The organism is Geobacillus sp. 47C-IIb (assembly GCF_014679705.1).
Taxonomy (GTDB): domain Bacteria; phylum Bacillota; class Bacilli; order Bacillales; family Anoxybacillaceae; genus Geobacillus; species Geobacillus thermodenitrificans.
The window spans coordinates 3,000,117-3,115,459 of record NZ_CP061473.1; the positions used below are offsets into that span (position 1 = coordinate 3,000,117).

The 115,343-nt window shown below is 51.6% G+C and carries 118 protein-coding genes, 4 pseudogenes and 1 other annotated feature (2 of these 123 cut by a window edge); of the genes and pseudogenes, 106 read left to right on the forward strand and 16 right to left on the reverse strand.

Features of this window, described 5'->3' with window-relative positions:
* From IC804_RS15175 to IC804_RS15185, 3 genes are all read left to right on the forward strand, one after another.
* Positions 1-79, forward strand: partial view of a UPF0223 family protein gene (locus tag IC804_RS15175; RefSeq protein WP_011887084.1) — the end only. It extends 230 nt beyond the left edge of the window; only the last 79 of its 309 coding nucleotides appear in the window; its start codon lies off the left edge, out of view; the stop codon is at positions 77-79.
* A gap of 84 nt (positions 80-163) precedes the next feature.
* Positions 164-379, forward strand: coding sequence for a hypothetical protein (locus tag IC804_RS15180; RefSeq protein ID WP_008878741.1), 216 nt, complete (start codon positions 164-166; stop codon positions 377-379).
* A gap of 100 nt (positions 380-479) precedes the next feature.
* Positions 480-1,274, forward strand: a complete 795-nt coding sequence (locus IC804_RS15185) for an inositol monophosphatase family protein (protein ID WP_008878740.1) — start codon at positions 480-482, stop codon at positions 1,272-1,274.
* Between the two features lie 148 nt (positions 1,275-1,422).
* Here IC804_RS15185 and IC804_RS15190 read toward each other — a convergent pair.
* Positions 1,423-2,974 (reverse strand): annotated as a pseudogene (locus tag IC804_RS15190) (IS1182 family transposase).
* Between the two features lie 133 nt (positions 2,975-3,107).
* Entirely contained in the window at positions 3,108-3,281 is a 174-nt protein-coding gene (locus tag IC804_RS15195) for a DUF5325 family protein (protein ID WP_008878739.1), read from the reverse strand.
* 118 nt (positions 3,282-3,399) lie between these two features.
* Between IC804_RS15195 and typA the strand changes: the two genes are divergently transcribed.
* The 4 genes from typA (at position 3,400) to IC804_RS15215 (ending at position 7,685) form a co-directional block, all read left to right on the forward strand.
* Complete coding sequence (gene typA / locus IC804_RS15200) at positions 3,400-5,244, forward strand: translational GTPase TypA (RefSeq protein ID WP_008878738.1); 1,845 nt, start codon at positions 3,400-3,402, stop codon at positions 5,242-5,244.
* 120 nt (positions 5,245-5,364) lie between these two features.
* On the forward strand, positions 5,365-5,673 hold the full coding sequence (locus IC804_RS15205; protein ID WP_029760397.1) for a YlaH-like family protein: 309 nt from the start codon (positions 5,365-5,367) through the stop codon (positions 5,671-5,673).
* A 19-nt stretch (positions 5,674-5,692) separates the two neighbouring features.
* Positions 5,693-5,977 carry a hypothetical protein gene (locus IC804_RS15210; protein WP_008878736.1) on the forward strand — a complete coding sequence of 95 codons (285 nt, stop codon included), beginning with the start codon at positions 5,693-5,695 and terminating at the stop codon, positions 5,975-5,977.
* A gap of 139 nt (positions 5,978-6,116) precedes the next feature.
* Positions 6,117-7,685: an IS1182 family transposase gene (locus IC804_RS15215; protein ID WP_087959916.1), complete on the forward strand. Its 1,569-nt coding sequence runs from the start codon at positions 6,117-6,119 to the stop codon at positions 7,683-7,685.
* Between the two features lie 115 nt (positions 7,686-7,800).
* Here IC804_RS15215 and IC804_RS15220 read toward each other — a convergent pair whose 3' ends face one another.
* Both IC804_RS15220 and IC804_RS15225 read right to left on the reverse strand, forming a co-directional pair.
* Positions 7,801-8,001, reverse strand: coding sequence for a YlaI family protein (locus IC804_RS15220; RefSeq protein WP_008878735.1), 201 nt, complete (start codon positions 7,999-8,001; stop codon positions 7,801-7,803).
* 333 nt (positions 8,002-8,334) lie between these two features.
* The gene (locus IC804_RS15225) at positions 8,335-8,928 is read right to left on the reverse strand and encodes a YhcN/YlaJ family sporulation lipoprotein (protein ID WP_008878734.1); all 594 of its coding nucleotides are present in this window, start codon (positions 8,926-8,928) and stop codon (positions 8,335-8,337) included.
* Positions 8,929-9,062: 134 nt separating this feature from the next.
* Between IC804_RS15225 and IC804_RS15230 the strand changes: the two genes are divergently transcribed.
* Entirely contained in the window at positions 9,063-10,394 is a 1,332-nt protein-coding gene (locus IC804_RS15230; protein WP_008878733.1) for a PhoH family protein, read from the forward strand.
* A 93-nt stretch (positions 10,395-10,487) separates the two neighbouring features.
* Here the strand turns inward: IC804_RS15230 and IC804_RS15235 are convergent, their stop codons facing one another.
* Positions 10,488-10,994, reverse strand: coding sequence for a hypothetical protein (locus IC804_RS15235; RefSeq protein WP_008878732.1), 507 nt, complete (start codon positions 10,992-10,994; stop codon positions 10,488-10,490).
* Positions 10,995-11,173: 179 nt separating this feature from the next.
* Between IC804_RS15235 and IC804_RS15240 the strand changes: the two genes are divergently transcribed.
* The 3 genes from IC804_RS15240 to pyc all read left to right on the forward strand — a co-directional run bounded on the left by IC804_RS15240 (position 11,174) and on the right by pyc (position 16,285).
* Positions 11,174-11,446, forward strand: coding sequence for an Fpa/YlaN family protein (locus IC804_RS15240; RefSeq protein ID WP_029760399.1), 273 nt, complete (start codon positions 11,174-11,176; stop codon positions 11,444-11,446).
* A gap of 124 nt (positions 11,447-11,570) precedes the next feature.
* Complete coding sequence (locus IC804_RS15245; protein ID WP_011887087.1) at positions 11,571-12,782, forward strand: FtsW/RodA/SpoVE family cell cycle protein; 1,212 nt, start codon at positions 11,571-11,573, stop codon at positions 12,780-12,782.
* Positions 12,783-12,841: 59 nt separating this feature from the next.
* Positions 12,842-16,285, forward strand: coding sequence for a pyruvate carboxylase (gene pyc, locus IC804_RS15250; protein ID WP_008878728.1), 3,444 nt, complete (start codon positions 12,842-12,844; stop codon positions 16,283-16,285).
* 86 nt (positions 16,286-16,371) lie between these two features.
* Here the strand turns inward: pyc and IC804_RS15255 are convergent, their stop codons facing one another.
* Positions 16,372-17,325, reverse strand: coding sequence for a COX15/CtaA family protein (locus tag IC804_RS15255; RefSeq protein ID WP_041264307.1), 954 nt, complete (start codon positions 17,323-17,325; stop codon positions 16,372-16,374).
* Positions 17,326-17,713: 388 nt separating this feature from the next.
* On the opposite strand from IC804_RS15255, the gene cyoE reads away from it, so the two are divergent.
* The 8 genes from cyoE (at position 17,714) to IC804_RS15295 (ending at position 24,512) form a co-directional block, all read left to right on the forward strand.
* Positions 17,714-18,637: a heme o synthase gene (cyoE, locus tag IC804_RS15260; RefSeq protein ID WP_029760402.1), complete on the forward strand. Its 924-nt coding sequence runs from the start codon at positions 17,714-17,716 to the stop codon at positions 18,635-18,637.
* 75 nt (positions 18,638-18,712) lie between these two features.
* Complete coding sequence (coxB, locus tag IC804_RS15265) at positions 18,713-19,783, forward strand: cytochrome c oxidase subunit II (protein ID WP_008878725.1); 1,071 nt, start codon at positions 18,713-18,715, stop codon at positions 19,781-19,783.
* Between the two features lie 22 nt (positions 19,784-19,805).
* Positions 19,806-21,674 (forward strand): cytochrome c oxidase subunit I, encoded by a 1,869-nt coding sequence (gene ctaD / locus IC804_RS15270; protein ID WP_008878724.1) that lies wholly within the window; start codon positions 19,806-19,808, stop codon positions 21,672-21,674.
* Entirely contained in the window at positions 21,674-22,294 is a 621-nt protein-coding gene (gene ctaE, locus IC804_RS15275; RefSeq protein WP_008878723.1) for a cytochrome c oxidase subunit III, read from the forward strand. The genes ctaD and ctaE overlap by 1 nt, the downstream gene beginning before the upstream one ends.
* Positions 22,295-22,298: 4 nt before the next feature.
* Positions 22,299-22,631 (forward strand): cytochrome c oxidase subunit IVB, encoded by a 333-nt coding sequence (gene ctaF / locus IC804_RS15280; protein WP_008878722.1) that lies wholly within the window; start codon positions 22,299-22,301, stop codon positions 22,629-22,631.
* A gap of 105 nt (positions 22,632-22,736) precedes the next feature.
* Entirely contained in the window at positions 22,737-23,639 is a 903-nt protein-coding gene (ctaG, locus tag IC804_RS15285; RefSeq protein ID WP_008878721.1) for a cytochrome c oxidase assembly factor CtaG, read from the forward strand.
* A gap of 47 nt (positions 23,640-23,686) precedes the next feature.
* A complete protein-coding gene (locus IC804_RS15290) occupies positions 23,687-24,142 on the forward strand; it encodes a DUF420 domain-containing protein (RefSeq protein ID WP_008878720.1) in 456 nt (151 codons plus the stop codon).
* 76 nt (positions 24,143-24,218) lie between these two features.
* The gene (locus IC804_RS15295; RefSeq protein ID WP_008878719.1) at positions 24,219-24,512 is read left to right on the forward strand and encodes an Asp23/Gls24 family envelope stress response protein; all 294 of its coding nucleotides are present in this window, start codon (positions 24,219-24,221) and stop codon (positions 24,510-24,512) included.
* Between the two features lie 38 nt (positions 24,513-24,550).
* Here the strand turns inward: IC804_RS15295 and IC804_RS15300 are convergent, their stop codons facing one another.
* Positions 24,551-24,910, reverse strand: coding sequence for a YugN family protein (locus IC804_RS15300; RefSeq protein ID WP_008878718.1), 360 nt, complete (start codon positions 24,908-24,910; stop codon positions 24,551-24,553).
* 174 nt (positions 24,911-25,084) lie between these two features.
* Between IC804_RS15300 and IC804_RS15305 the strand changes: the two genes are divergently transcribed.
* The 7 genes from IC804_RS15305 to IC804_RS15335 all read left to right on the forward strand — a co-directional run bounded on the left by IC804_RS15305 (position 25,085) and on the right by IC804_RS15335 (position 28,762).
* Positions 25,085-25,510 carry a CBS domain-containing protein gene (locus tag IC804_RS15305; RefSeq protein WP_008878717.1) on the forward strand — a complete coding sequence of 142 codons (426 nt, stop codon included), beginning with the start codon at positions 25,085-25,087 and terminating at the stop codon, positions 25,508-25,510.
* A gap of 127 nt (positions 25,511-25,637) precedes the next feature.
* Positions 25,638-26,645 (forward strand): CAP domain-containing protein, encoded by a 1,008-nt coding sequence (locus IC804_RS15310; protein ID WP_008878716.1) that lies wholly within the window; start codon positions 25,638-25,640, stop codon positions 26,643-26,645.
* Between the two features lie 80 nt (positions 26,646-26,725).
* Entirely contained in the window at positions 26,726-27,109 is a 384-nt protein-coding gene (locus IC804_RS15315) for a YlbD family protein (protein ID WP_029760406.1), read from the forward strand.
* Between the two features lie 12 nt (positions 27,110-27,121).
* Positions 27,122-27,355 (forward strand): YlbE-like family protein, encoded by a 234-nt coding sequence (locus IC804_RS15320; protein WP_008878714.1) that lies wholly within the window; start codon positions 27,122-27,124, stop codon positions 27,353-27,355.
* A gap of 40 nt (positions 27,356-27,395) precedes the next feature.
* Positions 27,396-27,767 (forward strand): hypothetical protein, encoded by a 372-nt coding sequence (locus IC804_RS15325; RefSeq protein ID WP_008878713.1) that lies wholly within the window; start codon positions 27,396-27,398, stop codon positions 27,765-27,767.
* 259 nt (positions 27,768-28,026) lie between these two features.
* Positions 28,027-28,473 carry a YlbF/YmcA family competence regulator gene (locus IC804_RS15330; protein WP_008878712.1) on the forward strand — a complete coding sequence of 149 codons (447 nt, stop codon included), beginning with the start codon at positions 28,027-28,029 and terminating at the stop codon, positions 28,471-28,473.
* A gap of 19 nt (positions 28,474-28,492) precedes the next feature.
* Positions 28,493-28,762 (forward strand): YlbG family protein, encoded by a 270-nt coding sequence (locus tag IC804_RS15335; protein WP_008878711.1) that lies wholly within the window; start codon positions 28,493-28,495, stop codon positions 28,760-28,762.
* Between the two features lie 52 nt (positions 28,763-28,814).
* On the opposite strand, the gene IC804_RS15340 is transcribed toward IC804_RS15335, so the two are convergent.
* The gene (locus tag IC804_RS15340) at positions 28,815-29,204 is read right to left on the reverse strand and encodes a DUF7147 family protein (RefSeq protein WP_060475717.1); all 390 of its coding nucleotides are present in this window, start codon (positions 29,202-29,204) and stop codon (positions 28,815-28,817) included.
* A gap of 140 nt (positions 29,205-29,344) precedes the next feature.
* Between IC804_RS15340 and IC804_RS15345 the strand changes: the two genes are divergently transcribed.
* The 3 genes from IC804_RS15345 to coaD are packed head-to-tail and all read left to right on the forward strand — an operon-like array spanning position 29,345 to position 30,636.
* Positions 29,345-29,512: a hypothetical protein gene (locus IC804_RS15345; protein WP_190300625.1), complete on the forward strand. Its 168-nt coding sequence runs from the start codon at positions 29,345-29,347 to the stop codon at positions 29,510-29,512.
* 55 nt (positions 29,513-29,567) lie between these two features.
* Positions 29,568-30,176 (forward strand): 16S rRNA (guanine(966)-N(2))-methyltransferase RsmD, encoded by a 609-nt coding sequence (gene rsmD / locus IC804_RS15350; RefSeq protein ID WP_008878709.1) that lies wholly within the window; start codon positions 29,568-29,570, stop codon positions 30,174-30,176.
* On the forward strand, positions 30,142-30,636 hold the full coding sequence (gene coaD, locus IC804_RS15355) for a pantetheine-phosphate adenylyltransferase (RefSeq protein WP_008878708.1): 495 nt from the start codon (positions 30,142-30,144) through the stop codon (positions 30,634-30,636). Before rsmD ends, coaD begins: the two co-directional genes overlap by 35 nt.
* Positions 30,637-30,759: 123 nt before the next feature.
* On the opposite strand, the gene ylbJ is transcribed toward coaD, so the two are convergent.
* Positions 30,760-31,995, reverse strand: a complete 1,236-nt coding sequence (ylbJ, locus tag IC804_RS15360) for a sporulation integral membrane protein YlbJ (protein WP_008878707.1) — start codon at positions 31,993-31,995, stop codon at positions 30,760-30,762.
* 131 nt (positions 31,996-32,126) lie between these two features.
* Here ylbJ and IC804_RS15365 point away from each other — a divergent pair, with 131 nt between their 5' ends.
* Complete coding sequence (locus tag IC804_RS15365) at positions 32,127-32,906, forward strand: patatin-like phospholipase family protein (RefSeq protein WP_008878706.1); 780 nt, start codon at positions 32,127-32,129, stop codon at positions 32,904-32,906.
* A 5-nt stretch (positions 32,907-32,911) separates the two neighbouring features.
* Complete coding sequence (locus IC804_RS15370) at positions 32,912-33,931, forward strand: SepM family pheromone-processing serine protease (protein ID WP_008878705.1); 1,020 nt, start codon at positions 32,912-32,914, stop codon at positions 33,929-33,931.
* Here IC804_RS15370 and IC804_RS15375 read toward each other — a convergent pair.
* A complete protein-coding gene (locus tag IC804_RS15375) occupies positions 33,904-35,124 on the reverse strand; it encodes a nucleotidyltransferase (protein ID WP_011887093.1) in 1,221 nt (406 codons plus the stop codon). The two genes, IC804_RS15370 and IC804_RS15375, sit on opposite strands and share 28 nt — an antisense overlap.
* 348 nt (positions 35,125-35,472) lie before the next feature.
* On the opposite strand from IC804_RS15375, the gene IC804_RS15380 reads away from it, so the two are divergent.
* The 45 genes from IC804_RS15380 (at position 35,473) to pyrE (ending at position 81,201) form a co-directional block, all read left to right on the forward strand.
* Positions 35,473-36,015 carry a YceD family protein gene (locus tag IC804_RS15380; RefSeq protein ID WP_008878703.1) on the forward strand — a complete coding sequence of 181 codons (543 nt, stop codon included), beginning with the start codon at positions 35,473-35,475 and terminating at the stop codon, positions 36,013-36,015.
* Positions 36,016-36,164: 149 nt separating this feature from the next.
* Positions 36,165-36,338 carry a 50S ribosomal protein L32 gene (gene rpmF / locus IC804_RS15385; protein ID WP_011230605.1) on the forward strand — a complete coding sequence of 58 codons (174 nt, stop codon included), beginning with the start codon at positions 36,165-36,167 and terminating at the stop codon, positions 36,336-36,338.
* A gap of 156 nt (positions 36,339-36,494) precedes the next feature.
* A complete protein-coding gene (locus IC804_RS15390) occupies positions 36,495-37,250 on the forward strand; it encodes an enoyl-CoA hydratase/isomerase family protein (RefSeq protein WP_008878701.1) in 756 nt (251 codons plus the stop codon).
* Positions 37,251-37,320: 70 nt separating this feature from the next.
* Complete coding sequence (locus IC804_RS15395) at positions 37,321-37,899, forward strand: RsfA family transcriptional regulator (RefSeq protein ID WP_008878700.1); 579 nt, start codon at positions 37,321-37,323, stop codon at positions 37,897-37,899.
* A gap of 97 nt (positions 37,900-37,996) precedes the next feature.
* Entirely contained in the window at positions 37,997-38,887 is an 891-nt protein-coding gene (locus tag IC804_RS15400; protein ID WP_008878699.1) for a 2-dehydropantoate 2-reductase, read from the forward strand.
* Positions 38,880-39,266, forward strand: a complete 387-nt coding sequence (locus IC804_RS15405) for a DUF3397 domain-containing protein (protein WP_008878698.1) — start codon at positions 38,880-38,882, stop codon at positions 39,264-39,266. The genes IC804_RS15400 and IC804_RS15405 overlap by 8 nt, the downstream gene beginning before the upstream one ends.
* 73 nt (positions 39,267-39,339) lie before the next feature.
* On the forward strand, positions 39,340-40,968 hold the full coding sequence (bshC, locus tag IC804_RS15410; protein ID WP_081157219.1) for a bacillithiol biosynthesis cysteine-adding enzyme BshC: 1,629 nt from the start codon (positions 39,340-39,342) through the stop codon (positions 40,966-40,968).
* Positions 40,969-41,247: 279 nt separating this feature from the next.
* Positions 41,248-42,180 carry a 16S rRNA (cytosine(1402)-N(4))-methyltransferase RsmH gene (gene rsmH, locus IC804_RS15415; protein WP_008878696.1) on the forward strand — a complete coding sequence of 311 codons (933 nt, stop codon included), beginning with the start codon at positions 41,248-41,250 and terminating at the stop codon, positions 42,178-42,180.
* A 50-nt stretch (positions 42,181-42,230) separates the two neighbouring features.
* On the forward strand, positions 42,231-42,587 hold the full coding sequence (gene ftsL / locus IC804_RS15420; RefSeq protein ID WP_008878695.1) for a cell division protein FtsL: 357 nt from the start codon (positions 42,231-42,233) through the stop codon (positions 42,585-42,587).
* A 6-nt stretch (positions 42,588-42,593) separates the two neighbouring features.
* Positions 42,594-44,804, forward strand: coding sequence for a penicillin-binding protein (locus IC804_RS15425; RefSeq protein ID WP_011887097.1), 2,211 nt, complete (start codon positions 42,594-42,596; stop codon positions 44,802-44,804).
* Between the two features lie 71 nt (positions 44,805-44,875).
* Complete coding sequence (locus IC804_RS15430) at positions 44,876-46,810, forward strand: stage V sporulation protein D (RefSeq protein WP_008878692.1); 1,935 nt, start codon at positions 44,876-44,878, stop codon at positions 46,808-46,810.
* Between the two features lie 112 nt (positions 46,811-46,922).
* Positions 46,923-48,392 carry a UDP-N-acetylmuramoyl-L-alanyl-D-glutamate--2,6-diaminopimelate ligase gene (locus IC804_RS15435; protein ID WP_081157220.1) on the forward strand — a complete coding sequence of 490 codons (1,470 nt, stop codon included), beginning with the start codon at positions 46,923-46,925 and terminating at the stop codon, positions 48,390-48,392.
* Positions 48,389-48,856, forward strand: a complete 468-nt coding sequence (locus tag IC804_RS15440; RefSeq protein WP_008878689.1) for a hypothetical protein — start codon at positions 48,389-48,391, stop codon at positions 48,854-48,856. Before IC804_RS15435 ends, IC804_RS15440 begins: the two co-directional genes overlap by 4 nt.
* Complete coding sequence (gene mraY, locus IC804_RS15445; RefSeq protein WP_008878688.1) at positions 48,841-49,815, forward strand: phospho-N-acetylmuramoyl-pentapeptide-transferase; 975 nt, start codon at positions 48,841-48,843, stop codon at positions 49,813-49,815. The genes IC804_RS15440 and mraY overlap by 16 nt, the downstream gene beginning before the upstream one ends.
* On the forward strand, positions 49,816-51,171 hold the full coding sequence (gene murD, locus IC804_RS15450; protein WP_029760420.1) for a UDP-N-acetylmuramoyl-L-alanine--D-glutamate ligase: 1,356 nt from the start codon (positions 49,816-49,818) through the stop codon (positions 51,169-51,171).
* 52 nt (positions 51,172-51,223) lie between these two features.
* Positions 51,224-52,324 carry a stage V sporulation protein E gene (spoVE, locus tag IC804_RS15455; RefSeq protein ID WP_008878684.1) on the forward strand — a complete coding sequence of 367 codons (1,101 nt, stop codon included), beginning with the start codon at positions 51,224-51,226 and terminating at the stop codon, positions 52,322-52,324.
* A gap of 247 nt (positions 52,325-52,571) precedes the next feature.
* Positions 52,572-53,357 carry a cell division protein DivIB gene (divIB, locus tag IC804_RS15460; protein ID WP_029760421.1) on the forward strand — a complete coding sequence of 262 codons (786 nt, stop codon included), beginning with the start codon at positions 52,572-52,574 and terminating at the stop codon, positions 53,355-53,357.
* Complete coding sequence (locus IC804_RS15465) at positions 53,338-54,042, forward strand: DUF881 domain-containing protein (RefSeq protein WP_029760422.1); 705 nt, start codon at positions 53,338-53,340, stop codon at positions 54,040-54,042. The genes divIB and IC804_RS15465 overlap by 20 nt, the downstream gene beginning before the upstream one ends.
* Positions 54,043-54,071: 29 nt before the next feature.
* On the forward strand, positions 54,072-54,788 hold the full coding sequence (locus IC804_RS15470; RefSeq protein ID WP_369802836.1) for a DUF881 domain-containing protein: 717 nt from the start codon (positions 54,072-54,074) through the stop codon (positions 54,786-54,788).
* A 1-nt stretch (position 54,789) separates the two neighbouring features.
* On the forward strand, positions 54,790-55,152 hold the full coding sequence (locus IC804_RS15475) for a small basic family protein (protein ID WP_008878680.1): 363 nt from the start codon (positions 54,790-54,792) through the stop codon (positions 55,150-55,152).
* Between the two features lie 190 nt (positions 55,153-55,342).
* The gene (gene ftsA / locus IC804_RS15480) at positions 55,343-56,611 is read left to right on the forward strand and encodes a cell division protein FtsA (RefSeq protein ID WP_008878678.1); all 1,269 of its coding nucleotides are present in this window, start codon (positions 55,343-55,345) and stop codon (positions 56,609-56,611) included.
* A 26-nt stretch (positions 56,612-56,637) separates the two neighbouring features.
* A complete protein-coding gene (gene ftsZ / locus IC804_RS15485) occupies positions 56,638-57,771 on the forward strand; it encodes a cell division protein FtsZ (protein WP_008878677.1) in 1,134 nt (377 codons plus the stop codon).
* Between the two features lie 224 nt (positions 57,772-57,995).
* The gene (spoIIGA, locus tag IC804_RS15490) at positions 57,996-58,904 is read left to right on the forward strand and encodes a sigma-E processing peptidase SpoIIGA (protein ID WP_081157221.1); all 909 of its coding nucleotides are present in this window, start codon (positions 57,996-57,998) and stop codon (positions 58,902-58,904) included.
* A 50-nt stretch (positions 58,905-58,954) separates the two neighbouring features.
* The gene (gene sigE / locus IC804_RS15495) at positions 58,955-59,674 is read left to right on the forward strand and encodes an RNA polymerase sporulation sigma factor SigE (protein WP_008878674.1); all 720 of its coding nucleotides are present in this window, start codon (positions 58,955-58,957) and stop codon (positions 59,672-59,674) included.
* Positions 59,675-59,794: 120 nt separating this feature from the next.
* Positions 59,795-60,574, forward strand: coding sequence for an RNA polymerase sporulation sigma factor SigG (sigG, locus tag IC804_RS15500; protein ID WP_008878673.1), 780 nt, complete (start codon positions 59,795-59,797; stop codon positions 60,572-60,574).
* Positions 60,575-60,669: 95 nt separating this feature from the next.
* Positions 60,670-60,912: a YlmC/YmxH family sporulation protein gene (locus IC804_RS15505; protein ID WP_008878672.1), complete on the forward strand. Its 243-nt coding sequence runs from the start codon at positions 60,670-60,672 to the stop codon at positions 60,910-60,912.
* Between the two features lie 132 nt (positions 60,913-61,044).
* On the forward strand, positions 61,045-61,869 hold the full coding sequence (gene pgeF / locus IC804_RS15510) for a peptidoglycan editing factor PgeF (protein WP_011887105.1): 825 nt from the start codon (positions 61,045-61,047) through the stop codon (positions 61,867-61,869).
* Positions 61,866-62,540, forward strand: coding sequence for a YggS family pyridoxal phosphate-dependent enzyme (locus IC804_RS15515; protein WP_008878670.1), 675 nt, complete (start codon positions 61,866-61,868; stop codon positions 62,538-62,540). The genes pgeF and IC804_RS15515 overlap by 4 nt, the downstream gene beginning before the upstream one ends.
* A gap of 12 nt (positions 62,541-62,552) precedes the next feature.
* Entirely contained in the window at positions 62,553-62,984 is a 432-nt protein-coding gene (locus tag IC804_RS15520; protein ID WP_008878669.1) for a cell division protein SepF, read from the forward strand.
* Positions 62,985-62,987: 3 nt separating this feature from the next.
* A complete protein-coding gene (locus tag IC804_RS15525) occupies positions 62,988-63,260 on the forward strand; it encodes a YggT family protein (RefSeq protein WP_008878668.1) in 273 nt (90 codons plus the stop codon).
* Between the two features lie 120 nt (positions 63,261-63,380).
* A complete protein-coding gene (locus IC804_RS15530; RefSeq protein WP_008878667.1) occupies positions 63,381-64,154 on the forward strand; it encodes a YlmH family RNA-binding protein in 774 nt (257 codons plus the stop codon).
* 76 nt (positions 64,155-64,230) lie between these two features.
* A complete protein-coding gene (locus IC804_RS15535) occupies positions 64,231-64,743 on the forward strand; it encodes a DivIVA domain-containing protein (RefSeq protein WP_008878666.1) in 513 nt (170 codons plus the stop codon).
* Between the two features lie 90 nt (positions 64,744-64,833).
* Positions 64,834-65,057 (forward strand) — a binding site (T-box leader).
* 55 nt (positions 65,058-65,112) lie between these two features.
* On the forward strand, positions 65,113-67,887 hold the full coding sequence (ileS, locus tag IC804_RS15540) for an isoleucine--tRNA ligase (RefSeq protein ID WP_011887108.1): 2,775 nt from the start codon (positions 65,113-65,115) through the stop codon (positions 67,885-67,887).
* 93 nt (positions 67,888-67,980) lie between these two features.
* On the forward strand, positions 67,981-68,463 hold the full coding sequence (gene lspA / locus IC804_RS15545) for a signal peptidase II (RefSeq protein WP_081157223.1): 483 nt from the start codon (positions 67,981-67,983) through the stop codon (positions 68,461-68,463).
* Positions 68,464-69,378, forward strand: a complete 915-nt coding sequence (locus IC804_RS15550; RefSeq protein WP_081157224.1) for an RluA family pseudouridine synthase — start codon at positions 68,464-68,466, stop codon at positions 69,376-69,378.
* Positions 69,379-69,561: 183 nt separating this feature from the next.
* Entirely contained in the window at positions 69,562-70,101 is a 540-nt protein-coding gene (pyrR, locus tag IC804_RS15555) for a bifunctional pyr operon transcriptional regulator/uracil phosphoribosyltransferase PyrR (protein ID WP_081157225.1), read from the forward strand.
* Between the two features lie 156 nt (positions 70,102-70,257).
* Positions 70,258-71,559 carry a solute carrier family 23 protein gene (locus IC804_RS15560; RefSeq protein ID WP_081157226.1) on the forward strand — a complete coding sequence of 434 codons (1,302 nt, stop codon included), beginning with the start codon at positions 70,258-70,260 and terminating at the stop codon, positions 71,557-71,559.
* 161 nt (positions 71,560-71,720) lie between these two features.
* Positions 71,721-72,647 carry an aspartate carbamoyltransferase catalytic subunit gene (locus IC804_RS15565; RefSeq protein ID WP_008878659.1) on the forward strand — a complete coding sequence of 309 codons (927 nt, stop codon included), beginning with the start codon at positions 71,721-71,723 and terminating at the stop codon, positions 72,645-72,647.
* A complete protein-coding gene (locus IC804_RS15570) occupies positions 72,610-73,896 on the forward strand; it encodes a dihydroorotase (RefSeq protein ID WP_008878658.1) in 1,287 nt (428 codons plus the stop codon). The genes IC804_RS15565 and IC804_RS15570 overlap by 38 nt, the downstream gene beginning before the upstream one ends.
* 1 nt (position 73,897) lies before the next feature.
* Entirely contained in the window at positions 73,898-74,992 is a 1,095-nt protein-coding gene (locus tag IC804_RS15575; RefSeq protein WP_081157227.1) for a carbamoyl phosphate synthase small subunit, read from the forward strand.
* Positions 74,985-78,182 carry a carbamoyl-phosphate synthase large subunit gene (carB, locus tag IC804_RS15580; protein ID WP_081157228.1) on the forward strand — a complete coding sequence of 1,066 codons (3,198 nt, stop codon included), beginning with the start codon at positions 74,985-74,987 and terminating at the stop codon, positions 78,180-78,182. Before IC804_RS15575 ends, carB begins: the two co-directional genes overlap by 8 nt.
* A complete protein-coding gene (locus IC804_RS15585; protein WP_008878655.1) occupies positions 78,179-78,952 on the forward strand; it encodes a dihydroorotate dehydrogenase electron transfer subunit in 774 nt (257 codons plus the stop codon). Before carB ends, IC804_RS15585 begins: the two co-directional genes overlap by 4 nt.
* Positions 78,949-79,890 (forward strand): dihydroorotate dehydrogenase, encoded by a 942-nt coding sequence (locus IC804_RS15590; RefSeq protein ID WP_008878654.1) that lies wholly within the window; start codon positions 78,949-78,951, stop codon positions 79,888-79,890. The genes IC804_RS15585 and IC804_RS15590 overlap by 4 nt, the downstream gene beginning before the upstream one ends.
* Positions 79,862-80,581, forward strand: coding sequence for an orotidine-5'-phosphate decarboxylase (gene pyrF, locus IC804_RS15595; protein ID WP_008878653.1), 720 nt, complete (start codon positions 79,862-79,864; stop codon positions 80,579-80,581). Before IC804_RS15590 ends, pyrF begins: the two co-directional genes overlap by 29 nt.
* The gene (gene pyrE, locus IC804_RS15600; RefSeq protein WP_008878652.1) at positions 80,578-81,201 is read left to right on the forward strand and encodes an orotate phosphoribosyltransferase; all 624 of its coding nucleotides are present in this window, start codon (positions 80,578-80,580) and stop codon (positions 81,199-81,201) included. Before pyrF ends, pyrE begins: the two co-directional genes overlap by 4 nt.
* Positions 81,202-81,552: 351 nt before the next feature.
* Here pyrE and IC804_RS15605 read toward each other — a convergent pair whose 3' ends face one another.
* Positions 81,553-81,801: an Imm70 family immunity protein gene (locus IC804_RS15605; protein WP_370543794.1), complete on the reverse strand. Its 249-nt coding sequence runs from the start codon at positions 81,799-81,801 to the stop codon at positions 81,553-81,555.
* 108 nt (positions 81,802-81,909) lie between these two features.
* On the opposite strand from IC804_RS15605, the gene IC804_RS15610 reads away from it, so the two are divergent.
* Positions 81,910-83,568, forward strand: coding sequence for an IS1634 family transposase (locus IC804_RS15610; protein ID WP_015863777.1), 1,659 nt, complete (start codon positions 81,910-81,912; stop codon positions 83,566-83,568).
* 129 nt (positions 83,569-83,697) lie between these two features.
* Here IC804_RS15610 and IC804_RS15615 read toward each other — a convergent pair.
* From IC804_RS15615 to IC804_RS15630, 4 genes and pseudogenes are all read right to left on the reverse strand, one after another.
* A pseudogene (locus IC804_RS15615) lies at positions 83,698-83,849 on the reverse strand (Imm70 family immunity protein); the annotation flags it as partial.
* Positions 83,850-83,985: 136 nt separating this feature from the next.
* Positions 83,986-84,198, reverse strand: a complete 213-nt coding sequence (locus IC804_RS15620; protein WP_131261675.1) for a hypothetical protein — start codon at positions 84,196-84,198, stop codon at positions 83,986-83,988.
* A 2-nt stretch (positions 84,199-84,200) separates the two neighbouring features.
* Positions 84,201-84,779 (reverse strand): annotated as a pseudogene (locus IC804_RS15625) (histidine phosphatase family protein).
* Between the two features lie 91 nt (positions 84,780-84,870).
* The gene (locus IC804_RS15630) at positions 84,871-86,610 is read right to left on the reverse strand and encodes an Rqc2 family fibronectin-binding protein (protein ID WP_008878648.1); all 1,740 of its coding nucleotides are present in this window, start codon (positions 86,608-86,610) and stop codon (positions 84,871-84,873) included.
* 260 nt (positions 86,611-86,870) lie between these two features.
* Here IC804_RS15630 and IC804_RS15635 point away from each other — a divergent pair, with 260 nt between their 5' ends.
* The 17 genes and pseudogenes from IC804_RS15635 to spoVM all read left to right on the forward strand — a co-directional run bounded on the left by IC804_RS15635 (position 86,871) and on the right by spoVM (position 104,171).
* Positions 86,871-89,501 (forward strand): cation-translocating P-type ATPase, encoded by a 2,631-nt coding sequence (locus IC804_RS15635; protein ID WP_190300626.1) that lies wholly within the window; start codon positions 86,871-86,873, stop codon positions 89,499-89,501.
* A 43-nt stretch (positions 89,502-89,544) separates the two neighbouring features.
* Positions 89,545-90,221, forward strand: a pseudogene (locus tag IC804_RS19140) (YicC family protein).
* A gap of 56 nt (positions 90,222-90,277) precedes the next feature.
* A complete protein-coding gene (gene remA, locus IC804_RS15645; protein ID WP_008878645.1) occupies positions 90,278-90,541 on the forward strand; it encodes an extracellular matrix/biofilm regulator RemA in 264 nt (87 codons plus the stop codon).
* Positions 90,542-90,552: 11 nt separating this feature from the next.
* Positions 90,553-91,170, forward strand: coding sequence for a guanylate kinase (gmk, locus tag IC804_RS15650; RefSeq protein WP_011887111.1), 618 nt, complete (start codon positions 90,553-90,555; stop codon positions 91,168-91,170).
* Between the two features lie 2 nt (positions 91,171-91,172).
* Complete coding sequence (gene rpoZ, locus IC804_RS15655) at positions 91,173-91,373, forward strand: DNA-directed RNA polymerase subunit omega (RefSeq protein WP_008878643.1); 201 nt, start codon at positions 91,173-91,175, stop codon at positions 91,371-91,373.
* Between the two features lie 49 nt (positions 91,374-91,422).
* Positions 91,423-92,628 carry a bifunctional phosphopantothenoylcysteine decarboxylase/phosphopantothenate--cysteine ligase CoaBC gene (coaBC, locus tag IC804_RS15660; protein WP_011887113.1) on the forward strand — a complete coding sequence of 402 codons (1,206 nt, stop codon included), beginning with the start codon at positions 91,423-91,425 and terminating at the stop codon, positions 92,626-92,628.
* Complete coding sequence (priA, locus tag IC804_RS15665) at positions 92,625-95,030, forward strand: primosomal protein N' (protein WP_081157089.1); 2,406 nt, start codon at positions 92,625-92,627, stop codon at positions 95,028-95,030. The genes coaBC and priA overlap by 4 nt, the downstream gene beginning before the upstream one ends.
* Positions 95,031-95,046: 16 nt before the next feature.
* Positions 95,047-95,520 carry a peptide deformylase gene (def, locus tag IC804_RS15670; protein WP_008878639.1) on the forward strand — a complete coding sequence of 158 codons (474 nt, stop codon included), beginning with the start codon at positions 95,047-95,049 and terminating at the stop codon, positions 95,518-95,520.
* 6 nt (positions 95,521-95,526) lie between these two features.
* Positions 95,527-96,486, forward strand: coding sequence for a methionyl-tRNA formyltransferase (fmt, locus tag IC804_RS15675; protein WP_011887115.1), 960 nt, complete (start codon positions 95,527-95,529; stop codon positions 96,484-96,486).
* Positions 96,473-97,807 carry a 16S rRNA (cytosine(967)-C(5))-methyltransferase RsmB gene (rsmB, locus tag IC804_RS15680; protein WP_029760440.1) on the forward strand — a complete coding sequence of 445 codons (1,335 nt, stop codon included), beginning with the start codon at positions 96,473-96,475 and terminating at the stop codon, positions 97,805-97,807. Before fmt ends, rsmB begins: the two co-directional genes overlap by 14 nt.
* Before the next feature lie 3 nt (positions 97,808-97,810).
* Positions 97,811-98,911, forward strand: a complete 1,101-nt coding sequence (rlmN, locus tag IC804_RS15685; RefSeq protein ID WP_008878636.1) for a dual-specificity RNA methyltransferase RlmN — start codon at positions 97,811-97,813, stop codon at positions 98,909-98,911.
* A 5-nt stretch (positions 98,912-98,916) separates the two neighbouring features.
* Complete coding sequence (locus tag IC804_RS15690) at positions 98,917-99,666, forward strand: Stp1/IreP family PP2C-type Ser/Thr phosphatase (RefSeq protein ID WP_008878635.1); 750 nt, start codon at positions 98,917-98,919, stop codon at positions 99,664-99,666.
* Positions 99,667-99,671: 5 nt separating this feature from the next.
* Positions 99,672-101,669 (forward strand): Stk1 family PASTA domain-containing Ser/Thr kinase, encoded by a 1,998-nt coding sequence (gene pknB / locus IC804_RS15695; RefSeq protein ID WP_081157112.1) that lies wholly within the window; start codon positions 99,672-99,674, stop codon positions 101,667-101,669.
* Positions 101,670-101,673: 4 nt separating this feature from the next.
* Positions 101,674-102,555, forward strand: coding sequence for a ribosome small subunit-dependent GTPase A (rsgA, locus tag IC804_RS15700; RefSeq protein WP_029760443.1), 882 nt, complete (start codon positions 101,674-101,676; stop codon positions 102,553-102,555).
* Positions 102,556-102,558: 3 nt separating this feature from the next.
* Positions 102,559-103,215 carry a ribulose-phosphate 3-epimerase gene (gene rpe / locus IC804_RS15705; protein WP_029760444.1) on the forward strand — a complete coding sequence of 219 codons (657 nt, stop codon included), beginning with the start codon at positions 102,559-102,561 and terminating at the stop codon, positions 103,213-103,215.
* 146 nt (positions 103,216-103,361) lie between these two features.
* Positions 103,362-104,009 (forward strand): thiamine diphosphokinase, encoded by a 648-nt coding sequence (locus tag IC804_RS15710; RefSeq protein ID WP_008878631.1) that lies wholly within the window; start codon positions 103,362-103,364, stop codon positions 104,007-104,009.
* 81 nt (positions 104,010-104,090) lie between these two features.
* Positions 104,091-104,171, forward strand: coding sequence for a stage V sporulation protein SpoVM (gene spoVM, locus IC804_RS15715; RefSeq protein ID WP_035497997.1), 81 nt, complete (start codon positions 104,091-104,093; stop codon positions 104,169-104,171).
* Between the two features lie 39 nt (positions 104,172-104,210).
* On the opposite strand, the gene rpmB is transcribed toward spoVM, so the two are convergent.
* Entirely contained in the window at positions 104,211-104,396 is a 186-nt protein-coding gene (rpmB, locus tag IC804_RS15720) for a 50S ribosomal protein L28 (protein ID WP_008878630.1), read from the reverse strand.
* 229 nt (positions 104,397-104,625) lie between these two features.
* Here rpmB and IC804_RS15725 point away from each other — a divergent pair, with 229 nt between their 5' ends.
* The 12 genes from IC804_RS15725 to smc form a co-directional block, all read left to right on the forward strand.
* Entirely contained in the window at positions 104,626-104,988 is a 363-nt protein-coding gene (locus tag IC804_RS15725; protein ID WP_008878629.1) for an Asp23/Gls24 family envelope stress response protein, read from the forward strand.
* 17 nt (positions 104,989-105,005) lie between these two features.
* Positions 105,006-106,676, forward strand: a complete 1,671-nt coding sequence (locus tag IC804_RS15730) for a DAK2 domain-containing protein (RefSeq protein WP_060475736.1) — start codon at positions 105,006-105,008, stop codon at positions 106,674-106,676.
* A gap of 64 nt (positions 106,677-106,740) precedes the next feature.
* Positions 106,741-107,403 (forward strand): L-serine ammonia-lyase, iron-sulfur-dependent subunit beta, encoded by a 663-nt coding sequence (gene sdaAB, locus IC804_RS15735; protein ID WP_011887118.1) that lies wholly within the window; start codon positions 106,741-106,743, stop codon positions 107,401-107,403.
* Between the two features lie 74 nt (positions 107,404-107,477).
* Entirely contained in the window at positions 107,478-108,359 is an 882-nt protein-coding gene (sdaAA, locus tag IC804_RS15740) for an L-serine ammonia-lyase, iron-sulfur-dependent, subunit alpha (RefSeq protein ID WP_029760446.1), read from the forward strand.
* Positions 108,356-110,404 carry an ATP-dependent DNA helicase RecG gene (gene recG / locus IC804_RS15745; protein WP_029760447.1) on the forward strand — a complete coding sequence of 683 codons (2,049 nt, stop codon included), beginning with the start codon at positions 108,356-108,358 and terminating at the stop codon, positions 110,402-110,404. Before sdaAA ends, recG begins: the two co-directional genes overlap by 4 nt.
* A gap of 222 nt (positions 110,405-110,626) precedes the next feature.
* Positions 110,627-111,223 (forward strand): transcription factor FapR, encoded by a 597-nt coding sequence (gene fapR / locus IC804_RS15750; RefSeq protein WP_008878624.1) that lies wholly within the window; start codon positions 110,627-110,629, stop codon positions 111,221-111,223.
* Positions 111,207-112,193 (forward strand): phosphate acyltransferase PlsX, encoded by a 987-nt coding sequence (gene plsX, locus IC804_RS15755; RefSeq protein WP_008878623.1) that lies wholly within the window; start codon positions 111,207-111,209, stop codon positions 112,191-112,193. The genes fapR and plsX overlap by 17 nt, the downstream gene beginning before the upstream one ends.
* A gap of 17 nt (positions 112,194-112,210) precedes the next feature.
* Positions 112,211-113,155 (forward strand): ACP S-malonyltransferase, encoded by a 945-nt coding sequence (gene fabD, locus IC804_RS15760; protein WP_081157090.1) that lies wholly within the window; start codon positions 112,211-112,213, stop codon positions 113,153-113,155.
* Positions 113,155-113,898, forward strand: a complete 744-nt coding sequence (fabG, locus tag IC804_RS15765; protein WP_008878621.1) for a 3-oxoacyl-[acyl-carrier-protein] reductase — start codon at positions 113,155-113,157, stop codon at positions 113,896-113,898. The genes fabD and fabG overlap by 1 nt, the downstream gene beginning before the upstream one ends.
* Positions 113,899-113,957: 59 nt before the next feature.
* Positions 113,958-114,191 (forward strand): acyl carrier protein, encoded by a 234-nt coding sequence (locus tag IC804_RS15770; RefSeq protein WP_008878620.1) that lies wholly within the window; start codon positions 113,958-113,960, stop codon positions 114,189-114,191.
* A 179-nt stretch (positions 114,192-114,370) separates the two neighbouring features.
* Positions 114,371-115,111 carry a ribonuclease III gene (rnc, locus tag IC804_RS15775; RefSeq protein WP_008878619.1) on the forward strand — a complete coding sequence of 247 codons (741 nt, stop codon included), beginning with the start codon at positions 114,371-114,373 and terminating at the stop codon, positions 115,109-115,111.
* Positions 115,112-115,268: 157 nt separating this feature from the next.
* Positions 115,269-115,343, forward strand: partial view of a chromosome segregation protein SMC gene (gene smc / locus IC804_RS15780; protein ID WP_081157091.1) — the 5' portion only. The gene runs 3,489 nt beyond the window's last position; 75 of the gene's 3,564 nt are visible here — the first part of the coding sequence; the start codon lies at positions 115,269-115,271; its stop codon lies off the right edge, out of view.

A 115,343-nucleotide genomic window follows, 5' to 3' on the forward strand; every position in this document is an offset into this window, starting at 1 on the left:
AGCGAAAGAGGCGAAAAACGGTGACTGGATTCGCATTGAACGAAGCGGACGAAGCACGGTAGGTAAACGCACAAATTAGTTGCATACACCCCTTTTTCCACATAATATAATATAAAACAAAATGAAGCAGCACATTCCGTGAAGAGCGCCGGAAGTTTAGCGGATGATAGGGAAAGGGGTGCGGACGGAGATGAAAAAGACCGCCAATTCGCGGAAACGACCAGACGGAGACAAACGCATGGCGGTGTTGCGACTCGAGCTCGATTACGAATTAGCGACGCTGTATGAAGCCATGATGGAAAATGACGAAGAAAAGAAAAAAGAGTGCAAACGGCGGCTTGAAAAGCTGCGCCAAGAACTGATGCGCCTTCAAGTATGATCATTTTTAAGGCGAACCATCTTTGCGGTTCGTTTTTTTCTTGAACGGTGTCCCCCCCTTTCCGGTTGCTGCATACATAACGAAAGCAGGAGGAATTGACATGGCAGGAAAATGGGAAGAGATCGACCAATATGCCCGGCAATGGATTGAAGAAGCTGGACGGCGCATTCGCGCCTCGTTTGCTGAACAGCTGACCGTAGAAACGAAAGAAAATCGCAACGACTTAGTAACGAATGTTGACCGTGGCATTGAGCAGTTTTTTGCCGAGCACATCCGCCGTCAGTTTCCCGGCCACCATATATTAGGCGAAGAAGGGTTCGGCGATGAACTCGCCGTATTGGACGGCATTGTATGGATTATTGACCCGATTGACGGAACGATGAACTTTATCCACCAGCAGCGCCATTTCGCTGTGTCGGTCGGTATTTTTGAAGACGGGGTCGGCCGGCTTGGCTATGTGTATGACGTTGTCTTTGACGAGCTGTACTCCGCTCAAAAAGGGCGGGGGGTGTTTTTCAACGGCAAGCCGCTTGACCGCCTGCAGCCGGTGCCGATTGCGGAATCAATTATTGCTGTCAATGCAACGTGGCTGATGGAAAACCGCCGCATCGATCACCGCCCGCTCGTCCGGTTGGCCAAAGAAGCGCGCGGTACGCGCTCGTATGGGTCAGCGGCGCTCGAGTTGGCGTATGTCGCCGCCGGCCGCTTGGATGCGTATATTTCACCGCGCCTGTCGCCGTGGGATTTCGCCGGTGGGATGATTTTAATCGAGGAAGCGGGCGGAATCGTGACAAACTTAGATGGCAAGCCGCTCAATCTGCTCAGCCGCAATTCGGTACTCGCTGCCAAACCAGGAGTGCACGAGGAAATTTTGCAGCGCTATTTGCGGCAATGACAGTGCGGGGTGTCGCCGCAAAAAAGAGGCTGTCTCAAAAGGTCGTCTAAACCGACCTTTTGAGAGTAGCCTCTGTTTCTTTTTCTTACCATTTGGTTATTTATTCCTTTTTTGAGGCAGGAATTTCTCCTTATTTCCGAATTTTATCCTATTTTTTCCTTGTTGGGTCGGTCGTTGTGGCCCACTTTCTCAAATTGTGGGCAGCACAAACTAGACCCCACTCCAAGGTAATTTTTGGGAGGCCTCTCAATGAAAACCGATGAAATTGCTGATTATGCTTGATTTGCCCAAACACCGGCTCGTTTTCGATTTGCCGTCTTCGATATGTCGTCGCCCCTTCTTCCGTGGACAGCCGTTTCCGGATTTCTTGCCGTTGTTGTTGATTTTTCAAGGAAACGCGGATGGTTTTCGTGTCTTTGCCTTTGGCACATGCTGCTTGAAACGGGCATCCGGCACATGCTGTACAACGATACGTCCGTTTGACGATGACGTACCCGTTGTCGGTCGTTTCCTTCCGTTTATACACAAACACCAGCCGTTCCCCTTTCGCGCAAATCCACTCATCCAATTCCTCATCGTACGTCATGTTCTCGATTCGGCCGATCTCTTTCGCCCACGCTTTCGTTTGTTCCCGGTCCAATGTGTTGTACTTGATCAGCGCGACGATCTGCTTTTTTCTCGCAGTACGTGTAGTTCTCCTCACTCCCATAGGCGGAATCCGCAATCGCTCGTTTAGGCATGGGACGCCCATAGGCGGCCAATTGCTCCAAATGTGGAATGAAGCATCCGGCATCCCCCGCCCGTTGATGCACGCTAAATCCAGTGATGAATTGGTTCTCTGTCCCTATCTGCACATTATATCCCGGTTTGAGCTGGCCGTTTTTCATATGGTCGTCTTTCATCCGCATAAACGTCGCATCGGGGTCCGTTTTCGAAAAACTGTTTCGTTCGCCTAACACTTTTTTGTATTCTTCATATTTTTTCTTACGGGGGAGAATGTCTTGTTCCAATTGCTGTTTTGCTTTCTTTAACGTGCGATTCTTCGGCTCTTTCTTTAGATGTTCTTCCACTTGTTCGATCACGGCTTCGATCTTTTCAGACGTGATCGGTGAAGCTTCCAGCTTTTCTTGAAAATCTCCTTCTTGTTCCGACTCTTCATCCTCTTTTACCACCTGTTCGATCGAGGCTACGATTTTCCGGAATTTCTCCTCCAACTTCTGATCGTACTTTTCCGTTGATTTGCGCCAAACGAACGTGTACTTGTTGGCGCTGGCCTCGATTTTCGTTCCATCCAGAAAGTAATCCTCTAGTTTGACCAACCCTTCTTGACGCAGAAGATCGACAATGGAGAAAAACGTTTCGTAAATGATGTCCTTCATCCGTTCCGACCGAAATCGGTTGATGGTGCGGAAATCCGGTGTTTGATGGCCGGATAGCCACATAAAATAAATGTTTTCTTTCAATTGCTTGGCGATTTGGCGAGAGGAATAGATCCGATTGGCGTAGGCATACAGGATGACTTTCAACATCATTTTCGGATGATAGGCTGGGCGGCCTCCGCCGGGATAGAGGGAAACGAGCAGAGCTGGATCCATTTTTTCCACGGCTAGATCCACGATCCGGCAAAGATGATGTTTGGGAATGAGAATTTCAAGATCCATTGGCAAAATGAGTTGATCTCGGTTATAATAAATGTACATAAGAAAACCGTCCTTTCTTGGTAGGGTTGTGGTGACTCTATTATACCAAAAAAGGAACGGTTTTCTTCTTTTTTTGCCCAAAAAAGTGCCCCAAAAGCGAACGCTATGCGAACACTTTTGGGACATCCTCTTTTTATTCATGCGTCCGTTTTTTGTGAGCAAATCCGGCGCCCATAATGACGATGAGAATGAGTGCTGAAGCAGCGATACCGATTATGTTTTGTTCGGCGATAAAAACGCCGATCGCCATGATGGCGGCAACCGCGAGAATCGCAAACAACAGCGGCACAGCCTTGATGCGTTTCATCCGCTTGACTCCTTTCTGGCAAAATGGGGCATCTTTTTTAAGTTTACCGGAAAATATGCTGATTTTCTATGGTTGTGATATAATAGACAAGCAGTTTGCCTAATGGGAGTGAACGACATTGACGAATAAACGATTGGATCTGCGCAATATTGCGATTATCGCCCACGTCGACCACGGAAAAACAACGCTCGTTGACCAGCTGCTTCGGCAGTCAGGAACGTTTCGCGAAAACGAACAAGTCGAGGAGCGGGCGCTTGACCGCAATGATTTGGAGCGGGAGCGCGGCATTACGATTTTGGCGAAAAACACAGCGGTGTTATATAAAGGAACGCGCATTAACATTTTAGATACGCCGGGGCACGCCGATTTCGGCGGGGAGGTTGAGCGGATTATGCGCCTTGTCGATGGCGTTTTGCTCGTCGTCGACGCATACGAAGGCTGCATGCCGCAAACGCGGTTCGTGCTGAAAAAAGCGCTTGAGCAGCGGCTCGTGCCGATCGTCGTCGTCAACAAAATCGACCGCGAGTTCGCCCGTCCAGCGGAAGTTGTCGATGAAGTAATCGATTTGTTTATCGAGCTTGGCGCTTCTGAGGAGCAGCTCGAGTTTCCGGTTGTATATACATCGGCATTGCACGGAACATCAAGCCTTGATCCGGAACGGCAAGATGGCGACATGACCGCCTTGTTTGAAACGATTATAAACCATATTCCGGCGCCGGCTGACAATCGCGATGAGCCGTTGCAATTCCAAGTGGCGCTGCTCGATTACAATGAATACGTCGGACGTATCGGCATCGGCCGCATTTTTCGCGGCACGATGAGAACTGGCCAGCAAGTCGCCTTGTTAAAGAGAGATGGCGCAGTGAAACTATTCCGTGTCACGAAGCTGTTTGGCTTTATCGGCTTAAAGCGGATTGAGATTGATGAGGCGCACGCCGGCGATATCGTCGCTGTTGCTGGAATGGAAGACATTAATGTCGGCGAGACGGTGTGCCCGCCTGACCACCAAGAGCCGCTACCGCCACTTCACATTGATGAACCGACGCTGAAAATGACGTTTCTCGTCAACAACAGCCCGTTTGCCGGTCGTGAAGGCAAGTATGTCACCGCCCGTAAGTTGGAAGAACGGCTGCGCACCCAGCTCGAGACCGATGTCAGCTTGCGTGTCGAGCCGACCGAGTCGCCGGATGCGTGGGTCGTTTCTGGTCGCGGCGAGCTCCATTTAGCCATCTTAATCGAAAATATGCGCCGCGAAGGATACGAATTGCAAGTATCGAAGCCGGAGGTCATTGTAAAGGAGATCGATGGCGCTCTATGTGAGCCGATTGAGCGGGTTGTTATCGATGTTCCTGAAGAATATACCGGTGCCATTATGGAATCGCTTGGCAGCCGCAAAGGCGAGTTGGCTGATATGGTGCATGGCGGCAACGGGCAAGTGCGCCTCGTCTTTCATGTGCCGTCGCGCGGCTTGATCGGCTACCGGAGCGAGTTTATGTCGCTGACGCGTGGATACGGCATTTTAAATCACTCGTTTGACCATTATGCCCCAGTGCAGCCAGGTATGATTGGCGGACGTCGTCAAGGGGTGCTCGTCTCGATGGAAACCGGTAAGGCGACGGCTTACAGCATCATGCAGCTTGAAGACCGCGGCACAATTTTTGTGGAACCGGGTACGGAAGTGTACGAAGGGATGATTGTCGGCGAACATAACCGTGAAAACGATCTGGTCGTCAACATTTGCCGCGAAAAACATGTGACAAACATGCGCTCGTCGACGAAAGAGCAGACGGTAACGATGAAAAAGCCGCGCCTTTTGACGCTCGAAGAAGCGCTTGAGTATTTGAATGACGATGAATATTGCGAAGTGACGCCGACATCGATCCGCTTGCGCAAAAAAATCTTAAACAAAAGTGAGCGTGAAAAGGCGGAGAAGAAAAAGAAAGCCGCTCAACAGGCAAAATAGCAGGCAGCGGCATTCCCTAGGCGGACAGGCGGATGTATGCTGGCTGTATTGCTTGATGATTGAGAAGTCCGGAATGGTCTAGGTTTTTGCAGGACATTCAGGTGAATGGGGGGGAATCGTGTGAATGTGCTCGAACGGCTGACGTTTTTCGCTTCACTCTATGATGTACACGAAGATCCCGAGCGCGGCATGTGGCTGCTTTATGCCACCGTGTTGTTGCTTTCGGCGCTTGTGTATCGGCTTGGCTTTGCCCGCCGGCTGCCATTGTTAAAAAGCGTCATCATTTATACATTGCTTGCGCTCGGCTGCACCATTTTAACGTTTTTTGCTGTTTTTTTGCCGATAGCAGAAGGATTGACGGTTGCCGCTCTCGTATTGATCATTTACAAAATTCGCCTCAAGGAGGCGAAACAAGAGGAACAGCCATAAATGAAAAGGCGGTGGCGTGATGAAATCGGTTCAAGAGGCTCTTTACAATTGGCTGACGATTCATCTTGTCGCTAATGCCCGCCCGCACGATGCAGCGGCACGCGACACGGCGTCGTTTTTTCTCTCCATCTTGGAAAGCGATTTTGGTGTGACAGCGGTGAACGCCGTGAAAGATGAAGCGAACGGTCAATACGTTGTCGAATATGTGCGTGGCGGAGAAAAACATTCGTCCTATTTCCCTGCGGAGTTGGCTGAAGCGATATGGCGACAAATCGAAGCCGAACCAGAAAAGTACGGTTCCTAGCAATGAAAAGAGGATGTCCCAAAAGTGTTCGCATAGCGTTCGCTTTTGGGACACTTTTTTGGATAAAAAAGAAGAAAACCGTTCCTCTTTTGGTATAATAGAGTCACCACAACCCTACCAAAGAAAGGACGGTTTTCTTATGTACATTTATTATAACCGAGATCAACTCATTTTGCCAATGGATCTTGAAATTTTCATTCCCAAACATCATCTTTGCCGGATTGTGGATCTGGCAGTGGAAAAAATGGATCCGGCTCTGTTCGTTTCCCTCTATCTTGGCGGAGGGCGTCCAGCCTATCATCCGAAAATGATGTTGAAAGTCATCCTGTATGCCTACGCCAATCGGATCTACTCCTCTCGCCAAATCGCCAAGCAGTTGAAAGAAAACATTTACTTTATGTGGCTATCCGGCCATCAAACACCGGATTTTCGCACGATCAACCGATTTCGGTCGGAACGGATGAAGGACATCATTTACGAAACGTTTTTCTCCATTGTCGATCTTCTGCGTCAAGAAGGGCTGGTCAAGTTAGAGGATTATTTTCTGGATGGAACGAAAATCGAAGCCAATGCCAACCGATATACATTCGTTTGGCGCAAATCAACGGAAAAGTACGATCAGAAACTGGAGGAGAAATTCCGGAAAATCGTTGCCTCGATCGAACAGGTGACGAAAGAAGATGAAGAGGCGGAACAAGAGGGGGATTTTCAAGAAAAGCTGGAAGCTTCACCGATCACGTCCGAAAGGATCGAAGCCGTCATCGAACAAGTGGAAGAGCGCCTAAAGAAAGAGCCGAAGAATCGTACGTTAAAGAAAGCCAAACGGCAATTGGAACAAGATCTTCTCCCCCGTAAGAAAAAATATGAAGAATACAAAGAAAGATTAGGCGAACGGAACAGTTTTTCGAAAACGGATCCGGATGCCACGTTTATGCGGATGAAGGACGACCATATGAAAAACGGCCAGCTCAAACCGGGGTACAATGTGCAGATTGGGACAGAGAACCAATTCATCACTGGATTTAGCGTGCATCAACGGGCAGGGGATGCCGGATGTTTCATTCCGCATTTGGAGCAATTGGCCGCCTATGGGCGTCCAATGCCTAAACAAGCCATTGCGGATTCCGCCTATGGGAGTGAGGAGAACTACACGTACTGTGAGAAAAAGGAGATAGTCGCCCTGATCAAGTACAACACGTTGGATCGGGAACAAACGAAAGCGTGGGCGAAGGAGATCGGCCGAATCGAGAACATGACGTATGATGAGGAGCTGGATGAGTGGATTTGCGTCAAAGGGGAACGGTTGGTGTTTGTGTATGAACGGAAGGAAACGACCGACAACGGGTACGTTACCGTCAAACGGACGTATCGTTGTACGGCTTGTGCCGGATGCCCGTTTCAGGCGACATGCGCCAAAGGCAAAGACACGAAAACCATCCGCGTTTCCTTGAGAAATCAACAACAACGGCAAGAGATCCGTAAACGGCTGTCCACGGAAGAAGGGGCGGCGACGTACCGAAAACGACAAATCGAAAACGAGCCGGTGTTTGGGCAAATCAAGCACAACCAGCAATTTCAGCGCTTTTTGTTAAGAGGGCTCCCAAAAATTACCTTGGAATGGGGGCTTATTTGTGCTGCTCACAATTTGAGAAAGTGGGCGGCCACAACCGATCCAACAAAGAAAAAACAGGATAAAATTCAGAAATAAGGAGAAATTCTCGTTTCAAAAAAGGAATAAATAACCAAATAGTAAAGAAAAGAAACAGAGGCTGTCCCCAAAAGGTCGGTTTAACGACCTTTTGAGTCAGCCTCTTTTTTTGCGGTTACCAGTTATCTTCAGCACAGACGCCGCGGTAGAAGCGGAATTTTCCGGTTGCCAGTCGCTGCTTTGTTTTTTCGGCAATGCGGTCATGGCATTGGCGGCACATGTACGTATGGATCGGGCGGTTGCGCAGCCGTTTGGCGAGCAACGATTCGTCATCAATGGTATCGATTTGTTCGCAAAGCACGCATTTAACTTTCATTGTTCACCTCACTGAATCTCCCGATGGCGAAAATCGCGAGGGGGTGCGTATAACAGGGGTTCTTCATTACACGTACGTGCACAACTCACCCTTGTTCGGCAAGACGTTCATAGGTAAACACCCTGACGGCGCTTAACGCCCTGTACGCCCGATTCAAGATATGGAATGTTTTCTCTATGCAGGAATAGTATATCATCGTTCACCACAGCAAAGCAATCGGTTCATCCTATATCAAAAGACAAGGTTATATGGAATGGAACCGATTGTCATTTGTAAAAGGGAAGCTGCGGGCTGTCCTCCTATTTACTTGCAGCATGGTCGCACCGGAATCATTTAGCGATTTAAATGTTCGTTCGACTGTTTATCTTGACGCTCATTCAGTTGCCGTTCTTCCTGCTCGTTCAGCTGCCCGTCGTTTTCTTCCGTCGGCTCAGGCGTCGTTTCAAATAAGTCGCTTGGTACTTCCGGCATCACCCGTCCGACGATGTCAGCAATTTCATTCATAAACGCCTGCACCGGTCGTCCATCATCGATTTGTTTGCCGATGTTGCGCACGCGGGTGTAAAGGTCCGGGTCAGCGACAATAATAGCGTTGGCGCCGTATGGATCTTTTTGCAGCGCTTCGGCGACGGAATATTTAATCGTGCCGACGCGCGAGGCATCGACGTTAGCACCGACGTCAATGCCGACGAGGGCATATTTGCCGACGACAATCGCTGCCGCGTCATGAACGTTTGGGACGCGGTTGGCGATCTCTGCTAGTCGGCGGGCGATTTCCTGTCCGGATTTGTTTTCTACCTTTTCATCAACCGTATTTTTTACGCGTACGAGCGAACGGTCGGACTCCTTTGCCTCATTATCATTTCCGATGGCACATGCGCTTAAAAGAAGAACGCATAGAACAGCCAGCCAGTAGTTTTTCTTCATCATCTGCCCACCTCGCCTTTTTTTACTTTATTTTGCAAATATCCTTCTATCTTTATACATTTTTTCATATGCTATACTACAGCCATTCCCATCCGGTGCAGAAGGCGAAAAACGGATATAGGGGGAAGCGGAATTTGGGAAAGAAAATCTATGTGCTCGATACGAACGTGCTCTTGCAAGATCCGTATTCCATCTTTTCATTTGAGGATAACGAGGTCGTCATCCCGGCTGTTGTGCTTGAGGAAGTGGATTCGAAAAAGCGCTATATGGATGAAATCGGAAGAAACGCTCGCCAAGTGTCGAAGTTGATCGACCGCCTTCGTGAAAACGGCAAGCTGCACGAGAAAATTCCGCTAGAAAACGGAGGGGTGCTGCGCATTGAATTGAACCACCGCTCCTTTCAGCAACTTCAAGAAATTTTTGTTGAAAAAACGAATGATAACCGCATTTTGGCAGTCGCAAAAAATTTATCGCTCGAGGAACAGGCGAAAGAAAATGGACGCTCTGTCATTTTAGTGAGCAAAGATGCCCTCGTGCGCGTCAAAGCCGATGCGATTGGGCTGCAGGCTGAGGACTTTTTAAGCGACCGTGTCGTTGACGTCGACCACATTTACACCGGGTTTTTGGAGCTGTACATAGGAAACGACCACTTGCAACGGTTTTACGAGAAGGGAGAGCTTGTGCTGGCCGATATTGCAGACCACCCGTTTTACCCGAATCAGTTCATCATTATGAAAGATGCGTTTGGCAGTTCGACCTCGGCGATTGGGATCGTCGACCAAAACGGAAAAAAGGTAAAAAAGCTCGTCTTCCATCAAGAGCATATATGGGGCATTCGCCCGCGCAATGTGCAGCAAACGATGGCGTTTGAGCTGCTCATGCGCGACGACATTCCACTTGTGACGTTAATCGGTAAAGCCGGTACTGGCAAAACGTTGTTGGCGCTTGCTGCCGGCCTGATGCAAACCGAGGACTTGCGCACGTACAAAAAACTGCTTGTTGCTCGACCGATTGTGCCGATGGGGAAAGATCTCGGCTTTTTGCCGGGGGAAAAAGAAGAAAAGCTGCGTCCATGGATGCAGCCGATTTTTGATAACCTTGAATATTTGTTTAACACGAAAAAAACAGGGGAGCTGGACGCTATTTTAGCCGGTATGAGCTCGATCGAAGTTGAGGCGCTTACCTACATTCGCGGTCGCAGTTTGCCGGAGCAGTTTATCATTATCGATGAGGCACAAAATTTAACGAAGCATGAAGTGAAGACGATTTTAACACGCGTCGGTGAAAAAAGTAAAATTATTTTGATGGGTGATCCGGAGCAAATTGATCATCCGTATTTGGACGAGTATAACAACGGCTTGACGTATGTGGTCGAAAAGTTTAAAGATCAAAAAATCGCCGGCCATATCCGACTCATCAAGGGGGAGCGTTCGGCGCTTGCCCAGCTCGCTGCCGACTTGCTTTAAACCCGCTTCCTGACACGAATGGCTGCCCAAAGTGCGGCTAACAGCTCCCCCAAATGAGGCAAAAACCGGGCGGTCCCTTCATAGGGCGCCCGGTTAGCGGACAATCAACTCACGCACATTCGTAATCGGCATTTCACGGTTTGAGCCGTCGCCAAAATAAATGTGAACGGGTCCGTCATCGCGCAGCGGTTTTCCATTTTTCGAAAAAGCGAAAATCAAGTCGTATGCTTTCTCGAGCGGGATCGCAATCTCCTCATTTTGTGCCACGATAACAAGTTCAGAAGCATCTTCATGCGGTTCGGCATTTCGCAAAAACGGGGCAAACGGCATGCCGAACGAACCGGTGATGATTTTTTCCTTCAAAAAGCGCTGCTCTGTTTTCAACGTCGGTGGAAAAACGGCACCCTCTTGAATTTCCCGGTCCCAAAAAGCCGACCACTTTTTGATTTCCTCTTCCTCTTGGCCCTTTTCTGTTACTTCCGGTTTCGGTTGCGAAAAATACGTGTCCAAATCGATTTTTCGGTCGTCGAAAATCCAGACGCCGGGATCAAGCGTGATCGTAAATTTTACTTTTCCAGTCAGCATAATAATATCGCTCATCAAAGCATCCTCTCCTCTGCATTTTCCCGCTGTTTTTAGTATAATAATAAATAAAAGGTTTGTCATGTTCCAAGCCGTTCGACTGTCAACGGTTTCAACTTGCAAAATGGCTTGTTTCACGTTAACATTTAAAGAAGGATAGGGGAGAGAACGGAGGGATCGATGTGACGGACGAATCGATGAGCTATCAGGAAAAGGCGTACGCGCTTTTACAGGCGGATGCAGAAAAAATTATTCAGCTCATCCGCGTGCAAATGGATCATTTGACGATGCCACAATGTCCGCTATATGAGGAAGTGTTGGATACGCAAATGTTCGGCTTGTCGCGGGAAATTGATTTTGCGGTGCGCCTCGGCCTTATCGAGGCAAAAGAAGGGAAGGCGCTCCTTGACCGGCTCGAGCGTGAGCTCTCCGCGTTGCATGAGGCAGTAACGAAAAAGCGCGTGCGATAACAATACATGGCAACTCAAACGATTGGTCTGCCGTCGTTTGAGTTTTTCTGTTTTTCGGCAGGAAAACGGTGTGCCGCTGCGAATGATTTTATGTACATAACTGTGTAAATGGGGAAGAGGGAAGATGGAACGACAATTGTGGAAGAAAGTATTGAAATGTTACGATTATCCGCTTGTGATTGCGATCATTATGCTATCGTTGTTCGGATTGATTATGGTGTACAGTTCAAGCATGGTTACCGCTGTCATCCGCTTTGAAGTACCGAGCGACTATTTTTACGAACGGCAAAAGCGATGGCTCATCGGCGCGTTGATCGCCTTCGCTGTCATGGCTATGATCCCGTATAAAGTGTGGCGGAAAGAACGATGGGTGAAACTAGTGTTTTTTACTTCCCCGTTGATGCTGATTGCAGTTGCTTTTCTCGGCCATACGGCCAACAACGCCACGAGCTGGTTTCGTGTCGGGGCGCTCTCGGTCCAACCGGCGGAGCTGGCGAAGCTCGGATTGATTTGGTACTTGGCCGCAGCGTTTGCCAACAAGCAGAAACGGTTGGCTGAGCCGGTGAAAAGCAATTTGTTCCCGATTTATTACACGCTGTTTATTTGTTTTTTAATCGCCATTCAGCCGGATTTTGGCACGGCAGCGATCGTGTTTTTCATCGCGATGTGCATCATCGTATCATCTGGGCTGCGCCTCATTTTGCTCCTAAAGCAACTGCTCTTTTTTACCCTCATTGGGGCGATGCTATCGCCGTTTTGGCTTCCAGTTGTGGGTGGAAAGATTTTTTCGGATGAACGAATGTCACGCCTTTATAGCTATTTGGATCCGTTTAAATACGCGAGCAGCGACGGCTACCAGCTTGTCAATTCGTACTTAGCGATCGGGCTTGGCGGATTGAAAGGGCTCGGGCTCGGAAAAGGTGTGCAAAAATACGGCTATTTACCGGAATCGCACACGGATTTTATTATGGCGGTCATTGCCGAAGAACTCGGGCTGTTTGGCGTGATGTTCACGCTTGGGTTGCTTTCGTTTATCGTGCTGCGCGGGTTTTGGGTCGCTCGTCGTACCAACGATGCGTTCGGCAGTTTGCTCGCCATCGGCATTTCTGTCATGATCGGCTTTCAAACGTTTATTAATGTCGGTGGAGTCACAGGAATCATTCCGATCACCGGTGTGCCGCTGCCGCTTGTCAGCTACGGGGGAACATCGCTCGTCCTCATGATGGCCTCACTTGGCTTGCTTGTCAATATTTCGATGTTTACGAAATATGAACAACGGTATAAAAAAAGTAAAAAAATGACTGTCGACAGACAGAAAAGAGGTCTGACTTTTTAGAAAGTGTATTTACAAAATAGAAAAAGTTTTATAGTTTAAATTAGAAAGGAGGAAAGACGATGAAGACAAGACGAATTCGCAAAGTGCTCGTAGCTAACCGCGGGGAGATCGCCATCCGCGTTTTCCGCGCCTGCACGGAGCTTGGCATCCGCACCGTGGCCATTTACTCGAAGGAAGATGTCGGCTCATACCACCGCTATAAAGCGGATGAAGCGTATTTAGTCGGTGAAGGAAAAAAGCCGATTGAGGCGTATTTGGATATTGAAGGCATCATTGAGATTGCCAAGGCCCACGATGTCGATGCGATTCACCCAGGATATGGGTTTTTGTCAGAAAATATTCAATTTGCTAAACGGTGCCGTGAAGAAGGAATTATTTTTATTGGCCCGAATGAGAACCATTTGGACATGTTCGGCGACAAGGTGAAAGCGCGCCATGCGGCGGTGAACGCTGGCATTCCGGTCATTCCGGGCAGCGACGGGCCGGTCGACGGCCTTGAGGACGTTGTCCGCTTCGCCGAAGCGCACGGCTATCCGATCATCATTAAAGCAGCACTTGGCGGCGGTGGGCGCGGCATGCGCATCGTCCGTTCGAAGTCGGAAGTTAAAGAAGCGTTTGAGCGTGCCAAATCGGAAGCAAAAGCGGCGTTTGGCAGCGATGAGGTGTATGTTGAAAAGTTGATCGAAAATCCAAAGCACATTGAAGTGCAAATTTTAGGTGACTATGAAGGAAATATCGTTCACCTTTATGAACGCGACTGCTCGGTGCAGCGCCGCCACCAAAAAGTCGTCGAAGTCGCGCCGAGCGTCTCGCTGTCGGACGAGCTGCGCCAACGCATTTGCGAGGCAGCGGTTCAGCTTATGAGAAGCGTCGGTTATGTCAATGCCGGCACGGTCGAATTTCTCGTTTCGGGTGATGAGTTTTATTTCATCGAAGTCAACCCGCGCATTCAAGTCGAGCATACGATCACCGAGATGATTACTGGAATTGATATCGTCCAGTCGCAAATTTTAATTGCTGATGGCTGTTCGCTTCATAGCCATGAAGTCGGCATTCCGAAGCAGGAAGACATCCGCATTAACGGTTATGCCATTCAGTCGCGGGTGACGACGGAAGACCCGCTCAATAACTTTATGCCAGATACTGGGAAAATCATGGCGTATCGCTCCGGTGGGGGCTTTGGTGTACGTTTGGACGCCGGCAACGGTTTCCAAGGGGCAGTCATTACGCCGTATTACGATTCCTTGCTCGTCAAATTGTCGACATGGGCGTTGACGTTTGAGCAGGCAGCAAGAAAAATGCTGCGCAACTTGCGCGAGTTCCGCATTCGCGGTATTAAAACGAACATTCCGTTCTTGGAAAATGTCGTCCAACATCCGAAGTTTTTATCAGGCGAATACGATACGTCGTTCATCGATACGACGCCGGAACTATTCGTGTTCCCACGCCGGAAAGACCGCGGAACGAAAATGCTCACTTACATCGGCACAGTGACGGTCAATGGATTCCCAGGCATCGGCAAAAAGAAAAAGCCGGTGTTTGACAAGCCGCGCTTGCCAAAATTGAGCGAGGCAGAGCCGATCCCGGCCGGAACGAAGCAAATTTTGGACAAGCATGGCCCCGAGGGGCTTGTCCGCTGGATTCAAGAACAGCCGCGGGTGCTCTTGACCGATACGACGTTCCGGGACGCTCATCAGTCACTGTTGGCGACACGAGTCCGCACGGTCGATTTAGTGCGTGCAGCCGAGCCGACGGCGCGCTTATTGCCGAATTTATTCTCGCTTGAAATGTGGGGCGGGGCGACGTTTGATGTGGCGTATCGCTTTTTAAAAGAGGATCCGTGGGATCGGCTTCTGAAGCTGCGCGAGCGCATCCCGAACGTGTTGTTCCAAATGTTGCTCCGTTCTGCCAACGCCGTAGGCTACAAAAACTATCCGGACAACGTCATCCGCGAGTTCGTCGAAAAATCGGCGCATGCTGGCATCGATGTGTTCCGAATTTTCGACAGTTTAAACTGGGTGAAAGGAATGACGGTGGCGATCGACGCCGTCCGGCAGAGCGGCAAAATCGCTGAAGCGGCGATTTGCTATACGGGTGATATTTTAGATCCGAGCCGGTCGAAATACAATTTGGATTACTATAAGGCCCTTGCGAAAGAGCTTGAACAGGCGGGTGCGCACATTTTGGCCATTAAAGATATGGCGGGGCTCTTGAAGCCGCAGGCGGCGCATGTGCTCATTTCCGCGCTCAAGGAAACAGTCGACATTCCGATTCATTTGCATACGCACGACACGAGCGGTAACGGCATTTATACGTACGCGAAAGCGATTGAAGCCGGCGTTGATATTGTTGATGTCGCCATCAGTTCGATGGCCGGCTTAACGTCTCAGCCGAGCGCCAATACGCTTTACTATGCGCTTGAAGGGACCGAGCGGGCGCCGGAAGTCGACATTTACGGTCTTGAGCAGTTAGCGCGCTATTGGGAAGATGTGCGCAAGTTTTATCAAGAATTTGAAAGCGGCATGAACGCGCCGCATACGGAAGTGTACATGCACGAAATGCCAGGCGGCCAATACAGCAACTTGCAGCAGCAGGCGAAAGCGGTCGGTCTCGGCGATCGGTGGGATGAAGTGAAAGAAATGTACCGCCGCGTCAACGACTTGTTCGGCGATATTGTCAAAGTGACGCCGTCATCGAAAGTCGTCGGCGATATGGCGCTTTACATGGTGCAAAACAACTTGACGGAACAAGACATTTTCGAGCGCGGCGAAACGCTGAACTTCCCTGATTCAGTCGTCGAGCTGTTTGAAGGATATTTAGGCCAGCCGCACGGCGGATTCCCGAAAGAGTTGCAGCGCATTATTTTAAAAGGACGCGAGCCGATCACTGTCCGTCCGGGGGAACTGCTCGAGCCGGTTGATTTTGAGCAAATGAAAAAAGAGCTGTATGACAAGCTTGGCCGCGAAGTGACCGACTTTGATGCCATTGCGTACGCCCTTTATCCGAAAGTGTTTCTTGAATATGCAGAAACGGTGGAAAAATACGGCGATGTGTCTGTACTCGATACACCGACGTTCTTGTATGGCATGCGCCTTGGCGAGGAAATTGAAGTGGAAATCGAGCGCGGAAAAACGTTGATCGTTAAGCTTGTGTCGATCGGCCAGCCGCAGGCGGACGGTACACGCGTCGTCTACTTCGAGCTGAACGGTCAACCGCGTGAAGTTGTCATCCGCGATGAAAGCATTAAAACCGCAGTCGTTGAGCACATTAAAGCGGATCGGACGAACCCGAACCATATTGCGGCGACGATGCCGGGTACGGTTGTTAAAGTGCTTGTCGAAAAAGGGGAAAAAGTCGACAAAGGGGACCATTTAATGGTCACGGAAGCAATGAAAATGGAAACGACCGTGCAAGCACCGTTTGCCGGTGTTGTCAAAGACATTTACGTCAAAAGCGGCGATGCGATCCAGGCAGGCGATTTGCTCATCGAGTTGTCCAAATAAAAAAACATTGATCTTGGCACAAGCCGGTTTCCTAAAAAAGGGATGCCCAACATTTGTGGGCATCCCTTTTATGCAACGAGTGAGCGTTATTTTAATGGCGCCGATGCCGTGTCCTCGACCGACCGACCCGCGGCTGTCGCCGGCCGGCGGCGGGTGCGGAGCGCCAAGAGCAGTAAATAGCTGAGCACGCCGAATAGACAGGAGATGAAAAAGGCGTGCGCCAAGGAGATATACAAGTTCAACTCGGTAAAAACGACAAGCGCGCCGGTCACCATTTGCGCAAGAACAAGAAGAAGAGAGATGATCCATCCGTAATAAATGACCGGCTGTTCGCGGTAATAACGGGCGGCATGCACCGTTGCAACAGCGATCCAAATGATGATAACGGCAGCCGCCAGACGATGCCCCATTTGCACCCATTCGTGAAACTGCACGGGGAGGAGGCGTGACTTCGCGCACAGCGGCCAGCTCGGACAGGCAAGACTGGCATTCGTATGGCGGACAAGCGCTCCAGTATAAACGACCAAGTACGAATAGATGATGATGCCATAAATATGGAACCGCATTTGGCCGTCAAGCTGAAGCGAAGTGGCAGAAAACTTTTTGTCAACTTCGAAAATAAGCAATGTCAACAACAGCACAGCAGCAAACGAGATGAGCGAAATACCAAAATGTAACGCCATAACGAAATCGGACTGTCCCCACACAACCGCGGCGGCGCCAATTAATGATTGCAAGACGAGAAAAACAAAAGAGAGAACGGCTAAAGGCTTTGTTTCCCGCACATGCCCCATGACCCGCCATGACCGAATGCAAAGAATGAGCACCATGATGGCGGCAAGCCCGGAAACAAGGCGATGGCTCAGTTCGATCACGAGTTGGGGTGTAATGTCATCCGGTATCCATTGGCCGTGGCACAGCGGCCATGATCGTCCGCAACCCATGCCGGAGTCCGTTTTTGTCACGAGTGCTCCGCCGATCAGCACAAACAGCATCGCCACCGTTGTTGTCGAGGCAAACCATTTTAATGAACGTTGCAAAATCTTCACCTTCTTGTATTGAGAAATTATGATTTTGTCCATATTAGTAAAGTAATGAAGTTTATCGCAATCATCGGCGTGTCAAGCCAAGTCTATTTTACACGATGACGCCATGAAACACAAAATGACGTTTGCATATTGAATAAGTCACTTAAGTTTGCTAGAAATATTAATGGGACAAGCGTATGAACCGATTTCTATGTCAGGCATTCAAAAATTTGACACAAATTATTCAAAAAAAGTTCACATGATCTGAAAAAAATGTGATTTAATATAAAGAGAAAACAAATCTTTTTGTTCTTTTTTCGTATTGGATAGAATGTTAAGCAATAAGCAATATGATGGCGCTGTTCTCATCACGGATGGCGCAGCGAGGAGGAACAGGAGAATGGCCGATTTGAAAGCGGTGCAAGAAGCCGATGTTCGGCAGCGCCCGCAGGCAAGCATAAAGATGTTTTGGAAAGAGTTATCGGCAGTTGTGAAAATCGGAATCGTTAATTCCAACTTGATCACGACATTTGCCGGAATGTGGTTGGCGTTTTATTTTACTGGAGAGCGATTTTTAGAAAACTTGCATATCGTCTTTTTCACGCTGTTCGGGGCGGCGCTTGTCATCGCCGGATCGTGCAGCATTAACAATTTTATAGACCGCGATATTGACCAGCATATGGAGCGGACGAAAACGCGGCCGACGGTGACGGGGACGATGGAGCCGCGGCGGGTGCTTTGGCTTGGGGTGACGCTTGTTGCCATCGGGACGATGAGCCTGCTCATGACAACGGTTACGGCTGCAATTGTCGGGCTGATCGGCGTGGTGACTTACGTTTTCCTGTATACGCTTTGGACGAAGCGCAACTATACGCTTAACACCGTTGTCGGCAGCATCTCTGGTGCTGTACCCCCGGTGATCGGCTGGACAGCGGTCGATTCGGATTTCCATATCGTTCCGCTCATCTTGTTTTTAATCATGTTTTTATGGCAGCCGCCTCACTTTTTGGCTCTAGCGATGAAGCGGTGTGAAGAATACCGGGCTGCCGGCATCCCGATGTTGCCGGTCGTTCATGGCTTTGAGATGACGAAGCGGCAAATCATCGTCTGGGTGGCATGTTTGTTGCCGCTGCCGTTTTATTTGTTTTCGCTCGGCATCCCGTTTTTAATAGTCGCAACGGTGCTGAATGTCGGGTGGTTGTTGTTAGGCCTATGGGGCTTGAAAATGAAAGACGACATCAAGTGGGCCAAGTTGATGTTTGTCTACTCGCTCAACTATTTGACGATTTTGTTCGTGGCGATGGTCATCGCCACGATTTGGTGAACAGGTTAAAATTCTTTCTTCGTGAAAGAATTTATATACATTTATCCATCAAAGAAAGAGGGGTTTGATTAGGCTATGAAGAAAGGGCTACGGAACTGGCGCTTATTTTCCTTGTTTGGGATGATGGCGCTGTTGCTCGCCGGCTGCGGCAAGCCGTTTTTGTCGACGCTTCAGCCTGCCGGTGAAGTAGCGAACATGCAGTATTCGCTCATGTTGTTGAGCACGTCGATTATGGTGCTCGTCATTGTTGTCGTAGCGATTATCTTCGTCTACGTTGTGATCCGCTTCCGGCGGCGGAAAGGGGAAGAAAATAAAATTCCGAAGCAAGTGGAAGGGAACCATAAACTGGAAATTATTTGGACTGTCATTCCGATTATCCTCTTGCTTATTTTAGCGGTGCCGACGGTAGCGGCGACGTTTAAGTTGGCGGATGTAAAGCCGATGAATGACAAAAACCGCGATAAAGACACGGTTGTTGTCAACGTGCGCGCCAATTTGTACTGGTGGGAGTTTGAATACCCGGATTATGGCATCATTACGAGCCAAGATTTAGTCGTGCCGACGAACGAAAAAGTCTACTTTAATTTGGTGGCGTCGGATGTTAAACACTCGTTCTGGATTCCGGCCGTTGGTGGCAAAATCGACACGAACACGGACAATAAAAACCAGTTTTGGCTCGTCTTTGACCAAAAAGCGACAGACAAAGCAGGCGGTGTCTTCTACGGCAAATGTGCTGAGCTTTGTGGTCCGTCTCATGCATTGATGGATTTCAAAGTGCGCCCGCTGCCCCGTGCAGAGTTTGATGCATGGGTAGAAAAAATGCAAAAAGCGGAAAATCCGGTTGTGACCGATCCGGTTGCTAAACAAGGGGAAGAAATCTTCAATAAAAGCTGTATTGGCTGCCATGCGGTGTCGCCGGTAGACAATCGTCCGGAGCAAGCGCGTACAGCGCCGAACTTGGCGGGCTTCGCTGACCGTGAACGGATTGCCGGCATTTTGGAACACAATGAAGAAAACTTAAAAAGATGGCTGAAAGACCCTGAAGGTGTGAAACCTGGAAATAAAATGACGGGTACATATGGCCAGCTGACAGAAGAACAGCTTGATGCATTGACAAAATATTTAATGAGCTTAAAAGTGGAATAAGGCATAAAAGGGAGGTTTCGCTGTGAGTACGATCGCTCGCAAAAAGGGCGTTGGGGCCGTTTTATGGGATTACCTGACGACGGTCGATCATAAAAAGATCGCCCATCTGTATTTGATCTCTGGTGGCATTTTCTTCCTGCTTGGCGGTCTTGAGGCGTTGTTTATCCGCATTCAGCTTGCGAAGCCGAACAACGATTTTCTTGTTGGCGGCTTGTACAACGAAGTGCTGACGATGCACGGGACGACGATGATTTTCTTGGCTGCCATGCCGCTTGTTTTCGCGTTTATGAATGCGGTCGTGCCGCTGCAAATCGGCGCACGCGATGTTGCATTTCCGTTTTTAAACGCGCTTGGTTTTTGGCTCTTTTTCTTCGGTGGGGTGTTTTTAAACTGTTCATGGTTTTTAGGCGGCGCTCCTGACGCAGGTTGGACATCGTATGCGTCGTTGGCGCTCGATTCGAAAGCGCACCATGGTGTTGACTTTTACACCCTTGGGTTGCAAATTTCAGGCTTGGGGACATTAATAGGCGGAATTAACTTTCTTGTTACGATTATTAACATGCGCGCTCCGGGCATGACGTTTATGCGTATGCCGATGTTCACTTGGGCGACATTTGTGACGTCTGCGCTCATCTTGTTCGCGTTTCCGCCGTTGACGGTTGGATTGATTTTCTTGATGATGGACCGATTGTTTGGTGGAAACTTTTTCAATCCGGCTGCTGGCGGTAATACGATTATTTGGGAGCATTTGTTCTGGGTGTTCGGCCATCCGGAAGTATACATTCTTGTATTGCCAGCATTCGGTATTTTCTCGGAAATTTTCGCGACATTCTCTCGTAAACGGCTGTTTGGCTATTCATCAATGGTATTTGCAACGGTGCTCATCGCCTTCTTAGGATTCATGGTGTGGGCGCACCATATGTTTACGGTCGGAATGGGGCCGATTGCGAACGCCATCTTTTCTGTCGCAACGATGACAATTGCGGTGCCGACAGGAATTAAAATTTTCAACTGGCTATTTACAATGTGGGGCGGGAGCATCAAGTTTACGACGCCGATGCATTATGCGGTGGCCTTCATCCCATCGTTCGTTATGGGTGGGGTAACCGGCGTTATGCTGGCAGCGGCAGCGGCTGACTATCAGTATCATGACAGCTATTTCGTTGTTGCCCACTTCCATTACGTCATTGTCGGTGGGGTTGTGTTTGCCTTACTTGCTGGTACGCATTACTGGTGGCCGAAAATGTTTGGCCGCATGCTAAACGAGACACTTGGCAAAATTACGTTCTGGCTGTTCTTTATCGGATTCCATTTAACGTTCTTTATCCAGCATTTCCTTGGCTTAATGGGAATGCCGCGTCGCGTGTTCACATTCTTGCCGGGGCAAGGGTTGGAGACCGGTAACTTCATCAGTACGGTCGGAGCGTTCTTTATGGCGGCCGCAACGGTTGTTTTACTCATTAACATCGTGATTTCGGTAAAAGGTGAAAAAGCGCCGGCCGATGCATGGGGTGACGGCCGCACGCTCGAATGGGCGATCGCTTCGCCGCCACCAGTATACAACTTTGCCCAATTGCCGCTTGTTCGCGGGTTAGATCCTCTCTGGCTTGAAAAAATGGAAGGGAAGAAGGAATTGACGCCAGCTGAGCCACTTGGCGACATTCATATGCCGAACTCGTCATTCCTGCCGTTTATCATGTCGTTCGGCTTGTTTGTGGCGGCATTTGGCTTTACGTACCATCAAGAGACGGCTTGGGGCTTGCCGGTGGGTATTCTCGGCTTGCTCATTACGTTCGGTTCGATGTTCTTGCGCTCAGTGATTGATGATCACGGTTTCCACATTCATAAAGAAGAAGTGCTTGAACTTGAGAAGAAGGGGGCGAACGCCTGATGCACGTAGAGGAAAAACTGACGCCCGAGACGTTCCCGGCGGCGCCGGAACGAGCCACTCTTGAGGGGAAAAATAAATTTCTTGGTTTCTGGCTGTTTTTAGGCGGAGAGACGGTGTTGTTCGCCTCTCTCTTCGCCACCTATTTAGCGCTCAAAGACAAAACGAACGGTGGCCCTTCCGGTGAAGAACTGTTCCAAATGCCGATTGTGTTTATGGCAACGATGCTTCTGTTAACGAGTAGCTTAACGAGCGTTTACGCCATTTACCATATGAAAAACTTTGATTTTCAAAAAATGCAACTTTGGTTTGGCATTACCGTGTTGCTTGGCGCCGGATTTTTGGCCTTGGAAATTTATGAGTTTTATGAGTATGTTCATGAAGGCCATAAGTTTACGTCCAGCGCTTTCGGCTCTGCGTTTTACACACTTGTTGGCACGCACGGTGCTCACGTTGCGTTTGGGTTGCTTTGGATTTTAACGTTGATGATTCGCAACGCCAAGCGCGGGTTAAATTTATACAATGCCCCGAAGTTTTACGTCGCGAGCCTTTATTGGCACTTTATCGACGTCGTCTGGGTGTTCATTTTTACCGTTGTATACTTAATGGGAATGGTGGGGTGAACGTATGACGAACCAAATGAATTCAGGAAATGAGCGCGTCGACTTAGCGTACCGCCGTCGGAAAAATGCGGAAGAAATGCGTCATCAAGTGATTGCTTTCGTGCTGATGATTTTATTGACGCTCATCGCTTTTGCCGCGGTTGGTTACGAAGAGTTTTCCCACTGGTTTGTCATTCCGTTTATTTTGCTTTTAGCTGGTGTACAAGTAGCGTTTCAGCTGTACTATTTCATGCATATGAGCCATAAAGGGCATGAATTTCCAGCCTTGTTTATATATGGCGGCGTGCTTGTCATGTTAGTTCTCGTCTGGGCGTTTTCGACGATCGTTTGGTGGTAGACACAAGGGGGGGAATCGGTATGGATGCCGGTTTCCCTTTTTTAATAGCTGTTATCCTGCCGCATGTAGTATAATGGGAAAAGGACAAAGCAGGAGGAGATTCCTATGTTTCAATCGCTGCAAATGTTTGGCACAGTTGCGCTTTGGAGTCCGTTTTTTCTGTTGGCATTGCTGACTATTGCCGTATTATATCTCGCAGCTACCGGACCGTGGCGGCAGCGGTTTGGTCTTGATGTTCCTGTTTCGAGAAAGCAAAGAGCGTACTTTTTGACAGGAATTGTTCTTCTTTACGTATGCAAAGGCTCCCCGCTCGATTTGATGGGGCATTTAACGTTTACCGCCCATATGGTGCAAATGGCTCTGCTTTATTTACTGGTGCCACAATGTTTTATTTTAGGAATTCCAGCGCCGTTTTATGAGCGGATATTCCGCATTGCAATCGTGCGCCGTTCGTTTCAGCTGTTGACAAAACCGATCGTGTCTTTGTTTTTGTTTAATGGTTTATTTTCGTTGTACCATGTTCCAATGGTGTTTGATGTCGTGAAAACGAATATGTTTTTGCATGCTTTTGTCACAACGGTCATTTTCATTGCAGCTTTTTTCATGTGGTGGGCGCTTGTTAATAAACTTTCGGGCTGGACGACATTATCAGGATTAAAAAAAATGGGATATATTTTTGCTGACGGCATGCTGCTTACACCGGCTTGTGCGCTCATTATCTTTGCAGGCACCCCGCTTTATGAGACGTACACAGATCCAGAAGCATGGATGACCGGGTTGGCGCTTTGCGTGCCGCAAGGAATATTAGCTTCGCTTGATTTGACCGGACCGCAAATGTTTTTGTCGATGTCCCCGCTTCATGATCAGCAGCTTGGTGGGATATTGATGAAAATTATTCAAGAAATTGTGTATGGGACTATGCTGTTCTTTGTTTTTAGAGAGTGGTATCAGAAGGAGCGGGAAAAAGAACCGAGCATGGATATGACGCCACGGCCGACGAAACTGTAACGTGCCGTTCATCGTAAAGAAGAGACGAAGGGAAGGGAAGAGAAGCCATGGAGATGTTACCGACGATCAGCACGAGTTGCATTGTGATCAGCGCCCTGCTTGTCGCTTACGGTTGGTACTTGATCAGCCGCAGGCGGACGGAAGCGCATAAAAAGGTGATGTTGGCCGCTGCTGTCTTTGCGCTTTTGTTTTTTGTCATTTATATGTCGCGGACGTTGTTTATTGGCAATACGAGCTTTGGTGGACCAGAGGACGTCAAGGTGTATTATACCGCATTCCTCTTTTTCCATATTGTTTTAGCGACGATTGGGGCAGTGTTTGGCCTTGTGACGATTTGGAGCGGCTTAAAAGATAATCGGTCCCGCCACCGCCGTCTCGGTCCAGTGACAAGCATCATTTGGTTTGGCAGCGCCTCAACCGGGGTTGTTGTCTACTGGTTGCTTTATGTGCTTTATCCGGGGGGACAGACGACATCGCTCATTAAAGCCGTATTGGGCTTTTAGCTGGCCGAGTAGCGCCGGCTGCCGGCCCCGCATAGCATAAGCATAAGCAGAGAATGCGCAGCGGGAGGGGAGTGCGGTGAATACGTTGCGATACCGGAAGCGGAGCGCCGTGGAAGCGACGCTGCTGACGATTGTCATGATGTGTGTGCGCGAGTGGGAAGAAGTGTTGCCCGATGATTGTGAAGTGCTCGTGACTGTCTCCCAAAGAGGCCGATGCCGCATCACCGTGAAGCTGTCCATCCGGTACGGGGCGCCGGTGCTCGCTGTTTGCCGCGAGCTGCAACAGCAAATTGCTGAGGAGATTGCCGCCATGACACCGTACGTGGCTGAGGCCATTGATGTCACGGTCAAGCGGCTTGTGATGCCGTGAAAAAACGCATGAGAAATCAGCTCTCATGCGTTTTTTCATTACTCCTTGACTTTCTCGAGTTCGCTTTTGATTTGCGATAATAGTTTTTGGCATTGGCTGACAAGGGAAGATGGGAAATGTTCATCCTCGCCATATTCGACGCCGTGCGGATAGTAATGTTTCCCTAAAATCGGCGTGAGCAACTTAATGAGGGCATAGCGCGAATCGACATCTCCCTCGACCGCGTATCCTTGAACGCGCAAATAATATGTCCCTTCCTTAATCACATATTTCCGGTCGTACGTGACCCGCTCATAATCCCATTGCGCCGCGCGTACAAAACCGAGGCTTTTCATGATGTCATCAAGGCGGGACAGTTCAACTGTCTGATTTTCGAGTCCGCTATTTTCAAATTTCATCTGTCTTCCTCCTAACAACGCAGTATGTAGAGCGCCAAAAAGGAAATCATCCCCTCATTTATAATAGTACGAAAACGGTTTGCTTTTCAACGAATTGTTTGCCATTGTTTTTGTTTTAGGTGCATTTTTTCTCGTTTCGGGCACACAATAACAAGCAGAAAGGAGAGACGGACAATGCAAACAGTACGGGACGTTATGTCCACTGATATACAATATTGCACCCCGCTCGACAACATTTATGAAGTAGCCGTGAAAATGCGTGAATTTGATGTTGGGGCCATCCCCATCGTCGATGATGGCCACTTGGTTGGAATGATCACTGACCGCGATTTAGTCGTACGCGGTATAGCGGAAAAGCACCCCGGCTCGACGGCGGTGACGGAAGTGATGAGCCGTGATCTTGTAACGCTATCCCCTGATGATTCGGTGCAAAAGGCGGCAGACATGATGGCGCGCCATCAAATTCGCCGGCTCCCCGTCGTTGAAAATGGCCGTTTAGTCGGCATTGTGGCGCTTGGTGATTTGGCGACGAACCGCTATTCCGACGAAAGCGCCGGCCGTGCGCTGAGCGAGATTTCCGAACAACATAGCGTCCATTAGCCAATCAGACAAGGCATCGCTTCTTTTAACGAGACAAGACGCTCTTTTTGGGCGTCCTCTTTTTTTTGGCTTTGAAAAACGGCTATAATGACAGTAAGGATATTGTGTAGAAAGCGGGAGTTGCTTTGTGAGATGGTTCTTCCTTTTTTTGTTATTCTTGATCGGGTTTTATTACTTTGCACCGAGCCCGCCGCCCCCAAGTCCCGTGGAACAGCCGAAGACAGACGGTCATGTGTTGACAGAGCCGAAGGCGACCGCTGGCATTGTCTCTTTAATCGGTCGACCGGCGCAAGAAGCGAAAAAACAGCTTGGCGAGCCAGAGCGGATCGATCCCTCCGCCTATGGCTATGATTGGTGGGTGTACAGCCGCCATTCGGAATCGTACGTGCAAATCGGCGTGCTTCATGGCAAGGTCGTTACCGCTTTGGTTGGCGGGGAAAAGGTGAACGTCGAGCCGTTTGCAGTCGGTCAGCGCCTGCAGACGATTTTTCAAACGATGCCGGTCTTATCGAACATTGAAATTAAGCTAAGCAGCGGGACGTATCGGTTTGAGCTGTCCGAACAAGATTATTCATCAAGGCCGGTCGTCAAAGTTGGCGATGCTTATGCCCAGCTGTACATCGATCGCTTTACCGGCAGCGTAGCAGCCGTTCGTCTGATGGATGCGGAAACGTTCGTTAAGCTGCAGCCGTACGAGCTTGTTTACCGCGGCCGCCTCCCCACGGTTGCTCCTTTGTCGGAAGAAGAGCAACGAAATGTGGATGCGGCCAATGCGAAACAAATTTTTGACTGGACGAATTTGCTCCGTCACCGCTATGGGCTTTCTTCCCTTATGTGGGATGACCAAGCGGCCACCGCCGCCGCCAAGCATAGCCGGGACATGCATGACAACCAATTTTTCTCCCATGAATCGCCGCAATATGGGGATTTATCCCAACGGTTGGGCGTTCTTAATATTTCTTTCCAATTGGCTGGGGAAAATATCGCTGCTCATCAGGTGGATGGTGTGGAGGCGACCATCGGATGGCTCAACAGCGAGAAACATCGGGAAGTTATGCTAAACGAAGAATTTACTTACCTTGGTGTCGGCGTCTATGAGGATTATTACACGCAAAACTTCTTTACCCCACTGTAAAAATTGGGCGCACGTTCGCTTGCTGGGTGCGATATGATATGGCAGATAGGCATGAGTGGATGAAAGGGATGAGAACCGCCATGGCCAAGCCTCTGCATCCTTCTGTTGAGCAATTCAAACAGTTTGTGAAAAAACATCCGAAACTTGTCCAAGAGGTGCGCAGCGGCAAAAAGACGTGGAAGCAAGTGTATGAGGATTGGTATTTGTTCGGGGAGGACGATGAAATATGGGATCCGTATCGTGAAGCAAGCCGCAAGGAGAAAGAGGAGGAAAAAGGAACAAACACATGGCTTGATAAGCTAGCTGCAATGCTCGGACAGCTCGATGCGGAAGAGGTGCAAAAACATTTAGCGAACGTCCAACAGGCGATCACTGCCATTCAAAGCATTCTTTCTGAATTTCAAGGGGCTGGATCGCAGCGCCCGAACAAAGAGGAGCATCCGTTTTCTTTCCGCAAAGACTAAAGGGTGGTGGCGATGAGAAAGGACGTATGGCAATATATACAGGCAAACCCGATGTTGCGTGCGTTTTTGCGCGAACAGCCCCGATGGTATCGGCTGCTTGCCCGCCGCCCGCATGAGCTGTCGACGCTTCAGTTGGCTGCTTTGCGCCATTACGAGCAAACGATTCCCGATAAGGTAGAAAAAATTGCCCAATCCCTGCAAATGGCATCGCTCATGTGGCAAATGTTCAAAGCGTTGCGTGACTAATTTAACAGCAAACAGCAAAGACTAGCCCTAAAAGGGAGTGATGTCTTTGCCGAAATGGCTTGTATGGCTTGGGTGTGTGATGCTGCTATTGGTGCCTGCCATCGGCGGGCCGGCGGCAACATCAGCCGCCCTTCATGAACCATCCGCGGGCGGCCTATTGGAAGTAAAGCATCAGGTGCAAGGGAATGACGTTCTCATTGAATGTTTTGCCGCTCAGTTTCCGTTTCGCAAAGGAAACGGCGGTGGTCATATTAACGTCTATGTCAACGAACAAAAGGTAACGGAAGTATATACCGCTGCGTTTATCGTGCGCGGTCTGCCGAGTGGAAAGCATGTCATTCGCCTTGAACTCGTTTACAACGATGGAAAGGTGACTGGCATGACGCATGAATTTGATGTGGATATTCCGTAACAAATGGCGGGTGGCGGCTTTGGGCAAGAGTCGCTCCCGCCTCGTTTTTATGCGCTTTTTGGCCTATTCACGAAAGGGGCCTTTTGCTCTTAAGCGTGAAGGTGTACGAGCATCAGTGATGTTTATCAACCTTATATTATTTTACTCAATGATTTCCAGTTTTTACATAATCTTTTTTGGCCATCCTCCCCTCTGACATCTCTCCGCTTTCCATTTTTCTTTCATTCATGGTATGATGAATAATGGAGGTGCCAGATTTGTGAGGATTGCTACTCTCGAGCGCATCGAGATTTTGGATAAAGCGGAAGCGTTAGCGAAAATGGTTGTTGAGTCAGATGTGGCGGCCGACTATCGTCGCGCGTTTTGGCGGCTCAAGCAAGACCACCGTGCTCAACAGCTGATTGCCCGCTTCGTTCAGTTGAAGGAACGATACGAGGAAGTGCAGCGATTCGGCAAATATCATCCCGATTACCGCGATGTGATGAAAGAAGTGCGGGAAGCGAAACGGGAGCTCGATTTGCACGGAACGGTTGCCGCCTTTAAAGAAGCGGAAAAGGCGCTGCAGCAACTGCTTGACGATATTAGCGTACTGATTGGCAAGGCCGTATCGGAACATGTGAAAGTGCCGACCGGGAATCCGTATTTTTTGTCGGCCGGCTGTTCCGGCGGTTGCGGGAGCGGTGGGAGCTGCGGTTGCCGCACATAGAAAAAAAGGGGAAGGGACTATGTTTCCAAAACGGCAAGGGATTATCGTTTGGCTTCATTCGCTGAAATATGGGAAACAGCTGCGCAAGTTCGGCAACATTCATTACATTTCCAAGCGGCTGAAGTATGCAGTTCTTTACTGCGATATGGAACAAGTTGACCATGTGATGAAAAAACTTGCCGCACTCCCGTTTGTCAAGCGGGTCGAGCCGTCGTACCGACCGTTTTTAAGGTTAGAGTTTGAATCGAAAGGGGAGAAAGAAAAAGACTCCCCGTATCCGCTTGGATGAGAGAAAAGAGCGGGCCCTAGCTGGTATCAGCAGCGGGCCTGCTCTTTTTTCACTATTGAAGCGGCGGAATGAAGCGATTCATCCGCATAATGCCGATTAAGTGCTGATAGTATAGGTCAAGGTCAGCGAACATTGTCGATGGCTTGACATCGAGATGGATGATGGTTTCGCCAAGCTCTTTCACCGTTTCTTCGAATAGTTTGTACCGTTTGTTCGGCTTGACGGATGGATCGGGAATGCCTTCACGGCAAATATAAAGCGGCTGAAAGTCGCCCGGATCTGTTGGGCGAAGAACAACAACCAAGGAGACGACGGGCTGCTCTTTTTTCACTGTATGGAAAGCAAAAAAGCCGGATAAGCGATGGCGATTAGCCCGCGCCAGCTCAATCAATTCATATATATCGGAATAACCTTCGCCAAGTTCGATAAAACGTTGGATCATATGTTGTCCCCCTTGCAATCATCGTCCATCCTTAACTTTACCGGCCATCGTCAGAAATTGCAATCAAAAAAAACCTTGCGGACAAAACGATCCGCAAGGCTCTTTCCAATTCCTTGTCTCCGCCTAGTGCGGAACAAGGGATGGAAAGAAAAAAAGAAAAGGGAGAGGAGAAACCGGAGGAAGAACTTATGGGGAAACGTAAGTCTTCTCCGTCATTGGCAACAACGCCATTAACGATGTTGCCATTACTCATTATGGACGGTTTGCCGATTCTTATACATCGGCGGATAAAAAATTCTTCGGTTTGACGATGACCAACTTTATGGTAAGATTACGATGAAAACAACGAATTAGGTGAACGCGATGAGAGTCATTTCTGGAATGTGCAAAGGTCGGCATCTGCAAGCGGTTCCAGGGATGTCGACGCGTCCGACGACCGATAAAGTAAAAGAGGCGATTTTCAATATGATCGGGCCGTATTTTACGGACGGCATCGGTCTTGATTTGTTCGCCGGCAGCGGTGGGTTGGGCATCGAAGCGCTCAGTCGAGGGCTCGAGCGTGTCATTTTTGTCGATCATGATACGAAGGCAGTGCAAACGGTTCGAAAAAACGTTGCTGCCTGCGGGCTTGAGAAACGGGCGGAAATTTACCGCAATGATGCCGGGCGGGCATTAAAGGCGGTTGCGAAGCGCGGCTTGCGTTTCTCTGTCATTTTTCTTGATCCGCCCTACAAAGAGAAAAAGTGGCTGACGCTTTTATCATTCATTGTCGAGCATGGCCTGCTGAAGGCGAATGGCGTTGTCGTTGCCGAACATCTGGCTGAGGTCGAGCTGCCGGAAGAAGTCGGCAACTTAAAGCAATGGAAACGGGAAACGTATGGCATTACCGGCATCACCATTTATCGCCGGATAGACGAACAGAAAGGGGACGAAAGCGATGGCGAGCATTGCCGTTTGCCCGGGGAGCTTTGACCCTGTGACATACGGGCATTTGGATATTATTAAGCGGGGGGCGAAAGTGTTTGACCAAGTTTATGTTGCGGTGTTAAACAACTCATCGAAAAAGCCGTTGTTTACCGTCGAGGAGCGGATGGAGTTGCTGCGTGAGGTGACGCGGACGCTCGATAACGTCCATGTGGAATCGTTCCACGGTCTGCTTGTTGATTATGCCCGAAGCAAAAAGGCGAACGCCATTTTGCGCGGCTTGCGTGCCGTGTCTGATTTTGAGTATGAAATGCAAATTACGTCGATGAACCGTGTCCTCGATGAGAACATTGAAACGTTTTTTATGATGACAAACAGTCAGTATGCATTTTTAAGCTCAAGTATCGTCAAAGAGGTTGCGAAATATAATGGCGACATTTCTGAGCTCGTTCCCCCGGTCGTTGAAGCGGCGCTAAAGCGGAAATTTGCGTCTGCAGTTGCCGATTGACAGCCAAGATGGAACAGTGCCCGCTCGGCAACTGAAATACGGCTTTGGAGTTGGCTGATAATGAAAACATAAACAGTGTGGACTTGGCTCACCGGATGGCCCCAAAGACCGGGCGCCTAACGGTTATAAGCGCCCGCGGGTTCCATTGGTCGTTTTGGCGGTCAGCCATATATAAAGGCAAAGAAAGAGCAGTGTTACTAGCGGTCCATATTGTTGCAGCAGTTGCCAGACTTCGTCCCAAGCGTTGTCCGGGGGGATGGGAAGAAACGTCGGAATACTGTCTGGCTCTCCGCTAGCTGTCTGTACATACAGCGGCTTCCAGAGCAAGTATGTAAATAAAGCTGCGAACACCCCGTGCATCAGACGGGCGATGAAAAATGGCTGGAAGCGAATGTTGGCCTCAGCAAGGATGCTGGCGACTTGCGCTTGAACGGAAAAGCCGCCGAAAGCGAGGATGAAGCTTGTCGCCACCGCTTTTTCAAGCAGCGAGGCCTCTTCTGTTTGGCTGATCATTTGACTGCCAAGCGTAATTTCAAATAAGCCGGAAAACACCGGGATGTCAAACTGCTCCGGCAGCTGGGTGAGGCGGAGCAGCTGACGTAGCAGCGGAGCAAACTGTTCAGTCAAGTGCATCATGTACAACAGTTTGTTGACGACAGAAAAGAGAATAATAAAACCGCCGATCATTAACAGCGTTTGAACGGAAGAACGGACAGCGTCGCCGAGCAGTTTGCCAAGCGGCTGTTCGTTTTTTAACCTCGTTTGGTGCAACGTGCGCAACGCGTACGGAAGTGAAAACGGGCGAGGGCTTCGCTTTGGCTTCCCTTTCTCTTTTCGGATGCCGTGAAAGCGCATGATCAATCCAACGCTAATGTTCCCTAAATAATGGGAAATGGCCAACACAAGCCCAAGATGTGGATTATTGAAAAATCCAGCCGAGACAGCACCAAAAATGAACAGCGGGTTCGACGAATTAGTGAAGGAAGCGAGCCGCTCAGCTTCAATGGTCGATAGTTGCTTTTCTTGGTACAGGCGGGCGGTTAATTTGGCTCCGGACGGATAGCCGGACGCCATTCCCATCGCCCAGGCAAACCCGCCAACGCCTGGGACACGAAACAACGGGCGCATCAGCGGTTCAAGCAGGACGCCGAGAAAGCTGACGACGCCAAAGCTAATCAGCAGCTCTGAGATGATGAAAAACGGCAACAGCGATGGAAAAACGACTTCCCACCACATATTCAAACCGCGAATGGACGCTTCAAGCGACTGTTTCGGGTAACAAATGAGCGAAAACGCAAATAGGGTGACAGTGGAAGCGAGCAGTACCGTTTTCAGTTTGGTTCCCCAGTTTCGTTTCAACGTTCTCCCCCCTTTTCTCGCTGTTCGGCTTTTTGCGGTACAACCTCATATAACCTAATATACGAGCATAGGGGGACATTTTAGACCATAAGATGAAAGCGGGGAACACCGCAGCGAAGGAGGGAAGGATTGTGCCGCCGAAAGTCGGATTGGCGCTTGGCTCGGGAGGAGCGCGCGGGTTTGCCCATCTTGGTGTATTGAAAGTATTGGAGCAGGAAGACATTCCGGTGTCCTACTTAGCCGGCAGCAGCATCGGTGCGCTGGTTGCTGTCCTTTATGCGAGCGGCCACGGCCTCAACCGGCTTTATCGGCTCGCTAAATCGTTTCGGCGCAACGATTTTCTTGATTGGACAGTACCGAAAATGGGATTAATTGCCGGCGAACGTATCACTGAGTTCATCCGTTTGTTGACGAAAGGGAAGCGAATCGAGGATCTTTCTCCACCGGTGGCGGTTGTCGCCGCCGATTTGCAGACGGGGGAAAAAGTCGTCTTTCGACAAGGGGAAGCGGCACAGGCGGTGCGGGCAAGCATTTCGATTCCCGGCATTTTTGTGCCGGCTGAGATGGACGGGAGACTGCTTGTCGACGGTGGTGTCGTCGACCGGGTGCCGGTGTCGGTCGCCCGGGCGATGGGGGCGGATATTGTCATCGCCGTCGATGTCGCCCCGCTTAACACGAAAGCGGAAATTACATCGATTGTTGATGTCATCTGGCAGAGCCTCGACGTTTTGCAAGCCGAGCTCGTCACCTACCGCCAGCTTGCCTCAGACGTGATGATCCGGCCGCGCGTTGAGCGGTACAGCTCGCGGGCATTTACACATATTGAGGAAATTATCGCCCACGGTGAGGAAGAAGCGCGGAGACAGATCGGAGCGATCCGCCAAGCGATCGAACAGTGGAAGGAGCCATAGCACGAATGAAAAAACGGACGTATATCGCAGCGTTTTTCTTTGGCGCTGTCCTCGCTTTTTTGCTCTTTTTTGTGAAACTGCCATATTATGTGATGATGCCAGGAAGTGCGCAATATTTAAAGCCGCTCGTTCATGTCGAAAACGGTGACCGTGATGAGGGAACGTTCATGTTGACGACGGTCCGCATGGGGCGCGCGAACGTTGTCGCTTACTTGCTCGCCCATATCCGCCCGTTTTATGAGCTGCATCCGGTGGAGGAGATTAAGCAGGAGGGGGAGAGCGATAAAGAATATACGATGCGCCAGCTCGAGTTGATGGAACAGTCGAAAGAGGCGGCGATCGTCGTGGCTTACCAGCATGCCGGAAAGCCGGTCACGAATGAGGCGAAAGGCGTGTACGTGATGAGTGTCCTTCCTAATATGCCGGCAGCTGGGCGCCTAGAAGCCGGCGACCGCATTGCTGCGATCGACGGCCAGCCGATTAATACGTCAGAACAAATCGTGAGCTACGTTCGAGAAAAACAAGCTGGCGATCGTGTTCGCGTCACGTTTATCCGCGACCGGAAGCAGCATGAAGCCGAGCTTGTGCTGAAGCCGTTTCCGCACCATCCGAATCAAATCGGCCTTGGTGTCACGTTGAGGACAGATTATGACGTCCGCACCGACCCACCGGTGGAAGTCGATTCGGAACAAATCGGCGGCCCGTCGGCTGGACTCATGTTTTCACTCGAAATTTATAATCAGCTTGTCGATGAGGATATTACGAAAGGACGGAAAATCGCCGGCACCGGAACAATTGACATTCATGGAGAAGTGGGTCCGATTGGCGGCATTGCGCAAAAAGTCGTGGCGGCTGACCGTGAAGGGGCAGATGTGTTCTTCGCTCCGAATGAACATGGTGCGCCGTCGTCGAACTATCGCGAAGCAGTAAGGACGGCTAAAAAAATCGGGACGAAAATGAAAATCGTCCCGGTGGATACGTTTGACGAAGCGATCCGCTATTTGCGTTCCATGCCGGAGAAGTAAATGGGCGCCGTCGCGTATTCTTCCTTCAGTGCGGCGCTGTATAACGGCTCAGGAAAGGCGGCAGTGTAGACGGCTGTCGCCCTTTTTTCTTGCTCATACAGCGGATCGCCGTTCAGTTTGGCAGCTTTGGCAATGAGCGGCAATGCCAGCTCTTTTTTCACCTGCTGCAAGTAGCGGCGTCCGGTTTCATTCATACCGAGCAGCCGGATGTACGTCGGAGCGGCCGCCTTGTTTTGTTCCTCTTTTGTGAAATTCGTCAACACATGCACGCACAGGCGCTGCAGTCTCGTCCATGTGTACCGTTTCGTTTTTGTTGCGGCGATGAAAGTAGCAAACGTTTCGGCGCTGACAATTTTTTGCTTCAGCCGGTATTCGATGCCTTCCTCCACCCCGGCGATGCGGCGTAGGTCTTCTTCACTGGATGTCAGCAGACGATATTTCAGCAGCGGAAAATACGCCTCCCAATCATGCCAGCGTCCGTACGTCAGCCGGTATTGCTGCAGCTGTTCGGCGGTGGTGGACGGGATGTACGCGGCGATTCGTTCTAGCTGCCCTGTTTGCCTGAGCACTTTCCGCAAGCTGGTCGCGCTGGCGATGGATGAGTGGGAAAACGATTCGTCATGATATCCGGCCGCCAGACGAGGGATGGTACGCGGCACAATTGCCAGCTTGTTTTGCCAAATCGCTTTTACGTACGCAAATCCAAGCACATTGTTCGGTTTGGATAAGTCGAGTGCATCGGAATCGAGCTGCCGCCACGCCTCGGCGTTCGCTTTCGGGAAGCTTTGCCCGCGTGCAAGCTCAGAACGGACAAGGGAGTCAAACTTCTCCTTATGCTGAAACCATGTTTTGGCGGCAGTCAAAAAGGCGGCAATGTCCCCGGATTCGCTACCAAAGCAAAGTTCTTGGCACCCGAGGGCATCAAGCAGCCGCACCGCCCCGTGTGCAAATTGTTCTGCCGCTTGGACAGCGAATACGTACGGCAGCTCGATGACGATATCAACGCCTGCCGCCAGCGCCATTTTCGTCCGCGCCCATTTCGAAACGATGGCCGGTTCGCCGCGTTGCAGGAAATTCCCGCTCATGACGGCAATAAGGCAATCCGCCGCGGTTTTTGCCTTCGTCTCTTGCAAGTGGTGCCAATGGCCGTTATGAAACGGATTGTATTCAACGATGATGCCGACGGCTTTCATGGCCGCTCTCCCCAACAGAATACATGCCGCCCGATATGAAAATGATCGTTGATCAATGGCCACACCTCCTATATGTAATCTAGTATGGAATAAGCAGTAGCAGAGTTCAACTGTGAGTATGGGGAGGAAGTTTACAAAATAACCGTTGACAAGCAGCCGCGCGGTGTCGACTTTTGCACCGTTGCCAACAGACAGGGGCATGCCAACAGTGAAATTTGGAAATGATGGGAGTATGCCTTTCCTTTTGCTTTGTTTCTCTTTTTTGAAGGCTGTATGGTTGTAAAGAAAAAACATTGACAAAAATAGAAACGGAACGTATAATTTTATTCGTTGCCTTGAGGTGATCATATGAAATGGACGGTTCAACAGCTTCGTCGTTTTCAGCATAAGGAAATGACGATTGACGAGACGATCGATGTGTCTGATTTAAAGCAAATCGACACGTTGATCCGCGATATTTCACTGGTCCGTGTCCAAGGAAAAGCGGACATCGGTTCGACAAAGTTTACGTTTCACTTGACGCTGTCAGGGACGATGGTATTGCCGTGTTCCCGGACGCTCGTTGATGTGGAATATCCGTTTTCCATCGAGACAACGGAAGTGTTTTTGGCCGACGGTGGTGACTTTGTCGAAACCGACGACGATATCCATGTCGTAACCGGGGAAACCATTGATTTGAATCCGATTATTCGTGAACTCATTTTGCTTGAAATCCCGTTGCAACTCATTGCTAATGATCCGGACGCTGACGGAGCGCCGCAGCACGGGGAAGGATGGGACGTTCTCTCGGAAGAGCAATGGGAGAAGGCGATGGAAGAACAAGCAGAGAACAAAGTCGATCCTCGTCTAGCAGGGTTGGCCAAGTTTTTTGAAGAGAAAAACAAGGAATGACATTTACCGGCGTTGCCGGTCGATGGCGCCGGCGAAATGCGCACCGTCCGGCAGCTGCCTTGTTTGCCGGCCGACGGGCGGCTCGAACAAGCGGCCGCCCGCTTGCTGGCATCGATAAGCTGAATGTGCCAGACAAGGAGGTGGGAACGATGGCAGTACCTTTTAGAAGAACATCGAAAACGAGAAAAAGACTGCGCCGTACACACTTTAAACTGCAAGTGCCAGGCATGGTTCAATGCCCGAACTGCGGTGAATGGAAGTTGGCGCACCGTGTCTGCAAAGCATGCGGAACGTACAAAGGAAGAGATGTCGTCAACAAATAATCGCCGACATCACGCGAAAGGCTGTCCGAAAATAGGGCAGCCTTTTTATTATATGGAGGAAACAATGCCGTTTTGTCCGTGGACTCGTTTTTTCGTCACGGGGCAGGAAAACGGCGCATGCATGCCCAATTTATCATACGAAAGGGGAGACATGGTATGGAAGCCATAGTGGAGCATTATAACGGTATCGCGCTGTTTACGATTTGCCGCCCCGAAAGGCGCAACGCGATCAACTTTGCTGTGATGCATGCCCTTGAACAGGCAATGGAGCAAGCGGCGGCCGATGACAAAGTGAAAGTGTTTGCCATTACCGGCGCCGGCGACGAGGCCTTTTGTTCCGGCGGCGATTTAAGAGAGTTCGGACATTTGCGCGGCGCGGAGGCAAAACAAATGCTTAGGCGCATGGGGGAGTTGTTGTACAAACTACTGACGTTTCCGAAACCGACAGCAGCGCTTGTCAACGGAACGGCAATGGGAGGGGGCTGCGAGTTGGCGACCGCCTGTGATTTCCGCTTTGTCAAGGAGGGGAGTCGAATTGGGTTCGTTCAAGGCCGGCTTGGTATTACAACCGGCTGGGGCGGCGCGTCCATGCTGTTTGAAAAGCTTCCGTATGCGCGGGCACTCGACTTGTTGTTGCGCGCTGAGCCGATGGCGGCTGAGGAGATGGCAATGTGCGGCTGGGCTGATGCGGTTCTGTCGGCGGATCGTTGGTGTGAACAGTGGCAAGCGCGGCTTGCTCCCTATACAGCGCGGTCGCTTGCTGTCTTGCAAGCCTATAAGGCTGTGGCAGGCGAAAAATGGCGAATGACTTGGTTTCGTGAGCAATTTTTCGCCGAAATCGATCGGTGTGCTGGGCTTTGGGGATCGGCTGAGCATGAACAGGCATTGCGTCCTTTTTTGCGCAAGAAGTAATTTTTTCCTTCTACCGTTTCTATTAGCCGCATACATATAATGACAAAGCGGCAATAAGGAGGGGAAGGAGATGACGGGAGTACGCCAAGACGCATGGACGAAAGAAGAGGATGAACTGCTTGCTAACGTCGTCCTTGAGTATATTCGTACAGGCGGCACCCAACTGGAAGCGTTTGCCGAAGTAGGGCGGCGCTTGTCGCGGACGGCCGCGGCATGCGGATTTCGCTGGAACTCATATGTTCGCAAGCAGTATAAAGAGGAAATTGAGCAGGCGAAACAGGAGAGGAAAACGAGAAAAAAAGAAACGGCATCCGAAAAAGATGGCAGGGGGCAACCGGAAATGGAAGCGGCGGTTGAGAGTAAGCTGTCATGGGCGGAGGTGTTGGCCTTTTTGCAAGCTGAAGGGCAAAAGGCGCGCGAGATCCGACGGACAGCTGATGAAAACCGGGCGTTAAAAAACGATATGGAACAGCTGCAGCAAATGGTTACAAAATTACAAATGGAAAAAGAAGCGCTGCAAAAACAGCTGGCGGCTGTTCAAGAGGAGTATAAAACCCTGCTCACCATTATGGAGCGAGCGCGAAAAATGATGACAGGATCGGAAAAACAAGCGGAACAAACAGCAGCTGAGGGTGTCGGTGAGGGATAAAAAGCTGGCTTTTTAGCCGGCTTTTTTTCTTAACGGACTAAGAAGACATTTGCTAAAATAAGGCTAGCGTGACTGTGCTAGAAAGCGGGGGAGAGGCATGAACATTGGCATTGTCGGCGGCGGGGCGGTTGGACTGCTACTTGCCGCCTATCTCGGGCAGCGCCACGAGGTAACAGTTTATACGAGACGCTTGTCTCAAGCTGAGCAGCTTGCCAAGTGTGGCGTTGCGCTGAAAAAAGATGGGAAAACAGAGGTTGTAGCGGTTCGAGCGCAGCCGTTTGCTGGGGCGGAGCTCGTTGAGCCGCTTGTGTTCGTGACCGTCAAACAATATGATATCGCAGCTGTTTGCGCACAACCCGATTCGTTTCGCTGCGTCCGCACGCTTGTGTTTTTGCAAAACGGCATGGGCCACATTGAAAAGCTATCCGCTTTTGCTGATAAAAACGTCATCGTCGGTGTCGTAGAGCATGGCGCACTGAAGCTTGACGACCGGACGGTAGTACATACAGGGGTTGGCAAGTTAACGCTCGCATCGTTGTACGGAGCTCTTGCTATGGCCGCCGAATTGTCTGGGGACAGTGATTTTCCAATTGAATGGGCGGATGATTGGGAGCGGGTTCTTGTCGACAAGCTCATCGTTAATGCGGTCATCAACCCGCTTACGGCGCTCTTGCAGGTAAAAAACGGGGCACTCCTTGAGGTGGCGCCGTATCGGGACATGATGGCGCAGTTGTTTGATGAAGTGAGACAAGTGTTGCCGCTTCATAGTGCCGAGCAGGCGTGGCAACGCATTGTCCATATATGCCGAAGCACGGCGGACAACTATTCGTCAATGTATATGGATGTGGCAAACGGGCGCCGAACGGAAGTCGATGCGATTTTAGGCTATGTGTTAAGGCAAGGGGAAGCGCGCGGGGTGGCGTTGCCGCTCGTCCGTTTTGTCTTTTGCGCGTTGAAGGGGAAAGAAGGGGGGAACGCGGATGGGTGATTGGCTCGCGTCGATACTGGCGACATTTGTGACGTTGCCGCTTTTCCTGTTTTTGCTCGTCTATTTGGGAGCGCGTTTGTTTGGGGGGCGGAAGCGGGCGGCATTTTACGCCGCGGTCAACGTTGCGACCGCGTTTTTTATTGCTGCCGTCTATGTTTTGCTGACCGTGTTGTTTGGAAAATCGTATTTTATTCATCTCCTTCTCTTTTTGCTTGGACTGCATGCCGCCATCGCGATCGGGTATTGGCGGAAAAAGGCAGATTTTCGCCTAGCAGCGGTGTTCCGTCTATTTTGGCGGGCGTGTTTTCTCATTTTTGCTTTCCTGTACGCCGGACTGCTCGTGTATGGCATGATGGTGCGTGTCGCCGCCAACCTTTGAGCAATGATTTTTCTTTCTTTGCACCGAACATGCTATACTCATGAAAGAATACATAGGAAAGGGAGTTTTCGTCATGGAAGTTCGAGAAGTTCCGCTGCCGGCGACAACGAAGTTGGCAGCTGATTACATAACCGGTGCATTCCCAGCCGAAAAAGGGTTTGGCTATGCACGGACCGATGATGAGGCGTTTCGCCGGCGTCTGATTCACTTGCAAACAAGGACATATGACCGACATGGGCTGGCCGATTACTTGCAAGCCTATCACCGCCGTTTTTCAGCCAGCGCGGCGACGATGAACAATATCGATAAGCTGCGCGATGAAAACAGTGTTGTCATCGTCGGAGGGCAGCAAGCTGGACTGTTGACCGGCCCGCTTTATACAATTTATAAAATCATTACGATAATCCGGCTTGCCAAAGAGCAGGAGCAAAAACTTGGTGTACCGGTTGTGCCGCTGTTTTGGATTGCCGGTGAAGACCATGACATCGCCGAAGTCGACCATGTATATGTCGTAGAGGACGGCGAAGTAAAAAAAGTGGTGTATCCGCACAAATTGAAAGAAAAGCAGATGGCCGCCGATGTCCCTCTCGATCGCCAGCTTGCTGACGCGTGGATTGAGCGCGTCGTCAAAACATATGGGGAAACGGATGTGACGAATGAACTGCTTTCATTTCTCGCGGCGTGTCTGGACGATTCCCGCACGTTTGTTGACTTTTTTGCCGCTATTGTCCTGCGCTTGTTTGCCGATGACGGCTTAGTCGTTCTCAACGCTGGCGATGCATCGGTGCGCCCGCTTGAGCGCCGTTTTTTTGCTGCGCTCATTGATCGCCATCGCGATGTGACGTCAGCCGTGCTGGCCCAGCAAGAGGCATTGCGCGCGCTTGGATATGCACCGCTCATTGAGATCGCACCGAATGCGGCCAACTTGTTTTATTACGATGGCCGTGAGCGCTCTCTTTTGCACTATGATGAGGAAAGCGGGCTGTTTCGCAATAAAACGGGGAGTGTCGCCTTGACGAAGCAACAGTTGCTCGAGCTCGCTGAAGCGAAGCCGGCCTGTTTAAGCAACAATGTGGTCACCCGCCCGCTCATGCAAGAATATTTGCTGCCGACGCTCGCCTTTATTGCCGGGCCTGGGGAGATTGCCTATTGGGCGGAATTGAAAGAAGTGTTTGCGTTGTTCGGAATGGAAATGCCGCCAGTTGTGCCGCGTTTGCAGGCGACGCTTGTCAGCCGTTCACTGCAAACGGATCTGGTCGATATCGGTCTTGAGGCGGCCGATGTATTGTCCGGGCGCCTCGAGGCGGTAAAGCAGCAATGGCTCAAGGCAACCGCTGAGGCGCCGCTGACGGAGGCGTTTGCCAAAGCGAAAGCTGATATTGAGGCGGCACATCGGCCATTGCGTGAGCTTGGCGTGGCCATTGACCGCGGATTAGAGGGATTAGTGGCGAAAAATGCCGCCATCATTCAGGCACAAATCGAGTTTCTTCAGCAAACGTTGGAGCGGGCGTTGCTACGCAAACATGAGGTTGAATGGCGGAAATTTTGGCGTGTGGAAACGTCGCTGAGGCCGAACGGGGCGCCTCAGGAGCGGGTTTGGAACGTGTTTTACTATGTGAACCGTTACGGATTTGATTTTGTAGAAAAACTTTCAGCGATTAGCAACCCGGGAAACGGGATGCATAAAATTGTATATATATAAGGCTTTTTCAAAGAAAAAGTCGAAAAGAAAAATCCTGTTTCGAGCAGGATTTTTTTTTTCTTGAAATGAATAGTAAAAAAACAACCAAAATCGGATGGGAATAAAAGTAAAGGATCGATTTTTAAATTATGGTTCATATTGGTTTTGTCCGACAAAAATAAACAAAAAGGGACGCTTTTTTACAAAAAAAGCTAAAATTTTGTTCATCTTTGCGATATAATAAGGAAGCGGCCACTGGCCGATGCAAGTGCGTTCGGAAGCAACAAAGGTGGTGGACATATGTTTCAGCATACAACTGTGTTGTTAAAAGAGGCAGTCGATGGGCTGAACGTCCGTCCAGACGGTGTCTATGTTGATTGCACGTTAGGCGGCGGCGGCCATAGTGAATATTTACTCTCCCGTCTTTCAAAACGAGGAAAACTGTTTGCTTTTGATCAAGACGAGACCGCCATTTTGCACGCGAGCGAGCGGCTCGCCCGTTACCGTGAACAAGTGCAGTTCATAAACCGGAACTTCCGGTTTTTGCAGGAGGAGCTTTCAGCCCTTGGCATCCACGCTGTTGACGGGATATTGTTTGACTTAGGCGTTTCGTCGCCGCAGCTCGATGAGCCGGAGCGCGGCTTCAGCTATCAGCATGATGCGCCGCTTGACATGCGGATGGACCGCAAGCAGCGGCTTACAGCGGCGGAGATTGTTAACCGCTGGCCATATGAAGAGCTTGTCCGCATTTTTTTCCGCTACGGCGAAGAAAAGTTTTCAAAACAGGTGGCGCGCAAAATTGAAGAGGTGCGCCGTAAAAGACCGATCGAAACAACCGGAGAGCTCGTTGAAGTGATCAAAGCGGCGATCCCGGCACCAGCGCGCCGCAGCGGTGGACATCCGGCCAAACGCATTTTCCAGGCGCTTCGCATCGCTGTCAACGATGAGCTCGAGGCGTTTCGCGAAGCGCTCGAGCAGGCAATTGAACTGTTGGCGCCGGGTGGTCGAGTGAGCGTCATTACGTTTCATTCGCTCGAAGACCGTATTTGCAAAGAAACGTTTAAAAAAGCAAGCGAAAGCCCGCCATTGCCTCCGGGGCTTCCGGTTCTCCCCGATGATTACCGTCCCGTGCTGAAAATCATTACAAAAAAACCGGTTGTTCCTTCTGCTGAGGAGCTGGAACGAAACAACCGCGCCCGTTCGGCAAAACTTCGTATTGCTGAAAAACAGTAACGTGTGCGAATGATGGAAAAGAACGAGAGGAGAAATAGGAGGGGAAAGCTGTGAACAATTTGGCAGTTAAAGTAGTGCGTGAACAAAAGCGTCCGGCTGCACCGCCGAGCCCGAAGCCGCAGCGAAAACGTCGTTTTCGTCTCACATTGGCCGAGAAGCTGTTGATCGTCTCATTTTTGTTATTTGCCTTTTATGTGGCGGTTCAATTTGTCTCAAGCCAAGTGCAAATTTATGAGCTGAATAAAGACATACAAAAATTGGAGACGGCCATTGATGAACAGAAAAAGGAAAATAATGACTTGTACGTCGAAGTGCAGCAGTTGAGCTCGTACGAGCGCATTTTGCAAAAGGCGAAGGAGCTTGGGCTGTCACTGAACGAAGACCATGTGAAAGTTGTAAAGGAATGATGGAGAATGGAAATGAAAAAACATTCCAACACCCATCGAGGAGCAGGGATTTTGTTTATCGTTTTCAGCCTGCTCTTTTTTCTGCTCTTTGCCCGTTTTATCCAACTGCAATGGACCGGAAAAGCGGACGGTCATGTGTTAGCCGCGAAAGCTGAACAGCAGCATAAACAAAAGCGAGTGATCGAAGCGAAGCGCGGGACGATTTTCGATCGCAACGGCACCATTTTGGCGCAGGATGTACCTTCATATACGGTCGTGGCCATTTTGGATCCAGAGATGACGACCAACCCGGAACGTCCGCGTCATGTTGTCGATCCGGAAACAACGGCGAAAAAGCTTGCGCCGTTGCTTGGTATGGATGTCAAGGACATGGAGCGCATTTTAACGAAAAAGGCCAAGCAGGTCGAGTTCGGCTCCTACGGCCGCAACATCAGCTTTGAACTCAAGCGAAAAATTGAAGCGCTCGATTTGCCGGGCATTGCCTTCATCCGTGATACAAATCGGTTTTATCCGAATGGCACATTTGCTTCGCACGTGATCGGGTACGCACAAAAAAATGCGGAAAACGAAACAGTGGGCAAAATGGGTGTGGAAAAATGGCTTGATCGATATTTGCGCGAAACAGACGGCTATGTGTCATTTGCTGGTGATGTGAACGGCTTTCGCCTGCCGGAGGCAAAAGAACGTATCGTCAAGCCAGACAACGGGGCGAACGTCTATTTGACGATCGATGGAAAAATCCAAACATTTTTAGAAGACGCCATGAATAACGTTGAGAAGCAGTACAAGCCGAAGAAAATGATCGGTATCGTCGCTGATCCGAAAACAGGGAAAATTTTGGCTATGGCGACCCGTCCGAGTTTTGATCCGAATAAGCGCGACATTACGAACTTTTTGAATGATGCCATTTCCTATCCGTACGAGCCAGGGTCGACGATGAAGGTGTTTACGCTCGCGGCGGCTATTAATGAAGGGGTATATAACGGCAAGGAAACGTTTCGTTCCGGAGCGTACAAAGTTGGGCCAAACACTGTTCGCGACCACAACGATGTCGGCTGGGGAACAATTACATTTGACGAAGGAGTGCAGCGTTCATCGAACGTCGCTTTTTCCATTTTAGTGAAAGAAAAGCTCGGTGAAGATCGATTTTTGCAATATTTGCATCGCTTCCGCTTCGACCAGAAAACCGGCATCGATTTGCCGAACGAGTCTGTTGGGCAAATCCGCTATCGCTATCCGATTGAACGAATAACGACAGGATTTGGCCAAGGGACGTCGGTGACGCCGATTCAGCAAATTCAAGCAGCAACGGCAATCGCTAATGATGGAAAAATGATGAAGCCATACATCATTGAAAAAGTGGTTGATCCGGACAACGGCAAAGTCGTTCTTGATCATGAGCCGACTGTAGCCGGTGAACCGATCACTGCGGAGACGGCGCGCCAAGTGCGCGAGATTTTAGAGACGGTTGTCTCGTCGGAACACGGTACCGGCCGTCCGTACCAGATCGATGGCTACCGTGTCGCAGGCAAAACAGGGACGGCGCAAATTCCGTCGGCCGCCGGCGGCTACATGACGGGCCGGGAAAACTATATTTTTTCGTTTTTAGGTATGGCGCCGGCTGACGATCCACGGCTCATCATGTATGTAGCCGTTCAGCAGCCGCGGCTTGATGTAACGGAAACCGGGGCAGCGCCGGTGTCGCAAATTTTTACAACGGTGATGAAAAGCAGTTTGCAATATTTGCATATCGAGCCGGTAGAGAAAAAACAGACAGAGACGAAGAAGGCGGAACGGCGCGCGCTTGACTCGCTGATCGGTCAAACCGCCGTCTCAGCGGCGGAACAGCTGAAAGAAAAAGGATATGTGCCGGTTGTCATCGGCAACGGTAAAAATGTTGAACGGCAGCTTCCGAGCGGTGGGGAGCGCGTTCTTCCAGGGGAGCGAGTCGTGCTGAAAACGGACGGATCAGCAACGATGCCGGATTTGCGCGGCTTTTCGCTGCGGGACGCCATGAAAGTGGCCAACGTGCTCGAGTTGCGTCCGAGTACGAAAGGCACCGGTTATGTCGTCAGCCAAAGCATTCGTCCGGGAGCGGAAGTGCGCAAAGGAGATTATTTGATTGTCGAGCTGGCTTCTCCACGCCAATGGGAAGAAACGATGGCGAAGAAAGAAAAAGAGGCGGCTGAACGGAAGGACAACAAGCCGCACGAATGATTTTTGCCGTTCTATAACGGGGCGTACAAGCATATAGTGGAACGAGCCCATCACGAAGGAGGTTCCGCCATATGCGCGTGTCGTACGTTACCGTGCGCAAGCGGTTGACGATCGTGTTTTTGATCGGTATTTTCATTTTTGCGATTATCGATCTCCGTCTTGGTTACGTCCAATTTTGGCTTAGCGATATGTTAACGGAACGGGCGAAAGGGCTATGGGGCCGGAACATCCCGTTTGAACCGAAGCGCGGTGAAATTTTGGATCGCAACGGCGTCCCGCTGGCGACGAATATGAGCGCGCCGACAGTGTACGTCATCCCCCGGCAAGTGAAAAATCCGGCGGAGGCGGCGGAAAAGCTGTCCGTTGTGTTGGGCGCTTCAGTCGAATCAATCTATAAGCAAATTACGCAAAAAACATCGATCGTCCGTCTAAAGGAAGGGCGAAAAATTTCTGATGAAAAAGCGGCGAGCGTACGCGCACTTGACTTAGATGGGATCTATATCGCTGAAGATACAAAGCGTTACTACCCATTTGGCAGCTATTTGTCGCATGTGCTTGGCTTTAGCGGCATTGACAATCAGGGGCTCACCGGGCTTGAGCTGTATTATGACAAAGAACTAAGCGGCGAACGCGGCTCTGTGCAATTTTATTCCGATGCCAAAGGACGACGCATGCCCGGTATAGCGGACGACTATACGCCGCCGACCGACGGCTTGGATTTAGTGCTGACCATTGACTCGCGCATCCAGACGATTATCGAACGGGAGCTTGATATCGCGGAGGCAAAATACAATCCAGACGGCATCATCGCCATCGCTATGAACCCGAATACGGGCGAAATTTTGGCGATGGCGAGCCGCCCTACTTTCGACCCGGCCAACTACCGGGACGTCCCTCCGGAAATTTACAACCGCAATTTGCCGATTTGGAGCACATATGAGCCAGGGTCAACGTTCAAAATCATTACGCTTGCGGCAGCTCTTGAGGAAGGAAAAGTGAATTTGCTCAAAGACCACTTTTTTGACCCGGGCTATGCCAAAGTAGCCGGTGCTACGCTTCGTTGCTGGAAAAAAGGCGGCCACGGAGAGCAAACGTTTTTGGAAGTCGTGCAAAACTCTTGCAACCCAGGGTTTGTAGAGCTGGGAGAACGACTAGGAAAAGAAACGTTGTTTAAGTACATTAAGCAGTTCGGGTTTGGCGAGAAAACCGGCATCGATTTGCAAGGGGAAGGAACCGGAATTTTGTTTGATTTAAAACGGGTAGGGCCGGTTGAGCTGGCGACGACCGCGTTCGGCCAAGGGGTGTCGGTGACGCCGATCCAGCAAGTCGCTGCCGTATCGGCTGCGGTCAATGGCGGTGTTTTGTACACTCCATACATTGCCAAGGAGTGGATCGACCCAGAAACGGGTGAAATCGTCCGGCGCAATACGCCAAAGGCGAAACGGCGCGTTATTTCCGAGGAAACGTCGAAACAAGTCCGATATGCGCTTGAGAGTGTCGTTGCCCAAGGAACAGGGAAAAAGGCGTATGTCGAAGGATACCGTGTCGGCGGAAAAACCGGAACGGCGCAAAAAGCGCAAGGAGGCCGCTATTTGCAAAACAACCATATCGTATCGTTCATCGGTTTCGCTCCGGCTGACGATCCGCAGCTTGTCGTATACGTCGCCGTTGACAACCCGAAAGGGACGGTTCAGTTTGGCGGTACGGTCGCCGCGCCGATCGTCGGCAAAGTGATGGAAGACAGCCTACGTGTGATGAACGTAAAACCTCGCAAAGATCAACTCGCCAAAGAGCGGGACTGGAACGAGCCGAAAGTGCTGGAAGTACCAAACTTAATCGGATTGACAAAAAAAGATTTGCAAGAACAACTTTTTGACTTAAAATTAGATGTTAGTGGCGAGGGAGATGTGGTCGTTGAACAATCTCCAGAGCCAGGTGCGAAAGTGAAAGAGGGGTCGACAATTCGCATTTATTTGGCGAAAAACGAGACGGCAGAGGAGCAGTAAATGATCGCACAAGGGGCGGCCGATGCGATGATTCATCGGGTTGGTTGTGCCCCTTTTTCCGCTGTCCGCATCGTTGGGCGGGCTATTTATAAGCGAAAGGGATGAAGCAAACATGAAATTACAAACGCTGCTGTCACGCTTGCCCGGCTTTTGGGTGCATCGTGGGGGCAACCCGGATATCGTTGCGCTGGAGATGGACTCGCGCCATGTCACGCCTGGTTCTCTCTTTTTTTGTGTGAAAGGATTTACCGTGGATGGACACGATTTTGCCGAACAGGCGGTGGAGCGCGGGGCGGTGGCGATTGTCGCCGAGCGCCCGCTCTCGGTGAATGTGCCGGTTGTTGTTGTGCCGGACAGCCGGCGAGCGATGGCGATTTTAGCGGATGCGTTTTACGGTCAACCGACTCACCGCCTTCATTTAATCGGAGTGACGGGCACAAACGGTAAAACAACGACGACTCATATCATTGAGCAGGTGGCGAGAAAAGCCGGCAAGAAAACCGGGATCATCGGCACGGTTGGGACGAAAATCGGCGACCGTTCTTACCCGGCAGTGAATACGACACCGGAGTCACTTGTCTTGCAGCGTACGTTTAAACAAATGGTTGACGAAGGTGTGGAGTTTGTAACCATGGAAGTGTCATCACACGCCCTTCACCAAGGACGGGTGCACGGTTGCGATTACGACGTCGCCGTGTTTACGAACTTGACACAAGACCACTTAGACTATCATGGAACAATGGAAGAATATCGGAACGCCAAAGGGCTGCTGTTTGCCCAACTTGGCAACCGTTACGACGAGCGGCGGCCAAAATTTGCCGTTCTCAATCATGACGACCCCGTTTCGCAATATTATAAACATATGACAGCTGCACCGATCATCACATATGGCATAAAGGAAAAAAGCGATGTGATGGCAGAGCAAATCGAAATGACTCCCGGCGGCATGGCATTTCAACTGTGCACTCCGCATGGGACCATGGCGATCGAAACGAAGCTGGTCGGCCTGTTTAACGTCTATAACCTCCTCGCTGCCACAGCCGCTTGCCTTGCGTCCGGCTTTTCGCTTGCGACGATTGCCGAGGCGCTCGCTGATGTCTCGCCGGTGCCGGGGCGGTTTGAAACGGTCGATGAAGGGCAAAATTTTACTGTTATTGTCGATTATGCTCATACGCCGGATAGTGTGGAAAATGCACTGAAAACCGTGCGGCAATTTGCAAAGCGAAACGTGTATGTTGTGATCGGCTGCGGCGGTGACCGCGACCGAACAAAGCGGCCGCTCATGGCGCAAGCGGCGGTGCGCTATGCGGATGTCGCTGTTTTTACCTCCGACAATCCGCGCTCGGAAGACCCGAGGCAAATTTTGCGCGATATGGAGGCCGGCGTTAGTGCTGGGGACGGGACGTATGTGACCATTCCCGACCGGGAAGAGGCGATCCGGTATGCCATTGGGCAGGCGCAAGAAGGTGATGTCGTGTTAATTGCCGGCAAAGGGCATGAAACGTATCAAATCATCGGCGACGATGTGATCGACTTTGACGATCGCGCTGTCGCCCGAGCGGCGGTGAAGGAGAGAAGATGACGATGGTTACGTATAAAATGGTGCAATCCATCGCGGTGGAGGCGCGCGGCATTATCGATGAGACGATTCGTTTTCACGCCGTGTTTGTCGACCCCGCGAAGCAAGTGAAAAAAGGGCTGTTCGTTCCGCTCAAAAATGCGGCGGAAACGTTGAAAACAGCCATTGATCATGGGGCGATCGCTTCATTTTGGCCGATCGGCGAGCCGCTGCCCCGCTATATTCCCAACCAGTTTCCGCTCTTTTTTGTTCCGTCGCCGCTTGAAGCGGCTGCCAGGTTGCTTGAGCGGTACTTAGGGCAAAGCGAGGGCGACGGGGGCACGGAATTTTCTTTTACGTTCTCGGAAAAAGGCGGAACATACGCTCCAGCTGATACTGAAGCTCGCCTGCAGCTCGCTGAATTGCAGAGAAGGTGGCTGAGCGTGCGGCCGGCAAAAGGATGTGACGATTCATGCCAGAGCAAATAATCGTCATTGCGATGGCGGTCTCCTTTTTAATCACAGTCATTTTGTCCCCGCTATTTATCCCGTTTTTGCGACGGTTAAAATTTGGGCAAAGTATTCGAGAGGAAGGACCGAAGTCGCACCAAAAAAAATCGGGCACTCCGACAATGGGCGGCATAATGATTTTGCTTTCCATCATTGCGACGACCGTGTGGGTGACGGCCAAGTTTTCCGTTCTTTCGGCGGGGACATATTTATTGTTGTTTGTAACGATCGGTTATGGGGTGCTCGGCTTTTTAGACGACATGATTAAAGTTGTGATGAAGCGAAATCTTGGACTGACAAGCCGGCAAAAATTTATCGGCCAGCTCATCATTGCGGTCATTTTCTTTTTTGTCTATCGGCAAAGCGGTTTTTCGACAGCGCTACATATTCCCGGCACTGACTGGTCGTTTGACCTTGGTTGGGCATACGGGGTGTTGCTGTTGTTCATGCTCGTTGGCGGTTCGAACGCTGTCAATTTGACCGATGGGCTTGACGGGCTGCTCGCCGGAACGGCGGCCATCGCCTTTGGCGCTTACGCCGTCTTGGCTTGGAATCAAGGCCAGTACGACGTGGCTGTGTTTTGTGTGGCTGTTGTCGGCGCCGTGCTCGGCTTTTTAGTGTTTAACGCTCATCCGGCGAAAGTGTTTATGGGCGATACCGGTTCGCTTGCGCTCGGCGGAGCGATTGCCGCCGTCGCTGTCTTAACGAAGCTTGAGCTGCTGCTTGTTGTGATCGGCGGCGTGTTTGTCATTGAGACGCTGTCGGTCATTATTCAAGTTGCCTCATTCAAAATGACCGGTAAGCGCGTCTTTCGTATGAGTCCGCTCCATCATCATTATGAGCTCGTCGGCTGGTCGGAATGGCGCATTGTCGTCACGTTTTGGGCTGTCGGCCTTTTATTCGCAATGCTAGGAATTTATATCGAGGTGTGGATTTAATTGAAACCGACTCCTTTTTATCAACATCGTCGTGTGCTTGTCATTGGATTGGCTAAAAGTGGGGCGGCGGCGGCTCGGTTGCTTGCTGAATTAGGTGTTGAAGTCGTCGCCAACGACCAAAAACCGTTGGAGGAAAATGCGGAGGCGAAGAAGCTGGAGCAGCTCGGTATCCGCGTCGTTTGTGGTGGTCATCCGCTCGAGCTGCTCGATGAGCCATTTGATCTTGTTGTGAAAAATCCAGGAATTCCGTATACAAACCCGTTGGTCGAAAAGGCGCTCGAAAAAGGGCTTCCGATTGTGACAGAAGTGGAGCTTGCCTATCGTATTTCTGAGGCGCCGTTTATCGGTATTACCGGGTCGAACGGAAAAACGACGACAACGACGCTCATTTATGAGATGTTAAAGGCGGACGGCCAAGACCCGCTGCTTGCTGGCAATATTGGTCTTGTGGCCTGCGAGGTGGCAAAGGAAGCGAAACCGGATCAATGGCTTGTCACCGAGCTGTCTTCGTTCCAACTGGCCGGCATTGACGAGTTTCGTCCGAGGATCGCGGTCTTGCTCAACATTTTTGACGCCCACTTGGATTACCACGGGACGAAAGAAGCATATGCAGCGGCGAAGGCGAACATTTTCCGCAACCAAACAGCACACGATTACGCCGTCGTCAATGCGGATGATCCGCTTGTGATGGACATCGTCTCGTCCGTTCGGGCGCAAAAGGTGCTGTTTTCGGTGACAAAGCCGCTTGGTGAAGGGGCGTACGTCCAAGATGGCACTGTTTATTGGAACGGTGAGTCGGTCATCCAGATCGCCGACATCGTTCTCCCCGGTCAGCACAATTTGGAAAATATTTTAGCTGCAGTAGCAGCTGCTAAACTAGCTGGCGCTAGCAATGAGGCCATCCGTCGGGTGTTGACGACGTTTACGGGCGTGAAGCACCGACTTCAATATGTGGCTGAAGTCGACGGACGGCGATTTTACAATGATTCGAAGGCGACGAACATATTGGCGACGCAAAAGGCGCTCGCGGCGTTTGCTGATGAGCCGGTCATTTTGCTGGCCGGTGGGCTTGATCGCGGCAATGAATTTGATGCCCTTCTCCCATACTTGCAACAGGTCAAAGCCATGGTGCTGTTTGGCCAAACGGCGGCCAAGATTGGCCGCGTGGCTCGGGAGGCGGGAATAGAAACGGTAGAATATGTCGATAATGTGGAAAAGGCCGTCCCGGTTGCCTTTCGGCTTTCAGAGCCGGGCGATGTCATTTTGCTCTCTCCGGCATGTGCCAGTTGGGATCAATATAAAACTTTCGAGGAGAGAGGGGACATTTTTATTAACGCCGTGCATAAGTTGAAATAGAGGGAAAGGGACAGCCCTTTCCCTCTAGTTTACAAAATAGAGGTGTTGGGCATTGCCGCGAAAAAAGTCTGCACCGGATTTTTTGCTCATTATTTTAACGTTTTCGCTCTTAGCGATCGGGCTTATTATGGTGTACAGTGCGAGCGCCATCTGGGCAGAATACAAGTTTAACGATTCGTTTTTCTTCGCCAAGCGTCAGCTTTTGTTTGCCGGCGTTGGCGTGATCGCCATGTTTTTTATGATGAACATCGATTATTGGACGTGGCGCGATTGGTCGAAAGTGCTGCTCGGTGTTTGTTTTGTGCTGCTCATCCTTGTGCTTATTCCGGGAATCGGCATGGTGCGCAATGGATCGCGAAGCTGGATCGGCGTCGGGGCGTTTTCCATTCAGCCGTCTGAGTTTATGAAGCTTGCTATGATCGCCTTTTTAGCCAAATATTTATCTGAAAACCAAAAAAAGATTACGTCGTTTAAACAAGGGTTGCTGCCGGCGCTTTTGCTCGTGTTTGCTGCTTTCGGAATGATTATGCTGCAACCGGATTTAGGGACGGGCACCGTCATGGTCGGAACATGTGTGACGATGATTTTCGTTGCCGGCGCCCGCCTCAGCCATTTTATCGGTCTTGGTGTATTGGGGCTCGCCGGGTTTGTGGCCCTCATCTTATCAGCTCCATACCGGATTAAGCGGATTACGTCGTTTTTAAACCCGTGGGAAGACCCGCTCGGGAGCGGATTTCAAATCATTCAGTCGCTGTACGCCATTGGGCCGGGCGGCTTGTTCGGTCTTGGGCTTGGGCAAAGCCGGCAAAAGTTTTTTTATTTGCCGGAGCCACAAACGGATTTTATTTTCGCGATTTTAGCTGAAGAGCTTGGTTTTATTGGTGGTTCGCTCGTCCTTCTTTTGTTTAGCCTTCTTCTCTGGCGCGGCGTGCGCATCGCCCTTGGCGCTCCTGATTTGTACGGCAGCTTTTTGGCGCTTGGCATCATTTCGATGATCGCTATTCAAGTGATGATCAATATCGGCGTTGTTACCGGACTGATGCCTGTCACCGGTATTACTCTTCCGTTTTTAAGCTACGGCGGTTCATCGCTGACGTTGATGCTGATGGCTATCGGTGTGCTGCTCAATATTAGCAGGCATGCCCGCTACTAGACCTAGGCAGGCGGCGGCTGTCCGCCGCTTTTGTTTGCCTTGATTGGGCCGGTGGCGCTCTCGTCGAATAGTGGCGGCAAATGCGATAAAAAACAGGCTCTCTCTCGCAGTCTATTTGTGATATAATGAAAACAAGTGCAAAGGACAAAGAAACGGCAGCGGATGCCGTTTGTTTTTATTCAAATGCGGCAATGTGTTTTGTCCATGGGCAAGAATGTGGGCGTTGGACAAGAAAGCGGTGAATGCGATGGAAAAAGGAAAGGTCGTCGTTCTAGAGGATCGTGTGCCGAAGCTGAAAGAGCGGCGCCGTCAAAAAGCGAACCGTCGGCTCATTTTGTATTTGTTCTTCTTTTTTCTGTTTATCTTATGTGTCCTTTATTTTCAATCGCCGCTCAGTGCAGTGAGGCATGTGGAAGTGAGCGGCAACCGTCATCTGCCGGCGGAGCGGATCATCAGTTTGAGCGGCATTACAAAGCGGACAAGCTTTTGGAAAGTGAATGAACAAAACGTGGAGGCGAAAATTGCTCGTCATCCGGAAATTAAGGAAGCCACTGTGAAGAAGCGGCTGCCGAATACGATCGTCATCGACGTTCGTGAATGGCGGCGGGTCGCCTACGTATATAACCGGCAAACGTTTTTTCCACTGCTTGAGAACGGGCAGCTGCTAAAGCAGGAAGCGGTGAAAACGGCTCCGAGCGATGCACCGGTATTAGTCGGCTGGAAAAGTGGTGAAGCCATTGCGGAAATGACCGGGCAGCTTGCTGAACTGCCAGCGGCGGTGCTTGGTGCCATATCGGAAATTCACTACAAGCCAACCGGTGAATACAAAGACCGGGTCGTTGTCTATATGAATGATGGCTATGAGGTGAGTGCGACGATTCATAACTTTGCTGATAAGCTGTCGCATTATCCGTCGATTATCGCCGAGCTCGACCGGAATGTCAAAGGAGTCATTCACCTGGAAGTAGGCAGCTATTTTGTTCCGTATGAACCGACGAAAAAGGAGGATGACGATGAGACGAAAAGTCCGTAGCCGCGTCCTCCTTACTTTTATTTGTTTTATCTTTGGGACTATGCTTGGGTTTTCGTACCAGCATACGAAAGAGGAGGAGCCACGTCGCCAATGGAGCGACAGTGAGTGGAAAAAGGAGTACGAGTATCGTTCGGCGCTTATCGCTTTGCAAAAAGAAAACCGGTCGCTAAAGCAGCAGCTTGTCAAAAAGCAAGCTGAATTGACCGAATGGGAAAAAAAATTGGCCGAGCAACAGTCGAATGAGGTCGGGTTGGCGAAAGAGGCAGAACAGCTGCGCATGCATGTTGGAAAGGCGAGGGTCAAAGGGAAAGGCGTAGCAGTCACGCTTTCCGATTCCTCTTATATCCCCTCTGAAGCGAGTGCTACTGATTACATCGTTCATGAACAGCACGTATGGAAAGTCGTTCACGAGCTGCTTATTTCCGGTGCTGAGGCCGTTGCTATTAATGGGCAGCGTATTTCCCATCGCTCTTACATTGTCTGTAATGGTCCAGTCATTGAAGTGGACGGGACACAACATGCGGCTCCGTTTGTCATTTCGGCGATCGGCGACCCGGATGTGCTATCATCCGCGCTTGAGTTAGCCGGCGGTGTCGTCGACCAGCTAGTCGAAGACCATATCGATGTGAAAGTGGAAAAGCAAAAGAACATCGTTCTCGATCCGGTATTTGCGCCCAAACCGTAAAAAAGGGCGGGAAGGAGCGTTGAAGCATGTTGGAGTGGAAAAAACGGTTATCTTTTGTCATCGTCGCCGCCGTGTTTGGCGTGATGCTCGCGGTTGAGCTGCGGACGACGATGCCTTCAGAAGAGCGTGACACACGCGACATTTGGGAACTGCGCGCTGATTTAACGAAAGAACAACAGCTCGAGCAGCAGCTGCTTGAGGAGCTCGAAGATTATGAAGAGAAATTGCGCCATTATCAGGAGAAGGAGGCGGCAGGCGGCGGGGCGGCGCTCGAGGCGACTGTCGCTGAGTTGCGGGAGGAAGCCGGACTGACTGAAGTGAAAGGGAGCGGCATTGTGCTGATGATTGCACCATTCTCGACGGCCGACTATGTTGGGCCAGTCACTGCGACCGTTTCCCCGGAGCTGCTGCAACGGTTAGTGAATGAGTTGAACAAATATGGGGCAAGGGAAATTGCTATCGGCGGCGAGCGGCTGACGAACCGGACGGCGATTCGCGATATCAACGGTATAACGAACGTTGGCCGCCGCCCAATCAGGCTGCCGGTTGAGGTGAAGGCGATTGCGGATGACGTGGACAAGCTGTATAGCGGATTAGCTGTTTCGCCGATTCGCGACGATTTCATCGTCGAAAACCTGGAGCTTTCGATTTCCAAACCGAAGTCGGTGATCGTCATTCCACCATCAACTGAACGGCCGGACGTAAAATACATGGAGACGGCGAGCGCCGGCAAGGAGGAGAAGTAGCATGTGGCTCCCGCTTCTCGGGATGTTGCTCGGGTTTGCTGTCGGCGTTCTCGCCGGCTGGGAAATTCCCGATGAGTATTCTAATTATTTGTCAATTGCTATTTTGGCGGCCTTTGATACATTAATCGGAGGATGGCGCGCCCATTTACAGCGGACATACGACGAACTTGTATTTATAACCGGTTTTTTTTTCAACATTATCCTTGCCACAACTTTAACTTTTCTTGGGATACATCTTGGTGTAGACTTGTATTTAGCGGCTGTGTTTGCGTTCGGTGTCCGCCTTTTTCAAAACATTGCCATCATCCGCCGCCTTTGGCTTGCCGAATGGGCGGAGCGGCGGCAAAATCGTGAAAAAAGTTAAGCAAAAGACAGGGAAAGCCTTTTGGCATGTTGAATTATATGGAGTAAAACAAAATATGGTGTTTTTGCGGAATTTATAAACTAGACATAGACAAAGAGATGGATAGAGAAATTTCAGCCGAAAAAGGAGGTGTCGCTGCTTACTGAAACGCCGGCCGATAGGTGCGTTTTTAGTAGGCAGATGCCAAAAGATGAGCAGCAATGAGATCGTCGTTAGCCTCGATGTCGGGACATCGAGCATTAAAGTGATCATTGGGGAAATGTTAGGCAGCTCGATTAACATTATCGGGGTAGGCAATGTGAAATCCGAAGGGCTCAAAAAAGGGGCGATTGTTGATATAGATAAAACGGTGCACTCGATCAAGCGGGCGGTCGAGCAAGCAGAGCGGATGGTCGGCCTGTCAATCCGCCGCGTGATTGTTGGGGTGGCAGGCAGCCATGTTCAGCTGCAAGATTGTCACGGCATTGTCGCCGTTGCGAGTGAAAATCGTGAAATTAGTGACGAGGATGTCGCTCGCGTCATCGATGCTGCGCAAGTCGTTTCCATCCCTCCGGATCGGGAAATTATCGGGATCGTTCCGCGCCAGTTTATTGTTGACGGATTAGACGGCATCCATGATCCGCGCGGCATGCTTGGTGTCCGTCTAGAAATGGAAGGGACAATGATCACGGGAGCGAAGACAATTTTACATAATCTCCTTCGTTGTGTGGAACGGGCTGGCTTGGAAATTAGCGATATTTGCCTCCAGCCGTTGGCGGCCGGCTCGCTTGCGTTATCCGATGACGAACGGCATTTAGGTGTTGCACTCGTCGACCTAGGGGGCGGTTCGACAACGGTCGCCGTCTTTGAGCAAGGCGGGTTGCAGGCTGTATCTTCGCTTCCGGTCGGCGGGGAACATATTACAAAAGATCTGGCCATCGGGCTGCGCACAACAACAGAAGACGCCGAAAAAATTAAACTGAAGCATGGGCATGCATTTTATGACTATGCCTCGGAAGAAGAGGTATTCACCGTGCCAATCATGGGTACCGATCAGCACCAGCAGTTCAGCCAGCTTGAGATCGCCGACATTATTGAAGCAAGGTTGGAGGAAATTTTGCAAATGGTTCAGCATGAAGTGCGCCGTCTCGGGTTTCGCGACCTTCCTGGCGGCTATGTGCTGACAGGTGGTGTGGCGAATATGCCAGGGGTGCTGGAACTGGCTCACGTCGTCTTAGGGACGAGCGTCCGCGTCGCCCTGCCGGATTATATCGGTGTGCGTGACCCGCAATATACGATCGGCGTCGGCTTGCTCAAATTCGCCTACCGGCAAGCGCAGCTGCAAGGAAAAACGGTTCCGGTTGCTGCGGCGGCGGAGCCGATTGAGCGCCCCGCACCAAAACAGCAGCCGAAACCAAAAAAGAAAGAAGACCATTTTGGGAAAAAGGTCAAGAAATTTTTCGGATCTTTCTTTGAATAGAGACTGAAATTTAGGAGGATTTGGTTATGTTGGAGTTTGATACGACAATCGATCAGTTGGCAACAATCAAGGTGATTGGGGTCGGGGGCGGCGGCAACAACGCCGTCAATCGGATGATTGAACACGGAGTGCAAGGTGTGGAGTTTATTGCAGTTAACACGGATGCACAGGCACTCAAATTATCGAAGGCGCCGACGAAACTGCAAATCGGGGCGAAACTGACGCGCGGTTTGGGCGCAGGCGCAAACCCGGAAGTCGGAAAAAAAGCCGCGGAAGAAAGCAAAGAGCAAATTGAAGAAGCGCTCCGCGGTGCGGATATGGTGTTTGTTACCGCCGGGATGGGCGGTGGCACAGGAACAGGCGCGGCGCCAGTCATCGCCCAAATCGCACGCGAATTAGGAGCGCTGACGGTCGGCGTCGTTACGCGCCCGTTCACTTTTGAAGGGCGGAAACGGGCGACGCAAGCCGCAAGCGGCATCGCCGCCATGAAAGAAGCGGTCGATACGCTGATCGTCATTCCGAACGACCGGTTGCTTGAAATTGTCGATAAAAATACGCCGATGCTTGAGGCGTTCCGCGAAGCGGACAACGTGCTGCGCCAAGGGGTGCAAGGCATCTCTGACTTGATCGCCGTGCCGGGGCTCATCAACCTCGATTTCGCTGACGTGAAAACGATCATGTCAAACAAAGGTTCGGCGTTGATGGGCATCGGAGTGGCCAGCGGTGAAAACCGGGCTGCAGAGGCAGCGAAGAAGGCGATTTCCAGCCCGCTGTTGGAAACATCCATTGACGGAGCGCAAGGTGTGCTAATGAACATCACTGGCGGGATGAATTTAAGCTTGTACGAAGTACAGGAAGCGGCTGATATCGTCGCTTCAGCAGCCGACCAAGAAGTGAACATGATTTTTGGCTCGGTCATCAACGAAAACTTAAAAGATGAAATTGTCGTCACTGTCATCGCGACCGGCTTTAACGAAAACGTTGCTTCGCAACCGCGGCCATCGCGCGTCGGCATCAGTACAGCGCCGAAAGTGACGCCGGCGCCGAAGCGGGAAAAGCGCGAAGAGCCGACACAAGACTATGCGGCGCTTCGTTCAGGGCAAGCGGAAGATCCGCTTGACATTCCAGCTTTCTTGCGTAATCGCAACCGTCGTCGTTAAGATGAAACCAGGCATGAACAACTTGTTGTTCATGCCTATTTTTATTGAAATCAAGTTTTTCGCCTTGCTTAAGTTGCAGACGGCTTGTTTCATCCGCCGTGATTCCCCTCACTTTGACAAAACATCCTTTTTTTCACCATCACCGATTGACAGACTTTCCCTCATGATGTGCTATATACTTGTTTCAGACAAAGCTAATGTGGGCGGGGGGAGGGGCTTGCTGTTTGATCGTTTACGTCGATGTGATTTGGCTGCTCAATGTCTGTTTTGACGCCTTGCTTCTTTGGCTGGCAGCGCTCATGCTCAAGCGACCGGTCATTTGGTGGCGCCTGTTGGCTGGGGCGTTGATCGGGTCGCTGCTTGTGGTGCTGCTGTTCACCCCGTTGTCCGCCATCGCCCAGCACCCGCTTGCCAAAATGGCCGCCTCGATCTTGATTGTGCTCGCCGCTTTTGGCTTTAAGCGGCCGCGCTATATGATCGAGAACATGATGGCATTTTACTTTGCGACGTTCGCTATCGGCGGCGGCATGCTGGCTGTCCATTATTTGTTCGTGCCGCAGCTGTCCGTTCAGCAAGAATGGTTGATCATGCCCCCCGGAGCGGGCGACCCGGTCAGCTGGTTGTTTGTCGTGATTGGTTTTCCGGTGCTATGGCTTTTTTCCCGCCGCCGTGTGGAAAACATTCGTGAGAAAAAACTGCGTTTTGAACATATTATTGACGTCATCGTTGTTTGGGATGGCCGGCCGCTGGCGCTGCGTGGGCTCATTGACAGCGGCAATCAGCTGTTCGATCCAGTGACGAAAACGCCGGTGATGGTTGTTGATAGGGAAAAAGCAAAGGAAGTGCTGCCTGAGGAGCTGACGATGCATATGGCAGCCATGACGGTTGACGACCCGCCCGAACAGTGGGCCCATCGTCTTCGTCTCATTCCATACCGCGCAGTGGGCAGCGGCCCGCAAATGATGATGGCGGTAAAACTAGACCGCATCGCGCTGTCATACGAAAACGAGTGGCTTGAGGTGAAACATGGGCTTATGGCCTTAAGTGCAGACCCGCTTTCAGCCGACGGAGAATACGATTGCATCATCCATCCGAAAATGGTGCAGGCGGGAAGAAAGCTGACCGCTTCGTAGTTCGTTACTATATCATACTCGCTTTTTATCCGTTTAGAAGGGGGATTTTTATGAAAAAGTGGAAACTTCGCTTCATGTATTGGGTGTATAAGCTTCTGGCTAAACTCGGTTTGAAGACGGATGAGATTTATTATATCGGCGGCAGTGAAGCGCTCCCTCCGCCGCTGACGAAAGAGGAAGAGGAACGGCTGATCGAGCGGTTGGCGGTCGGTGATAAGACAGCGCGGTCGCTTCTCATCGAGCGCAACTTACGCCTTGTCGTTTACATCGCGCGCAAATTTGAAAACACCGGCATTCATATCGAGGACTTGATCAGCATTGGAACGATCGGACTGATTAAGGCGGTCAACACGTTCAATCCAGAGAAAAAAATCAAGCTGGCGACGTATGCTTCACGCTGCATTGAAAATGAAATTTTAATGTATTTGCGCCGCAATAATAAAGTGCGGGCGGAAGTGTCATTTGATGAGCCGTTGAATATTGACTGGGACGGCAATGAGTTGCTGCTGTCTGATGTGCTCGGCACGGAAGATGATGTGATTACGAAAGACTTGGAAGCGGATGTCGATCGGCGCCTGTTGCTGAACGCCTTGCGCCAGCTGAGCGACCGTGAAAAGCAAATTATGGAACTGCGTTTTGGTCTTTCGGGTGGTGAGGAAAAAACGCAAAAAGATGTTGCTGATTTGCTCGGTATTTCGCAATCGTACATATCGCGGCTTGAGAAGCGGATCATTAAACGGTTGCGCAAAGAGTTCAACAAAATGATGTAGCAAGCGGCGGGAGTGGACGCTCCGCCGCTTTTTTTCGCTCGGACAGGCTGTGCATATTTTTCCCTCCCAGGGAGATACTGAAAACTGACGACTTAGCATCTCCTGATGGGAGGGAACAACTTGACGAGGAACAAAGTCGAAATTTGCGGCGTGGATACTTCAAAGCTTCCCGTCCTCAAAAATGAGGAAATGCGTGAACTGTTTCAACGGATGCATGAAGGGGATTTGGAAGCAAGGGAAAAATTGGTAAACGGAAACTTACGCCTCGTGTTAAGCGTCATTCAACGCTTTAACAACCGTGGCGAATTTGTTGATGATTTGTTTCAAGTCGGTTGCATCGGACTTATGAAATCGATTGATAATTTTGATTTAAATCAAAATGTTAAGTTTTCCACGTATGCGGTGCCGATGATTATCGGCGAAATCCGCCGCTATTTGCGTGACAACAATCCGATCCGCGTTTCGCGCTCGCTGCGCGATATTGCCTACAAAGCGTTGCAAGTGCGAGAACGGCTTATGGGTGAGACAGCGAAAGAGCCGTCGACGGAAGAGATTGCGAAAGAACTTGGTGTCGCCCATGAAGAAGTCGTTTTGGCCCTCGATGCCATTCAAGATCCGGTTTCGCTATTTGAACCGATTTACAATGACGGCGGCGATCCGATTTACGTGATGGATCAGCTGAGCGATGAGCGCAACCGCGACAGTCAATGGATTGAAGAAATCGCATTGAAAGAAGGGTTGCGGCGGTTAAATGAGCGGGAAAAAATGATCATCCGCAAACGATTTTTCCAAGGGAAAACACAAATGGAGGTCGCTGAGGAAATCGGTATTTCCCAAGCGCAAGTATCGCGGTTGGAAAAAGCAGCGATCCGGCAAATGAATAAAAACATCCAAGTGTGAGCGGCTGCTAGAGCAGCCTTTTTTCTTTGTTACATAACCTGTTTGGCGGCGTCATATAGATGAAAAAGAGGAGAGGAAAGGCGGGGGAATGAACCGTGATGAGAATTTCAGAGTTTCAGACAAAAGATGTTGTCAATGTAGCCAATGGGAAAAAGCTCGGCAATATTGGGGATATTGACATCGATCTCGATACAGGCAAAATTCGTTCATTGATTATTTTAGGAGCTGGAAAGATGCTCGGGCTGTTTGGGCGTGAGGAAGCGGTCGTCATTCCGTGGCAAAACATTGTCAAAATCGGAGCTGATGTCATTCTAGTCCGTTTGCATGATACGGAGTGATGCTATGATACTATGTTGGGACACTAATGTTTCAACAAAATTGTAAATAAAGATTATCACGTTTAAGCAAACTATGATAAAATAGGAAAAAAAGTGATAAAAATCTACAAAAAAAGCGTGAGGTTGACACGAATGCCGGACATTTTTCAACAAACGGCTTATGAATGGCTTCTCTGCGGGGCGCCCCCATTCGCCGGGGCCGTCGCAGGGATAACGACGAAACAAGGCGGGGAAAGCAAAGGATCGTTCGCTTCCTTGAATATGGGACTGCATGTTGGCGACGACCGCACTGCCGTCGTCAATAATCGGCGCCGTCTAGCCGCATCGCTTGTTTTTCCCCTTGATGATTGGGTGTGCTGTGAGCAAGTGCACGGCGCCGTGATCCAGAAAGTGACGAAAAGCGATCGGGGAAGCGGGGCACAAGATTTCGCTACAGCAGTTCGGGGCGCTGACGGGTTGTATACGGATGAGTCGGGAGTATTGCTCGCCCTTTGTTTTGCTGATTGTGTGCCTGTCTATTTTATGGCTCCATCCGTCGGCTTGGTCGGTCTTGCTCATGCTGGTTGGCGAGGAACGGCCGGCGGCATCGCTCAAAACATGGTACGGCTTTGGCAAGAACGCGAGCATGTTGCACCCGCTGATGTGTACGCTGCCATTGGACCAGCCATCGGCCCGTGCTGCTACACGGTCGATGACCGGGTGATCGAAGGTTTGCGTTCGACTGTTCCTGCGGGCAGCCCTTTGCCATGGCGTGAAACAAGCCCAGGGCAATATGCGCTTGACTTAAAGGAGGCGAATCGGTTGCAGCTTATTGCTGCCGGTGTTCCTGATAGCCATATTTACGTGTCCGAACGCTGTACAAGCTGTGAGGAGACACTGTTTTTTTCTCACCGCCGCGACCGCGGGACAACGGGACGGATGTTGGCGTTCATCGGCCGAAGGGAGGAGACGACATGACGGTACGTGACAACTTAGCTGCCATTCGCCGGCAAATTGAGGGAGCTTGCGCCCGCGTTGGCCGTGATCCGGCCGACGTACGCATCGTAGCAGTAACGAAATATATTAATGCGGCAAGAGCGCAGGAGGTGCTTGATGCCGGCATTGTCGACCTCGGCGAAAACCGTTCCGACCAACTGCTGCAAAAATATGAGGTTATCGGGAAACAAGCGACGTGGCATTTTATTGGGACGCTCCAGTCGCGCAAGGTGAAGGAGATTATCGATAAAGTCGATTACATTCATTCGCTTGACCGCCTTTCGCTTGCTAAGGAGATTGAGAAGCGGGCGGTGCGTCCAGTGAAATGTTTTGTGCAGGTGAACGTATCAGGTGAGGCGACGAAGCACGGGCTCGCCCCTGACGAAACAGTCCCGTTTATCGAACAGCTTCGCTCGTTTCCATGCATTGAAGTGATCGGATTGATGACGATGGCGCCGCATACGGAGGACAAAAGTGTATTGCGCGCTTGTTTCCGTCAATTGCGAATGCTCAAAGAACGCGTCCAGGCGTTAAATTTGCCTTATGCACCATGCACCGAGCTGTCGATGGGCATGTCAAACGACTATGAGATCGCCATCGAGGAAGGAGCGACGTTTGTACGCATCGGCAGTGCGCTTGTCGGATCATTGTAGGAGGTGAGACCGGTGGGATTGATGAAAAAATTTCGCGATTATTTTTTAGAGGAAGACTACGAAGACTATGAAGAAGAATATGAAGCGCCGCAGCAGGAAGAGGAGGCGCTGCCGCTGAAGACGGCTAACAAGACGAATGTTGTCAGCTTGCAAAGCGTGCAAAAATCAGCGAAGGTCGTGCTTGCCGAGCCGCGGGTGTACGCCGAGGCGCAAGAGATTGCCGACCATTTGAAAAGCCGGCGGGCGGTCATCGTCAATTTGCAGCGTATCCAGCATGAGCAGGCGAAACGGATCGTCGACTTTTTAAGCGGAACCGTGTACGCCATTGGCGGCGACATTCAGCAAGTCGGCACGAAAATTTTTTTATGCACGCCGGAAAACGTTGACGTCAGCGGCGCGATTTCGCTTGATGGCGAGGATGACAGACCGATGAAGAGGTGGTAGCCGTTGGATTATGTGCTCACGTTTTTGACGACGCTCATTCAAGTATATTCGTATGCGTTGATCATTTATATTTTAATGTCATGGTTTCCGAACGCCCGTGAGACGCGGTTCGGCCAGTTGCTCGCTACCATTTGCGAGCCGTATCTAGAGCCATTTCGGCGCGTTATCCCGCCGCTTGGCATCATTGACATCTCCCCGATCGTCGCCTTTATTGTCCTTGAGTTTGCGACAAGAGGGCTATATGCATTGTTTGATATCCTTAAAGCGCAGTTTTAGCCGCCGTTTTGCGCTGTTGGCGGCATTTGCTGCAGCCTGATGATGAAGGTCAATGGGCAGCGCTCATGGAGAGGAATCCATTGCGGGTTCCTTTCTTTAATGAATACGGAGTGAACGGGAATGGAACTGTATCAGCACTTTCGTAAAGAGGAACACCCATTCATTGATCAAGTGCTCGAGTGGAAGGACACGGTGAGCCGCCAATACGCACCTAAGCTGACGGATTTTCTTGACCCGCGTGAGCAGCAAATCGTCCAAAGCATTGTCGGCAGCGATGAAGACGTGCGTGTGTCCTTTTTTGGCGGCGTCCCGTTCGCCGAGCGGAAGCGGGCGTTTCTTTATCCGCCGTATATCGAGCCGGATGAAGGCGACTATGACATCGTCTTGTTTGCTGTCCGCTATCCGGATAAATTCATTTCCCTTGAACACCGCGACGTCTTAGGTGCACTCATGTCGCTCGGTTTGCGGCGCGGCAAGTTCGGTGATATTCTCGTCCAAGGAGGAGAGATCCAATTTTTCGCCGCCGCGGAGGTGGCCGATTACATTCGTCTTCATGTCGAGACGATCGGCAAAGCTCGAGTTACACTTGAGCCGTTGCCGCTGTCGGCTGCCATGCCGATTGAAGAAACATGGCAAGAAGGGACGGTGACCGTCTCTTCGCTGCGGCTTGATGCTGTGCTTGCCCAAGCATTCCGTCTCGCGCGTGATAAGGCGCGAACGCTTGTTGAAAGCGGGCTTGTCAAAGTGAACTGGAGAGTGGTGGACAAGCCGGATTTCGTCTGCGGACCGGGTGATGTGTTGTCAGCGCGTGGTTTTGGTCGCTGCAAGCTGTTTTCTGTGGAAGGGCCGACGAAAAAAGAGCGCTGGCTCGTGCGTATCGGCCGACAAAAATAATCAAACAGCAGCAGGAAATGGGCAAATCGTGTCGAATTAAGCAAGAAAAGGAAAGATGGAGACGGAGGTGGCCGTTGTGCCGTTAACGCCATTAGATATTCACAACAAGGAATTCAGCCGCGGATTTCGCGGGTATGACGAAGATGAAGTGAACGAGTTTCTTGATCAAATCATTAAAGACTACGAAATGCTCATTCGCGAAAAGCGGCAGCTCGAAGAAAAAGTTGCGGAGCTGACGGAAAAACTGAACTATTTTTCTAATATTGAGGAAACATTGAACAAGTCGATTCTTGTCGCCCAAGAAACGGCGGAGGAAGTGAAGCGCAATGCGCAAAAAGAGGCGAAGCTGATCATTAAAGAAGCGGAGAAAAACGCTGAACGCATTATCAGCGATGCGTTGGCGAAATCGCGAAAAATCGCGATGGAAATTGAAGAATTGAAGCGGCAATCGAAAGTGTTCCGCACCCGCTTCCGCATGCTCGTCGAAGCACAGCTGGACATGATTAACAACCGCGATTGGGATGACTTGATGGAATACGAGATGCCTGACTTGGAGGAAGAGATGAAAGAACCGCTGTCCCAGCCTTGACGAACGCCATTTGTCTCATTTATAATAAATGGCAAAAATCGTTGTGCTGACCGCCATTGGTGCGGTTGGCTTTTGAGCGAAGAAAACATGCGATCGACGATGATAGGGACAGTAGCTCTTGAATAGCTGGTTGCAGCGAGCCGGGGATGGTGGGAGCCCGGTATCGGCGCAAGAGTGAACATCACCCTGGAGTTCCATGCCGAACGTCAAAGTAGGCCATGGCGCGTCATTCCCGTTACGAATGAAAAGTGGGCTATGCGTTGATTTGTCATGGCCAAAAAGGGTGGTACCGCGAGACCGTTCTCGTCCCTTGCCGGGAGAGAACGGTTTTTTATTTTGATTTGATTCTTGGAGGAGGAGCAAAGAGAGATGGACTACAAAGAGACGCTGCTCATGCCGCAAACGGAGTTCCCGATGCGTGGCAACTTGCCGAAGCGGGAGCCGGAAATGCAAAAAAAATGGGAGGAAATGGACATTTACCGGAAAGTGCAGGAGCGGACGAAAGGACGGCCGCTGTTTGTGCTGCACGACGGCCCGCCATACGCCAACGGTGATATTCATATGGGCCATGCATTAAATAAAATTTTAAAAGATATTATCGTCCGCTACAAGTCGATGAGCGGCTTTTGTGCGCCGTATGTGCCTGGCTGGGATACACATGGCTTACCGATTGAAACGGCACTGACGAAGCAAGGTGTCGACCGCAAATCGATGAGTGTCGCTGAGTTCCGCAAGCTGTGCGAACAATACGCGTATGAGCAAATCGACAACCAGCGCCAACAGTTTAAACGGCTCGGGGTGCGGGGCGATTGGGACAACCCGTACATTACGCTCAAGCCGGAATATGAAGCCCAGCAAATTAAAGTGTTCGGTGAAATGGCGAAAAAAGGGCTCATTTATAAAGGGCTGAAGCCGGTGTATTGGTCGCCGTCGAGCGAATCGGCGCTCGCCGAAGCGGAAATCGAATATAAAGACAAACGGTCGCCGTCGATTTATGTCGCGTTCCCAGTTAAAGATGGTAAAGGTGTGCTTCAAGGGGATGAACGAATCGTCATTTGGACGACGACACCGTGGACGATTCCAGCGAACTTGGCGATCGCCGTTCACCCGGATTTGGACTACTATATTGTCGAAGCAAACGGGCAAAAATACGTTGTTGCTGCGGCCTTGGCGGAATCGGTAGCGAAAGAAGTCGGCTGGGAGGCATGGTCCGTCGTCAAAACGGTAAAAGGAAAAGAACTTGAGTACGTAGTCGCCAAACATCCGTTTTACGAGCGCGACTCGCTTGTCGTCTGCGGCGAGCACGTCACGACCGACGCCGGTACCGGCTGCGTTCATACGGCACCAGGACACGGGGAAGACGACTTTATCGTCGGACAAAAATACGGGCTTCCGGTTCTTTGCCCGGTTGATGAGCGCGGCTATATGACAGAAGAAGCGCCTGGATTTGCAGGGATGTTTTACGACGAGGCGAACAAAGCGATTACACAAAAGCTCGAGGAAGTTGGAGCGCTCCTTAAGCTCAGCTTCATTACCCACTCGTATCCGCATGATTGGCGGACGAAGCAACCGACAATTTTCCGAGCGACGACACAATGGTTTGCCTCCATTGATAAAATTCGTGATCAACTTCTTGATGCCATCAAGGAAACGAAATGGGTGCCAGAATGGGGAGAAATCCGCATCCATAACATGGTGCGCGACCGCGGTGACTGGTGCATCTCCCGCCAACGCGCTTGGGGCGTGCCAATTCCGGTCTTTTACGGCGAAAACGGCGAGCCGATCATCACAGATGAGACGATCGAGCACGTGTCAAACCTATTCCGCCAGTACGGCTCGAATGTTTGGTTTGAGCGTGAGGCGAAAGACTTATTGCCGGAAGGATTCACCCATCCGTCCAGCCCGAACGGCCTCTTTACGAAAGAGACGGATATTATGGACGTCTGGTTTGACTCCGGTTCGTCGCATCAAGCCGTGCTTGTTGAACGCGATGACCTAGAGCGTCCGGCTGATTTATACTTAGAAGGATCTGACCAATATCGCGGCTGGTTTAACTCGTCGCTGTCTACAGCCGTTGCCGTCACCGGAAAAGCACCGTATAAAGGGGTGTTAAGCCATGGCTTCGTTTTAGACGGCGAAGGGCGAAAAATGAGCAAATCGCTCGGCAACGTCGTCGTGCCGGCCAAAGTCATGGAACAGCTCGGTGCCGACATTTTACGCCTTTGGGTCGCCTCGGTTGACTATCAGGCGGATGTACGCATTTCCGATAACATTTTAAAACAAGTGTCCGAAGTGTATCGGAAAATCCGCAATACGTTCCGCTTTATGCTCGGCAACTTGTTTGATTTTGACCCGAATCAAAACGCTGTGCCGGTTGGGGAGCTTGGCGAACTCGATCGCTACATGTTAGCGAAATTAAATAAACTCATCGCTAAAGTGAAAAAGGCGTATGACAGCTATGATTTTGCTGCTGTTTATCATGAGATGAACCATTTCTGCACCGTCGAGTTAAGCGCATTTTATTTGGATATGGCGAAAGACATTTTGTACATCGAAGCGGCCGATTGTCGTGCCCGCCGTGCGGTGCAGACGGTGCTGTATGAAACGGTTGTCGCCTTGGCGAAGCTCATTGCGCCGATTTTGCCGCACACGGCCGATGAAGTGTGGGAGCATATCCCGAACCGGAAAGAGCAAGTGGAAAGCGTCCAGCTCACCGACATGCCGGAGCCAATGGCCATCGATGGTGAAGAAGCGCTGCTCGCGAAATGGGATGCGTTTATGGATGTACGAGATGACATTTTAAAAGCGCTCGAGAATGCGCGTAATGAAAAAGTGATCGGTAAGTCGCTCACGGCGAGCGTCACTGTTTACCCGAAAGACGAAGTGCGGGCGCTTTTGGCTTCGATCAACGAGGACTTGCGCCAACTTCTCATCGTTTCCGCGTTTTCGGTCGCCGATGAATCGTATGACGCCGCGCCAGCCGAAGCAGAACGGCTCAACCATGTGGCCGTCATCGTTCGCCCGGCGGAAGGTGAGACGTGCGAACGTTGCTGGACGGTGACACCGGACGTCGGACGCGATGAGTCCCACCCGACGCTTTGTCCGCGCTGCGCACATATTGTGAACGAACATTATTCGGCATAACAAAAGCGGCAGGCTGCCTTCCTGGCGGCCTTGCCGCTTCGTTTGTTTGCCATGGCCAAGTATGGTACAATGCTGAAAGGATAAATCGGAAACGTGGGGGGATTTCGCGCGGTGATCTATTATTTGCTCGCAGCGGCGGTGATCGCTCTGGATCAATGGACAAAATGGCTTGTTGTCCGCTATATGCAGCTCGGGGAGAGCATCCCGATGATCGACAATGTCCTCTACATTACATCGCACCGCAATCGCGGTGCAGCGTGGGGCATGTTGCAAGGACAGTTTTGGCTGTTTTATTTAGTGACAGTCATCGTTGTAGCTGGGATCATCATCTACATCCGCCGCTTGCGGCCTTCAGAACGATTGGCCGGCATAGGCCTTGGCCTGATGCTCGGCGGGGCGATCGGCAATTTTATTGACCGTGTGTTCCGGAAAGAAGTGGTCGACTTTATCCATACGTACATCGGCACATACAGCTTTCCGGTGTTCAATATCGCTGACTCAGCGCTGACTGTCGGCGTCATCTTGCTGTTTATTCATCTATTTTTTTTCGCGACACCAGAGAAAGGGAATGAGTAGATGGACACGATCACGTTTCACATCGAAGACGAATATGACGGCGAGCGGATCGATAAAGTGATCGCGGCGCTCAATGAGGAATGGTCGCGTTCGCAAGTGCAGCAATGGATTAAAAATGGGCTCGTGACGGTCAACGGCCGTACAGTGAAGGCGAATTACAAGTCCGAACTGGGCGATACCGTCGCTATCTCGCCGCCGGAACCGGAGCCGCTTCATGTTGAGCCGGAGCCGATCCCGCTTGACATTTATTATGAAGATGAAGACGTGCTTGTTGTCAACAAGCCGCGCGGCATGGTCGTCCACCCGGCGCCCGGGCATATGCGCGGCACGCTTGTCAACGCGCTTCTCGCCCATTGCCGCGACCTCTCCGGCATCAACGGCGTGCTGCGCCCCGGCATTGTCCATCGGATTGACAAAGATACATCGGGGCTTCTGATGGTGGCGAAAAATGACGCCGCCCACCGCTCGCTTGTGGAGCAGCTTGTCAACAAAACCGTGACGCGCCGCTACAAGGCGATCGTCCACGGCGTTATTCCGCACGATTACGGCACGATCGATGCCCCGATCGGCCGCGACAAACGCGACCGAAAAAAAATGGCGGTTACCGATGAAAACGGAAAGGAAGCAGTCACCCATTTCCGCGTGCTCGAGCGGTTTCGCCATTATACGTATGTCGAATGCCAGCTTGAGACGGGGAGGACGCACCAAATTCGCGTCCATATGAAATACATCGGCTACCCGCTTGCTGGCGATCCGCAATACGGGCCGAAAAAAACGCTCTCGATCGAGGGCCAAGCATTGCACGCCGGGGTGCTCGGCTTCCGTCATCCGCGAAGCGGCGACTATTTGGAATTTGAAGCACCGCTGCCGCCGGAGTTTGCCGAACTGCTCGAATGGTTGCGAAAAAACAATTGACAAACGGAGGCGGCCGCTTTACAATGAAAGCAAGTGAACAGGAACCTTTAAATTCAGTCCTGTGAGGCTGAGAAGGGGTCGGATGTAAAAATAGGTGGCGTATGCCCATTTTGTCTGCTGGCAATCAGCCATGCCCCCGCTTCACAGGCGGGGGATTTTTTTGTGTCGACGGAGGTGGTTCGCATGCAAAAAGCTGTTGTGATGGATGAACAAGCGATTCGCCGCGCTTTAACGCGCATCGCTCACGAAATTATCGAACGGAACAAAGGAATCGATGGCTGCGTATTGGTAGGGATTAAAACGCGCGGCATTTATTTGGCGCACCGCTTGGCTGAGCGGATCGAACAAATTGAAGGAACATCGGTTCCGGTCGGTGAACTCGATATTACGCTGTACCGCGATGATTTGACGATGAAAACAGAAGACCATGAGCCGCTCGTCAAGGGAACGAACGTACCGTTTCCGGTGAGCGAACAGAAAGTCATTTTAGTCGATGATGTGCTGTTTACTGGTCGGACGGTGCGAGCGGCGATGGATGCCGTCATGGATTTGGGCCGCCCAGCGCGCATCCAACTGGCGGTGCTCGTTGACCGCGGCCACAGGGAACTTCCGATTCGCGCCGATTTCGTTGGTAAAAACGTGCCAACGTCCAGCGCCGAAGTGATTGTCGTCGAACTTGCCGAAGTGGATGGGGTTGATCAAGTATCGATTCATGAAAAATAAAGCAGCTCCCTTTTAAGCGCAGTCCCGCGAGGCTGCAAAAGGGGCGGAATGGTTTCGGCTGTTTCTGCACCCTCTTTGTGCCTTCGCGGGCCAAGAGGGTTTTTTTGTGCACATTAAAAGATAAATTCGCTTAGATAGCGAAAGGAGTGAAGGAAAGTGAACAAACCGATACTGGATATTCAAGACCGCCCGACAGTTGGGCAATGGGTGACGTTAAGCTTGCAGCATTTATTCGCCATGTTTGGGGCAACGATTTTAGTGCCGTATTTGGTTGGGTTAGACCCCTCGATCGCCCTGCTCACAAGCGGGCTTGGGACGCTCGCGTTTTTGCTTATCACGAAATGGCAAGTACCGGCCTATCTCGGCTCATCGTTCGCCTACATCGCGCCGATCATTGCGGCGAAAACAGCCGGTGGCCCGGGTGCGGCCATGATCGGCAGCTTCCTTGCTGGGCTCGTGTACGGCATCGTCGCTCTCATCATTAAAAAGGCCGGATATCGTTGGGTGATGAAACTGTTGCCACCGGTCGTCGTCGGTCCGGTCATCATTGTCATCGGTCTCGGTTTAGCCGGCACGGCGGTGGGAATGGCGATGAACGGCCCGGACGGCAACTACAGTCTGCTCCATTTTTCGGTCGCGTTAGTGACGCTTGCCGCCACGGTCATTTGCTCGGTACTGGCGCGCGGCATGTTGAGCTTAATCCCAGTGCTTGTCGGCATCGTCGTCGGTTACGTCTATGCCCTCGCAGTCGGGCTCGTTGACTTATCGAACGTAGCGAAAGCAAAGTGGATGGAAATGCCGGATTTCCTTCTCCCGTTCGCTGACTATCCGGTGCGCATCACCGCGGAGATTGTCATGCTCATGGTGCCAGTCGCCATTGTCACCTTGTCGGAGCATATCGGCCATCAGCTCGTGTTAAGCAAAGTCGTCGGCCGCGACTTAATCCAGAAGCCAGGATTGCACCGGTCGATTTTAGGGGACGGAACAGCGACGATGATTTCTGCTTTGCTTGGCGGCCCGCCGAAAACGACGTACGGGGAAAACATTGGTGTGCTGGCGATCACGCGTGTCTACAGCGTCTACGTGCTTGCCGGCGCAGCGGTAATTGCTATCGTGTTCGGTTTTGTCGGCAAAGTGACGGCGCTGATTGGCTCGATTCCGACACCGGTCATGGGCGGCGTCTCGATTTTACTGTTCGGTATTATCGCCTCGTCCGGTTTGCGTATGCTTGTGGATAGCCGCGTGGATTTTGGCCAGACGCGCAACTTAATCATCGCCTCGGTCATTTTAGTCATCGGGATTGGCGGGGCGGTGCTAAAAATTAGTGAGAGCTTTCAAATCACTGGAATGGCGTTGTCAGCCATTGTCGGTGTCCTGCTCAACTTAGTGTTGCCAGGACGGCCGCAAGTAGCGGAAAACTTATTTGAAGAAGAAAAAAGCAACGACCATGTCGCCTAAATCAAGTAAAAACACCTTTTAATTAAGTCCAGCGAGGCTTAAAAAGGTGGGAACGAAGCGCATGGGGCGGAGTCTACCCTCTGCTCCGCCATGCCTCAATCGTCACACCTTGCCTTGCCGGCAAGGTGTTTTTTTATCAAAAAGAAAAGGGAGAGAGACTGATGGCCCATCTACTCACGTTAAGTGAACTGTCGCTTTCCGAAATCAACCGTTTGCTCGATGAAGCGGAGACGTTCCGCAACGGGCGTCCGTGGCATCCAGCGACGCCGATGTATGTAGCGAACTTGTTTTTTGAACCGAGCACGCGCACGAAATGCAGCTTCGAGATGGCGGAGCGGAAACTGGGGCTTCATGTCATTCCATTTGACCCGGAACGCTCAAGTGTGCAAAAAGGAGAGACGCTGTACGATACGGTCAAGACGCTTGAAGCGATCGGGGTTGACGCTGTGGTTATCCGCCATCACGAAGATGCCTATTTCGAAGCGCTCCGTCATTCGGTTGGTGTTTCGATCATTAACGCCGGCGACGGCTGTGGACACCATCCGACCCAATCGCTGCTTGACTTGCTGACAATTCGTCAAGAGTTTGGAACGTTTGCTGGGTTGACGGTCGTGATCATCGGTGACATTCGCCATAGCCGCGTCGCCCGCTCCAATGCGGAAGTGTTGACAAGATTGGGGGCAAACGTCTTGTTTTCCGGACCGCCGGAATGGGAAGATGACATGAACCTGCACGGGACTTATGTCGAGATCGATGAAGCCATCGCTCGCGCTGATGTCGTCATGCTTTTGCGCATCCAGCACGAACGTCACGCTGAAAAAATGGGATTAACCAAAGAAGAGTACCACCAACAATACGGGCTGACGCTCGAGCGGGCACAGTTGATGAAACCGGGCGCCATCATTCTGCACCCGGCGCCGGTCAATCGTGGGGTCGAAATCGCGAGTCAGCTTGTCGAAGCGAAACCGTCACGCATTTTTAAACAAATGGAAAATGGCGTCTATGTGCGGATGGCGGTCTTAAAACGGGCAATAGAAGGGAGAATGCAGCATGGCCATGTGGTTGAAAAATGGCATGTCGTTCAATGAAAACGGGCAATTGGTGCGAACTCATATCAAAATAGAGCACGGAAACATTGCAGCGATCCATCATGAACAGCTGTTTGAAGCAAATGGAGAAGACGTGATCGACGTTGGGGGCAAACTCATCGCTCCCGGCTTGATTGATGTGCATGTCCATTTGCGCGAGCCGGGTGGAGAAGCGAAAGAAACGATTGAAACCGGCACGCTCGCCGCTGCGAAAGGTGGCTTTACGACAGTGGCGGCGATGCCAAACACAAACCCGGTGCCGGACCGGAAAGAGCAGATGGAATGGCTTGCGCGACGCATCCAAGAAACGGCGCATGTCCGTGTGTTGCCGTATGCTTCGATCACGCTCGGGCAAAAAGGGGAGGAGCTGACCGATTTTGCCGCGTTAAAAGAAGCGGGAGCGTTCGCCTTTACTGATGACGGCGTCGGAGTGCAATCAGCGGGGATGATGTTTGAAGCGATGAAACGGGCCGCCGCCCTCGATATGGCGATCGTTGCCCACTGCGAGGACGATACGTTAAAAAACGGCGGTGCGGTGCATGACGGCGATTTTGCGCGCCGATACGGGATCGCTGGCATCCCGTCGGTCTGTGAAGCGGTGCACATCGCCCGCGATGTTTTGCTCGCCGAAGCGACCGGGTGCCACTATCATGTCTGCCATATTAGCACGAAAGAATCGGTGCGCGTCGTCCGTGACGCAAAGCGGGCTGGTATCTGCGTCACCGCGGAAGTGACGCCGCATCATCTCCTCCTATGCGATGAGGACATTCCGAGGCTTGATGCGAACTATAAAATGAATCCGCCGCTGCGCAGCCGCGCTGACCGTGAAGCGTTAATTGAAGGGCTGCTCGACGGCACGATCGATTTCATTGCCACCGACCACGCGCCGCATACAGCAGCGGAAAAAGCGAAAGGAATGGAGGCGGCGCCGTTTGGCATCGTCGGATTGGAAACGGCATTCCCGCTTTTGTACACCCATTTTGTCAAAAAGAACGTGTTTACGTTAAAACAGCTTGTCGATTGGTTGACGATCAAACCAGCGCAATGTTTCGGCTTGCAAACAGGGCGACTCGAGGTCGGAGCACCGGCGGATATCACGGTCATTGATTTAGAAACAGAAGAACCGATTGATCCAGAGACATTTGCCTCCAAAGGAAACAATACGCCGTTTGCCGGATGGAGATGTCAAGGATGGCCGGTGATGACGTTTGTTGGTGGAACACTCGTATGGGAGAAAGGAAGGGCATAACATGAAGCGGCAGCTTATTTTAGAAGATGGTTCGTTTTTTGTTGGGGAAGCATTTGGTAGTTTGAAAGAGACGACGGGTGAAGTCGTCTTTAACACCGGCATGACCGGTTATCAAGAAATTTTGACTGACCCGTCGTACTGCGGGCAAATCGTGACGATGACGTATCCGTTGATCGGCAACTACGGCATTAACCGCGACGATTTTGAAGCGATCTACCCGTATGTGCACGGATTCATCGTTAAAGAGGCATGCTCAATTCCGTCGAATTGGCGCGGTGAAATGACGCTCGATGCCTATTTAAAAGAAAAAGACATTCCGGGGCTTGCCGGCGTTGATACGCGCAAACTGACGCGTCTCATTCGCCAGCACGGGACGTTAAAAGGAATGATTTGCGGCTTGGATGTCCACCCAGCGGAAGCGGCGGCGAAACTGCGGGCGATGGAGTGGCCGCGAGACCAAGTAAAACGCGTTTCGACGAAAAGTGCTTACCCGAGCCCGGGGCGCGGTGAACGCGTCGTGCTCATCGATTTTGGGATGAAGCATGGTATTTTGCGTGAGTTGAACAAACGGCATTGCGATGTCATCGTGTTACCGTACAATGCGACAGCAGAAGACGTGCTCAGCTGGCATCCGGATGGGGTGATGCTCTCAAACGGACCGGGCGATCCGAAAGATGTGCCGGAAGCGATTGAGATGATTCGTGGGATTTTGGGCAAAGTGCCGCTCTTTGGGATTTGCCTCGGCCATCAGTTGTTCGCTTTGGCGTGTGGTGCGAATACGGAAAAATTGAAATTTGGCCATCGCGGATCGAACCATCCGGTGAAAGATTTGCGCACCGGCAAAGTGGCTATCACATCGCAAAATCATGGCTATGCCGTGACGCATGAGTCGCTCGTTGGCACTCGTCTCGAAGTGACACATGTTGCCTTGAATGATGGGACGATCGAAGGGCTCCGTCATCTCGATTTCCCGGCGTTTACAGTGCAATATCACCCGGAAGCATCGCCGGGGCCGGAAGATGCGAATTCACTGTTTGACGAGTTTTTGACACTCATCCGCGAGTTCAGCAAGAAAGGAGAAGTCATCCATGCCTAAACGCCGTGACATCGAAACGATTTTAGTGATCGGCTCAGGGCCGATCGTCATCGGCCAAGCGGCCGAGTTTGACTACGCTGGGACGCAGGCATGCTTAGCTTTAAAAGAAGAAGGATACAAAGTCATTCTCGTAAACTCAAACCCGGCGACGATCATGACCGATACGGAAATCGCCGATAAAGTATATATGGAGCCGTTGACGTTCGAGTTTGTCGCCCGCATTATCCGAAAAGAGCGGCCAGACGCGATTTTGCCGACGCTGGGTGGCCAAACCGGGCTCAACTTGGCCGTCCAGCTTGCGAAAGCCGGCGTGCTTGAGGAATGCGGAGTTGAAATTCTCGGCACGAAACTGGAGGCGATCGAAAAGGCGGAAGATCGCGAGCAGTTTCGCGCCTTGATGAACGAGCTTGGAGAACCGGTGCCGGAAAGCGCCATTGTTCACAGCTTGGAGGAAGCGTACGAGTTCGTCCAACAGATCGGTTATCCGGTCATCGTCCGCCCGGCGTTTACGCTTGGCGGTACGGGCGGCGGTATTTGTACGAATGAAGAGGAGCTCATTGACATCGTCTCGACCGGTTTAAAAATGAGTCCGGTGCATCAATGTCTGCTCGAGCGGAGCATCGCTGGCTACAAAGAAATCGAGTATGAAGTGATGCGCGATGCCAACGACAATGCGATCGTCGTCTGCAACATGGAAAACATCGATCCGGTCGGCATTCACACGGGCGATTCGATCGTTGTTGCTCCGAGCCAAACGTTAAGCGACCGCGAGTACCAGCTGTTGCGCAACGCGTCGCTTAACATCATCCGCGCCCTCGGCATCGAAGGTGGCTGCAACGTCCAGCTGGCGCTCGACCCGGACAGTTTCCGCTATTACGTCATTGAAGTGAACCCGCGCGTCAGCCGCTCGTCGGCGCTCGCTTCGAAAGCAACCGGGTATCCAATCGCGAAACTGGCAGCGAAAATTGCTGTCGGACTAACACTTGATGAAATGATCAACCCGGTCACCGGAAAAACGTATGCCTGCTTTGAACCGACACTTGATTATGTGGTGACGAAAATTCCACGCTTCCCATTTGACAAATTTGAATCGGCGAACCGCCGCCTCGGTACGCAAATGAAAGCGACGGGAGAAGTGATGGCGATCGGCCGAACGTTTGAAGAATCGCTGTTAAAGGCGGTTCGTTCGCTTGAGATTGGCGTTCACCATCTCGAGTTGAAAGATGTGAACACGGCTGCAGACGACGTGATCGAAAAACGGATCCGCAAGGCGGGCGATGAGCGTCTCTTTTACATCGCTGAAGCGCTCCGCCGCGGGGTATCGGTCGAAACGCTGCATGAGTGGAGCCAAATTGATCGCTTTTTCTTGCATAAGCTTGAGAACATCATCAAGATGGAAACGGTCGTCCAAAGCCATCCAGGAGATCTTGAAGTGCTAAAGAAAGCGAAAGCGCTCGGTTTCTCGGACGCCGCGGTGGCGAACTTATGGAACAAAACGGAACGCGACATTTACGAGCTGCGCCGTCAGGAGGGCATCGTGCCAGTTTACAAAATGGTCGATACGTGCGCGGCCGAGTTCACGTCAGAAACGCCGTACTACTATAGCACATATGAAGAAGAAAACGAATCGATCGTGACCGAGAAACAGAGCGTCATCGTACTCGGCTCAGGCCCGATCCGCATCGGCCAAGGGATCGAATTTGATTATGCGACCGTCCATTGCGTCTGGGCCATTAAACAAGCGGGCTATGAAGCGATCATCATCAACAACAACCCTGAAACCGTGTCGACCGACTTCAGCACGTCGGACAAACTGTACTTTGAACCGCTGACAGCGGAAGATGTCATGCATGTCATCGAGCTCGAACAGCCGGTCGGCGTCATCGTCCAGTTCGGAGGCCAGACAGCCATCAACTTAGCGGCAGAACTCGAAGCGCGCGGCGTCCGCTTGCTCGGGACGACGCTTGAAGATTTAGACCGCGCCGAAGACCGCGACAAATTTGAACAGGTGCTCTCCGAACTCGGCATTCCAAAACCGGCCGGCAAAACGGCCGTTTCGGTGGAGGAAGCGGTCGCTATCGCCGAAGAGATCGGCTATCCGGTGCTTGTTCGTCCGTCGTACGTGCTCGGCGGCCGGGCGATGGAAATCGTGTACGGGCAGGAGGAACTGCTCCATTACATGGAACACGCCGTGCGCGTCAACCCGCAACACCCGGTGTTGATCGACCGCTACATCACCGGCAAGGAAGTTGAAGTCGATGCCATCTCGGACGGTGAGACGGTCGTCATTCCAGGGATTATGGAGCATATCGAACGGGCCGGCGTCCATTCTGGCGACTCGATTGCTGTCTACCCACCGCAAACATTAAGTGCCGATGTCATCGAAAAGATTGTTGATTATACAGTCAAATTGGCACGCGGGCTACGCATCGTTGGGCTTTTAAACATCCAGTTCGTTATCTCTGACAGCGATGTATACGTGCTTGAAGTGAACCCGCGTTCAAGCCGCACCGTGCCGTTTTTAAGCAAAATTACCGGTGTGCCGATGGCCAACCTCGCCACAAAGGCCATTTTAGGGGCGAAGCTCGCTGAAATGGGCTATGAAACTGGCGTCTGTCCAACGCGCGAGGGTGTCTTTGTGAAAGTACCCGTGTTTTCGTTTGCGAAACTGCGCAACGTCGATATTTCGCTCGGGCCGGAAATGAAGTCGACCGGTGAAGTGATCGGCAAAGACATGACGTTTGAAAAAGCGCTCTACAAAGGGCTTGTGGCGTCCGGCATTCACATTCAGCCGCATGGGGCGGTGCTGTTGACGGTGGCGGACAAAGATAAAGCGGAAGCCATCGACCTTGCCCGTCGCTTTGTCGAAATCGGCTATCAAATTTTGGCGACGAATGGCACAGCTGCGACATTGAAAGCGGCCGGCCTTCCGGTGACGGTTGTCAATAAAATCCATTCGGCGTCGCCGAATATTTTAGATGTCATCCGCCAAGGGAAGGCGCAAGTCGTCATCAATACGTTGACAAAAGGAAAGCAACCAGAAAGCGACGGCTTCCGCATCCGCCGCGAAGCGGTCGAAAACGGCATTCCGTGCTTGACGTCGTTGGATACCGCACGTGCGATGCTCCAGGTCGTTGAATCGATGACGTTTTCAACGACGGCGATGACGGAAGGGCTGGTGCGTTCATGATCGGCCGTGAACGAATGACGGTAGTCAGCCAACGGATGATTGCTGAGCGCACGTATGAATTGACACTGAGCGGCCAACTCGTTGCCCAAATGAATGAGCCGGGACAGTTCGTTCATATCAAAGTGGCAGAAGCGGCCGATCCGCTTTTGCGCCGTCCGTTGAGCCTTTGTCAGATCGACCACAAGCAGGGGCAATGCATCATCATTTACCGCCAGGAAGGGAAAGGCACTGCGTTGTTAACACAAAAACAGCCGGGCGACAGAGTTGATGTGCTCGGTCCGCTCGGCCACGGCTTTCCGCTAGATGCCGCGCCAGCGGGCGGTCGGGCGCTGTTGGTTGGCGGCGGCATCGGCGTCCCGCCACTGTACGAATTGGCAAAACAGCTGGCGAACCGGGGGGTAAACGTCGTGAGCGTACTTGGCTTCGCGACCAAAGCCGCCGTTTTTTACGAAGCGGAATTTGCTGCGTTCGGTGAGACGTATATCGCCACCGATGACGGATCATACGGGATGGCAGGGCGCGTCACTGATGTGATCGAGCAACAGGGCCTTTCGTTTGACGTGTTGTACGCCTGCGGCCCGAAGCCGATGTTAAAGGCGTTGGATGAACGATTCCGCGGCCGACCGGTCTATTTGTCGCTAGAGGAGCGGATGGGTTGCGGCGTCGGAGCGTGTTTTGCCTGCGTCTGCCATGTGCCGGGGAGCGAGACGGCGTATAAAAAAGTATGCAGCGACGGTCCGGTATTTCGGGCCGGGGAGGTGGTGTTATGAACCGGCTTGCGGTCGAACTGCCAGGTCTTTCGCTCAAAAACCCGATCATGCCGGCGTCCGGATGTTTCGGGTTTGGCCGCGAGTACGCCCAGTTTTACGATTTAAGCGTGTTAGGGGCCATAATGATTAAAGCGACGACAAAAGAGCCTCGCTTCGGCAATTCGACGCCACGGGTGGCGGAAACGCCTAGCGGGATGTTAAACGCTATTGGCTTGCAAAATCCAGGGCTTGATAAGGTGCTTGCGGAAGAATTGCCGTGGCTTGAACAGTTTGATGTGCCGATCATCGCGAACATCGCCGGCTCAACGATGGAAGAATACGTCGAGGTAGCCGCCGCGATTTCCAAAGCACCGAACGTCCATGCCTTGGAGCTCAACATTTCCTGCCCGAACGTGAAAAAAGGAGGCATTGCGTTCGGCACCGTGCCGGAGGTGGCCGCCGAGCTGACGCGGCTTGTCAAGGAAGTGTCGGCTGTTCCGGTGTATGTGAAGCTATCGCCTAACGTTACGGACATCGTCGCGATGGCGAAAGCAATTGAACAAGCGGGCGCCGACGGCTTGACAATGATCAATACGCTCGTCGGTATGCGCATCGATGTGAAAACAGGCCGGCCGATTTTAGCAAATGGCACCGGCGGTTTATCCGGCCCGGCAGTGAAACCGATCGCTGTCCGCATGATTTATGAAGTGAGCCAAGCGGTATCCATTCCGATTATCGGCATGGGCGGCGTGCAAACAGCGGAAGATGTGCTCGAATTTTTCTACGCCGGCGCGAGCGCGGTCGCCGTTGGGACGGCCAATTTCATCGACCCGTTTGTCTGCCCGACGATCATCAATGAACTGCCGGTGCTGCTTGACGAGCTTGGGATTCGACATATCTCGGAATGTACGGGAAGGAGCTGGAAAACCGGTGCACACGCCGTTCATTGTCGCTCTTGATTTTCCATCTAAACATGACGTACAGCAGTTTTTACGCCCGTTTAGCGGCACGCCGCTGTTTGTGAAAGTCGGCATGGAGCTGTATTATCAGGAGGGTCCAGCCATCATCGCCATGTTCAAAGAACAAGGACATGCCGTGTTTTTAGATTTAAAACTGCACGACATCCCGAATACGGTGAAACAGGCGATGAAAGGGCTCGCTCGCTTAGGTGTCGATTTAGTGAACGTTCACGCCGCCGGCGGCCGGCGCATGATGGAAGCGGCCATAGAGGGGCTTGACGCTGGAACGCCAAGCGGCGCTGCTCGGCCGCGCTGCATCGCCGTCACCCAGCTGACCAGCACGGATGAGCGGATGCTTCATGAAGAGCTGTGGATTTCCCAGCCGCTTGAGGAAACGGTCAGCCATTACGCAGCGTTGGCGCAAGCGAGCGGAATGGACGGTGTCGTCTGCTCGGCGAACGAAGCGACGCTCATCAAAGAACGGTGCGGTGCTTCGTTTCTCGCGGTCACACCGGGGATTCGCTTTGCCGACGATTCAGTGCATGACCAAGTGCGCGTCGTGACGCCAAGGAAAGCACGCGCGCTCGGCGCCGACTACATCGTCATCGGCCGCAGCATCACCCGCGCCGCTGACCCGCTCGCGGCCTACTCCCGCTTGCAACACGAATGGAACGGAGGAGAAACAGAATGAAACACGACATCGCTGCCAAACTGCTTCAGATCGGGGCCGTCGCCCTGCAGCCAAGCGAACCGTTTACGTGGTCGTCTGGCTTGAAATCGCCCATTTATTGTGACAATCGCCTAACGCTTGCCTATCCAGAAGTGCGCCGCATGATCGCTGACGGTCTCGCGGACCTCATCCGCACCCATTTCCCGGAAGCAGTTCTCATCGCTGGCACAGCGACCGCCGGCATCCCACACGCCGCCTGGGTAAGCGAACGGCTTGACCTGCCGATGTGCTATGTCCGCAGCCAAGCGAAAGCGCACGGAAAAGGGAAACAAATTGAAGGAAAAGCCGAAGCGGGCCAACGCGTTGTCGTCATCGAGGATTTAATCTCCACCGGCGGCAGCTCGCTCAATGCCGTTCGCGCCTTGAAAGAGGCGGGCTGCGACGTGCTTGGCGTCGCCGCCATCTTCACGTACGGACTTGAAAAAGCGAAGCAGGCGTTTGCCGAAGCGAATGTGCCTGCCTACACCCTCACCGACTACGACACACTCATCGAAACGGCCGTCCGCCTTGGCGCCGTCAGCGAACACGACCTGGCGACATTGCGGCAATGGCGGGAAAATCCGGAAGAGTGGGGAAAATAGATAGAGAAGAGAGAAGCGCGGACCAAAGGATGGTTCGCGCTTTTGTCATGTGTTGTTAGCGAACGGGACTTCCGTCGCCTCCGATGATGACGGAAATGGCGATAGAACGGCCAAAGTCAATCGAACTAGCGATGACTTGATGACTATGGGAGGTACCCTGTTTGTCTCTTAGGGTATGGAAATTACTGTAATGAAAAATGCTCATCTACAGTACTATATATACTCTCGCCATCAAGTTCAAACACACTATAATCTGAATTCTCTAAGTTTAATGCATCAACAACATTCAAAATGTTAGCTACCGAAAAACCTTTTAAAATTTTGTTTTCACTACATTTAGTTGAAAGTTTCTTAAATACTTTCTATTTCAATGTCTGACTTTACTTTTAAAGCCTTATTTAAGGCTTTTTTTAAAATAGTTATTAAATCTTCTCCATCACTTGTAACAAAATAGTTAGATAAGTCTGTAATTTCATCACTTATATTATCTCCCCATGGTGGTGTTTTGGAAATGTCTTCAATATCCCAAATGACCTGTGATGGACTGTAATTTTTTAAACTTTCTTTAATTTCATCTATTTCTTTAATAGCATCTTTAATATATTTATCTCACATTTCGCACCCTCTCGACGAAAATCGGGAGGATTTTTTCGTTCCGATGTCGAATGAATCCTTGACACACAAGGAACGTAAAGGAGTTTTTCTCTTATGAACGTTCAAGTCAAAAAGGTCTATCGCAATTCTTATTTGAATATAATAAGTGCCCTATTCAAGAAACTGGGTCTGCCTCAATTGATTGACCATCTCGTGCCCGTCGATCCGCAGTGCCAAACGCGAGTCAGCGATGCCGTTCAGGCCATCCTCTACAATGTGTTTGACGGCCGGCAAGCCCTTGTTCACTTGGAACATTGGGCTCAGGAGGTCGATTGTGAGAAACTCATCCGTCCCGATCTCCATCCTTCCTGGTTGAACGACGATGCGTTGGCCCGTCATCTCGATCGCCTGTATGAGGCTGGCATTCACAACGTCATCAGCACTTGCTTGATTCATATTTATCGAAAAGAAGGCCTTTCCCTCCGAGCCTTCCACGCCGATACGACGGACAAGACCGTTTACGGCGCGTATGAATCGGCCTCGTTAGAGGCCTTACAAATCACACATGGCTACAACCGCCATCATCGTTGGCAAAAACAGATCGGTTTCGGACTGGTCGGCAACGAGGACGGCATCCCGTTTTACGGCGATGTGCACGATGGCAACCTGCCCGATAAAACATGGAATCCCGAGGTGCTGTCTCGTGTCCATGAACAGCTGAAGCAGGCCAAAATCGAAGACGAATGGATTTACGTGGCCGATTCCGCCGCGATGACGAAAGAGACCCTGGCGCAAACCAAAGCGGCCAACGCCTTTTTGATCACCAGAGGCCCTTCGTCGCTCCGGATCGTGAAAACCGCGCTGGCCGAAGCGGATGCTGAGGACACGACGTGGAGCGATCCCTTTACGTTGGCGGAGAGAAACGGCGCCACGTACCGGGTATGGGAAACGGCCTCGACGTATGAAGGCCACCCCGTTCGGCTGATCGTTGTTGAATCGAGCGCGCTCGACCAGCGAAAAGGAAAGACGCTTGAAAAAGAACGAACCAAAGAAGCGGAGCTTCTTCGCGAGGAACAAGCCCGTTGGGAGCGTCACCCCTTCTCCTGCCGGGAAGATGCCGAACAAGCCTTGGCGTCCCTCAAGGCGTCCCTTCGCCCCCGGTTTCATCGGGTTGAGGCCGCGGTCGAAGAGATCGTACGCCTGAAAAAACGGCGCGGACGGCCGAAAAAAGGGGCGGAACCCGAGGTGGAGACGCTGTATTTCTTGCACCTTGACGTCGAATTCGACCAAGACGCGTGGGAACAGGCGAGACGGAAAGCGTCCCGGTTTGTCCTTGTCACGACCGTTCCGAAGGAATGGAAGGGCCAACCCATGGATGCCCAAGAGATCTTGAAGCTGTATAAAGGGCAGATCTCGGTGGAAATGAACTTCGCTTTTTTGAAAGATCCGTTTTTCACGGATGAGATTTACGTCAAAAAACCAGAACGGGTCGCAGTATTAGGCTATTTGTTTCTGTTGGCCTTGGCTATTTACCGCGTTTTTCAGCGCCGAGTGCGTCAGTTTATTACTCCAGAACACCCGTTGAAGGGTCCTGGAGGCCGCAAGCTGACCCGGCCGACGGGACAGGCGATTTTTCAGCTGTTTCAATATGTGAACGTCGTCCTGTTCAAGCTGCCGGATGGGCGCATCCAACGCTCACTGGATCGCTCCCTTACCCCTGATCAGCGAAGGATTCTGCAGGGATTGGGCATGGATGAGAGCATCTACGTGTAACGTGATACGGAACGACCAGCGATGGTAAAAAAAGGGATTGCCATCGCTCGTTGTGTTGGTCAAAAAGTTATTCTGAAAAACTAAATAAAAAATCCTTTGTTTTGACCTTGTTAGGGTGCGAAATGTGAGTTTATACTTAAGTTTGCCATTATATAGTTTGTTTAATAAAAGAGGATACTTTGTTCCCCAACCATTTGGCTCTAAATGATAGCTTATTGTTGTAAAAATTCACCATGCCCAATTGGATACCAATAATATTTTACTTTAAAACCTACAGCCATTCTGTCACCTCACTCATTAGTTTTAAATCTCATATTTACTTTACCATTTGTTTTTTTTCATTATTTTATCATACAAATCATCTAATGTTTCTTCCAATATGATGACGTCCGCCCTTTCGTGTTTGGTCATCAGTGTTTACTGCTCAGCAAGGGGCGGCTGTTTTTGTTTAGCCTGCTTTGTTCCCATCCTGATGGCGAGTGCTGTTTCAAGAAGGCGTTCGATGATGTGGGTGGATGGGCATGAAAATGTACATGAGCTTACAACAAAAGGGCAGACATATCCGTTAAGAAGTTTTCCGCTCATAACACTGCAAGTGCGCTCACAAACGGCATCATCGCCTTTTTTCAAGATCATTCAATCTCTTTCCAAATGCGCTCAATCGCCATAAGCTCGTTGCTGCGAAACGACAATTGGTAAATGTCGGGCATCGCAAGGCGCTGCCAAAAACGAAAATCGTACTGCTTATCGAAATAGTTCATGATTAATACCATGATGTTGCCGTGCGTACCGATCACGACGTTTTTTCCTTTATGCTTTTCCAATATGCGAAATACAGCACGCACGCCTCGTTGTTGTGCGAGGCGGTTCGACTCGCCACCTTCCTAACAAAAAGCTTCGTCTTCCCACACTTTTTGGACCGCCGCAAGAAAATCGTCGACTGCCGTTGCAGCCAACTTCCGCTCTTTGAAATCGTCTTCGATTTCGATCCTGCTTCCGACATGCTTCGCAATGCCTTCCACCGTCTGGATCACGCGTTGATATGGACTTGAATACACGATATCGATCCGTTCATGCTTCAGCAATTCTGTCACCACCTCGGCATCGCGCATGCCGCGTTCCGACAGCGGTCGACCGAGCTCGTCCGACGTATAAACCGAGTGAGCGTGTCTTACGAAATACAAATTCGTCAACATTTCCCTCTTCTCCATTAACTCCTATCATTTACGGTAGATGAACCATTTTCGTAACAATAATTACCATATCAAAAAAGACAACCATGGCTATAGGGACATTCTTTGTTTACGGCTGTTTCGCCGCGTGTTCTTTTTGCCGCTGTTTCATGGCGCGGACGAGCTCTTCGTCCGGTGTGACGTAGAGTGTTTGTTCGTTTTCGTAAATGACAAACCCTGGCTTGGCGCCGCTCGGTTTTTTCACGTAGCGGACGCGCGTGTAATCGACCGGCACGGAGCCGGAGTGGCGGGCTTTGCTGAAGTAGGCGGCTAAGTTCGCCGCTTCAAGCAGGGTTTGTTCTGACGGCTGTTTGTTCCGGATGACGACGTGCGAGCCGGGAATGTTTTTCACATGCAGCCAAACGTCGTCTTTATGGGCGAGCTTTGTTGTGAGATAGTCGTTTTGTTTATTGTTTTTGCCGACGAGTATGTCCGTGCCGTCGCTGGCCATGTAGCGGTCAAGCTCAGGCGCAGTTGGCTTCCGCTTTTTCGCTCCTTTAGCGGCGCGCGGACGCAAGTAGCCTTGTTCGATGAGCTCGTCGCGAATTTCCTCGATGTCTTTTGGCGAAGCGGTTTCGAGCTGGCTTAAAATCGTATCACAATAAGCGATGTCTTCTTTCGTCCGCTCAATTTGTTCACGGACGACAGCGAGTGAGTTTTTCGCTTTTTGGTATTTTTGAAAATAGTGTTGCGCGTTGTCAGACGGCGATTTTTGCGGGTCAAGCAGGATCGTGACCGTTCCACCGCGTTCGTCGTAGTAGTTTGTGACCTCGATTTCTGTCATGCCGCGCTTGACAGCATACAAATGGGCGGTGAGCAGTTCGCCGTACAGCCGGTACATATCGGCTTGTTTCGCTTCCGCAAGCGTCTGTTCGAGCTTGAGGAGCTTTTTCTCGTTTTTCGCTTTTTCGTTCGCCATGAGCCGCTCGATGTCATGGGCTTGCTGTTTGACGCGGTCGCGCTCCGCTTTGCCGAAATAAAAGCGATCCAACAGCTCGCTCGCGCTCGCAAACGGCTTTCCTTCCGCTTGGATATGGGTCAGCGGCAAAATGTAAAACCATTCTTTTTCTCCGTTGGTATACATCGTCGGCGCAAAACGACGATTGCGCACGTCGTTCATCAACGTGACGAAGCTTTTTGGCAGCGTTGCCCGGTTGGCGAGCCCAGCTCGAAATACAGCTTCATTGGCGAACAGTGGCGAAATGCCACTGAAGGCGGAGACGAGCTGATGGGCGAGCTTGCCAGCGTGAAAGTCGATTTTTTTCAGCATTGTTTCTTCGGTGGCTTCCAGTGGATTCAGCTTGCCGTGCGTCGGCGGGGCGATGTATGGATGCCCAGGGAGCACGGTCCGGTAGCGATTGACCGATGGCGGCAAATGTTTCAAGCTGTCGATGATCGTGTTGGTGGATGCATCGACTAAGATGATGTTGCTATGGCGGCCCATTACTTCAATGATGAGCTGTTTCGTCTGCACATCGCCAAGTTCATCGCGCCCTTTTGTATCGATGACGATAATGCGGTCAAACTCGACTTGGCGGATGGCTTCGACGATGCTTCCTTCTAAATGTTTGCGCAGCCGCATGCAAAACATCGGCGGCTCGGGCGGGTTATCGTACGTTTCGTTTGTCAAATGGACGCGGGCGTACGTCGGATGCGCCGATAGCATCACTTTATGATTATGGCCGCGGGCGCGCACGAGCATGACGATCTCATACGCTGACGGCTGGTGGATTTTCGTGATCCGCCCTCCCGCGAGCGCTTCTTGCAATTCGCCGACAATGGCATAAGTAAACACTCCATCAAACGACATGGGAAACACCTTTCTATTTGTTTCTTTTGCTACTCCGATCTTACCATACGATTTGCCATTTTGAACATTTTTGCGAACATTTTGTGGAGACGGATCGCGGCGTGGAGCAAAACGGTTATATAAAAATGAAAAGGAAATGGCGCGGCCAAGCGATCATTCGTTTATACCGCTAAACATATCATTTTTTCGGACATGTGTGAATAAGCATAGAAGAGCGAGAGCAGTGTGCCGAAAAGACGGAAGAACGGAGGGGAAACGGGATGCAGTGGCATATGCTGGCTGCCAACGATGTCGCACACGAGACAAAGACGAATGTGACGGCCGGGCTGACCGCGACGGAGGCAGAAAAACGGTTGCGGCAGTTTGGTTATAATGAGTTGGCAGAAGGGAAAGCAACACCGGCAATTGCTGTCTTTTTCCGCCAGTTTCAAGATTTTATGGTGCTCGTTTTGCTGTTGGCGACCATCATTTCGGCATTTTTAGGCGAATATGTCGATGCGGTTGCCATTGTCGTCATCGTCATTATGAACGCCGTGCTTGGTTTTATCCAAGAGCGGCGGGCAGAAAAGTCGCTTGCTGCTTTAAAACAGCTGTCTGCTCCGCAAGCGATGGTGTTGCGCGACGGCGAGTGGGTGAAAATTCAAGCGCGGGAGTTGGTCGTTGGCGATATTGTTAAATTGACAAGCGGCGATCGGGTCGGGGCTGATATCCGGCTCATTGAGGCGAACGGGTTGGAGATTGAGGAATCGGCGTTAACGGGTGAATCGGTGCCGGTAGCGAAATCAGCTGCCCCGCTTCTTACTGAGCAGGCGTCATTAGGCGATTTGCATAATATGGCGTTTATGGGGACGTTAGTAACAAGGGGAATCGGCGTTGGCATCGTCATTGCTACCGGAATGAAAACGGCGATGGGGCAAATCGCGACGATGCTTGAAGAGGCGGATGCTGGCCTGACGCCGCTGCAGCGCCGCTTAGAACAGCTCGGGAAAATTTTGCTTATCGTGGCGCTGGCACTGACGGCAGCGGTGGTGGCAGTTGGGGTCGTGCAAGGGCATGATCTGTATGAAATGTTCTTGGCTGGTGTATCGCTTGCGGTGGCGGCCATTCCAGAAGGATTGCCGGCAATTGTGACAGTTGTACTGGCGCTTGGCGTGCAACGAATGATCAAACGAAACGCCATTGTCCGCAAACTTCCGGCAGTGGAGACGCTTGGTTGCGCCTCGGTTATTTGTTCCGACAAAACGGGGACAATGACGGAAAACATGATGACCGTCACGCAACTATGGGCAGGAGGGCGGACGTTTTCAGTAAGCGGCGTTGGCTTGGAAACGGACGGAGAGTTTTCGGAACGCAACCGGACGGTCGATCCGCATCGGGCTCCGGCGCTCGGTCGTCTATTGACGATGGCGGTGCTTTGCAATAGTTCGGAGCTGAAAGAGCAAAACGGCCGCCGCTATGTGGACGGCGATCCGACGGAAGGAGCGTTGCTTGTCGCTGCGGAAAAAGCGGGCATGAAAAAAGGTGAACTCCTTCGTGACTATGTCATTGAACGGGAGTTTCCGTTTGATTCCGAGCGGAAAATGATGACAGTCATCGTTCGCGACCGAAACGGCCGTCGGTTTTCGGTGACGAAAGGCGCTCCGGACGTGTTGCTTGAACGGGCGACACGCCTTGAATGGAACGGACGCGAGCAGGCGCTGACTCCGGCATGGAAAGAAGCGGTCGAGAAGGCGGTTCACCAGATGGCGGCCTCAGCCTTGCGCACGATCGCCGTTGCTTACCGGCCGCTTGCCGACAATGAGAAAATCCAGTCGGAAGAAGAGGCAGAAACACGCTTCATTTTTCTTGGTGTCGCCGGCATGATCGACCCGCCGCGCCCTGAGGTGAAAGAAGCAGTGGCGCGCTGTAAAGAGGCAGGCATGAAAACGGTGATGATTACCGGCGATCATGTGTTGACGGCCAAGGCGATCGCCAAACAACTTGGCGTATTGCCGCCTGACGGCAAAGTGATGGATGGAGCGACGTTATCACGCCTGTCGGTCGACGAGCTTGAGCGTGAGATTGATGATATTTACGTGTTTGCCCGTGTCGCGCCGGAACATAAGTTGAAAATCGTCAACGCCTTCAAGCGGCGCGGTCATATTGTCGCCATGACTGGCGACGGGGTGAACGATGCGCCGGCGATTAAAGCGGCTGACATCGGTGTTGCGATGGGGCGGTCAGGAACGGACGTGGCGAAAGAAGCTGCATCGCTCGTATTGCTTGATGACAACTTTGCGACGATTCAAGCAGCGATTGAAGAAGGGCGCAACATATATGAAAATATCCGTAAGTTTATTCGTTATTTGCTCGCCTCAAACGTCGGGGAAATTTTAGTGATGTTGTTTGCGATGTTGCTCGCGCTGCCGTTGCCGCTCGTGCCGATCCAAATTTTATGGGTCAATCTTGTTACGGACGGCTTGCCAGCTATGGCGCTCGGACTTGACCGGCCGGAGGAAAACGTAATGAAGAGGCCGCCGCGACGCCCTGATGAAGGGGTGTTCGCCCGCGGACTTGGTTGGAAGATCATCAGCCGCGGCTTTTTGATCGGTCTTGTTACGCTGGCGGCGTTTATGACCGCCTACGAACGAAGCGGCCATGAGCTTGCTTACGCCCAGACGGCAGCGTTTGCGACGCTTGTGCTCGCCCAATTAGTCCATGTGTTTGACTGCCGATGCGAACGTTCAATTTTTGACCGCAATCCGTTAGGGAACGGTTATCTTGTTGCGGCGGTCATCGTGTCGCTGCTGCTCCTGTTCGTCGTCATTTACTATCCGCCGCTGCAGACGGTGTTCCATACTGAACCGCTCGCTGCGCTCGATTGGTTGCTCATTGTTGAACGTATATGGTAGCGCATGGTTTACAGATGACTGGCACGAAAAAACGGATCGCTTAATGGTGACGGTGGAAATGAAATCGGTCAACCACCGGTTTTGCGAAATTTCCATACGCCTACCTAGACAATGGCTCGTGTTTGAAGATAAAATAAAAAAAGCGATTTTGCCGTATGTGCGGCGCGGGAAAGTCGAAGTGTTCGTCACGATCGCCGGCGAAGGGCTCGTAAAGCGGAAAATACATATCGATTGGGATTTGCTCGCCCAATATTGGGCTGGACTGCAGGAAGCAGCCAAGCGGTTTTCCCTTGACGGCAATGTGACGACAGCCGAGTTGCTTCGGCTTAACGGGGCAGTCGAAGTCGTCGAAGAGGAAGGCGGCAATGAGGAGATCGAGATGCGGCATGATGGCCAAACAAGCCGAACGAGATCGAGTCGGGCGGAGGAAGCGGCTGACACGCCGCCTGCGTGAATGGGTGCCTTTGCGTGGCGGTGTTTGCCGAAAAAGCAGACATTAACGAAGAATTGAAGCGCATCCGCAGCCATTTGATGCAAATGGCAGATGCGCTTGAAACAGACGAACCAGTCGGGCGGAAGCTGGACTTTTTAGTGCAGGAGTTGAACCGCGAAGTGAACACGATCGGCGCCAAGGCGAATGACAGCGTCATTGCTGCGCAAGTCGTCGAGATGAAAAGCGCGCTCGAGAAAATGCGCGAGCAAGTGCAAAACGTGGAATAGCCGTTTAAAACGGCTTGCTAGCGGCAACAATAACGAATATGGCAGGTGGGCGTGTCATGATGATGAAGTTTATTAATATCGGATACGGAAACATGGTGTCGGCCGCCCGTATCATTACGATTGTCAGCCCCGATTCGGCGCCGATTAAACGAATCATCCAAGATGCGCGCGAAAAAGGTAAGCTCGTCGATGCGACGCACGGTCGAAGAACGCGCGCAGTGATCATTACAGATAGTGATCATGTCATTTTATCATCCGTGCAACCGGAAACGGTGGCGAACCGCTTGTACGGAAGCGATGATTTCTCCGAGGAAGGGTAGGGTTTTCAACGTTGAGGAACGAACGAGGGTTGTTAATCGTCATGTCAGGGCCGTCCGGTGTCGGCAAGGGAACGGTGCGCAAAGCGCTGTTTTCGCGACCAGACATCGAGCTTCATTATTCGGTGTCAGTTACGACGCGCAAGCCGCGGGAAGGTGAAGTGGAAGGCGTTGATTATTTCTTCCGGACCCGCGAGCAGTTTGAGCAAATGATCCGTGAAAATAAGCTGCTTGAATGGGCGGAATACGTCGGCAACTATTACGGGACGCCGATCGACTATGTGGAAAAAACGCTCGCGGAAGGGAAAGACGTATTTTTGGAAATCGAGGTGCAAGGCGCGATGAAAGTGCGCCAAGCGTTCCCGGAAGCGCTCTTTATTTTCCTTGCCCCACCAAGCTTATCGGAGCTTGAGAAGCGGATCATCGGGCGCGGCACCGAATCGAAAGATTTGATCGAAAATCGGCTGCAAGCAGCCAAAGAGGAATTGGAAATGATGGACGCATACGACTATGTCGTTGAAAATGATGAGATCGAGCTCGCATGCGAGCGAATCAAGGCGATCGTCATGGCCGAACATTGTCGGCGTGAGCGCGTCGCCGAGCGATATAAACGGATGTTGGAGGTGGAATGACGATGTTGTATCCTTCCATCGATTTGCTTATGAAAAAAGTGGATTCGAAATATAAGCTTGTTACGGTTGTCGCGAAACGGGCGCGTCAGCTTCAAGACGGCTCGGAGCTGATGGTGAACAAGCCAGTGTCGAAAAAATTTGTCGGCCAGGCATTAGAGGAAATTGCCGGCGACAAGGTTGAATTAGTGGAAGAAGAAAAATAACAACCTAGCTGTTAGGTTGTTATTTTTTTCAATATCGGGGGTGGCGAAGATGATGAAGGGGAAACATATTTTGCTCTGCGTCACCGGAGGGGTGGCCGCCTATAAGGCGGCGGCGTTGACAAGCCAGTTAACCCAGCGCGGCGCGGAAGTGAAAGTGATCATGACCGAAGGGGCGTGCCAGTTTATTACTCCGCTTACGTTCCAAGCGTTGTCGCGCCAAGAAGTATATATCGACACGTTTGCCGAAAACAACCCGGCCGTTATCGCTCATATCGATTTGGCTGACTGGGCTGACCTTGTCCTTGTTGCCCCGGCGACAGCCAATACGATCGCCAAGCTGGCTGCCGGCATCGCCGACAATATGGTGACGACGACGATTTTGGCGACGAAAGCGCCGGTGTGGATCGCCCCGGCGATGAACGTTCATATGTACGAGCATCCGGCCGTCCGAGCAAATATCGAGCAGTTGTACCGGTTCGGTTACCGGTTCATTGAGCCGTCGGAAGGCTATTTGGCGTGCGGCTATATCGGCAAAGGGAGGCTGGAGGAACCGGAAAAAATTATCGCCCATATCGAGCGCTTTTTCGCAGACGATCCGCCGTTGTTCTGTGGGAAGCACGTCCTTGTCACTGCCGGGCCGACGCGGGAAAAGCTCGATCCGGTTCGCTATTTTTCCAACTATTCGAGCGGCAAAATGGGCTATGCGATTGCCGAAGCAGCAGCCCGCTTCGGCGCTTCGGTGACGCTTGTCTCCGGCCCGACGGCGCTTGCGGCACCCGATGGCGTCGAGATAGTGCCGGTTGAGTCGGCTGCTGAAATGTATGAAGCGGTGATGGCTCGCTTTGCGGAAACGGACATTGTCATTAAGGCAGCGGCAGTTGCTGATTATCGGCCGAAATACGTCGCGGCGGCAAAAATTAAAAAGCAGCCCGGCGATTATGTTGTGGAGATGGAGCGGACGATCGACATTTTAAAAACGCTTGGCGAGCAGAAAACAAGGCAAATTCTAGTCGGATTTGCGGCCGAAACGGACAACCTCGAACAGTATGCGTTAAAAAAGCTTGAAGAAAAGCGGCTTGACCTTGTCATTGCCAACAATGTGACTGAAGAAGGGGCAGGGTTTGCCGGTGATACAAACATCGTCACGATTTTCCGCCGCGACGGCGCCACTCGTCCGTTGCCGCTCATGACGAAACGAGAGGCCGCTGAGGAAATTTTAAAAGAAATTCACGCGTATACCGAGGGGATTCGATGAAGGTTGCATCGGTCATTGTCGATGTCCCGACGCGGCAAACAGACCGCCCGTTCGACTATTTGATTCCTGAGCGCTGGCGCGGCATCATCCAGCCGGGAATGCGGGTAACGGTGCCGTTCGGAGCGCGGCGTCTGCAAGGGTTTGTCATTGGAGTAAAAGATCACTCTGAGATCAAGCAGTTAAAGCCGATTGAACATGTACTTGATGTCGTGCCAGTATTAAATGAAGAACTGCTTGACCTCGGCCGCTATTTAACGGAAACGACGCTCTGTTTTGCCATTTCGGCGTATCAAGCGATGTTGCCGGCGGCGATGCGGGCGAAGTATGAAAAGCTGCTCCGCCTAACGGATGAACGAAAGCGCGAGATGCTGCCGGACGACTTAAAGCCGCTGTTTGCCAACCGAGTAGAAGTCGCTTGGAAAGACGTCGAGACGGCCGGCTTATGGCGGGCGGCACAAAGGGCAGTGCAGCAAGGCGTGCTTGAAGCGGTCTACGAAGTGAAAGAAAAAGCTGGGAAGAAAACGGTGAAGCATGTTGTTCTTGCTGTTCCAGCAGAGCAGGCGAAAGACGCGCTGGCAGCGCTTCCGGCAAGGCAAAAAGACGTGCTTTCGTTTTTGCTTGAAAAAGAGGAAGCGGTGCCGGTCGCCAAGCTACAAGCGGCGCTTGGTGTTTCCTCTGCACCGCTTAAAGCGCTCGTCGGCAAAGGGCTGATTGCGATGAGCGATGTTGAAGTTTATCGCGATCCGTACGAACATCGTACGTTTCAGCCAAGCGAACCGCCGACGCTCACCCAAGCGCAGACCAAGGCGTTGGCGGCAATTACCGCTTCGGTGCGCGCTAGGGAGCACCGTACGTTTTTGCTTTACGGCGTCACCGGCAGTGGGAAAACGGAAGTGTATATGCAGGCGATTGAAGAAGTGTTGCGCCAAGGGAAAGAGGCGATCGTTCTCGTGCCGGAAATCTCGCTGACGCCGCAAATGGTCGAGCGCTTTAAAGGCCGGTTCGGCCCGAAAGTAGCGGTGCTCCACAGCGGGCTGTCAGTCGGCGAAAAATATGATGAATGGCGGAAAATCCATCGGAAAGAGGTACAGCTTGTTGTCGGTGCGCGTTCCGCAGTATTTGCCCCGTTTGAAGACTTAGGGATGATCATTATCGACGAGGAACATGAGACGAGCTATAAGCAAGAAGAAATGCCGCGCTACCATGCGCGGGATGTTGCCATTTACCGCGCCCGCCGCCACCGCTGTCCGGTCGTGCTCGGCAGCGCCACTCCATCGCTTGAAACGTTCGCACGTGCCGTCAAAGGGGTGTATGAGCTGCTTGAACTGCCGGAGCGGATTGCTGATCGCGGCATGCCGGATGTCCATATTGTCGATATGCGCGAGGAATTGCGCAGCGGCAATCGTTCGATGTTTTCACGGCGATTGCTTGATGAGCTGCGTCTTCGACTGGAACGCGGCGAGCAGGCGGTATTGTTTTTAAATCGACGCGGCTATTCGACGTTTGTCATGTGCCGCGGCTGTGGCTATGTCATCTGTTGCCCGCATTGCGACATTTCGCTTACGTATCATCGCGCGGGAGAGAGGATGAAATGCCATTATTGCGGTTACGAAGAGCCGCTAGTTCCTCGCTGTCCATCGTGCGGAAGCGAACATATCCGCTTTTTCGGCACCGGCACGCAAAAAGTGGAAGAAGAGTTGGTCAAGCTGTTGCCGAAGGCGCGCATCATCCGCATGGATGTCGATACGACGGGGCGGAAAGGGGCGCATGAAGAGTTGCTCTCCCGCTTTGCTGCCAAAGAGGCGGATATTTTGCTCGGCACGCAAATGATCGCCAAGGGGCTTGATTTTCCTGACGTGACGCTCGTCGGTGTGCTTGCGGCCGATACGATGCTTCATCTGCCCGATTTTCGCGCCGCAGAGAAAACATTTCAGCTGCTGACGCAAGTGAGCGGGCGCGCCGGACGGCATGAGCTTCCCGGTGAAGTCGTCATCCAGACGTATACGCCGGATCACTACAGCATTGAGCTCGCCGCCCGCCACGATTATCGCGCCTTTTACCGACGGGAGATGACGCTGCGCAAAGCGCATGGCTATCCGCCATACTACTATTTGACGCTCATTACCGTCGCTCACGAGGAAGCGCCGGCCGCCGCCAAAGCGGCCGAAAAAATCGCTGCCTATTTGCGCAAACAACTGTCGAATGAAGCGGTCGTCCTCGGCCCGGTCGCCTCACCGATCGCTCGCCTTCATGATAGATATCGTTACCAATGCATGATAAAATACAAACGGGAACCGAACATAACGGCGGCGCTGAAAGCGGTCATCGATCGTTATCAAGCGGATGCCACCCACGGTGGGGTGGCGATTACCGTCGATACGAACCCGTATATGATGATGTGAAAATGGAGGAATGACGTTGTCTGTATTGCCGATTGTCACCTATCCTGCTCCAGTTTTGGAACAACCGTGCGCGCGGGTGACGGTCTTTGACCGCCAGCTCGGCCGGTTGCTTGACGATATGTATGAGACGATGATTGCCGCTGATGGAGTTGGCTTGGCCGCCCCGCAAGTTGGCATTGCCAAACAGGTTGCTGTCGTCGATATCGGCGATGAGCATGGCCGGATTGAGCTTATCAATCCAGTTATCATCGAAGCGCGCGGTGAACAAATTGATGTTGAAGGCTGCTTGAGCTTTCCTGGTCTGTTTGGCGAAGTGCCGCGCGCCAATTATGTGAAAGTGCGGGCGCAAAACCGGCGCGGCCGTCTGTTTACACTCTCTGCGACCGGCTTTTTAGCGCGCGCCTTGCAGCACGAAATCGATCACTTGCACGGCGTGTTGTTTACATCGAAAGTGATCCGTTACTGCGATCTTGAAGAATTGGAAGGGTAGATGCTGATGACGAACATTGTCTTTATGGGAACGCCTGATTTTGCGGTGCCGGTTTTACGGCAGCTGCTTGATGACGGGTATCGGGTTGTTGCCGTTGTTACGCAGCCGGACAAGCCGAAAGGGCGAAAGCGCGAGCTTGTTCCGCCCCCCGTTAAGGTCGAGGCGCAAAAACACGGCATCCCGGTATTGCAACCGACGAAAATTCGTGAACCGGAACAATACGAACAAGTGCTGGCGTTTGCGCCTGACTTGATCGTGACCGCGGCATTTGGACAAATTTTGCCTAAGGCTCTGCTTGACGCTCCCAAATATGGCTGCATTAATGTTCACGCCTCGCTTCTTCCCGAGCTGCGCGGCGGTGCGCCGATCCATTATGCCATTTGGCAAGGGAAAACGAAAACAGGTGTCACGATTATGTATATGGCGGAAAAGTTGGATGCCGGCGACATGTTGACGCAAGTCGAAGTGCCGATTGAAGAAACCGATACCGTCGGCACACTGCATGATAAATTGAGCGCTGCCGGGGCTAAACTATTATCAGAAACGCTCCCGCTTTTATTGGAAGGTAACCTTGCGCCTATTCCGCAAGAGGAAGAGAAAGCGACATATGCTCCGAATATCCGGCGTGAACAAGAGCGGATTGACTGGGCGCAGCCTGGTGAGGCGATTTACAACCATATCCGTGCTTTTCATCCGTGGCCGGTTACGTATACGACATACGACGGGAACGTTTGGAAAATCTGGTGGGGCGAAAAAGTGCCGGCGCCAAGCTTAGCGTCGCCAGGCACGATTTTATCGCTTGAGGAAGACGGCATCGTCGTCGCCACCGGCAGTGAGACGGCCATTAAAATTACTGAATTGCAGCCGGCCGGCAAAAAGCGAATGGCGGCCAGCGAGTTTTTGCGCGGTGCTGGCAGCCGGCTTGCGGTCGGCACGAAGCTAGGAGAGAACAATGAACGTACGTGAACTTGCTTTAGACACGCTGTTGGCCATCGAACAAAAAGGGGCTTACAGCCATTTGCAACTGAACAACGCCATTCAAAAAGGGCGTCTTGACGGGCGCGATGCGGCGTTGCTGACAGAAATCGTGTACGGCACCATACAGCGGCGCGATACGCTCGATTATTATTTGACACCGTTTTTGCGCAAGGCGCGCCGACTTGAGCAATGGGTGCGCGTGCTTCTGCGGCTGACGCTGTACCAAATGGTATATTTAGATCGCGTTCCGGATCACGCCGCCATCTTTGAAGCGGTGGAAATCGCCAAACGGCGCGGCCATCGCGGCATCGCTTCGCTTGTGAACGGTGTCTTGCGCACCATTGGCCGCGAGGGGCTGCCATCGCTTGATGCCATTAACGATTCTGCAAAGCGGCTCGCCGTCGCCACAAGCCATCCGGAATGGCTTGTCCGTCGCTGGATCGAGCAATACGGTCCTGAGGAGACGGCGCGCATGTGCGAGACGAATTTGCGTCCGCCACAATCGACCGCCCGCGTCAATCGGATGCGGGCGACGGTGGAGGAAGCGCTTGAGCGGCTTGGCAGCGAAGGAGTGAAGGCTGTTCGAGGTCTTCTTGCTCCGGAGGCCATCCGAGCCGAAAACGGGAATTTCGCTCATACGGAGGCATTTCACTCCGGTTGGCTGACGATCCAAGATGAAAGCTCGATGCTCGTCGCCCGCGCTCTCGACCCGGCGGCAGGGGAACGGGTGCTCGACTGCTGTGCGGCGCCGGGGGGGAAAACGACCCATATCGCTGAACGGATGGACGGCCGCGGCGAAGTGGTTGCTGTTGATGTTCACGAGCATAAAGTGAAGCTCATTGAACAACAAGCGCAAAGGCTCGGCCTTGACAATATCAGGACGCTCGCCCTTGATAGCCGCCGGCTCGGCGAGCGGTTCGCTCCTGAGTCGTTTGACCGTATTTTAGTCGATGCACCGTGCACCGGGTTTGGCGTCATCCGCCGCAAACCGGAGATCAAGTACACAAAAGGGAACGATGATGTCGCGGCGCTTGTTGAGATTCAACAAGCCATTTTGCGGGCGGCTGCCCCGCTCTTGAAAAAAGGGGGCACGCTTGTCTACAGCACGTGTACGATCGAGCGTGAAGAAAATGAAGAAGCCATCGCCCGCTTTTTGGCCGATCATCCGGATTTTTCGCTCGACGACCGTCTCGTCGAGCGGCTGCCGGATGCGGTGCGGCCGTATGTTCAAAAAGGCATGCTGCAATTGCTGCCGCATTATTTTGATTCCGACGGGTTTTTTATCGCCCGGTTACGAAAGAAGGGGTAGTAAGTGGAAATGACGAATACGGCTGCCCGCCGGTCCACCGGCGAAGCGCAGCTGCTACCGTTGCCGTCGATTTATTCACTGACGCTTGATGAATTGAAGGAATGGCTCGTTGCTCACGGTGAAAAACCGTTTCGTGCCACGCAAATTTATGAGTGGCTGTATGGAAAGCGTGTTACCGATTTTGCTGAGATGACGAACTTGCCCAAACGACTGCGCGAACAGCTCGCCTCGGCGTTTTCGATCACCACGTTAAAAACGATCGTGAAGCAAACATCAAAAGACGGCACGATCAAATTTTTGTTCGAGCTGCACGATGGTTATTCGATCGAGACGGTGCTCATGCGCCATAACTACGGCAATTCTGTGTGTGTCACGACACAAGTTGGATGTCGCATCGGTTGTACGTTTTGCGCTTCGACGCTCGGTGGGCTGAAGCGCCATTTGGAAGCAGGGGAAATCGTTGCTCAAGTCGTGCAAGTGCAAAAGGCACTCGATGAAACGGAAGAGCGTGTCAGCAGCATTGTCGTGATGGGCATCGGTGAGCCGTTTGACAACTACGATGCGCTCATCAAGTTTTTGCGTATTGTCAACCATTCGAAAGGGCTGAACATCGGCGCTCGCCATATTACCGTTTCTACGAGCGGCATCATCCCGAAAATTTATCAATTTGCCGATGAAGGGATGCAAATTAATTTCGCCATTTCGTTGCATGCGCCGACGACCGAGCTGCGGACGAAGCTCATGCCGATCAATAAGGCGTACCCGTTGCCAAAGCTGATGGAGGCGGTTCGGTATTACATTGAAAAAACGGGGCGGCGCGTGACATTTGAATATGGGCTGTTTGGTGGGGTGAATGACCAGCTTGAGCATGCCGAGCAGCTCGCTGAGCTGCTGAAAGGGTTGAAATGCCATGTGAACCTCATTCCGGTCAACTATGTGCCGGAACGCAACTATGTGCGCACGCCGCGCAACCAAATTTTCGCCTTTGAACGGGCGTTGAAAAAACATGGAATTAATGTCACCATTCGCCGCGAACACGGACATGACATCGATGCCGCCTGCGGACAGCTTCGCGCGAAGGAGCGAAAAGAAGAGACGAGGTGAATCGGATGCAAGCCGTTTTCCGAACCGATATCGGGCAAATTCGCGAGTATAACGAAGACAGTGGCGGCGTATTTGCCAATCAAAGCGGCCAATATTTAGCGGTCGTCGCTGATGGGATGGGTGGTCACCGTGCTGGCGATGTAGCGAGCGCGATGGCTGTCGCATATTTGCAACAACAATGGGAGCAAGAGCGTCATCTCTCCTCTCCAACTGAGGCTGAACAGTGGTTGAAATCGCATATTGCGGTTGCGAACGAACGATTGCTTCGCCATGCGCTTTCTCACCCGGAGTGCCAAGGGATGGGGACGACGGTCGTCGTTGCGATTTGCACCAGCTCGTTTGTCACAATTGCTCATATCGGCGACAGCCGCTGTTACTTGTTGAACCAAAACGGAATCCAGCAGCTGACCGATGACCATTCCCTTGTCAATGAGCTTGTCAAAAGCGGACAAATTTCCAAGGAAGATGCCGAGCATCACCCGCGCAAAAATGTGCTCTTGCGGGCGCTCGGCACCGAGCCAGCGGTGAAGATTGATGTCAAAACCGTCTCGATTGACGAGGACGATATGCTTCTTTTATGTTCGGACGGGTTGTCCAATAAAGTGCCAGAAGCGGACATCGTACATATTTTGACAAGCGGCGGCACGCTCGAGGAAAAGGCCGAGGCGCTCATTGATTTAGCGAACGAGCGGGGTGGGGAAGATAACATTTCGCTGGCGGTCATCGATTTTTCATCGGAACGTGAAGGTGGGTGATCGGCGTGCTCATCGGAAAACGATTGAATGACCGCTATAAAATCATCAGCCTCATCGGCGGCGGCGGCATGGCGAACGTTTATTTAGCGCGAGACATCATTTTGGAGCGCGATGTCGCTGTCAAAGTGCTCCGGCTTGACTTTGCCAACGATGAACAGTTTATTAAACGGTTTCGCCGTGAAGCGCAGGCAGCAACGAGCTTAAATCATGAGCATATCGTCTCCATTTATGACATTGGTGAAGAAGAAGGCGTCTATTATATTGTCATGGAGTATGTGCGTGGCGCAACGCTTAAGCAATACATTCAACAGTACGCTCCGCTTCCGGTCGAACAAGCACTCCGCATCATGGATCAGCTGACCTCAGCGATCGCTCATGCCCATGAGAATGGCATCATCCACCGTGACATTAAACCACAAAACATTTTGCTCGATGAGGACGGCAATGTGAAAGTGACGGACTTTGGCATCGCCGTGGCGATGAGCGGAACGACGATCACACAAACGAATTCGGTGCTTGGTTCGGTTCATTATTTGTCACCGGAACAGGCTCGTGGTGGCATTGCCACTGAAAAGTCGGATATTTATTCGCTCGGCGTTGTCATGTTTGAACTTGTCACCGGTCGTCTGCCGTTTTCTGGAGAATCAGCTGTTTCGATTGTGTTAAAGCATTTGCAGGAGGAAACGCCATCACCAAAGGATTGGAATCCGGAGATTCCGCAAAGCGTGGAGAACATTATTTTAAAAGCGATGGCGAAAGACCCATTTTATCGCTACCCATCTGCCCAGGAAATGAATGAGGATATCCGGACAGCGCTTGACCCAAGGCGGCGCAATGAGGCAAAATTTACGATCCCTGATGATGATGAGGCGACGAAAGTCATTCCGGTTATGAAACGACCAGAAAGCGCGGCGTTAGAGCAGGAGACGATCATTGATGAAGAAAAAGTGAACGAATCGGCAAAAACAGCCGACGAGCCAAAGCAGAAACCGAAACCAAAACCAAAGCCAAAATCAAAACGAAAACGGATGTGGATCACCTGGCTTGCGGCAGCCCTATTGTTGTTAGGTGTAGTAGGCGTGAGTGCGCTCACTTGGATTCCAGATCTTGTTTTTCCGAAGGACGTGACAATACCCGATGTCACCAATAAAGAGTACGATGAAGCCGTTGAAGAGCTATCGGCGCTCGGTTTGGAAATTAAGGATACGATCGATGTGGAAGATGATACAATAGAAGAAGGAAAAGTTGTGCGCACTGATCCGGAAGCTGGCATGACGGTGAAGCCAGGGGCTGGCGTTATCATTTATAAAAGTGTCGGAAAGAAGAAAATCGAGTTTCCGAGCTTTATTGGTGATGAGATTTCGGTGGCTGAGAAGGAGCTGCGCGCTGAAGGGTTTACACGCATCACGCGCAACGGCCGCTATAGCGACAAACCGGAAGGAACGATTTTGGATCAATATCCGTATGCTGGCGATGAAGTCGTACCTGATGAAACGGAAGTCATCTTTACCGTCAGCTTGGGGCCGGAAAAAGTGAGGCTCAAAGATTTGACCGGCTATACCGAAAAGAGTGTGCGCGACTACGTCGAAGACCAAGGGCTCCGCATTGAGGTGACATATGAGCATTCTGATGACGTGCCGGAAGGGCTTGTTATTTCACAAACGCCGGCGGCGGGCGAACAGGTGGAAAAAGGAAAGACGATCACAGTTGTTATTTCCCGGGGTCCGGAGCCGAAGCCGTCAAAAACGGTGGTGAAAGAAATCACAATACCGTATGAACCGGCGGAAGAGGGGCAAATAGTCAAAGCTCAACTGTACATTCAAGACGCCAACCATAATATGACAACACCGTATAAAACATATCAGTTAACACAGTCAGTGACAGAGACGGTCGAGTTTGAAATTCCGTACGGGGAGACGGCCTATTACCGCGTCATTGTCAACAATGTCGTCAAAGATGAAGGGACGATTCCGTATCCAGAAAACGGCGGAAAAAAGGAGTGAAGCTATGGCAGAAGGGCAAATTATTAAAGCGTTAAGTGGGTTTTATTATGTCCTCTCTGAAGGCAAGGTGTTTCAATGCCGGGGACGGGGCGTGTTTCGTAAGCAAAAAGTGACGCCGCTTGTCGGCGACCGGGTCGTCTTTACAGCGACGGGTGAGGCGGAAGGATATATTTTGGAGATTTGTGAACGCCAAAATGAATTAGTGCGGCCGCCGGTTGCCAACGTTGAACAGGCGATTTTAGTTTTTTCGGCCGTAAGCCCTGATTTCAGCGCCAAGCTGCTAGATCGCTTTCTTGTTTTAGTCGAATCAAAGAACATTACCCCCGTCATTGTCATTAGCAAAATCGACTTGCTTGATGGGGGAATGAAAGAGACGATCGCTCAATATGTGCGTGATTACCGGCGCATCGGCTATGAGGTGATTGAGACATCAACGGTGACAAAAGAAGGTCTCGACGAGCTGATGTCGCACCTTTGTGGCCGCGTTTCTGTCGTTGCCGGGCAGTCGGGCGTCGGCAAGTCATCGTTGCTCAACGCTCTCCGTCCGGACTTGCAATTGAAAACGGGCGATATTTCGACCCATTTAGGGCGCGGTAAACATACGACCCGCCATGTCGAGCTGCTTGCGATCGCCGGTGGGCTCGTTGCCGATACCCCGGGGTTTAGCGCGCTGGAGTTTGACCATATTGAGCTTGATGAGTTGCCGTATTACTTTCCAGAATTTCGGGCGTACGGAGAAGGGTGCAAGTTCCGTGGCTGCCTCCACGTCGCTGAACCAAAATGTGCGGTGCGCGAAGCGGCGGAGGCCGGGGACATCGCACCGTACCGCTATGGCCATTATTTAAGTTTTGTCGCTGAAATGAAAGAACGAAAGCCGAGGTATTAAACAATGATTCGGATTGCGCCATCGATTTTATCGGCCGACTTTGCCCGTTTGGCCGAAGAGATTCGTTCTGTTGAAGAAGGTGGGGCCGACTGGATTCATGTTGATGTAATGGACGGACATTTTGTGCCGAACTTGACGCTCGGTCCGCCGATTGTGGCTGCCATTCGTCCAGTGACGAAGCTGCCGTTGGACGTCCATTTAATGATCACTGATCCGGACCGATATATTCCAGCATTTGTCGAGGCGGGGGCTGATCTCATTTCCGTCCATGTCGAGGCGTGTGTGCATTTGCATCGGACGATCCATTTTATTAAAGAACAAGGCGTCAAAGCAGGAGTCGTGTTAAACCCGCATACGCCGGTTGACATGATCCGACATGTAATTGCCGATGTTGATCTCGTTTTATTGATGTCGGTCAACCCAGGGTTTGGAGGACAGGCGTTTATTCCGGCTGTGGTGCCGAAAATCCGCGAGGTTGCTCGGCTGGCTAATGAGCAGAACAAGAAGATCGATATTGAGGTGGATGGCGGTGTCAACGCGAAAACGGCGCCGCTTTGCGTCGAAGCAGGTGCCAACGTGCTTGTTGCTGGATCAGCCATTTACAATAATCCCGACAGGGCGGCCGCCATTCGCGCTCTCCGTGAAGTATGCACCAGATAGCGTTAGAGGCGGCGCTCAACGTTCTAAATATACTTCACATTTGCCATTCTAAGGAGGGCAATGGTCAGTCAAACATCGATTTACAGGATGAAAAAGGCACATAACCAACCAGTCATTGCCCTTGCAAAAGGCAAAGGGGGGAGAGAATGATCATCCATATCGTCGGCGGCGGACCACGCGAGCTTCTCCCTGACTTGCGCTTTTATGATGGTGAAGATGTGTGCTGGGTCGGCGTCGATCGCGGTACAATGACGTTGCTTGAGGCAGGTTTTCGGCCGGTGCGGGCGTTTGGCGACTTCGATTCGCTGCCGGCCGAGGACGTTGTCAAGCTGCAGCAGGCATTTCCAGACCTTGACGTATGGCCGGCAGAAAAAGACAAAACCGATATGGAGATCGCCCTGGATTGGGCGGTTGAACAAACGGCTCGCTGCATTCGCCTGTTCGGTGCGACCGGCGGGCGGCTTGATCATTTGTTTGGGAACGTCGAGCTGTTGCTGAAATACGCTGACCGTCCGATTGAAATCGTCGACCGGCAAAACGTGTTGACCGTTCATTTGCCTGGTACGTATACGGTCATGTATGACGCGCGGTACTGCTACGTATCGTACATCCCGGTTTCCGAAACAGTGGCTGAATTCACGCTCACCGGATTTAAATATCCGTTAACTAACTGTCATATTTCCCGTGGCTCCACACTATGTATTAGTAACGAACTTATCCAGTCTTCCGGTACTTTTTCGTTTTCCGAAGGCATATTAATGATGATAAGGAGCAGCGACTCCAGCTGCCTGTAGTTGCGATTGGTCAATTCGGGAATATACTGAATAAGGAAATGATGGGAAGCTCGTTACGATGGGTGTGAGGAGGGAATCGGGATGAAGTTTTATACCATTAAGCTGCCGAAGTTTTTAGGTGGGATTGTGCGGGCGATGTTGAACGCATTCAGAAAAGGATAAGAAAAAAGCACCATTTTTGGTGCTTTTTTTGTTGGATGGTTAGACGCGTTTAATTTTCCCGGATTTCAGTGCGCGCGCCGAAACCCAAACACGTTTCGGTTTGCCATCGACTAAAATGCGCACTTTTTGTAAGTTGGCTTTCCACGTGCGGCGGTTAGCATTCATAGCGTGCGAACGCGTGTTGCCGAACGATTTTTTCTTGCCGGTGACAAAGCATTTTGCCATTCGTTTTCCCTCCTTGCTTTAACATCCCTCTAAAAACACTATTATAATTTATCACACAACCGACGGGATTGCAATAGACGCGCCTTTTCCCTTTCAAGAAAATATCCTTGACATATATTTCAGTTTTCGGCTAAATAATACTAGTGGGTGGCCGGAGCGCTTTGAAAACGGTAAGCATTATAGTACAATAAGAGTAGCTGTGCGATGATACGAAAAAGGGGGAACGAGCATGTCGATCGAATGGCAAACAAAACATGGGCGCATTGAAATCTCCAATGAAGTCATTGCCATGATTGCGGGGGGAGCGGCCGTCGATTGCTACGGCATTGTTGGAATGGCGTCCAAAAACCAAATTCGCGATGGGTTGTCGGAAATTTTGCGCCGTGAAAACTTCTCCAAAGGGGTCATCGTCCGGGAGGAAAACGGCGAAGTACATATCGATATGTACATCATCGTCAGCTACGGGACGAAAATTTCCGAAGTCGCCCATAACGTGCAATCAAAAGTAAAGTATACGCTCGACCAAACGCTCGGGTTGGCGGTTCAGTCAATCAACATTTACGTTCAAGGGGTTCGGGTGACGAATCCGTAGTAAGGAGGAATTAGTCGGTGACAATGAGGACGCTTGACGGAAGACGGTTTGCCGATATGGTGCAGCAAGGGGCCGCACACTTAGCGAACAACGCCAAAGCGGTCGATGCGCTGAACGTCTTTCCGGTTCCAGATGGCGATACGGGCACAAATATGAACTTGTCAATGACGTCCGGGGCGAAAGAAGTGAAGGCGAACGTCTCCGACCATATCGGCAATGTCGCCGCGGCGTTGGCAAAAGGATTGTTGATGGGGGCGCGCGGTAATTCCGGCGTCATTTTGTCGCAGTTGTTCCGCGGGTTTGCCAAGGCAGTCGAAGGCAAACAACAAGTGAATGCCTTCGAATTCGCCGCTGCTTTGCAAGCGGGGGTCGACACGGCCTACAAGGCGGTCATGAAACCGGTCGAAGGGACGATTCTCACCGTTGCAAAAGAGGCGGCACGCCAAGCGATTGATGTAGCGAAAAAAGAGCGCGATGTCGTCGCGGTAATGGAAGCGGCACTTGCCAAAGCAAAAGCAGCATTGCAACGCACGCCGGAGTTGCTGCCTGTCCTAAAGGAAGTCGGGGTTGTTGACAGCGGCGGCCAAGGGCTCGTGTATGTGTACGAAGGGTTTCTCGCCGCTTTGAAAGGGGAAACGATAACGACGACGCGCACCGAAGTGTCGATGGATGATTTGGTGAAAATGGCGCACCATCAAAGCGCGCAAAGCCATATTCACACCGATGAGATCGAGTTTGGCTATTGTACGGAATTTATGGTTCGCTTTGAGGAGGACAAGCTCGCGCGGCATCCGTTTTCCGAAGAAACGTTTCGTCGCGAGCTAAGCCGGTTTGGCGATTCATTGCTTGTTGTCGCTGACGAAGAGTTAGTCAAAGTGCACATCCATTCGGAAACGCCGGGTGAGGTATTGACTTACGGCCAGCGCTACGGAAGCCTAATCAATATTAAAATTGAAAACATGCGCGAACAGCATGCCAACATCGTCGGCAAAGAGGCGGAAGCTCCGTCCCGGGCTGACGTGGAGGAAGTAAAGCCATATGGTATCGTCACCGTGGCGATGGGCGCCGGCGTGGCTGAACTGTTTCGAAGCATCGGTGCGCACGCGGTGATTGAAGGTGGGCAAACGATGAATCCGAGCACGGAAGAAATCGCTGATGCCATCCGCAGCGCCAACGCGGAAACGGTGTTTGTGCTGCCGAACAACAAAAACGTTGTGATGGCGGCCAAGCAGGCTGCAGAACTTTCGGAACGGCGCGTGATTGTCATCCCATCGAAAACGGTTCCGCAAGGCATGGCCGCGCTTTTAGCCTTCAATCCAGCGCAATCGGCTGAGCAAAATGAGCAGTCGATGACGGCAGCGCTGTCGCGGGTGAAAACGGGGCAAGTAACGGTTTCCGTGCGCGATACGACGATCGAAGGCATCGAGATTCAAAAAGGCGATTACATGGGGCTGGCTGATGACCGCATCATCGTCGCTGATAAGGACAAAATCGCGGTCACGAAGCAGTTGCTTGATGCGCTTATCGATGAGGAAAGCGAAATCGTCACCATCTTGTACGGTGAAGATGCGACTGAAGTGGAAGTAGAAACGATTGTTGCTTATCTTGAAACGGAACATGATGAAGTGGAAGTGGAAATACATAACGGTCAACAGCCGTTATACCCGTTTGTCATTTCTGTTGAGTAATATGTTAAGATAATAGAAGGGAGAGTTCCCTTCTATTTTTTCTGTACGAACGGGGGTCGCAACGATGAAATACAAAAGTGTCTTTGATATTATCGGTCCAGTAATGGTGGGGCCGTCGAGTTCGCATACAGCTGGGGCAGCGCGCATTGGTCTTGTTGCGCGCAAACTGTTTGGCAGAAAACCGGAGTGGGCGCACATCTCATTTTACGGATCGTTTGCTGAGACGTACCGCGGGCATGGCACCGATGTCGCCATCGTCGCTGGGTTGCTCGGTTTTGATACGTTTGATGACCGTCTTCCGAATGCGCTCGAAATTGCTCGCATCGAAGGGCTCGATGTATCTTTTTTCACGGAAGAAGCGATTCCGCATCATCCGAATACAGCGCGTCTGCGGATTGGCGATGATAAAGGAAAACTCGAGCTTGTCGGTGTTTCCATCGGCGGAGGGAAAATCGAAATTATCGAGTTAAATGGCTTTGACTTGAAGTTATCCGGCCATCATCCGGCGCTACTAATCATGCATAATGATCGATATGGGACGATTGGAGCAGTAGCCAGCACATTGGCAAAGCATGCGATTAATATCGGTCATATGGAAGTGTCGCGCAAGGAAAAAGGAAAAGAAGCGTTGATGACGATCGAGGTCGACCAGCCGCTGTCAGATGATCTTATCCAAGAGTTGGAACAGTTACCAAATATCATTCAGGTCACGAAGCTTGTCGATTAAAAAAGAAAGCGGTTGCGAACGGGCATGGAAGTGAAACAGCAGCGGTGCTTTGTCAAGAAAGGATGGGATAATGAATGTTTCGCAATGTCGCTGAACTTGTAGAGTTAGCTGAAAAAGAGCAAATCAAAATCGCGGAAGTAATGATTCGACAAGAAATAGAAGTGAGTGGGCGAAGCCGGGAAGAGATTGTTGCGCAAATGGATCGTCATCTTGAGGTGATGGAGCGGGCAGTCGAGAGAGGGCTGCAAGGGGTTGTGTCCCGATCTGGGTTGACTGGCGGCGATGCAATGCGAATGCAGCGCTATATTGAAGCGGGGCGATTTTTGTCTGGGGAAACGATTTTGGACGCCGTCAGCAAAGCGATGGCAACAAACGAAGTGAACGCATCGATGGGTGTCATTTGCGCCACACCGACAGCGGGCTCGGCCGGTGTCGTCCCGGGGACGCTGTTCGCGGTAAAGGAGAAATTGCAGCCGACAAGAATAGAAATGATTGAATTTTTGTTTACAGCCGGAGCGTTTGGCTATGTTGTTGCCAATAATGCGTCCATTTCCGGCGCTGCCGGCGGTTGCCAGGCGGAAGTTGGTTCAGCGGCCGGCATGGCTGCCGCCGCGCTCGTTGAGTTGGCCGGCGGTACGCCCAGCCAAGCAGCTGAAGCGATGGCCATCGCGTTAAAAAATATGCTTGGATTAGTCTGTGACCCCGTTGCTGGTCTTGTTGAAGTGCCGTGTGTGAAGCGAAATGCCATGGGAGCGGCGAATGCCATGATCGCCGCTGATATGGCGTTAGCTGGCGTCAAAAGCCGCATTCCATGCGACGAAGTGATTGAAGCGATGTATCGTATCGGTGCGGCAATGCCAGTCGCACTCAAAGAAACTGCGCAAGGGGGGCTGGCCGCTACGCCGGCAGGCCGCGCCATTGCGGCCCGTATTTTCGGTGCGGCGGCGACAAAGTGAATGAAACGATGCTGCAACCAGTGACGGCGGTGAAAGGCATCGGTGAAGAAACGGCGGCCGCGCTCGCTGACCTCGGCATTACGACGGTCGGCGAGTTGCTTAACTATGCACCGTACCGGTATGACGATTACGAACAAAAAGATTTGGCCGCTGTCCGCCATGAGGAAAAGGTGACGGTTGAAGGGAAAGTGCATAGCGCCCCGCTCCTGACGTATTACGGAAAAAAAAAGTCGCGCCTTTCTTTTCGGTTGTTGACTGGCCGCTATTTAATCACCGTCGTTTGCTTTAACCGCCCGTATTTGAAGGGGAAAATCACCTTAAACGAAACGGTGACGGTAATCGGCAAATGGGATCGGCATCGGCAGACCATCAACGCGTATGAGCTTCGGTTCGGGGCTGCTCCGGAGGCGACCGGCATTGAGCCGGTGTATTCGGTACGCAGCCCGCTGACAGTTAAGACGATGCGCCGGTTGATCAAGGCAGCGTTCGCCCAGTTCGGCATGCACATTCCTGACTTGCTGCCGCCTGCCTTGCGCCGCGCTTATCGCCTTATCGACAAACAAGAAGCGGTTCGTGCTCTTCACTTTCCTCGTTCTCGCGAAGAGCTGCATCAGGCGCGGCGCCGGCTCGTCTACGAAGAGTTTTTGCTTTATCAGCTGAAAATGCAGGCACTAAGAAAGGTTATGCGCGACGAACGGCGCGGTATCATCCATTCATTCCCAGAAGAACAGCTTGCGTCGTTTCTTTCCGGGTTGCCGTTTTCGTTAACAAATGCTCAGCGGCGCGTCATCAGGGAAATTTTAGATGATATGCGTGCACCGAGGCAAATGAACCGGCTTTTGCAAGGAGACGTCGGCTCCGGCAAGACAGTTGTTGCCGCAGTTGCGCTCTATGCCGCCGTGTTATCCGGGTTTCAAGGGGCGCTGATGGTGCCGACGGAAATTTTGGCTGAACAGCACGCCCGCTCGCTTGCAGAGTTGTTTGCTGATACAGGCGTGACAGTCGAGCTGTTGACAAGTTCGGTGAAAGGAAAACGGCGCAAAGAGCTGCTTGCGAAATTGGAGGACGGGACGGTGGATATTGTCATCGGTACACACGCCTTAATTCAAGAGGGAGTGCAGTTCCGCCAGCTCGGTCTCGTCATTACCGATGAACAGCACCGATTCGGCGTCGAGCAGCGCCGTGTTTTGCGTGAGAAAGGACACGCGCCGGATGTGTTGATGATGACGGCGACGCCCATCCCACGCACACTCGCCATCACAGCGTTTGGCGATATGGATGTTTCAGTGCTCGATGAAATGCCGGCCGGACGAAAAAAAGTGGAGACGTATTGGGTGAAGCATAACCAGTTTGCTCGTGTGCTTGATTTTATTGAAAAAGAACTGCGGCGCGGTCATCAAGCATATGTGATTTGCCCGCTCATTGAAGAGTCGGAAAAATTGGATGTGCAAAACGCCATTGATGTCCATAGTCAGCTCGTCTATTACTACCGTGGAAAATATGAAGTCGGCCTCATGCACGGCCGGTTGTCGGCCGATGAAAAAGAAGCCGTCATGCGAGCGTTCAGCGAAAACCGCATCCACGTACTCGTTTCAACGACCGTCGTTGAAGTTGGAGTGAACGTTCCGAACGCGACAGTGATGGTCATTTATGATGCTGAGCGATTTGGACTTGCCCAACTTCACCAATTGCGCGGCCGGGTCGGGCGCGGTGATGCCCAGTCGTACTGTATTTTAATCGCGGATCCGAAGTCGGAAATCGGCAAAGAACGAATGCACATTATGACGGAAACGACGGACGGGTTCGTGCTTGCGGAGAAAGACCTAGAGCTGCGCGGACCGGGTGATTTTTTTGGCACGAAACAAAGCGGACTCCCGGAATTCCAATTCGGCGACCCGGTGCATGATTACCGCATTTTAGAAGTCGCCCGCCGCGATGCGGCCAAGCTCGTTTCGTCCGCAGCATTTTGGCGCGATGAGGCGTACGCCGGGTTGCGGGCCGAACTGGAAGCGTCCGGCGTGCTTGATGGGGAAAAACTAGATTGATAGACGAACGGTGAGGCGGTCGGGGTGCATGCGCGCCCCGCTGTTTTTTATGGGCGTCTTTTTTTTTCGGAGCATCGATTTGGGCTTCACGGCGGACTAAGCATGAATAACGGTTTTCGGCAAAATGTGGACGCTTTTCACTTTTTCTGCTTGCATTCCGGTTTTTGATATTATATATTACTTTTAGTACCTAGTCATAAAATCGGACGGTGTAACGAATCGATGAGAAAAAGCAAACGCGAACGGCAACGGTTGCTGCAGGAGACGATCCGGGAAAACCCGTTTGTGACTGACGAAGAGTTGGCGGAGAAATTTTCCGTCAGCGTGCAGACGATCCGCCTTGACCGGCTTGAGCTGTCGATTCCCGAGCTGCGCGAGCGCATCAAACACGTCGCCCGTCAGTCGTTCGCTGATAAAGTGCGAGCGTTGCCGCTTGAAGAAGTGATTGGAGATATCATTGACATCGAGCCAGATGCGAGTGCCATTTCGATTTTTGATGTCAAAGAAGAACACGTTTTTCGGCGCACCCGCATTGCCCGCGGCCATCATTTGTTCGCCCAAGCGAATTCGCTCGCTGTCGCCGTCATTCATGATGAATTGGCACTGACGGCGAAGGCGACGATCCGTTTCGTGCGCCAAGTGAAAGCAGGCGAGCGGGTCGTGGCGAAGGCGAAAGTAACGGGCAAAACGAAGAGCGGGCGCACGGTCGTTGATGTGAACAGCTATGTCGGCCAAGAGCTCGTGTTTTCAGGAACGTTCGAAATGTATCGCTCAAACATGGAAAAAAAGGATGGCGACAGCAATGAATATCGCGATTGACGCTATGGGGGGAGATCACGCCCCGCAAGAAATCGTGCGCGGGGCGGCAAGAGCCGCCGCGCATTTTTCTGATATTCGCATTACCTTAATTGGCGATGAAGCAAAAATTCGCCCGTACTTGCAGAATGAGGAGCGCATTTCGATCATTCATGCTGATGAAGTGATTGAAGCGACCGATGAGCCGGTGCGGGCGGTGCGGCGCAAAAAAAATTCGTCGATGGTGCGCATGGCAGAAGAGGTGAGGGAAGGGCGTGCGGACGCCTGCATTTCCGCCGGCAATACCGGGGCGCTTATGGCTGCCGGGCTGTTTGTCGTCGGGCGGATTGCGGGCATCGACCGGCCGGCGCTTGCGCCGACGTTGCCGACGTTAGACGGAAAAGGGTTTGTCTTTTTAGATGTCGGAGCGAACGTTGATGCCCGCCCTGAGCATTTGCAGCAATATGCGCTCATGGGTCATGTATACGCCAAACAAGTGCGAGGCATCGCGAACCCGCGTATCGGTTTGCTGAATGTCGGCACAGAAGACCAGAAAGGGAATGAAACGACGAAGCGGGCATTTGCCTTGCTGAAAGAAACGAATCTTCATTTTATCGGCAACGTTGAAGCGCGCGACTTGTTGCAAGGGGTAGCTGATGTCGTCGTTGCTGATGGCTTTTCCGGCAATGTTGCCTTAAAAACGATCGAGGGAACGGCCATGGCGCTCTTTTCCTTGCTCAAACAGACGCTGACAAGCAGTGTGACGGCCAAACTTGCCGCTGCAGCCCTCAAGCCGAAGCTTTCTGGGCTGAAAAAGATGATGGACTACTCCGAATACGGCGGCGCAGCACTGTTTGGCTTGAACGCCCCGGTCATTAAAGCGCACGGTTCATCTGATGCGAACGCTATTTTCCACGCCGTCCGCCAGGCGCGCGAAATGGTAGCGAATGATGTGATCGGCACGATCAAAGCGGAGCTTGAACGGACATCATAAACCAAGGAGGAACGGGAATGGGGAAAATCGCCTTTTTATTTCCAGGTCAAGGATCTCAAACGGTCGGCATGGCGAAAGACGCCGCTGACCATGATGCCCGCGCCCGGGCGGTTATCGAAGCGGCCGACGAACGGCTCGGCTTTCCGCTTTCAGCGCTCATGTTTAATGGGCCGCAAGAGGAGCTGACGCTGACATACAACGCCCAGCCGGCACTTTTGACTGCGAGCATCGCTTTGTTGGAGCTTGTCAAAGCTGCTGGTCTTAAGGCTGATTATGTCGCCGGCCATAGTTTAGGTGAATATACGGCACTTGTCGCTGCCGGTGCGATGTCGTTTGCCGACGCTGTCTATGCAGTGCGCCGCCGCGGCGAGCTGATGGACGAAGCAATGCCAGCCGGTGAAGGCACGATGGCTGCCGTGTTAGGGATGGAAGCGGAGGTGCTTGAGGCGGTGACGAATGAAATTACTGCCCAAGGCGATCCGGTCGAGCCGGCTAACTTCAACTGTCCAGGGCAAATCGTCATCTCCGGTTCGAAAGCGGGGGTGGAAAAAGCGGGGCAGCTGGCGAAAGAGCGCGGTGCCAAACGCGTCATTCCGCTTGAGGTGAGCGGCCCGTTCCATTCAGCGCTGATGAAACCGGCGGCAGAACAGTTGCAAGAAGTCCTTTCCGGCTTGGTCATCCGCGATGCTGACATTCCGGTTATCGCCAATGTGACTGCTGAACCGGTGATGAACAAAGAAGACATCGCTCGCCTGCTCATTGAGCAGCTGTACTCGCCGGTGCGTTGGGAGCAGTCGGTACGCACGCTTTTGGCGCTTGGTGTCGACACGTTTTTGGAAATTGGGCCTGGGAAAGTATTGTCCGGCCTCGTGAAAAAAATTGACCGCAACGCCCGCATTTATGCGGTAAACGATCTCGCTTCCTTAGAAGCGACCGTTGCGGCGTTGAAAGGAGAATCATGATGCTCGAAGGAAAAATCGCTCTCGTCACTGGAGCATCGCGCGGCATCGGGCGGGCAGTCGCTCTTGAGTTGGCCCGCCAAGGGGCAAATGTTGCCGTCAACTATGCCGGCAGTGAAGCAAAGGCGAATGAAGTCGTCGACATGATCCGCTCGCTCGGCCGCGAAGCGTTCGCCGTACAGGCGGATGTCGCCCGCGCCGAGGATGTGGAGCGCATGGTAAAAACGGTGCTTGATCAATTCGGACGCCTCGACATTTTAGTTAATAACGCCGGCATTACGCGCGACAATTTATTGATGCGGATGAAAGAAGAAGAATGGGATGCCGTGATTAACACGAACTTAAAAGGGGTATTTCTTTGTACGAAGGCCGTCACACGGCCGATGATGAAGCAGCGTTACGGGCGGATCATCAACGTTGCTTCGGTCGTTGGCGTGATTGGAAACCCTGGCCAGGCGAATTACGTCGCCGCCAAAGCCGGCGTCATCGGGTTGACGAAGACGGCGGCGCGCGAATTGGCCAGCCGGAACATTACGGTTAACGCCATCGCGCCGGGATTTATTACGACCGACATGACGGAAGCGCTCAGCGCGGAGCTGAAAGAAGAAATGTTAAAGCAGATTCCGCTCGCCCGCTTCGGCGAGCCGGATGATGTGGCCCGTGTTGTCGCGTTTCTCGCTTCGGACGCGGCTGGCTATATGACAGGCCAGACGCTTCATGTCGATGGCGGCATGGTGATGCCGTAATAAACGCCTCTAGTATTTTTTTGACGAATCGACTATAATCATGAAGGGAGGTGAACGCAATGGCAGACGTATTGGAGCGTGTAACGAAAATTATTGTCGATCGCTTGGGTGTTGACGAATCGCAAGTCACGCTTGAAGCATCGTTCAAAGATGATTTGGGCGCCGACTCGCTCGACATCGTCGAACTAGTTATGGAGCTCGAAGACGAATTCAACATGGAAATTTCCGATGAAGAAGCGGAAAAAATCGTCACAGTCGGAGATGCTGTGAACTACATAAAAAGCCAACTGTAATGCCGCTTTTTTGCAAAGTCCCGTTGCTCCGAACGGGGCTTTCTCTGCTTTTTAAGGAACGCTTGGCGAGCCTTGCGGCAAAAGTGAACTGTTCTCGTTGGCGTAGCGGGTCAGTGAACGGATATAATAAAAGATAGTATACGGCCAGTTTGTCTGGAATGAAGTCGGAGGGCATTTTTATGTCAAAACAAAGAGATAAAGGGCGCATTTACGAAAAAAGGCGGGCGAAGTTTCAAGAACTGCAGAAGAAAATCGGCATCACCTTCCAAAATGAAAAGCTATTGATACAAGCGTTCACCCATTCATCGTATGTGAATGAGCATCGGCGGCGGTTCCATGAGGACAACGAGCGGCTTGAGTTTTTAGGCGACGCCGTGTTGGAGCTGACCGTTTCCCAATATTTATTTCAAAAGTTTCCGCATATGAGTGAAGGGCAATTGACGAAACTGCGGGCGGCCATTGTCTGTGAGCCGTCGCTTGTGAAATTTGCCAACGCCTTGTCGTTCGGCGAGCTTGTTTTGCTCGGCAAAGGCGAAGAGCTGACTGGGGGGCGGACGCGCCCGGCGTTGCTCGCCGACGTGTTCGAGGCGTTTATTGGCGCCCTTTATTTGGACCAAGGAATGGACGTGGTCCTTCGTTTTTTAGGACAAACGATGTTCCCGAAGATTGACGAAGGTGCTTTTTCTCATGTGATGGATTTTAAAAGCCAGTTGCAAGAATTGGTGCAACGCGATGGCAGCGGAACGCTTGAATACGCCATTTTGGAAGAAAAAGGACCGGCTCACAATAAAGAATTTGTCGCCCGTGTGGCATTGAACGGGCAAGAGCTCGGCGTCGGTGTCGGCCGCTCGAAAAAAGAGGCTGAGCAACATGCAGCGCAAATGGCGCTCGAAACGTTGCGGGCCGCCGACAAGCAATAAAAGGCTGGCGCTTGACGTCAGTCTTTTTCTATCGGCGTTTTTCTGCCTTTGTATGGTATATTGATAAAAGATAGAACATCCTTGTCCGCCGTTCAGTCCGACGGATGGGGATGTTTCCGATGGATTATACAGCGGAAAGATGGTGAGGCACCAGATCATGTTCCTCAAACGGTTAGATGTGATCGGCTTCAAATCGTTTGCCGATCGCGTATCAATTGACTTCGTTCCCGGC

What these genes read in the sequence shown, in the direction of transcription:
- IC804_RS15215 (WP_087959916.1), top strand. Translation starts at nt 6,117, where the DNA reads ATGTACATTTATTATAACCGAGATCAACTCATTTTGCCAATGGATCTT.
- IC804_RS15465 (WP_029760422.1), top strand. Translation starts at nt 53,338, where the DNA reads ATGAGACGAAAAGTCCGTAGCCGCGTCCTCCTTACTTTTATTTGTTTT.
- IC804_RS15235 (WP_008878732.1), bottom strand. Translation starts at nt 10,994, where the DNA reads ATGAGCGATATTATTATGCTGACTGGAAAAGTAAAATTTACGATCACG.
- IC804_RS15320 (WP_008878714.1), top strand. Translation starts at nt 27,122, where the DNA reads ATGAGAAAGGACGTATGGCAATATATACAGGCAAACCCGATGTTGCGT.
- IC804_RS15245 (WP_011887087.1), top strand. Translation starts at nt 11,571, where the DNA reads ATGGAACGACAATTGTGGAAGAAAGTATTGAAATGTTACGATTATCCG.
- IC804_RS15340 (WP_060475717.1), bottom strand. Translation starts at nt 29,204, where the DNA reads ATGATCCAACGTTTTATCGAACTTGGCGAAGGTTATTCCGATATATAT.
- sigE (WP_008878674.1), top strand. Translation starts at nt 58,955, where the DNA reads ATGAAAAAGTGGAAACTTCGCTTCATGTATTGGGTGTATAAGCTTCTG.
- priA (WP_081157089.1), top strand. Translation starts at nt 92,625, where the DNA reads ATGAAGGTTGCATCGGTCATTGTCGATGTCCCGACGCGGCAAACAGAC.
- pyrE (WP_008878652.1), top strand. Translation starts at nt 80,578, where the DNA reads ATGAAACACGACATCGCTGCCAAACTGCTTCAGATCGGGGCCGTCGCC.
- IC804_RS15395 (WP_008878700.1), top strand. Translation starts at nt 37,321, where the DNA reads ATGACGGGAGTACGCCAAGACGCATGGACGAAAGAAGAGGATGAACTG.
- IC804_RS15515 (WP_008878670.1), top strand. Translation starts at nt 61,866, where the DNA reads ATGACGGTACGTGACAACTTAGCTGCCATTCGCCGGCAAATTGAGGGA.
- IC804_RS15225 (WP_008878734.1), bottom strand. Translation starts at nt 8,928, where the DNA reads ATGAAGAAAAACTACTGGCTGGCTGTTCTATGCGTTCTTCTTTTAAGC.
- IC804_RS15710 (WP_008878631.1), top strand. Translation starts at nt 103,362, where the DNA reads ATGATCATCCATATCGTCGGCGGCGGACCACGCGAGCTTCTCCCTGAC.
- IC804_RS15240 (WP_029760399.1), top strand. Translation starts at nt 11,174, where the DNA reads ATGAGCTATCAGGAAAAGGCGTACGCGCTTTTACAGGCGGATGCAGAA.
- IC804_RS15550 (WP_081157224.1), top strand. Translation starts at nt 68,464, where the DNA reads ATGGACACGATCACGTTTCACATCGAAGACGAATATGACGGCGAGCGG.
- bshC (WP_081157219.1), top strand. Translation starts at nt 39,340, where the DNA reads ATGGAAGTTCGAGAAGTTCCGCTGCCGGCGACAACGAAGTTGGCAGCT.
- rsgA (WP_029760443.1), top strand. Translation starts at nt 101,674, where the DNA reads ATGGCAGAAGGGCAAATTATTAAAGCGTTAAGTGGGTTTTATTATGTC.
- sdaAA (WP_029760446.1), top strand. Translation starts at nt 107,478, where the DNA reads ATGTTTCGCAATGTCGCTGAACTTGTAGAGTTAGCTGAAAAAGAGCAA.
- IC804_RS15610 (WP_015863777.1), top strand. Translation starts at nt 81,910, where the DNA reads ATGAACGTTCAAGTCAAAAAGGTCTATCGCAATTCTTATTTGAATATA.
- sdaAB (WP_011887118.1), top strand. Translation starts at nt 106,741, where the DNA reads ATGAAATACAAAAGTGTCTTTGATATTATCGGTCCAGTAATGGTGGGG.
- IC804_RS15770 (WP_008878620.1), top strand. Translation starts at nt 113,958, where the DNA reads ATGGCAGACGTATTGGAGCGTGTAACGAAAATTATTGTCGATCGCTTG.
- IC804_RS15690 (WP_008878635.1), top strand. Translation starts at nt 98,917, where the DNA reads ATGCAAGCCGTTTTCCGAACCGATATCGGGCAAATTCGCGAGTATAAC.
- fabD (WP_081157090.1), top strand. Translation starts at nt 112,211, where the DNA reads ATGGGGAAAATCGCCTTTTTATTTCCAGGTCAAGGATCTCAAACGGTC.
- rsmH (WP_008878696.1), top strand. Translation starts at nt 41,248, where the DNA reads ATGTTTCAGCATACAACTGTGTTGTTAAAAGAGGCAGTCGATGGGCTG.
- IC804_RS15430 (WP_008878692.1), top strand. Translation starts at nt 44,876, where the DNA reads ATGCGCGTGTCGTACGTTACCGTGCGCAAGCGGTTGACGATCGTGTTT.
- ctaE (WP_008878723.1), top strand. Translation starts at nt 21,674, where the DNA reads ATGCACGTAGAGGAAAAACTGACGCCCGAGACGTTCCCGGCGGCGCCG.
- IC804_RS15565 (WP_008878659.1), top strand. Translation starts at nt 71,721, where the DNA reads ATGGCCCATCTACTCACGTTAAGTGAACTGTCGCTTTCCGAAATCAAC.
- IC804_RS15210 (WP_008878736.1), top strand. Translation starts at nt 5,693, where the DNA reads ATGAAATCGGTTCAAGAGGCTCTTTACAATTGGCTGACGATTCATCTT.
- IC804_RS15400 (WP_008878699.1), top strand. Translation starts at nt 37,997, where the DNA reads ATGAACATTGGCATTGTCGGCGGCGGGGCGGTTGGACTGCTACTTGCC.
- mraY (WP_008878688.1), top strand. Translation starts at nt 48,841, where the DNA reads ATGCCAGAGCAAATAATCGTCATTGCGATGGCGGTCTCCTTTTTAATC.
- rpmB (WP_008878630.1), bottom strand. Translation starts at nt 104,396, where the DNA reads ATGGCAAAATGCTTTGTCACCGGCAAGAAAAAATCGTTCGGCAACACG.
- IC804_RS15425 (WP_011887097.1), top strand. Translation starts at nt 42,594, where the DNA reads ATGGAAATGAAAAAACATTCCAACACCCATCGAGGAGCAGGGATTTTG.
- ctaF (WP_008878722.1), top strand. Translation starts at nt 22,299, where the DNA reads ATGACGAACCAAATGAATTCAGGAAATGAGCGCGTCGACTTAGCGTAC.
- remA (WP_008878645.1), top strand. Translation starts at nt 90,278, where the DNA reads ATGATGATGAAGTTTATTAATATCGGATACGGAAACATGGTGTCGGCC.
- IC804_RS15635 (WP_190300626.1), top strand. Translation starts at nt 86,871, where the DNA reads ATGCAGTGGCATATGCTGGCTGCCAACGATGTCGCACACGAGACAAAG.
- IC804_RS15375 (WP_011887093.1), bottom strand. Translation starts at nt 35,124, where the DNA reads ATGAAAGCCGTCGGCATCATCGTTGAATACAATCCGTTTCATAACGGC.
- ctaG (WP_008878721.1), top strand. Translation starts at nt 22,737, where the DNA reads ATGTTTCAATCGCTGCAAATGTTTGGCACAGTTGCGCTTTGGAGTCCG.
- IC804_RS15335 (WP_008878711.1), top strand. Translation starts at nt 28,493, where the DNA reads ATGTTTCCAAAACGGCAAGGGATTATCGTTTGGCTTCATTCGCTGAAA.
- plsX (WP_008878623.1), top strand. Translation starts at nt 111,207, where the DNA reads ATGAATATCGCGATTGACGCTATGGGGGGAGATCACGCCCCGCAAGAA.
- IC804_RS15405 (WP_008878698.1), top strand. Translation starts at nt 38,880, where the DNA reads ATGGGTGATTGGCTCGCGTCGATACTGGCGACATTTGTGACGTTGCCG.
- ftsA (WP_008878678.1), top strand. Translation starts at nt 55,343, where the DNA reads ATGAGCAGCAATGAGATCGTCGTTAGCCTCGATGTCGGGACATCGAGC.
- IC804_RS15630 (WP_008878648.1), bottom strand. Translation starts at nt 86,610, where the DNA reads ATGTCGTTTGATGGAGTGTTTACTTATGCCATTGTCGGCGAATTGCAA.
- coaBC (WP_011887113.1), top strand. Translation starts at nt 91,423, where the DNA reads ATGATGAAGGGGAAACATATTTTGCTCTGCGTCACCGGAGGGGTGGCC.
- IC804_RS15195 (WP_008878739.1), bottom strand. Translation starts at nt 3,281, where the DNA reads ATGAAACGCATCAAGGCTGTGCCGCTGTTGTTTGCGATTCTCGCGGTT.
- cyoE (WP_029760402.1), top strand. Translation starts at nt 17,714, where the DNA reads ATGGCCGATTTGAAAGCGGTGCAAGAAGCCGATGTTCGGCAGCGCCCG.
- spoVM (WP_035497997.1), top strand. Translation starts at nt 104,091, where the DNA reads ATGAAGTTTTATACCATTAAGCTGCCGAAGTTTTTAGGTGGGATTGTG.
- rpmF (WP_011230605.1), top strand. Translation starts at nt 36,165, where the DNA reads ATGGCAGTACCTTTTAGAAGAACATCGAAAACGAGAAAAAGACTGCGC.
- coxB (WP_008878725.1), top strand. Translation starts at nt 18,713, where the DNA reads ATGAAGAAAGGGCTACGGAACTGGCGCTTATTTTCCTTGTTTGGGATG.
- IC804_RS15345 (WP_190300625.1), top strand. Translation starts at nt 29,345, where the DNA reads ATGGAAAGAAAAAAAGAAAAGGGAGAGGAGAAACCGGAGGAAGAACTT.
- IC804_RS15585 (WP_008878655.1), top strand. Translation starts at nt 78,179, where the DNA reads ATGATCGGCCGTGAACGAATGACGGTAGTCAGCCAACGGATGATTGCT.
- IC804_RS15475 (WP_008878680.1), top strand. Translation starts at nt 54,790, where the DNA reads ATGTGGCTCCCGCTTCTCGGGATGTTGCTCGGGTTTGCTGTCGGCGTT.
- fapR (WP_008878624.1), top strand. Translation starts at nt 110,627, where the DNA reads ATGAGAAAAAGCAAACGCGAACGGCAACGGTTGCTGCAGGAGACGATC.
- pyrR (WP_081157225.1), top strand. Translation starts at nt 69,562, where the DNA reads ATGCAAAAAGCTGTTGTGATGGATGAACAAGCGATTCGCCGCGCTTTA.
- IC804_RS15590 (WP_008878654.1), top strand. Translation starts at nt 78,949, where the DNA reads ATGAACCGGCTTGCGGTCGAACTGCCAGGTCTTTCGCTCAAAAACCCG.
- IC804_RS15220 (WP_008878735.1), bottom strand. Translation starts at nt 8,001, where the DNA reads ATGAAAGTTAAATGCGTGCTTTGCGAACAAATCGATACCATTGATGAC.
- IC804_RS15300 (WP_008878718.1), bottom strand. Translation starts at nt 24,910, where the DNA reads ATGAAATTTGAAAATAGCGGACTCGAAAATCAGACAGTTGAACTGTCC.
- rpoZ (WP_008878643.1), top strand. Translation starts at nt 91,173, where the DNA reads ATGTTGTATCCTTCCATCGATTTGCTTATGAAAAAAGTGGATTCGAAA.
- IC804_RS15315 (WP_029760406.1), top strand. Translation starts at nt 26,726, where the DNA reads ATGGCCAAGCCTCTGCATCCTTCTGTTGAGCAATTCAAACAGTTTGTG.
- IC804_RS15290 (WP_008878720.1), top strand. Translation starts at nt 23,687, where the DNA reads ATGGAGATGTTACCGACGATCAGCACGAGTTGCATTGTGATCAGCGCC.
- IC804_RS15180 (WP_008878741.1), top strand. Translation starts at nt 164, where the DNA reads ATGATAGGGAAAGGGGTGCGGACGGAGATGAAAAAGACCGCCAATTCG.
- carB (WP_081157228.1), top strand. Translation starts at nt 74,985, where the DNA reads ATGCCTAAACGCCGTGACATCGAAACGATTTTAGTGATCGGCTCAGGG.
- IC804_RS15185 (WP_008878740.1), top strand. Translation starts at nt 480, where the DNA reads ATGGCAGGAAAATGGGAAGAGATCGACCAATATGCCCGGCAATGGATT.
- IC804_RS15570 (WP_008878658.1), top strand. Translation starts at nt 72,610, where the DNA reads ATGGCCATGTGGTTGAAAAATGGCATGTCGTTCAATGAAAACGGGCAA.
- ftsZ (WP_008878677.1), top strand. Translation starts at nt 56,638, where the DNA reads ATGTTGGAGTTTGATACGACAATCGATCAGTTGGCAACAATCAAGGTG.
- IC804_RS15575 (WP_081157227.1), top strand. Translation starts at nt 73,898, where the DNA reads ATGAAGCGGCAGCTTATTTTAGAAGATGGTTCGTTTTTTGTTGGGGAA.
- fabG (WP_008878621.1), top strand. Translation starts at nt 113,155, where the DNA reads ATGCTCGAAGGAAAAATCGCTCTCGTCACTGGAGCATCGCGCGGCATC.
- coaD (WP_008878708.1), top strand. Translation starts at nt 30,142, where the DNA reads ATGGCGAGCATTGCCGTTTGCCCGGGGAGCTTTGACCCTGTGACATAC.
- IC804_RS15440 (WP_008878689.1), top strand. Translation starts at nt 48,389, where the DNA reads ATGACGATGGTTACGTATAAAATGGTGCAATCCATCGCGGTGGAGGCG.
- rsmB (WP_029760440.1), top strand. Translation starts at nt 96,473, where the DNA reads ATGAACGTACGTGAACTTGCTTTAGACACGCTGTTGGCCATCGAACAA.
- IC804_RS15390 (WP_008878701.1), top strand. Translation starts at nt 36,495, where the DNA reads ATGGAAGCCATAGTGGAGCATTATAACGGTATCGCGCTGTTTACGATT.
- pyc (WP_008878728.1), top strand. Translation starts at nt 12,842, where the DNA reads ATGAAGACAAGACGAATTCGCAAAGTGCTCGTAGCTAACCGCGGGGAG.
- IC804_RS15305 (WP_008878717.1), top strand. Translation starts at nt 25,085, where the DNA reads ATGCAAACAGTACGGGACGTTATGTCCACTGATATACAATATTGCACC.
- rnc (WP_008878619.1), top strand. Translation starts at nt 114,371, where the DNA reads ATGTCAAAACAAAGAGATAAAGGGCGCATTTACGAAAAAAGGCGGGCG.
- IC804_RS15435 (WP_081157220.1), top strand. Translation starts at nt 46,923, where the DNA reads ATGAAATTACAAACGCTGCTGTCACGCTTGCCCGGCTTTTGGGTGCAT.
- pgeF (WP_011887105.1), top strand. Translation starts at nt 61,045, where the DNA reads ATGCCGGACATTTTTCAACAAACGGCTTATGAATGGCTTCTCTGCGGG.
- fmt (WP_011887115.1), top strand. Translation starts at nt 95,527, where the DNA reads ATGACGAACATTGTCTTTATGGGAACGCCTGATTTTGCGGTGCCGGTT.
- IC804_RS15380 (WP_008878703.1), top strand. Translation starts at nt 35,473, where the DNA reads ATGAAATGGACGGTTCAACAGCTTCGTCGTTTTCAGCATAAGGAAATG.
- rpe (WP_029760444.1), top strand. Translation starts at nt 102,559, where the DNA reads ATGATTCGGATTGCGCCATCGATTTTATCGGCCGACTTTGCCCGTTTG.
- ileS (WP_011887108.1), top strand. Translation starts at nt 65,113, where the DNA reads ATGGACTACAAAGAGACGCTGCTCATGCCGCAAACGGAGTTCCCGATG.
- IC804_RS15725 (WP_008878629.1), top strand. Translation starts at nt 104,626, where the DNA reads ATGTCGATCGAATGGCAAACAAAACATGGGCGCATTGAAATCTCCAAT.
- IC804_RS15325 (WP_008878713.1), top strand. Translation starts at nt 27,396, where the DNA reads ATGTCTTTGCCGAAATGGCTTGTATGGCTTGGGTGTGTGATGCTGCTA.
- rsmD (WP_008878709.1), top strand. Translation starts at nt 29,568, where the DNA reads ATGAGAGTCATTTCTGGAATGTGCAAAGGTCGGCATCTGCAAGCGGTT.
- IC804_RS15530 (WP_008878667.1), top strand. Translation starts at nt 63,381, where the DNA reads ATGGAACTGTATCAGCACTTTCGTAAAGAGGAACACCCATTCATTGAT.
- IC804_RS15370 (WP_008878705.1), top strand. Translation starts at nt 32,912, where the DNA reads ATGAAAAAACGGACGTATATCGCAGCGTTTTTCTTTGGCGCTGTCCTC.
- divIB (WP_029760421.1), top strand. Translation starts at nt 52,572, where the DNA reads ATGGAAAAAGGAAAGGTCGTCGTTCTAGAGGATCGTGTGCCGAAGCTG.